The organism is Tolypothrix sp. FACHB-123, assembly GCF_014697075.1.
Lineage (GTDB): Bacteria > Cyanobacteriota > Cyanobacteriia > Cyanobacteriales > Nostocaceae > Aulosira.
Genome location: NZ_JACJRE010000005.1, coordinates 1 through 115343 on the forward strand (window position 1 = coordinate 1; position 115343 = coordinate 115343).

A 115343-nucleotide genomic window follows, 5' to 3' on the forward strand; every position below is an offset into this window, starting at 1 on the left:
TATTAATTCCAATCCTTTTGAAATTAGCGATCGCTTGTGGGTGAAAAATCATCTTGAAGAAGATGAGGAAAAACTACGGTTTCCAACGTAGACGAGGTTTAAATTAGTCAAAACCTGAAATTCCCGCACTAGTAATATTTGAATGTCCTTCTAGTACCTCACAAGTCTCATAATGGCTGCAACTAATTCTTCCGGGTTCACAGGTTTAGCTAAATGAACCTGAAAACCAGCTTGCAGTGCTTGTTGCCGATCGTATTGTCGCGCGAAAGCAGTCAGCGCGATCGCAGGAATTTGTCCTCCTTCTTCTTTACTCCAATTTCTCAGTTGACGCAATAAAGTATAGCCATCCATATCAGGCATACTAATATCGCTAACTAAAACATCTGGCTTTTCCTGTGCTATGGCTTGTAATGCTTCTAATGCGGAAGATGCTGTTCTCACCTCCGCCCCATCTTCTTCTAAAACAAACGCCACAAAATCTAGGGAATCCGCATCATCATCAACAACTAAAATTTGCATTCCCGCTAGAGACAACAACTTAGATGTGAAATTAGATGTGGGATTGTCTTCTACTAGCAAATCTTGATTTTCGGTTTGCAGCAACGGTAAATTGACTGTGAAAGTGGCTCCTTGATTTTCACCTGCACTCATCGCCGTAACTGTACCACCATGCATTTCGACTATATTACGGACAATTGCTAATCCTAAACCTAATCCGCCAAATTTTCGCGTAGAACTGCTATCTGCTTGACGAAAGTAGTCAAATGCATAAGGTAAAAACTCAGCGCTAATTCCCTTACCTGTATCGCTAATAATGATTTGAGCATAGCCATCAGCTTGGCTTAGGCGCACTTCTACCCTACCACCGTTGGGAGTAAATTTGACAGCGTTAGAAAGTAAGTTCCAAACGACTTGTTGCAAGCGAGTTGCATCACCCAATACTTTCCCAACATTTGCAGCAAATAATGTACTTACCTCAATTGACTTGGTTTGTGCAGCTACAGACATTGTTTCCAGTGCAGACAAGACAATAGGTTCTAAATGAACATTCGTGACATTTAACGTCAATTTACCTTGTAAGATTCTAGAAATATCTAGTAAATCCTCAATCAATTGCAGCTGTAATTTAGCATTACGTTCTATTGTCGCTAAGGCTTGCAATGTCTTTCCTCGTTCTAAGTTGCCATTTTGCAATAAATTTGACCAGCCTAAAATCGCATTCATTGGGGTACGTAGTTCGTGGGAAAGGACAGCTAAAAATTCATCTTTAATGCGATTGGCTGTTTCTGCTTTAGCTCTTGCTGCTTGCTCCAATTCTAATAAGTAGGCGCGTTCTTGTTGTATTTCCTTTTGCTCGTGAATATCCGTACAAGTGCCAAACCACTTCACTACATAACCTTGCTCATCCTTTAAGGGTAAGCCTCTTGCTAACTGCCAACGATAGGAGCTATCAACTGCTCTTTTAAAGCGGTATTCAGTTTCATATACAGTGCGATTGCTGACAGCATTTAACCAAATTTCATAAGTATTTTGGATATCATCTGGATGCAACGCTGCTACCCAGCCAGAACCTAAGGACTGTTCTAAGGTTAGCCCTGTATAACTGCACCACTTTTGGTTGAAATAATCACATTCGCCGTTAGCATCAGCTGTCCATACAAGTTGGGGAATAGCTTCAGCTAAATAACGATAGCGTTCTTCACTTTGACGTAAAGCTTCTAAAATGCGTTGGCGTTCCGCGATTTCCTGCTGCAATTGTTGGTTAGTTTGAGTAATTTCATTAGTGCGAATATTTACTAACTCTTCCAAATCATTTTGGTATTTTCTTAGTTCTGCTTCGATTTTTAATCGCTCACTGATTTGTGTTTGCAGTTGCTGGTTAGCTTGTTCTAATTGAGCAGGGCTAGGAAGTGCTAAGGCTTGCGGAACTAAAGGTACAAGTTGTAGGGCTGTAAATAAAGATATAGTTGCAGTTAGAGCTTTGATGAATCCTGATAGCCAATAAGTGGGATACCACAGCGTCCAAATTTCCATCAAGTGAGTAGTGCCACAAGCGACAATAAATCCACTAAAAAGTAGAAATACCCAATGGAAGGGCAAATCCTGCCGTTTGTTAACAAAGTAAAAAAGTGTAGAGGGAATGGAATAATAAGCTATGGCAATGATTGCATCAGATATAATATGCAGCCAAACTAAATCAGTTTTCCATAAATAGCAGTGTCCATGCGGGATGAAAGGCCCGGAACTAAAAAAAGTATTCCATAATACTGACATACAAATGTTGACTCCCTACCCCTTGAAAGCTCTACAAGCTCAGAATTTTAATAGCTAGCAATGATATTATTGTCATCTATTCCTGTAAGAACGATAAAGTTTCTCGCAAATCAGACACAGTCATATCATCAATGCAGTTTGGTTTGATGACGTTGAGCGTTGACTGTTAAAAGTCTAGAATTGCTTGACCAATGACAACTGAGAATTAATAAATAACCCTCTGAAAATTGCCTAGGATATGAGGCAAATATTCAGAGGGTTGGAAATTGCTGAGATCCCGTTTCTCACCCTTGATAGTCCATTGGACTTGCAGATGAGGTGGATAGTAGAGTTACTTTTTTGCTATGAAACATTAATGCGATCGCTAAACTCGGAGTTGTAACCTTCTTCTCCGTGTTCGTTAATATCCAAACCTTGGTATTCGGCTTCTTCTTTGACGCGCAAACCCACTGTTGCTTCAATAATCTTGAGAATGATCCAAGTCCCTACCGCAGCAATTACATAGGCAATGACAATGGCTACTAGTTCAACTCCTAGTTCGCTAAAATTGCCCTTGAGTACACCATTTTTACCAGCTGAGTTGACTTCTACAGTGGCAAAGATTGCTGTTAAAATTGCACCAACTGTACCACCAACGCCATGCACTGGGTAAGTATCTAAGGCATCATCAACTTTTAATTTGTGCTTGAAGCTGACAGCATAGAAGCAAACAAAAGCGGTAATAAAGCCAATTAAAATCGCTGATAGCGGTGTCACAAAACCAGCTGCTGGTGTAATTCCAACTAACCCAGCCACGGCTCCGGTAGCTGCTCCCACTGCGGTAGGTTTACCGCGTAAAGCTGCTTCCAAAATCAACCACATTAAAGCGCCTGCGGCGGCTGATGTATTGGTGGCGACAAAAGCTGTTGTGGCTGCATTAGTGACTAAGTTTCCCGAAGTTCCACTAGCAATAGATAAGGCACTACCAGCATTAAAGCCGAACCAACCAAACCATAACAAGCCCGCACCCAACAAGATAAAGGGAACGTTGTGTGGTGGGCTGAGACGATCGGGATGGCTCTTGCGAGGGCCGAGAACGATCGCAGCGACGAGAGCAGAAACCCCAGAACTGATGTGAACTACTGTCCCACCGGCAAAATCAAGCGCACCCAAGCCGCCATACAAGCCTAAAAATCCACCTTTAGCCCAAACCATATGGGCTAGGGGAGTATAAATAAAGGTTGACCACAGCAACACAAACAGAGCATAAGCTTTAAAGCTCATCCGTTCGGCGATCGCCCCAGAAATTAAAGCTGGGGTGATAATGGCAAACATGGCTTGATAAATCATGAATGCTTGGTGCGGTATTGTCCCTGCATAGGAAACCACTTCTGGTGGGTTGGAGCCTTGGAGATAACCAGTTACATCCAAGCCTACGCCATTCAAACCGAGCCATTGCAATCCACCAATAAATGGCGTTCCTGGCGCAAAGGAAAGGCTATAGCCCCAAAGAATCCAAGTAACTCCGACAATCGCCATCAACACAAAGCTCATCATCAATGTGTTGAGGATATTGCGCGATCGCACAAACCCACCATAAAAAAATGCTAATCCTGGTGTCATCAGCAGTACTAGTGCTGCTGAAATCAGCATAAATGCTGTGTCTCCAGTATCAGCTGTTGGTGGAGGAGTAGCAGCAGCTTGGGCTAAAGCACCACCTATGAGCGGCCCTCCTAGCAGGAATAGGGTCATAACCCCAATCATGACAACTTTCTTCAACACTTTTTTGTCCCCGCGCACCAATTAGTTGAATTCTAACGACAAATTAAGTATATTTTTATACTTTTTATTTCCTCCGTTCATCAACTTTAGTTATTTAGAAAGGTTGATAAAAATATAATACTAATTGCATATGACAAATATTGAATAATCATGTACTGATGCAATAATTACATTTTAAGATTCAATTAATGTACTTTTGTTTACTTTATAGAATTTTTTTTATTTTTATGGTGTGAGGTAGTTCTAATTCACAAATCAGCCATTAGTAATCATTCATAATTCAAAAAATTCTCATTAGAGAGAACAGCAAAGTAGCTCATCTGTGTATTATTTTTTATTTATATCTGCAAAATAATTATGCTATGGCAGTCCTAAATTATGCTTAACAATCTATCCAATATTCCATAACAGACTCAACAATAAGTTCAAGAATTACATCAGAATTAGATTTTTATATTCTGCGTGCATACATAATTATTAAAACACTAAGCAAACTTAAACAAGCTCCAATTAAGTCATATCGGTCGGGAGCTACACCATCTACCTTCCATCCCCAAAGCATAGCCATAATTATAAATACACCACCATAAGCAGCATAAACTCTGCCGAAATTTGCAGGCTGGAGAGTTGCTATGATGCCATAAATAGCTAAAGCAATTCCACCACATATTCCCCAGTAAATAGGCTTACCTTCCCGCAACCATAACCAGATTAAGTAGCCACCTCCTAGTTCAAATACACCAGCCCATAAAAAATAAAATAGGGACTTAATCATTTGTGCAATTGAGTGGTGAAATTAAAAATAAAAATCCTACCACCTTTATGAGCATCAAAGCTCCAGGGGTAGGTTGTTAGTTGAGAAAATTAACAGACTCGAAATTTATACACAAGTGAGGAAAAGACTATTCCTCATCAAAGGTGGAATCAGCTTACAGAGTATTTGGTAAATCGCTACCTTTGGGAATTTCTCCAGAACTATAACCTTGAGAAAACCCATCAGTACTAGCCTCTGTGACAAATCCACTATAGGCTTCCATACCATGTTCGCCAATATCCAAACCTTCTAACTCTTCTTGGCGAGTTACACGGATACCTAAAGTAGCTTTTAATGCTAGCCAAAAGATACTGCTGATAAGAACAGTAATACCGCCTACAGCCAGAATGCCAACGATTTGCGGAATCAATGTCCCGAAACCACCGCCAAAGAATAATCCATGCGGCCCTACTGGTTTACCAGCTAAGTCAACCAACCAAGGATAACCACCAGGCCCAACAGAAAATAGACCAACAGCCAGAGTTCCCCAAACACCACACACTAGGTGAACGGAAGTTGCGCCTACTGGGTCGTCAATGCCGAGTTTGTCAAAGAAGGGAACAGAGAAAACTACAATTATTCCTGCAATTAAGCCAATGACTACGGAACTGCCAATATTAACGTAGGCACAAGATGCTGTAATACCAACCAAGCCAGCTAAAATACCGTTAATAATCATTGATAGGTCTGGTTTGCCTAAGTACAGCCAAGCTGTAAATGTAGCCGCAATTCCACCAACTGCTCCTGCCATGTTGGTTGTTAAAGCAATGTGAGTAATTGCATTGGGGTCAGCAGCCATCACGGAACCGGGGTTAAAACCAAACCAACCCAGCCACAGAATTAAACAGCCTAAGGTAGCAATGCTCATGTTGTGGCCGGGTAGGGCGACAACTTGCTTGTCTTGATATTTACCAATGCGGGGGCCGAGAAATGCTGCTCCCATTAAAGCCGCCCAGCCACCGACTGAGTGCACTACTGTAGAACCAGCAAAATCCCAAAAACCCATATCAGCCAACCAACCAGCACCCCAAATCCAATGTCCGGTAATGGGGTAGGCAATACCTACAAGTAAGACGCTGAAAATTAAGAAGTCAGCAAACTTAATCCGTTCTGCAACTGCACCAGAAACAATTGTGGCGGCTGTTCCGGCGAACACTAACTGAAATAAAAACTTTGCGGCTAAAGGAACGCCAGTCCAACTTAGAGCGCTAAAAACACCTTTGTAGGCATCACCTGTAGCGGGACTGTTATCTACACCTGAGAGGAAAAATCCATTCAGTCCGATAAAATCATTGCCATCGCCAAACATCAGTCCAAAACCAATTGCCCAAAACGCTACTGTCGATAAGGCAAATACAATTAAGTTTTTGGCTAGGACGTTAACAGCATTTTTTTGGCGACAGAAGCCGGTTTCTAACATACAAAAACCAGCGTTCATGAAAAATACCAAAAATGCCGCGATCGCCACCCATAAAGTGTCAATCGCAACTTTTAATTCTGCTGTTGTTGGCCCTGCTGGCGCTGTCGCTGGAGCCTGAGCAACGGCTGCATATCCCCATCCCATCACGATGACAGCAGCTAATAATAGACAAGCCTGCCAATTGGGAGATAGTCGCTTAATAGTTGTGAATAGGTTACTTTTTGATTTAAATTGTGAAGTTTTAGCGAAAGCCTTTACAGACCTACGCCTATTTTTTGTTTTTAATTTCTGCTTGTGCATTAAGTTGAACATTTTACTCCAAACCATTCTTAATGGGATAAATATGTCAGCACGCAAAACTAAGGCTTGAATTTGCATCAAGACATTTTTGACATTGGTGATTCAAGCAATTTGTTCGCTAACCAGAAACTCAAATAACCTAAATAAAAGTTTAGGAAACAATTGCTACTTTTGTAAATAACTTGGCAAGTTTTCGAGGGAGTTTAAGGAAACAATAATTATGTCGCTTTGGCAACAATCAGTCAAGTCTTGTTCACTGAATCTTTAATCTTTTAATCACCTTGATGAATGTCAATTATTATTAGTCATTAGTAACTGGTCATTGGTTATTTGTGTTCACCAATGACAAAGCGTAAAGCTTATCGAAGCAAATATCCGTTCAGCAAACGATCGCAGATCACTAATGTTTAATTACATTTTTCTCCTGCTCAGATGCTATGGGAACCCAAAAAATTGTTCTGTTTACCCCCGGATTAACTGATGATGGCAACTCCGCTTTCTACAAAAGGTGGGTTTTGAATTCATAAAATTTTGTGCTTAGGAATTAGTTAAAGTTTTTCCTGAAGACAAATTTTTATCAACTCACTCATAAATTTGATTGATTGTCTATGTTACCAAAAACATAATTCTGTATCAGGATATACGATTTGTTTGTTTCACCTCTTCCTTAAGTAGCTGAATCTGGGACTACAGCAAACTGAATTCTCAGTATTTCAGCATTTCCTGACATCAGAATCAAAGAAACCAAAAAAATATTAATTTTTCATACAAAAATTTAAATAAACTTTGCTCCGGAAAAACTGCTGTAATGTTTATAGGGAATAAATGATAACAATACAAATACCGTATTTTTACTGCGTACTAAGTAATTAAATTGCAATCAACTCTCAGCTTGGGTTGTAAAAATCTTACAATTCCATTTTTAAATATTGTTCGTAACCAAGTTGTTCTAGTTTAGCTTGCTTTGCCATGACTGATTCTGATAGAGATTGGCGATATTGTTGGACTTTTTCTAGCAATTCTGGTTGCTGAGTAGCAATAATTTGTACTGCTAATAAACCAGCATTTTTAGCATTACCGATAGCTACTGTTGCTACAGGTATACCAGCAGGCATCTGTACAATTGAATACAAAGAATCAACACCTTGTAAATTACGAGTAGCTACAGGCACACCAATTACTGGCAGTGGCGTTAAAGATGCTACCATTCCTGGCAGATGGGCTGCACCACCAGCACCAGCGATAATTACTTTAAGACCGCGTTGATGAGCAAGTTGAGCGTACTGAACCATGCGTTCTGGAGTACGATGAGCAGAAACGATCGCCACTTCGCGCTCAATGCCAAATTCATCACAAACTGCGATCGCATCTTTCATAGTGGGCAAGTCAGAATCGCTGCCCATGATAATACCGATAAGGGGAGCCATAGGAATTTTGGATTTTAGATTTTGGATTTTGGATTTGAGATTATTAGCCAATTGACTATTGACTACTGTACGGGCGGGTTTATTGAGAATAATCGTTGATCAGTGAGGATATTTGTGAACCCGCCCCTACTGACTACTGACAAATCAGATTTAGCTATTTTCCCGCCAATGTATGACTAAAGCAACACCAACTGCGATCGCTCAAAATCTAAATATCATCAATGCACGGGTTCCAGGTTATCAAGGCTTGCAAATGCTCTTGATTAATCAACAGAGGATAATTGAGCAAATATTGCCGATGACGACAGTATGTAAACGGGTTCCATCTCCTGATTTGCAAGTTTTAGATGTTGCAGGTGATTGGATTTCTTTGGGTGGTGTTGATTTGCAGATTAATGGCGCATTGGGGTTAGCATTTCCGGAATTAAAAGCAGATAATGCTCACCTATTACCAAAAATTACACAATTTTTAGGGAATGTGGGCGTAGATGGATTTTTACCGACATTAGTCACAACTTCAATAGAAAATATCCAGCGATCGCTTTCTATAATTACTGATTTTATTTCCAGTCAAACAACAGATGCGCAAATTCTCGGCGTACATTTAGAAGGGCCATTTTTAAATGCGCAAAAACGCGGCGCACATCCCGCAGAATACTTATTACCTTTAACAATTGAGCAAATTAAAAGAGTATTGGGCGATTATAGCCAAATTGTCAAAGTTATCACCCTTGCACCAGAATTAGATCCTACCCACCAAGTCATCCCATATTTGCGTTCTTTGGGGATTACAGTCAGTTTAGGGCATTCTCAAGCCACAGATGCCCAAGCTCAACAAGCTTTTAAATTGGGTGCAACAATGGTTACTCATGCCTTCAATGCTATGCCACCATTACATCATCGCGAACCTGGATTATTAGGCGCAGCCATTACCCATCCTGGTGTGATGTGTGGTTTTATTGCCGATGGGGAGCATGTGACACCAACTATGCTACAAATTCTCCTGCGTGCGACTCCAGGATTGTTTCTCGTCAGCGATGCTTTAGCACCATTGGGGCTACCTGATGGGGTGTATCCTTGGGATAGTCGGCAGATAGAAGTCAAAAATGGCACAGCTAGATTGCCTGATGGGACTTTATCAGGGACAACATTACCCTTATTAACAGGGGTACAGAACTTGGTAACATGGGGGATATGTGACGTAGAAAGAGCGATCGCCCTAGCCACAGATGCACCAAGAAAAGCGATCGGTAACCCAGGTATTTCTCCCAGTCAACCCGCTAATTTATTACGCTGGCATTGGGATGAGACGAGAAAAGAGCTTACATGGCAGCGATTATTAAACTAAATTTGAGCTATACATTAGAGAATTTCTAACTATTTAGATAGTTTATCAAGCTTGAAGTTAAAGTTAACTTAGCTATATCAAAATTATTTAATATCAGGAGGCAAAGGATGGGTTTTAAAGATTGCCACTTCCATAAAAATGCCATTTTTGTAAATTTTTATATGCAGTATAATTTGCCATGCTGATGCCTACTTAGGCAAAGGTTGTGGCACTTTTTTATGACCCAAAATTATATTCTTGTTAAATATTTATCGCCTGTCATCTGTAGAAATAAAGCGAACCATATAACCTGACAAATAACTAATGACAAATGACAGCCCTTGCCAATTATATTTAATAGCAGTGATCTACTTAGGAATTAGGCTCTCCTAACAAGACGATTGAACATTTCAATTCTCTAATTACTTGTGTTGTCACATAGCTGACTGCTAATCCCCCAGCTGTACGATAACGTACAGAACGTAGTATAGCTAAATCAAACTTCTGCGCTTCGTGAATGATGACTCTAGCAATATCATCGCCTTTAATGGTTTGAATGTGGGTATTTACCTGTAACTGACCTTTATCAACAATTTCTGACAATTGAGCGGTAAATCTATCTACCAAATGTGGGGGAGTTTTGCGATCGCTCACATGTAAGAGTACCACTTCTGCTTGGTTAACATCCGCTAAAATTTGCGCGAACCTGACAGCACCTATAGTTTGCTTAGTTAAGTCCCCAACAGGTACCATAATTCTTTGAATAGTCGCCGGACTGCTCAATAGGCGTGTTACCGCTACCGGACAATGAGAAGACCAAAACACGCTATCAATCACACTACCAAACAAACGGGCACGCAAACCCGTTGTCCTCGACCAACCCATGACCACTAAATTTGCATTTTGTTCGCGACTGGTGCGGCTAATTCCTAACGCTGCATCATCATCTATCCGAATTACAGGTGATACTTCTACATCAAATTCTTGACTAATTTCTTTAGCCAAATTTAGTCTTTTCTTATTTTCTTCCAACGCTACTACTAATTGCGGATCGTCCATTTGAATATGAGCTTTAGTAATCGCTAATGGCACAATTTTCCCAGATTCATGTCGAGCTAATAAAGCTGCCATTTCTATGAGATAGCGTTGAGTTTGCGGATTATATATCGGCACTATAATCGTAAAATTTTCGGCGTGGTTTTCTACCAGTTCTTCCTCAGAATTTTCCCACCAAGTTGTCAATTTATCTGCTGCCAAATCTGCCTCAGATACTTGCAACAAAGTAGCACTTCTGGCTGTGATTACGGGCCCTAGTATGGAAGTAACCAACATCAGAACAATCACACTATTTAATACACCTTCATTAATTAACCGCTCACCAGCAGGATTAACAGTTTGATAAGCAACTAATGCTGCGGCTAGGGTTGCTGCTACTTGTGGTAATGATAACGACCACATTGTCAACAATTCGGCTGTGTTGTAACGGTAAAGTAGTTTAGCTAATAATGCGGCGATAAATTTACTAGCAATTAAGGCGATGACAATCACTACAGTCAGCCAAATTGAACTGAGAGTTTTTAAGAAAGCCGGGATATCAATTAATAATCCCATGTCGATAAAAAAACATGGGATAAACAATGCACTACCAATAAATTCAACCTTTTCTTTAACTGGACTTCTGCCTAATACATCATTAACTGCTAAACCTGCTAAAAATGCGCCAACAATTTTTTCAACCCCAATGACTTGTGCCCCCACAGAAGCGAGAAATAAAGCTAGTAAAATAAATAGAAATTGGTTGCTTTGTTCGTCTCCAGAACGGCGGAAAAATTGTTTTCCAGCCCAATCAAAGCCAAAGAGAACGACAGCAGAATATATTGCTAAACCACCCAACAAAGTTGCTAAACTTAAAGCCGAAAAATCGCCACCATGAATGCCCACGCAAACTGCTAATATTAGTAAAGCACCTGTATCAGTAAAAATTGTCGCCCCAATTGTCACAGTAACCGCTTCATTAGTTACAACCCCCAAACGACTCACAATTGGATATGCCAAGAGAGTATGAGAAGCTAGCAGGGAACCAATTAAAAGACTAGTATTCCAACTAAAGTTAAATAAACGTCCGGTAATAATACCAAAAATTAAGGGTACTATAAAGGTGAAAATCCCAAAACCTATTGAGCGATTTCTGGTTCTGCGGAATTGTTCTAAATCAATTTCTAGACCCGCTACAAACATCAAATAAATTTTGCCAATTTCCGAAAGAAGATTGATAGTTTCCGAATCGGAATTTAATAGCTTTAAGCCATTTTGTCCCAAAATTACACCCGCTACTAGTAAACCTACTAATCCCGGTAGCCGCAATCGCTCAAATATTGGCGGTACAGTCAAGATGACTGCTAGGAGAATGGTAAATGCAATAATCGGACTATTTACTAGGGATTCTATTGCCATTTTTAATAGGAAAATTCAAGAGTAAAATTAATCAATAGGAAATAATCATGATTTGTCTTCATCATCCTTAGTTGCTAAATTCTCATATCAAAATGCAGACATGAAAACTTAAATCGTTAACAGCATAAATGTTGCGATCGCTTTTCCGATTCTCTCTAAAGTTAGTTTTTTTAATATCGTTGGTAAGAAATAATCAATCAGATTTGATAGTAAAATTGCCTATTTGTCAATAGCCAATAGTTAATGAACAAAACATGCTGAACTATGAATTGTTGGCTATGAAAAATATCACATATCTTGGGCAATTTTTATCGTATTTTTCTGAAAATTAAAGATTTGTCCAAAATTGGTAACTCTCATCAAGACAGAAATTTATTAGCGATCGCAGCTTTAATTTAGTACATTAGCACTAATCTGTCTCTTAAAATGCGATCGCGCAAGATAAATAACAGCCTTTCCCAGGTAACTTTATTTATCCTCACCTACTGAAGCTGATAAAAATAGAAAAATCTTTAAACATAAGCGTTCTTGGCGGTTTCTATCAATGATAATTTTAAGCATTGGGAAACCTTAGAAATCGAACTTTATGAACGCAGCCGACGATAAAACGATTGTTCGTGAATATTTCAATTCCACAGGGTTTGACCGATGGAAGCGGATATACGGCGATGGAGAAGTCAACAAAGTCCAGCTAGACATCCGCAACGGACATCAACAAACAGTGGATACAGTCATCGGCTGGTTAAAAGCTGATAACAATTTAGCAGACTTATCAATCTGCGATGCTGGATGTGGTGTAGGTAGTCTCAGTATTCCTTTAGCCACAGCAGGTGCTAAAGTCTATGCCAGTGATATTTCTGAAAAAATGGTCACAGAAGGCAAAGAAAGAGCCTTACAGACCTTGGGGAATAATGATAATCCCACATTCGCCGTTCAAGATTTAGAATCCCTAAATGGTAGCTATCACACAGTGATTTGCTTAGATGTTCTCATCCACTACCCCCAAGAAAAAGCAGATGAGATGATTTCTCACCTCTGTTCCTTAGCACAGTCGAGGATAATTATTAGTTTTGCACCCAAAACCTGCGCTTTAGCCTTACTCAAAAAGATTGGTAGTTTCTTTCCCGGGCCGAGTAAAACAACTCGCGCCTATTTACATCGTGAAGCTGATGTCTTGCAAATTCTTCAAAAGAATGGCTTCTCAGTACAACGAAAATCTATGACGAAAACCCGCTTCTATTTTTCTCGTATCTTAGAAGCTACTCGCGGTTAAAGTCATTAGCAAAACATGAGGATGGGTTAAAAAGCCCATCCTCAAAATTTAGTTAAATTTAGCTTTTTTAATTAATCCCACTTACCGCTTTATTGCACTCTATCGGGTAAAGCACCTGGTTGCACAGCTAAACTAACATTCTGCCCATTGCGGCGTAAATCTAGACGCACCTGACCACCAATTTCGCTATTATCTACAAATTGTTGGATATTGCTAGGATTGGAGACTGCTTGTCCATTGAGTTTTTGGATTACATCACCAGGGCGAATTCCGGCTTTAGCTGCCGGAGAATTGGGCATGACTCGCACCACTAACACCCCTTCATCTTCCTGAACATTTAAACCAAGATTAGGATCTGAGTTAATGTTTCGCTTTAATTCCGGTGTCAAGCCCACCATTTGAATTCCCAGATAAGGATGCTGCGCCTTACCTGTGGCTATCAGTTGGTTAGAAATTCGTTGTGCTGTGTTGATGGGAATAGAAAAGCCCAATCCTTGCGCACCTTGAATAATAGCTGTATTCATACCTATGACTTCACCACGGGCATTAAGTAAAGGCCCGCCAGAGTTACCAGGGTTAATGGCGGCGTCAGTTTGAATAAATTGTACCCGTTTATCCGGCGCACCAATTTGATTGCTACTGCGTCCGGTACCGCTGATAATCCCGGTGGTGACACTATTATCTAATCCTAAAGGGTTACCAATTGCGATCGCCCATTGTCCTGGTTGTAATTGGTCTGAGTTCCCGATACTGACTGTTGGTAAATTCTCAGCCTGAATTTTCACCACAGCCACATCTGTTAACTCATCTTTACCCAATACCTTACCTTGAAAGCTGCGCCCATCCTTGAGAACAACTGTTACTGTATCAGCACCATCAACTACGTGGGCATTAGTCAAAATCCGACCATCTTTACTCACGATAAACCCTGAACCCGTACCCCTTTGTACTTGTCTTTCTTGAGGTATGGGGATTTGGGAACCAAAGAAACGGCGGAAAAATGGGTCATTAAATTCCTCTGGTATCCGGCTTCTCACAGTGCGGGAAGAGTTGATTCGCACCACAGCCGGGCCCACCCTTTGCACCACCTCAGTAATAAAATTCGGGTCTGTAGCTGCTGGTAATGGGGGTGCAGCATTGACTGGGCTAACTGCTAAATTCGATGCACTCTGAGATAGCTTTTCTTGGTTTCCCGCTAAATAACCACCTGCCAATGTCATCCCAGATCCCAGCAGCACCAGCGATAGAGAAGCAGCTGCTTTTTTCCAGGGTGCATGATTGTGGTATTTAGTGCTATCAGTATGAGACGAATTAGTATTTGTGAGCTTTTCTCCGTCGCGAGGTTGGTTTTGCATTTGCTATCTGGAAGGATATTTTAGATGTACTACTAATATAGATAGCGTTTTTGAAGCTTTTGTTGCAGGACTATTGCGCTGGTATGAAACGCCTCCTTATGCTAATCCCTGAATTTCTCACAAATTGTCTGGGCGGAGTGGTCTCAAATACACAATCTCATCATGCAGGTATAAAAATGAGGCATTACAAGAAAATCCCATAATGCCATAAAAATTCTTCTTCCCTAGTCCCTAGCCCCTAGTCCCTAGCCCCTAAGAATTAGCCAAGGACAAAATTAACTAATTTCCCAGGGACGACAATTACCTTTTTAATCTCTTTACCCTCAATATAACGTTGGGCAACTTCTGATTCTCTGGCATATTTTTCTAAAGCAGCTTTATCGGCTTGCGATGGCACTTGAATAGCACCGCGAGTTTTGCCCATAATTTGAATTACCAAGGTAATTTCATCAGCTACTAAAGCCGCCGGATCGAAACCAGGCCAAGATTGGGTGTGAACAGAATCGCTATTCCCTAATGAATGCCACAATTCATCAGCAATATGCGGTGCAAATGGGGCTAATAACACCACTAAAGTTTGAATTCCTTCCCCATAAACTAGTGAATTTTTGCAGCTAGCATCAGTTAAGGCATTACTCAACTTCATTAATTCGGAAATAGCTGTGTTGAATTGATATTCATCTTCCACATCTTCCGTTACTGCTTTGATGGCGGTGTGAATTGCCCGCCGTAATTCTTTTTCCGGTTTCGTCAAATTTGAGATGTCAGCTTTCTTTTTCGCTACCCCAGCCGCAATATAATCTGTTACCAAGCGCCAAACCCGATTTAAAAAGCGGAATTGTCCCTCAACATCGGCTTCATCCCATTCCAGATCTTTTTCTGGTGGCGCTTTAAACAGAATGAACATCCGCGCCGTATCTATACCGTATTTGCTAATTACATCTTCTGGTGCTACCCCGTTACCTTTGGATTTAGACATGGTAGCGTACAGCCGTTGTAATGGTTCCCCTGTTTGGGGATCGCGGGGATCGCTAGGATTAACTAAATGGGAGGGAATCCATTTATCTTTACCGCCCTTTTTGGGGTTCATGTAAGTTAAACCCTGTACCATCCCTTGGGTTAACAGGCGTTGGAAAGGTTCGTCAAAGTTTAACAAACCGCGATCGCGCAGCACTTTGGTAAAGAAGCGCGAATATAATAAATGCAAAATCGCGTGTTCAATTCCACCCACATATTGATCCACAGGCATCCAGTCATTAGTTTTACTGGAATCAAACACCTGTTTTTCGTTTTGCGCATCTGTAAACCGCAAGAAATACCACGAGGAATCAATAAAGGTATCCATCGTGTCGGTTTCCCGCTTGGCTGGAGTACCACAAGTGGGACATGGGACATTTACCCAGCTTTCTAACTGCGTCAACGGCGAACCACCACGCCCAGTAAATTCCACTTCTTCTGGTAATTGAACGGGTAAATCCTTTTCTGGAACTGGGACTATACCACAGTTCGGACAGTGAATCACAGGAATTGGTGCGCCCCAATAGCGTTGTCGGGAAATCAACCAATCTCGCAGGCGATATTGTACCCGCGCTTTGCCAAAACCTTGTTGTTCGGCATATTCCACTATGGCTTGTTTAGCATCTGTAGAAGCCATACCACTAAATAGCCCAGAATTAATCAAAATTCCTGGTTCTGTGTAGGCTTCGTTGTATTCAACTTGGATAATGTTGGAAATTTCGCCGTCTTCATCAGCAACTGTGGCAGTTAAATCTTTATCTGCAAATGCCTCTGGTTCAACAATGACAAACTCAATCGGCAAGTTGTACTTATTGGCAAACTTGAAATCTCGCGCATCGTGGGCAGGTACTCCCATGACTGCCCCTGTACCATATTCATACAGTACATAGTCAGCAATCCAAATGGGCAGTTCTTCCCCAGTAAAGGGGTTAATTGCCTTACCACCTGTGGGAATACCCCGCTTAGGTTTATCTTCCGCAGTCCGTTCCAATTCGCTTTGATTGGCAACTTCTTGAATAAAGGCTTCTACGGCTGCTTGCTGTTCTTTTTTGGTAACGCGCTTTGTTAAAGGATGTTCTGGAGCTAATACCAAATAGCTGACGCCAAACACTGTATCTGGGCGTGTAGTGTAGACGCTAATTTTTTCCTCAAACCCCACAACAGGAAATTCCAGGTACGCACCTGTGGATTTACCAATCCAGTTAGCCTGCATCAATTTGACTCGTTCTGGCCAACCTGTTAATTTATCCAAGTCATTGAGCAATTCTTCGGCGTAGTCGGTAATCTTGAAAAACCACTGCCGTAATAGTTTCCGCTCAACTTTAGCACCGCTACGCCAGGAACGGCCTTCATTATCGACTTGTTCGTTGGCTAATACAGTTTGGTCAATAGGGTCCCAGTTAACGGCTGCTTCTTTTTGATAAGCTAACCCTGCTTCTAAGAATTGCAAGAAAATCCATTGCGTCCACTTGTAATAGTCTGGCGAACAGGTAGCTAATTCGCTGTCCCAATCAATGGACAAGCCAAGACGCTGCAATTGCTGACGCATCTGGGCAATGTTTTGATAAGTCCACTTAGCCGGCGGTACACCTCTATCAATTGCGGCGTTTTCTGCTGGTAAACCAAAAGCATCCCAACCCATTGGGTGCAGTACCCGGTAACCTTGCATCCGCTTGAGGCGAGCAATCACATCAGTAATGGTATAATTACGAACGTGACCCATGTGTAAGCTACCCGATGGGTAAGGGAACATGGATAAAGCATAAAATTTTGGCTTGGCTGTCTCACCAGGTGTCTTATCTAAGCCAAGTTCTGCCCATGTTTGTTGCCATTTTTCCTCAATGGTGTCAGGGTTATATCGGGAATCCACCAAAAAATGCTCCTACTGGAATCTTTGTCTATCTCTGCCTCCATATTGTAATGGTAGGCAAACAAATTCAGTTGGGTAAAATTAAGCTATGACTGAATTAAACATAAAATTTTCTGGTCAAGTGCGTATTTTTGTCTACGGCACCCTAAAACCAGGCGAAATTAATTATAAAAGATATTGTGCGGCTAAGGTGATAGCTACCAAAAGAGCGATCGCTCCCGGTAAACTATACGCGCTGCCGATGGGTTATCCAGCCATGACCTTGGAAAATAGCCAAGTTCAGGGCTATTTGCTTTCATTTGCTGAATTAGGAATTTTAACTCAGCTAGATGAACTAGAAGGTTACCAGCCCCATAAATCAATGGTCGAAAATCTCTATAACCGCCAGGAAATTGAGATTTTTGATTTGCAGGGACTATCCTTAGGGTTGGCTTGGGTTTACTTTATGTTGCCACAAAGAGTCCACCAATTAGGAGGCATCCCTCAACCTGATGGCTGGTGGAGTGGCTGTGGTTTGACAGCCAGCCAAAAGTAGTTATGATTGTTTATTAACTAACTAACTAACTATTAACTCATCTGAAGTCGGTTATTAGTTAATGTTATTTTGCCAATCACCCTGTTTAGGTTTTTGATGATGAGTTGGCTTGGTCGGAGAGGTGACTGCTGCTTTAGGAATTTCCACGACTGGATTATTTAAAGCCACCATCAGTGGTGATGCAGGCTCAACAGCAGCTGGTTCTGGTGCTGGTTGTGTTGGTTCAATACGTTGTTGTGCTAGTTGCAGGGTTTTGGTATCTCCACCAGGAATAATGCCTGTGAGGGAGCCAATTACACAAGCTGCAACAGCTGCACCTCCAAATGCCCATGCTAACTGAGAACGACGACGTAAACGTGTCATTACTTGCTGGACTGTTCTTTCTAGCGGCTGTTCGGAGGCTGGTACAGGCATAGCCTGTAAGCCTTGCCTTAGCTTTAACAATCGAGCATACAAGCATTTGACTGAGGCATCGTTTGCCAGCCATGCTTCTACTTGTCTGCGTTCGGCAGCTGTTACCTCACCATCGAGGTAAGCACTCAATAACTCGAAGCGATCGCGCTTCACCATATCATCCATAGCACCCGTTGATTCATTGGTATGCTTAGCCATTCCATCTGCCCAATTTTGAGGAATTTGCAAGCGAGAACGGTCGTAAAACTGAGAATCAGTAGTCATCTTAACATTATTACCAATTCATACACGGGTAAAGACGGCGAATATTTTTGAGAAATTCATCGATTTTCTTCCTTGGGACAGACTCTCTTTAAGACTTCTACACAATTAGTAACTATTATTAATTAATCCTTAAATTCTGCCATGTAGCAGCGGATAGATTCTGTAGATTAAGAGTCTAGGTAATTTTGCAACTGGGCTTGCAATCTCGATCTAGCTCTAGCAATTCTCGACTTAACTGTTCCCAAGGAAACACCAGTAATTTCGGCAATTTCTTCGTATGCCATACCTTCGATTTCTCTAAGAACAATGGTAGTGCGGAACACTTCGGGCAAATCAGCGATCGCTTCTCGCAGTTGTTCGTAAAATTCCCTCGTTGTCAGTTCTTCTTCTGGCCCTGGAGTATCTCCAGCAATTTCCCAATCCATCTCGCCGTCATCTACCGAGCGGGGAGCATCCAGCGATAAGGGACTGACAACCCGCTTGCGTTTGCGCAACTCGTCGTAAAACAAGTTGGTAGCAATGCGGCTTAACCAGCCCCTAAATTTAGCTGGTTCTTGTAATCGGTTAATATTCCGATACACTCGAATCCAAACTTCTTGAGCCAAATCAGCTCTATCAGCCCAATCTGGTGCTAAATGGTATAGCACCCGATCGACCTGTGTCTGATAGCGACGTAATAATTCCGCAAAGGCAGCACGATCAGGACGCAGTCCTACTTGACAGCGCAAAATTAAATCGTGATTAGAGAGTTTGTCAACTTGCACTGATGCTTCTGAACACCTCGCATCAACCGTTGACCAGGATACAGTAATCGATTGACTCATAGATCGTACTGGCTTTAAATCATCCCTTACTATTAGACCTGGTAATTGGCAGGAAGTTCCTGAATCAGGGACGGATTTATGACTGGAACAATCAGGTATATAAATTTGATGCCCAATCTAGAAATAAATTAGGAATTTTTCTGGCTCTAGCTTTTGTACAGCAGTGTTTTTAGCCATAATTTACTAGATGCTAGAATTACGGCAATGTTACTTACATTTGTGCTGCTACTAATATCTGGTACATACGCTTGACATAAAGCGCAAAAATAGTTACAGCAGAGCAAGAAAATTTGAAAATAAATTTGACGATGAGGCGCAAAAAGAATTGCAGGTTTTTCCGAAAAACAGAAAAATTCAAAGAATTGGTGATAAGCGACATTTTACCTAGTACTGCCAGGGGAAATAGTAATCGATGCTTAATTTTTGTTTATTCTTGCAGAAATTGACCCTGATATGGTTAATTCCCGCACCAGCTGTACTAGGAGCAAAGTAAGAATTTCTTTACTTGAGGCTGCTGTAACCACTAGGACTGTTATTTATCCGGTCTTGTGACTAAAATTGTTGCTGATGTTTCTGTTTGCTGCTCATAAGTAGCACCAGTTTCTTGTTGATTGGGTACGCGCACTTGCAAAAAGAAATTAAGGGAAAATGTAATCGTGACTGCTAGCAATAGTTTTTCAAACATGGTCTCTCTCCCACCCACACCATTAATGATTGATTGCTGCACCCCAATAGTTCCAAGTAATCAAGTCTCTTATTTAGAGTTATTCTTGCTGGGACTTCTGCATAGCCCTAGTGTGCCCAAAGGTATTAATAGATTCATAAGGGAAGTAATAAGTATTGATAAATTTTTGATGAGTGAACTGTGAAGATAGCAAATTAGCCAACCGGATATGTCAGGGATCAACAAAAGGTGGTGGCAATGGTAAGAAATGAATCTGTAACAAGGATAATAATGTGGCTCTGTTTTGGTACAGCAATCTTATCTTTGGCTGTCCATTGGCATGTAATGAGAACAGGACAGCAGTTTGAGCAGCAAGCCTCCACAAAGCAAAGCCGTAAGCAGTCGTCTCAAGGAGGAAATTTCCAAGCGTTGGGAGCATCTGTACCTTCTGGAAAAAGCATACAGAGGCAATCTACATCCCAATCCTCAAAGACAACAAAGCTTCATCATCCTAAGTCGGGAACAGCAAGCAAAAATGTAGCCATAACAACTGAGGAGTATCAAATTAATCGATTAGTATCGCCAGAACCAAAACTCAACTCAACGTCTTTTTTGCCGCAGTCACTGTTACCTCAGGTTTCTGCTCAACAACAATTTTTTAATAGTAATAAACAGACATCCGATCCAAATCAAGTAGTGGTTGATTTAAGCGATCGCCGCGCCTATGTTTACCGTCAAGAGGTGGTGATAGCCAGCTACCCAATTGCTGTGGGTAAGAAAGGTTGGGAAACGCCTACAGGTTCTTTTCAAATTATGCACAAGCAGCATAATCCTATATGGCGTCATCCAATTACTGATAAAGTATTTGCAGCAGGCCCTGATAGCCCCTTGGGAGACCGATGGATTGGTTTTTGGTCAGATGGGCACAACGAAATTGGCTTTCATGGTACGCCAGACAACAGCTCTATGGGCACTGCAATTTCTCATGGCTGTTTAAGAATGCGAAATCCTGATGTCCGATTGCTGTACCAGCAGGTAGGGGTGGGGACATCAGTTGTAGTCCGCGAATAATTTTTGTGATTGGTCAATGGTCAATAGTCAATAGTCAATGGTGATGAGCCATTTGGACTATTGACTTTTAACTTTTGACTATGAAGATTGAGCTTTTTGTTCAAAGGTGGGGGCGTAAACTTGTAGCAAGTTGCTAACTTGGCGTAGGACTTCGTTACCAGTACTTTTGCCCACGACTGGGGTTCTTTTGTCATTGGGTTGGTCAAGGTTACGACCTATCGCCTCACCTATTTGTTGGGCAATTAATTCTTGAAGTTCGGCCTTAGCTCTTTGGCGCTGGTAGTTAGCGCCTTCTTCAGTAGTGGCGTATAGGGGAGGTAGGCGGTTGAGTGCATAAGCTGCAATATCGCCCACATCCAAGGAGCTTTCGCTAGTAGCTTCAATTTCTGCTACTCTGGCGATCGCTTCTGTCAGTACCAACTCTTCCATGACGTTAATGAATTGTTTACGAGGTACCGCCACCACTTCGCCGGTCAGTAGCGCCCCCATTAGTCGATCTAACGCCATATACTCTTCGATTGAGAGTTCGGAGGCGTTATCACAGATGCGCCCAACTTCTGCTTCCATTGCTGGTGTCAGATAACCATCCTGGAGAGCTTGTTCTACAATTTTTTCAATACTCATAACACTAATCATTTTTAAGCCACCGCAGCAAAGTAGGGTCGGTACCAATCTAGTTTATTTTGCCTAATTATAGGCAAAATAATATACAAATAATGTACAGTTGCGCTCAATATTATCTCAGCTACTCAAAAACCTTAGTACGCCAAGGTGTTGGATCAACAGATTTTCCATTGACATATAGACCCCAGTGTAAATGAGGTCCAGTTGATGCTCCCGTTGAACCTACTGCGCCAATTAGCTGGCCAGCCTTGACAACATCACCTTCTTTGACGTTAATGCGACTGAGGTGCATGAAAATACTTGTCACTCCTTGACCGTGATCGATACCAACAACATTACCGTGAACTCGAAACCCTTCTGATACTTTGCCAACCAATGCTACTTTCCCTGCTGCTGGAGCAGTTACGGCTGAACCCTGTGCACCAGCATAGTCAACGCCACGATGATAATAATCATTGGCGAATTTACCATTATAGTAACGGCGTACACCATAAATTGTACTCATGCGTCCAGCATTTGGCTTTAAAAACTTCCCACTCCAGTACTTTTGGGGAGTTTGAAGGGCTTTAAAAGCTGCTACTCGTTTTAGTTCTAGCTCTGTCGCTCGCACTCCGGCTTTGCCTGGCGGTAAATTAATCCGTTGTACGGGAAATTTGCGATTTCGCACCTGTACTGACAGGTTTTGTACCTGACCATCCCCGGAGATTTGGATTGTTCTAGTTCCAGGTTTTTCTAGGGGAGTGGTGGGGATAAAAGCGCGATATTTATTGGGTGCTATTTCAAATGCTGGGTAAGTTTGATCGCCACTCACCACTGTTGGGTTATTGTCATTCGCTGGATTATCTAAATTGATCATCACTGAGACAGTATCACCCAACTGCGGATTCTTAGGAGTTAGCTCTACCTGCAATGCATCTACAGGCGAAGCTAAAGCAACGGGAAAGGCTGCAAACATCCCAATAACCAAATTTGTTGTACAGCGATTGGCTGTCAAACCTTTGATATTAAAACCAAGCAAGTTTTTTTGATTATTATTAGTGCGATCCTTGATAGTCATAGAGCCACAAAAAACTTCACGTCTGTGGACAACAGACTAGCTTACTACTACTCATGTTTCCTCATTGAAGTAAATGTTCTGTAGAAAGATAAATCTCCGTAAATTGTTCAGAGACTAAACTCTAATTGCCTTTTTGTCAAGAATCGGGAACGTTAATTAATGTAGCTATACTGGTACCTGAGAACTAAAATCGGTATCCTGAGGCAAAACTATTTTGGGAACAACGGGTAGTTTAACTGTATTCTTTATTTTAATCTATCGATCCCAGGTAATTATTTTTATACTGTTACAAATTTTAGCTAAACCATGCCAGCCAAAGGGGAAGTGCTAGCAATAATCCGACAAAACTTAAGGCAATACTGCTTGCCAATAAACTGCGATCTAGGTCGTAAACTTCTGCCAAAATCAGTACAGAAAGCCCTGTGGGTGTTCCCGACATCAGTACCAATACAAGACGTGGTTCACCAATTACACCTAAATACGTAGCGCTTAACCCTACCAATAAAGGTACAATTAACACTTTCAGCAGACTGGCAACTAAAGCCATTTGAAAACTTTTCCAGCCTTTCATTGCTTGCATCCGTAGACCAACTAGCAATAAAGCAAAGGCGATAACGACCCAAACTGCTTGTTCTAGCCCTGACTCAACTATTGCTGGAAATTTGATAAATTGAGTATTTAAACCGATAAAAAATGTCCATAAACTGGGGACAGTTAACAAATCTCGTAACTGAATCCACCAATGGTTTTGGGTTTGTCTGTTGCCAAAATAGCTAGCGATGAGGACAGCAATACCGTATGTGCCGACGACGTTGTTAGTCACACTAAATAATACTGCCCAATCCATATTGGCCGGGCCTGTCAGTACTTGTGCGAGTGTTAAGCCAACGAAGCCTGTATTACCTAAAATTGTCGCTAAAATAAAACTGCCTAAACTAGCCCGGTCTAAAGAGTTAACTCTAGGTAAATCCAGATTTATCTGTTCTGAGTCCAATTGACGCTGGGCTAAAAATTGTAGACCCCACCAAATTAATGTTGCAAGTACCAGACTGACGATTAATATGAGAACTGCGATCGCAGGTATTAATCCCCCATGAGATAAATCGGTGTGACGCGCTAAAACAAAAAGTTGTAAGGGAACTCCTACCCAGTAGAGCATATACCCCAGTAATTTGAGGAAACTATCGGGGATAAACCGAGACAGTATGATTCCTAGACCAATCCAGGTGAACAGGGGAGCATAAGCATGGAGTAGGTTTTCAATCATCTAGTCAATTGTCAGTGGTCAGTAGTCAGTTGTCATCGTCAGTTTTTAGGGGTCAGTTGTCAAGGATAATTTAGATGAATTGGAGTATTGTTGATGGTTGACCGTTGACTATTGACTATTGAGTGTTGAGTGTTGAGTTTTGATTTTTGGTTTTAATTTACCGTCCTCGAGATGGACTATGCGATCGGCGATATCGAGAATACGGTTGTCATGGGTAACCATGAGGATAGTACAGCCTTGCTCTTTAGCCAATTTTTGCATGAGGTTAACCACATCTCGACCAGATTGACTATCGAGGGCGGCTGTGGGTTCATCAGCTAAGACAATTTGTGGATGGCTGACTAACGCACGAGCGATCGCTACTCGTTGTTTTTGACCACCTGAGAGCTGATCGGGATAATAATGTAAGCAATGTTCTAATCCTACCTGCTCTAGGATCTGGGCTGAACGTATGAGTATTGCAGGTAATTCAATTTGCTGGTGTAGTTCCAAGCCCATTTTCACGTTTTGCAGTACGGTTAAACTTCCATGTAAATTATGTGATTGAAAAATATAACCGTTACGCCGTCTCGCTGCTAATAGTTCTGAGGGACTAGCACCGCAGAGTTCCCTATCTAATACCCGCAAGCTACCAGATTGAGCAGAACGCAAGCCACCTACCAAGGTAAGAAGTGTAGTTTTACCCGATCCAGATGGCCCAGTCATAATAATAATTTCGCCACTATTAATTTCTAAGTTGATATTAAATAAAACTTGCTTGCGGAGTTTACCGTGACCAAAAAAATGATGGAGATTTTTGATAGAAATGGGAATGGGGCATGGGGCATTGGGCATGGGATGATGAGGAAGAGGAGAAGAGCAAGGGGGACAAGGAGGACTATTGACCATTGACATTTAAAACATATCAGCAGGATCAGTAGAACGGAGTTTACGAGTGGCGATCGCACCTGAAATTGCACACATAATCATAGTCAAAATTAATACTTGAAAAGCTCTGGCTATAGTCATATACATGGGTAAGTTTGTAGCATTACGAGTCAGATGGTACAGACCTAAAGAGACTGCCATACCAGGTAAAAAGCCTAACATAGCTAAAATTACTGCTTCTTCAAAGACTACGCTTAATAGGTATAAATTGCGATAACCCATTGCTTTAAAGGTGGCATATTCTCTCACATGGGCGTTGACATCTGTAGACAGGACTTGATAAACCAAAATTACTCCTACAGAAAAACCCATTGATACACCCAAGTTAAAAATAAATCCTATGGGGGAGTTGGTACTCCAAAAGTCATTTTCAAATTCAATAAATTCTTCGTGGGTTAATACTTTAACCTCATTTCCTAAATGCGATTTTAATTGTGCTATTACCTGTTGTTTATCAACACCGGGTTGGACTTGAATTAAACCAATACTGACGCTACCTGCTGGTTGTTGTGGAAGTAACCGCAGAAAGTTTTCATCACTAGTCATTAAAGTCCCATCAGCACCAAAGGAAGCCCCAACTTTAAATAGGCCGCTAATAGTTGCTGTCTGGCGTTCGATTTCAGTTTTTATCGAGTTACCCTGTTCAATTTTGTCAATGGTTTGTTGATATTCTCCTCTTGCACCACGATCAAAAATGAAGGTGTATGGCTGTTTAATTATCGGCAATTGTTGATTAACTTCTGGTAAGTTAAAAACTGGTTTATCTGGATTAAAACCAATAACGAGAATGTCTGTATTTTTTCTGGTTTGGGGATTTTTCCAAACCATAATGCTGGTATAAATTCCCTCTGCTGACTTTACTCCTGGTACATCCATTGCTTGGTAAAGTCGTCTGCGAGAAAAGTTAGACATTCTTTGAAAGTTACGGCTATGGGAACCGATGACAACGATATCTGAGAGTAAACTGCGATGTAGTCTGGTGTTACTGTCATATAATGCACTCTGAAAACCAAATTGCATAAACATCAGCACATCTGCAAAGGCGATTCCTGATAATGCTACTAGTAGCCGACTTTTTTCATGACTTAGTTGTAGCCATCCTAAAGGTGTTCGTCGTCGCAGTTGTTTGATGAATTTTTTCATATTTTCTGATGGAGGAATAATTTCGTAGTGAGTTAGCGCGGTCTTGGGGGTTTCCCCCATGAGCGACTAACGAACCCGAAGGGTTAGGACTCAAGTCCGGAATTTTATGACTACGAATGCATCACAATTAATGAATCACAACTATTAGCTTGTTCGGTTGATTTTTAAGAAAGAACGAACCACAAAAACCCAAAGTTCACGTTCCACAAAGTCGTTCCCGTAGAGCCTTCGGTATAGCTTCTCTACGAGAGGCTACGCCAAGGCTTAGCGCGTAGCGTCTCCTTTAGGCGAAGGGTAGGAAAAAAAGAAGAGAAGTTAAGCTTCAAATCCGCAAATTTTCAAAGTTGAATTATTACTTTGACTTGCATATTGGTAAATTTAGCGGCTTGATTGCTAGAAGCTGGATCTAGACGCACGCGCACTTCAATTACTCGACCATCAATGTTGCTAGAGGGATCGGTATTAACGACGTTTTGGCGGCGTACCTGTAAACCAATCCAATCTACTTTTCCTTGTAATTGTTCGGGGAGAAAATCATTAATTATTTGCACTTTTTGTCCGGGTTGGACTTTGCTGATGTCGCTTTCGTAAACTTCAGCAATAGCGTACATTTGCTTGGTTTGTCCGAGATTAATAATTCCGTCATCGGAAATGATTTCTCCGGGACGGGTATGAATCTCGAATACTTGACCATCTTGGGGCGATCGCACGTAAGCTTGTTGTAAGTTTACTTTGGCTACATTCATGGCCGCTACAGCACGTTGCACTTCGGCTTGTGCGGCGGCGACATCTACACTGCGAACTTCTGCAATCTGTTCTAAGTTGGCGCTGGCTTCTTTAATTTGTTGCTGGCTGGCTGATTGGATTTGCTGTAACTCGGCTTTGGCGGCTTGTAAAGTTTTACGTTCTTTTTCTAAATTCAGGCTTTTGCTATCTTTTTGGGACGCGGAAACGGCTCCTTGTGCGTATAGCTGCTGATAGCGGTTGTCTTCTTCAGTGGCATTTTTTACTTGCGCTTCTAAACGTTCAATTGTGGCTATTTGGAATGCAATCTGGCCTTTGCGTTCGGCTGCTAAACGCGCGATCGCAGCTTTTTGGGCAACAATTTCACCTGGTTTGGCTCCAGCTTTGGTTTTGGCTAAATTAGCTTGGGCTACTTTGACTTGTTCTTGTGCTTCTTGTAAGGCGGCTTCTAGGCGATCGCGGCTGTCTAAAATTGCAATAATTTGATTTTTTTTGACTCTATCTCCTTCTTTAACTAATAACTGCTCTACCCGACTTCCTTGGGCAGTTACACTAGCAGAAATTTTAATTATTTCTCCCTTAGGTGATAGCTTGCCTAAAGCCGTTACCGTTTTAATTTCTGGTAGTTTTTTAGCTGTTGTTTGTAAATTTTGATTGTCGGAATATCGCCACCTTTTTACTGTATAAAAGCTGATTCCGCTCACTAATAAAGATGCAACCACACTAATAAAAACAGATATACGCAGAATTGATTTAGGGGACAATCTGTACCCTAACTTTGAGTGTTGCACCATATATTACCTCTTACTGGTGGCGCAGGCAGTTTAACAATCTGTTAATAATTCGTAGTTCGTAATTTGTAATTCGTAATTGTCAAAGTTTTACTGAATCTAGACTGGGGAATTTTGGAGAATTGGTATAGCATGATGTGAATTTATACAGCAAAAACAAGCCTTTCTGAAAATGGAAAGACTTATGTTTTTTGAACTACTTTTGTTGTTTAAACGTATGGAAGTATGTTAGATTAAAAATTTTTTTGCGGCTGTAACAGCGCCAACAGTCATAGTTAAATAATGAGATTTGGTGACTTTGGAATGGGGCATTGGGCATTGGAAACAATTTTGGATTTTAGATTTTAGATTAAAATCCAAAATCGCAAATCTAAAATCTAAAATTCATTGTCCTCCTTCCCCTCTGCCTGATTTTCCCCCCTGCTCCCTGCCCCTCTGCCTCCTTCCCTCGATCAACTCCAACTGCCAATTTCTGCTTCTGTTAATGGTTTCTCTAATTTGCTGTATTCTGTTTGTGCGGCGCGGAGTACGTGTTTCATCTGTACGGCTTCGCCAGCATCGGCGGCGAGGAAGGCGGCATTAAGGGCGATGTTACGAATGTTACCGCCGGCGACGTTGAGGCGGGCTAATTTCACTACGTCTAAGTCGGCTATGGGCGTGTTGGGTGGAAAGATTCGCCGCCAAATTTCGGCTCTTTGGGCGGCGTCGGGGAAGGGGAATTGCACGACGAAGCGAATGCGGCGCAGGAAGGCGGTATCAATGGCACTTTTAAGGTTGGTAGTTAATAAAGCTAATCCTGGGTAGGATTCCATGCGTTGTAGTAGATAGCTAACTTCTATATTGGCATAGCGATCGCGTGCGTCTTTCACTTCAGAGCGTTTGCCAAATAAAGCATCGGCTTCATCAAATAATAAAATTACTCCGCCTTGTTCGGCAGCATCAAAGACTCGGCGTAGGTTTTTCTCTGTCTCGCCAATATATTTACTCACAACTGATGATAAATCTATGCGATACAAATCAAGTCGTAATTGATTCGCTAAAACTTCTGCCGCTAAGGTTTTACCTGTACCGCTAGCACCTGCAAATAAAGCACTGATTCCCAAACCTCGCGCACTTTTCCCGGCAAATCCCCATGTGTTATATACAGTACTTCTCTGGCGGACATGGGCAGCAATATCACTGAGAATTTGTTTTTGGGTTTCTGGTAATACTAAGTCTTCCCAATTAGCAACTGGTTCAATCCACTGGGCTAATTCATCTAAACGCGGTCTTGCTTGAATGCGACAAGCATCCCATAAAATATCGGTAAGGTTGTTTTGTTGTGACTGTGCTAATTGTCCTGCAGCTTCAGCACAAGCAGCGTGAATGGTTGCGGGGCTAAGGTTAAATTGTTCGACTAAAATTTTTACTTGTCCGTTAAGTTGGGGTGCGATGTCGGATAATGCTGCTTGCCAAACTGCGCTTTGTTCTTTGGGGGTGGGTTGCTGGATATCAAAACTAACTAATAAGCGTTGGGGTAAACGCATTCTTTCGCGGCTGTTGATGAAAATATAGCCATTGGTGCGTTCGATGAAATGAGCGATCGCATTTAATCGGGCGGCATCATTTATATCTAGTTCATCGCAATCTATAATTAAGGCACTCTTACTTAATATCGTTTCCCTCGTCCACAGCCGAATTAAGTTATCTAATTCTGATGGTAGTAGGGGTATGACTTGGGCGGGCATTACCCACAAGTGCATTTTCTGGATCTGACAAATTTGACTGGCGATCGCTCTTTTACTACTGCTTTCAATACCACATAATTGCACTATTGGCAAGGTATTGGTTTTAGTCTGATTCCAGACGGCTGTAACTTTCTGGGCTAAAGCGGCGTGTGATGGCACTAATTCACCCAACTGGGGTACAGGTTCGATAATGCCGGCGAGGCGTTCGTCTAGATATTGAATACCTACTAAATAATGGAGAATGCGTTCGTCAAGTCTGAGGGGGCTGAGGGTTAAGGTGTGGGCTTCCCCGACTTGAATTAAGCGCCAACGCCGTAAAGCTGCGTTAGGTGCGATCGCATCCCAATGGGGATTAGCAAGGGCGGCTAGAGCTAAACTAAGAGTAGGATAAGCTTTTTGGGCATCTCCTTGAGCGATCGCACACAACCGCGCAAAATCCCCATTTAATTCCATCCCGGCACACAACAGTAATAAATCCCGTTCAAAGCCGGATAGCTCAAATAATCGGCAAAGATTCTCTAAAGCTGATGGTGCAGGCATCGCCGCCGCTGCTTGTTGTACAGCTTGTTGTCTGGCGGCAGCTTGGGCTTTTAACTCTGGTGGATGGGGTAAACTCGTCGTATAACTTTCTAAAGCACCACGTACCACGGCTAAAGCGGCGGAGAGATATTGCTGGTTTGCGTCGTGCCAATTTTGGTTAATTAATGTTTCAGTATTCATGGAATTATCACCTGTGGTGCATCATATTCCCCAGATTGATTAGTATGTAGCGGACTTTCCGCCCCATCGACTCGCACCCTGACTAAGTAAGTTCCCGGTTTAATATCTGTGACAGCAATTGTCATCGCATCAGTATCTTCATTAAGTAATGTCACGAGAACAGAATAAAAATTAGGATTTTGATTTGACATCTCGTGAAGTAGTAAAACTAGTCGCTGTGTTTTGTCTACTTTGGGTTGAAATTTCACCGTTATTTTAGCTGAGCGTAAATTTTCCCCAGTTTTTTCTACTTCAGTAATAGCTACTGTAATTTGTGGATGCAGTACAAAAGCTGTGACATTTGATTCAATTTGCTGCTTTTGTTCTGGGTTACCCATTGTTAAATGAACAACTTGCAAACCATGTACACCAGCAGATAAATCTGACGGTACTAACAGACTAATTTGCGTTTCTTTCACATCTTCGGGGACAAGTAATTTCCCAGAATTACCTAAACGGATTCTAGTAATTTCACCGCGTAATTTTTTCCCGCGAATAACTAATGTACTGTTAGCAACAATTAATTGTTCTGGTTCGGCTGGGGCGATAACTTGCTCTATTGTTGGTAGGGAAGATATGACAGATAAACCTTCAGCTTGACAAGCATCATTACTCTCAATCAAAACCATTGATGCTTGATAGCTAGCCGATGGGCGATAGTGAGTTTGTAATGCTGACCAAAGCTTAGAAGTATCTTCCATATTAAAAAATTCTGGCGACAGTTTGATCTGTCCAATTTGTTCAGCTAAATCAGAGACAGATACACTGGCTAAAGCTTGGGAAAAAACATTCGCACTACTTCTAGTTGAGGCATTTTTTAAAGCATTTTCAATAACACTAGTTGCGATCGCTGGTGTTTTATGCAAAAGTTGCATAGCATAGCCCAGTAAAAGCTCTGCTTGAAAATCTTTAGCACCATAAGCTGTGAGTAAATAATGCAAATCTAAAGCCAGTGGCGGATTAGTCGTGCGGGAATTTTTACTGATACGTGAATTTTTACTACGAAACTCTGGAGACACCCAATCAACATTGCGATTTTGTGTAACTTGATAGAGAAATAAATTCAGTTGCGCACGCTCATCAGTTCCGACTGTAATTAAATCTGGTGGGAGAGCTGTGACAATCACATCACCCACACTCGCGGTAATCGAGTCACTGACTAAACCATTTTCCAGCAAGTCTTTGAGAACTGCTGTGACAGCGGCTATCGAGAGTGCATTACTCATCCTCATTCCTCACAGTACAGCACTTATTAATTTTTAGGAGCGGGCAAAACTGAAACAACATTTTTCCGCAATACTTGCAACATTCTGCTCAGTCATAATTCCCGATAAAGATAAGAAAAATATACAATTTGCTATTGTCAACTAGCTATTTATATATTCAATGTAACGTTCTGATAAATTGAATATCGCCGTTCTTAATTTTGATTAATCAATAGTCAGCACAAAGCTGGATTGATGCTCGAATGCTTAAATCCCTAATGAAAAATTTATTCACTCAAGAGAACTACTGAAACAGAGTATCAGTGCTTTGTCAAGACAATTTTGATAGATTTTAAGACTTTCAGTCCTTTTTCTAGTTAATGCTCTGTCGCCAAAGTTTTGTTGAATTCTGAGTTAGCACTTTATTGCTTGGTCAATCCAGGACTGAAGTCCTGAATCCAAAATAATTCTCACCGGAAAATCAATGCCATAAACTATATAGTTCATTTTTCTACAATGCATAGAAAAGAACTGAGAATCTCAGACTAAAGTCTTGGCAAAGAACTTATTCACCTATCAAGATGAATTACAATTTGCTAGTACTGAGTGAAAAAGTAATAATTTTTACTTAATACTCTTTCCTTCCTAAGTTGAGTACATTAAATTTAACATGAGGAACAACTTAACACGATCGCCAGTCTTGCATTTAAGGTTTTATTAAGCATTGGGATAAGATAACGTAGTATTTGTTTAACTTCATTAATATGTTAAGCTGGACGTAGAACAGTAACTAAATATCAGTAAAATAAAATACTAGTATTTAACTAGATATTTGGCAGAGAAAATTTGCTGCGTAAATAATCTTTACTTTTTGTTGGTAGTTAAAATTCTCAAGTAACTAGGATCGGTTCGATCAAATGACATCCCCACCATCTTCAAATTCTTGGAATGGGCGCTTTATTGGTGACAACCAGCGATACCGTTTAGACAAACGGTTAGCGGGTGGTGGTATGGGAGAAGTTTTCCTAGCAATGGATACCCGTGTCGGTCAGCATGTAGCGTTAAAGTTACTCAAAGATACCCTAGTAGCATCCCAGGAGATGCGCAAGCGCTTTGAACGAGAAATAGCAGTTTGCGCAGCACTACAAAGCGACCATATTGTAAAAATTAGTGATTGTGGTGTAACTGTCGAAGGGTATCCATTTTACGTGATGGAGTATCTGCGCGGACAAACCCTCAGGCAATTATTACTGCGGGAAAAGCGGTTATCTGTAGAGCGAACGGTAAGTATTATTGCTCAAGTTTGTAAAGGTTTGCAGTTAGCTCATGCTGGTGTAACTTTACAACGGGATGGTGGTAAAACTGCGGAGCATATTCAAGTAATTCACCGCGACCTCAAGCCCGATAATATCTTTTTAGTCCCCACCGATTTGGGAGAGTGGGTAAAAATTTTGGATTTTGGCGTGGCGAAAATCCGCAATGACTCTTCCGAACAAACAAATATTACAAATACTTTTATTGGTACATTTCGCTACGCTGCGCCAGAACAAATTCAAAGTGATAAAAATCTGGATGCGAGAGCGGATATTTATAGCTTGGGATTAATTCTCTATGAAATGCTGAGTGCAGCTGATCCTTTTGGTTTAAGTATCAAAGCTAATAATATCAGCGAAGCTTCTTGGGTATTAGCTCATGCTTACGAACCGCCGAAACCATTGCGGGAGCAACCAGGGTGCGAATCTATCCCTGAGCAGCTAGAGGCGGTAATTCTCAAATGTCTGCAAAAAAACCCGCAGAACCGCTTTACTAGCGTTGCTGACTTAGATGAAGCTTTGCAAGCGGCGGCTAAACCAAGTGCAGAGAATGTGGGTAACGTTGATTATGATGAAGCGATCGCTCTTTATCCCACAGTACCCAGACCAACACCTGATTCAGAAACCATACCCAGAGTGTTAACACCGGAGGAAGGTAATCTAAATGATACCATGCCACCATCTCCAGCTATTGAGCAACAAGGGTTGGATAACGAAACTATACCGCGAGCGATCGCGCCAGAAGAACAAAGCTCAGGAGAAGATGAAACCATCCTCCGCTTGCAACCTGTGTATCATCAAAATGATGAAGAAACTATACCGCGATCTGTAATCCAAATTGAACCCAGCCAAGGACAGGATGAAACCATTCCCCGTCCCCAACCTTTTCTCAATCAAAATGCTGATGGGGAAACTATACCGCGATCGCACACACCAATTGCCAACAACCGTCCAGAGGGGACAATTTTTCAACCCCGTCCCGGACAAAATCACGGTTCAAATAACGAAACTGTACCACGACCTTTAGAAGAATCTGAGCCAAGTCAAGGACAAGATGAAACTGTTCCTCGTCCCCAACCTTTTCTCAATCAAGGTTCTGATAGAGAAACTGTACCGCGACCTCTACAACAATTTGTCCAAAATCAGCCAGAAGGGACGATTTTTCAACCCCGTCCTCAGCCACAGCCAGAAAATACTCCTGTAACTCCACCCCAGACGGGTAAACCAGAGGGGACAATTTTTCAACCCCGTCCCCAACCACAGGCGGAAAATACCCCTGTAACTCCACCCCAACCCAGTAAACCAGAAGGGACGATTTTTCAACCCCGTCCCCAACCACAGGCGGAAAATACCCCTGTAACTCCACCCCAGACTGGTAAACCAGAGGGGACAATTTTTCAACCTCGTCCCCAAGCAGTACCAGAGGGGACAATTTTCCAATCCCGTCCCCAACCAGCACCAGAGGGGACAATTTTTCAACCCCGTCCCCAACCAGCACCAGAGGGGACAATTTTTCAACCGAAGAAAAACCAAGGTACAGCGCAGCCAGTTCCTAGTAATTTTTGGCGGGTTCTTGGTATAGTTTTAGCGATTGGATTGGCTTTAGGTGCAGTTATTTATCTATATCCACAGCTGAAACCAAAGCAAGAAAATAATCAGAACAGTTTGCAAAATCCTAACTACCATCAGTGGTAGTTATGTGGCTTACAATAACCCCCGATAACGAATAAACACCAAAATTACTGCCCAAGAACCCAAGGCGACTTTGACAGCAACTAAAATATTTAGTATGGGAAGCACCCCACCACTGAAAAGTGCGCCCATCTCGCCCGGTGGTAACTCTATCCCCATGAGAGTGATTGCTGCCAGGATAATAAATACCAAAACAGAAACTTTCTCCCATATAGCCGCGTACCAGCGCTGATAAATAGCTTGCATCCATTCTGTGGATGAGGTAATCGCAATCAAGCCGATAGCTGTCCCCCCCGCCACACCAGATGCAAAACCACCACCGGGGCTGAGATGTCCGCGAATCGCTAGTTCAATACTTACCATCGCTGCGATGGTGGCTCCTAGACGCGCCAGTACAATAGATGGTTGATCGGTAAAGCGATAGATAGAGCAAGAAGGTCTTTCATTCGCCAGCAGAAAGTAAGCACCCATAATCGCAATGGTAAATACTACTACCTCAAAAATAGTGTCATAGAGGCGATTACGGAGAATGACGACTGTGACCGCATTTGGGATACCACCATCTTTAACAATGGCATCTACAATGGAAAAATCTGGTATTTCTGGGGCTGAGTTGGGAAAAAACAGCATTTTTACATATAAAGCTATGCCTGCGGCAATGTAGATCCATTTCACTGCTGTACCTCCCCGGAATCTGTGACATTCACATAAGTTAGGGTTGTCGTTGGTGATGTGAGTTCGGTTAGCATAATCTCATAGATGCGTTTGAGTCTGACTGTGGTATGACACAACTGATTGGTATCAACGCTGCTCATATCCTCTGAATCTACCTGTTTTGCTGGTACGCAGGTGGCGTGAACCTCTTTTTCTATCAGCGCCCGTTCTAAGGCTTGGGTATTGGGATAGGGAACTAATTCGACGTGCATGTGCCATTTACGGAAAATTTTGCGTAAATCGGCGATTAATTGCCTAAAATGAGGATCGGCTGCGACTTTGGTGAGGGCATCTTGATCTGTTGGCGTTAACTCCTGTGTGAGTACACCCAGACGCATCACCAAGGATGAACGCACCGCTACCGCATAGAGGGTAATTGCCAACATTGTGCCTACTAATGCTTCGGTTAAAGCCACATCAGCTGCCCCTAAAAGGGCATATAGCAGGGCGGCGACGGCTCCTAAGATGCCACGAATCACTAAGGCGTGGTAGGGATTAGCTTGGGTGACTACCATCGACGCAGCCAAGGGTAGCAAGGCTGTGATGGCATAAATATAGGTATCATTCATAACTTTCTTTATTGGGGGCACAGTATGCCAATACGTAGCCCAACATAGTATTCCAAATGGCTAAGGAAATAATAGCCAGGAGAAGCAGCGGCCATTTGCTAGGTATCTTTAATAACAGCCCAAACATGATACTCATAGAGCCGAGAGTATCTGCTACCGAGAGACTATGAAGCTTGAATAAGAGCGATCGCTTTCCCAACAGATGAGAAGTTCCCCAAAAGGAAAAAAAGATCCCAACGCTGATGCAGGTATAACTCAAGATGTCGATCATAGGATTAATTTGGATTAATTTGATACATCGCTCAAACGTTTGAGTACATGGGCTAACAGCATCAACGCCGCATTCCCCACACTGAGGATAATTACCCCAACCACACCGATCATCCAATCATCACGTAAAACCGATACTACCAGAATGATGATGGATGCTTTAGTGGCGATACTCGCAAATGCCAATAACTTCTGCCAAATATCCTCATCTCGCCATGCTTCATACATCGGTATCAGCATCGCCAAAATCATCGCGATCGCAATTAAATTTAGATTCATGTTTTATTGGTTAGTGGTCAGTTGTCAGTTGTCAGAGACGCGATGAACCCTTGTCTGTACAATCGTCATTTGTCCCCCTCTTCATGGCGATGAAACATCAGTACTGCTTGATGACAAACTCTGGGGTTTGCGTCGTCGTACTCGATGTACTTCGTACCAACCCTCTTCTGTGTATTTAACGACGATTGTCTTGGGTGTAAAGGTAATCAAAAAGATATCAAGAAATATCAAAGCTGGCGTGCGGTTGGGTTTGACTTGTTCTATCGTTATCTCTTCATAGTTGTGGGGACGAAAGATAATTTCAAAGGCTTCTATATAAGCTTGGGGAATGGCTACTAAGACTTCACCCAGTACGCGCAGCCAATCTTGTAATGCTTCCTTTGCTTTTTGTCTACCTGGTAAGAGAAAAGCAATGCTGATACCAATCATGATATTGGCTGGGCTTAAATCAGCCGTCAGCAAGAACCAGATAACTAATCGCAATATCAAATTTAAATGCCCAACCATGCAAATCCCTTCCAGAACAGCAAGATTAAAATTAGACTCATGACACCAATCAGATGATCGAATTCCTCTAAAACCCGAGGTAATTTGACTACTGTATGTTTAAAAATCAACAAGTAAGCTAACCAGCCGATACCAATGGTGGCGAGGGGTTTAATGATATTTGTCAGGCTATAAGCTTCGTAATACACCACATTGGCGACAATCAACCCAACAATTAATAAGCTGACGGCTGGCCAAAATCCCGGCTTGACTTTTCCTGTCCCCCCTGGTGGGAGAAAGATAAATTTGGCAAAGGAGATTGCAGTTCCTAAAGCAGCAATATTCATGACAATTGTTTGCCAAGGTAATAAATTTTTTGAGGTTAATACTTTTGCCCCAAAGCCAGATAACATGGGAAAGCCGGAAATTGAGAAGCTGGCAATTACCAAGGCAATCCAAATGGAGTTAGTTATAGGTTGATGTTGGAGTTCCTTGAAGTTACGACTCGGTAAAGACCCAGCAATTAAAAACAGTGCTGATTTTACTAAACCATGTGTCAGAGCATAAAAACCAGCAACAACCGGTGCAGCTAGGATAAAGCCTAACTGGGAAACGGTGTGAAAGGCCAGCATTCGCTTGGTATCCTTTTCAAATACGGCATAAAATACCCCTAGCAACGCCGTACCAACGCCAAAAATTCTGACGATGGTATCTACTTCTTCTACCATCAAGGCGCACCGTACTAAGGGATAGACACCGGCTTTCACCACAATCCCGGAAAGCATGGCGGAAACTGGGGTTTCTGATTCGGAATGTGTCAAAGGTAACCATAAGCCGGAGACAAAAATGCCGCCTTTGGTGACCAATCCGAGAAAAATCAGTGCCAAAGCCTCTGGTGGGGCGACGCGCAGACCTACATAACTAAAGGAATGATGGGCTTGATATACCAGCACCGCACCCACCAAATAAAACAGCATGGCGACGTTGCTGACAAATAGATAGCGTAAGCCTACCCAAATTGAGCGGTCAGTTCGGGAATAGGCTATTAAGAGAAAAGCCGCAATCCCGCTCACCTCTAGAGCTACGTATAAGCTGATTAAATCGGAACAAGCAAAGGCAGCATTGACGCTACCATGTAAAATGATTGTTTGGGCGTAAAAAAAAGCTGTTTTATCGCTGTACCAACAGTAGAGAATGACCGCCGCTGTGACTATGGCATTGGTTAAAATAAAATAGCCACTGAGTTGATCGATTGTTAAATTAACACCGAAATGATCTAATAATTGCAGTTCCAGAGGCGATCGCTCAACAAATATCAACGCGGCATAGCCTGCGGTCGCTAAACTCACGCATAAAGATAAATATTTGTCAAGCTTGGGGAGTAAATAAATCACAAACCCCAGAAAAAACGGTAAGACAATCCAGGCGATCGTAATGTTAGTCATGGGGTATTATTTTTCTCGATCTCGTTACTTTCCAAGGTCGGATTATCCCGTGCTAGTTTCATCACGCCAACCAACATCACAGCCTGAATTGACAGTCCGATCACAATCGCCGTCAAGATTACCGCCTGGGGAACTGGATCGGCATATTCGCTATTTTGGACATTGCCAATAATCGGCGTGACTAGACCATTTCGCGATGCAACTAGCACATAATAGGCAATAACCCCTGTGCTCATGACATCCATAGAAATGATTTTCATGACCAGGTTTTTTTTCAGAATGATGCCGAAAAATCCGCACAATACTGTTGCAAATATGTACGCTTCTAACACGGGAATAGATTGTTAAGTAAAGGTTGGCGGCTCAGATGTTAATCTGAGGTTAAAGTCTCTTTCAACAAGTATTTTCGCCTATTTAGGGATTTATTTTTTACCAATTTCTATTGCATTTCTAATGCGAATCATTGATGCGAGTCTATGGCAAGGTGGTAATATCCCTAGCAATCTTCAATCATACCAGCTATGGGAATCTTATTTGATATATGAACAAAAGGGAGACAAGGAGGATAAGGGAAGGGGGACACAGGAGCAGAGGAAGCAGAGGGAGCAAAAGAGATATTAGTCAATGCCCAATGCCCAATGCCCCATGCCCATTTTCATAGACAATATATTCATGTAGATAAATTTTTGCTGAGAAATATCAAGGTGGTATTGCTAAAAATTAGGTAATTAATTACTTTCTAATAATGCTGACTTGGCAGCATTAATTAATATTAAATTTTATGCAAAATAACGTTATAAATGCTAGCGTATCTACTCAAAATTTAACGTTTCGTCCCGGTGGAACTCCAGCTATATTTGAGGTGATTGTCAACAATGACAGCGATCAATTTGCGAATTTTCAAATAGAAATTACCGCAGCGGGGGAAATTCGCAATCCTGACTATCGCTGGTATAAGCTGGAACCGGAGGTAGCAGCAGCTAAACCTCCCGGTAGTAGTACGATTTTTCAAGTCTTTGTGTTGAATAGTCCGATTCCTGGGTTTGTGGGTACAGTTAACCTGACTGTGACAATTTTCTCACCCCAGTTAGGACAACAACGAAGACTGGTACTGCGGTTAAAAATCGAAGCGGATAATCAACCGACAATGCTGAGTGTGGAATTACCTGTCAGGGAGTTCCAAGTATATCCGCGCAACACGGTAGATATCCCCGTTAGAGTCCGCAATTTGAGTCAACAAACTGTCAATGTAACTTTGCGATTTGCAGGGGTGGATGTTTCTTGGCTAGTTAGCAGTGCAGAACGGCGGTTTGCTTTAGATCCGGGAGGACAAACAGAAGCGGTATTTCAATGTCAACCTTTATCTGTAGTGCAAGCGCCTAGCGATATTTATCCTTTTACAATTGAAGCTACTAGTATTAGCGGTTATCCAGCTAGCGCGGAAGGAAATTTGGAAGTTTTACCTGTGGGTTTTGTGGAGTTTTCTGTACCCCAAAATTCTCAGACAATTCCTCTACAAGGTGGGTGGTTACCTAACTGGAAAGCTGATAATGCCGCCTTTGAATTAGCATTTAGAAATGCGAGCAATCTTTTGCAAGAAATTAATCTTAAACTTCAAGGACGAGATTGGCGAAAATGTACTTTTAAAACGTTACCAACAACGGCTAATCTCAATTTAGGAGAAACAAGCAAAGTAATTTTGGATGTTCAAACTAAACGCCCTTGGTTAGGAATTAGAAAAAATTTATTGTTAGAAGCTAAACCAGAATTATCTGACCAACGTTTAGGGAGTACAGACCCAGCTACCCAGAATTTAGAGTTACGAGTTTTGCCAATTTTACCTTTATGGTTACAACTGGCGATTTTAATTTTATTTCTAGCATTGCTAGCATTATTATTCCGACCAGAGCCAATTATGCATACTCGCTCTGTGAATTCTGTCGGGTTTAGCGGTACTAGTTTATCTGTGGTGAGTGGTGCAGATGATTGCACATTAAGATTATGGAATATTAATGGCGATCGCTTAGAACCTGCTAGTATTAATTATGATGGCCTTTCTGTGGCTTGTGACAGACAGCAAAAGCCAAAAGGTTTGTTAGCAATTACCAATGATGCGATAGAAGTAGTCCGTTTTATCCCCCTAGAAAACGATCGCGTGGCGGTGGGTTTAGATAATGGGGTGATTGAAATCAGAGATGTGCCCACAGGGCGAAAACGCAACGAACTGCAAGACCGAAAAGACCCGAAAGCAAAAGGCGATCGCGTCTTTGATTTAGTTTTTACAAAAAATTCCTTAGATTTATTCAGTGGTTATGGTAGTGGTAAAGTAAGACAATGGACAAGAGCATCTACCAACGATAATTTTCAGCCAGAACCAAAAGTAATTGACCTGCAAAGGCAACAGCAATTATCAGGTTTTCAAGTGCGGGGATTAACTCTCAGCCCAGATGACCAAACATTGATAATGTCAGGAAACTATAAACGGTTCTTATTGTGGCAATGGAATCAACCGCAAACTAAAAATAAAATTCCTAGTTTATCGGTACAAAAACTGGAAAAATTAGATACTAGAAGCGGACGAGAAGACTATGTTTGGGGATTAGCCTTTGTACCTAATTCTTCAGAGAAAATTCTTGCTACTTCTGATTCTGCGGGATATATTACGATTTGGAATTTAGAGAAATGCCAAACTTTACCAAATCCCCAAAATCAAATTAGTGAATTAGATTGCTCCCCCCCCATAGACCGTTGGTCAGCATCAAAATTATCTGTGCGCAGTTTAGCATTTAATGAAGATGGTCGATTGTTAGTTAGCGCGGGTGATGATGGCAAAGTAATAATGTGGTATTTAACTCCAGAATACAAACTCGATAAAATTAAAGCAGCCAGAGGTGAAATAATTTATCAAAGTACTAAGAAAATCAACAGTGTTGCGTTGAAAACAATTAATCAAACCAGTGCAATTGTCAGTGGTAGTGAAGATTTTCAAGTAAGACTACATTCACACAAGATTAAACCAGGGAGTTAGTCACATGCAAGCTAAACCCAGCCCTTTAGAAGTATTTATCACCCCATCTGGCGTTCAAGATGCAATGCCAGGAGATACAATTGAACTGCATGTAGTGGTCACTAATATTGGCGAGCAAAATGCCATTATTGACTTATATTTAAATTGTGACGAACAATTTAAAAACATTACAGGCTTATCTAATTTACCGCGAGAAAGTTGTGCGATCGCACCGCAACAAAGTAGCGATGAAATTAAATTTACCTTTGAAATTCCCCTCGATGCTAATCCGGGAACTTATGACTATACTTTAGTTGTAGACGCACCACAACATTATCCTCAAGAAACGCCGATTCCTTTCACCCGTCAATTGAAGATTGTCCCCAAAGAACACACTTCTATTGGGCTGAATGATTCAACTTTTTCCATTAAACCTAGTAGTAACCCAGCGAAGCCGCTAATTTGTAAACTTCACGAACCCCTACTATTAGAAGTAACCGTAGAAAATCGTTCGCAATTTGTCGATCGATTCCGCCTTGCTTGTCTTGATTTAGAAGATGATTGGTTTACAATTACTTATCCCACAACAGGAGTAGAAGGGACTGGGTTATTATCTGATAATAATGCCCTATCGCTTAACCCTAGTAATTCTGGGACAATCACGTTAAAATTTCACCCTCCCGGCGATACTTTAGCAGGAAGTTATACCCCTACACTGCGCTTATATTCAGAAAAATTTCCCGATTTAGTGCTTTTAGATTTGGTATATCTGCAAATCCCTACCAGCTATGATTTAAATGTAGAATTACAAACTATTTTAGGACAAGTCAGTCGTAGCCCTGGTAAATATGAATTATCCCTCAGCAATCGCGGTAATATGGTGCGGGAACTAATATTTGGGGTAGAAAGCCGTGATGAAGAAACGCTATTTACTTATACATTTGATCCGGCGGAAATCAGATTATTACCAAACAAAAGTTATGAAACTAATTTGTTATTAAAACCTCAACCTTGGTGGCGCAGACCTTGGTTCGGTGGCGGACAAACAATTAACTTCAAAGTCAATATTGTAGATAAAGAAAGTTTACCTTTACCAGATACGTTACCACAAGGAGTATTAATTTGGAAACCCCGTCCTTTGTGGCAATTCATATTATTAATATTATTAATTTTAGGATTATTGGGCGGCATAGGATTTATTATTTGGCGAATTTTAAATCCGCCACAATTAAAAATTGAAAATTTTAGTGCTAATAGTTCACAACTGACTGAAGGTGAAGATGAAGTAACTTTAAATTGGGAAATTCGTAACTATAAAAAGTTAGAAAATTTGATTGTCCTAGTGAAAGGGCCACAACCTATAAAGCCAACTATCTATGATTTTCGCAATAAAATTCCTGAAGACTTAAGTAAAAATAATTGTTTAGTAAAGCGACAAGTAGATTTGATTTGTAAAAATATCAAAACTGGGATTACAACTAAAGGAAATTACACTTTTGGTTTACAAGGCTTGTATCGCAAAGGTAATGTACTTTTTTCAGAAACAGCGAAAATCGATAGTCCAGCAATTCAAGTGGTAATTAATGAAAAACCAATTGCCGAAATTGTTGATTTTAAAGTCAATAAACCACAATATCAAACCGGAGAAAATATTCTTTTGAGTTGGACAATTACCAATCCGGAATTGCTAGCCGAAACTCAAATTGTGAGTACTACAGAAGAGGGCACAGCAACAGGTAATCCAATCAGTTATAAATTTATTAATGGTAGTATCGAAAATCCTAAACTCAAAAATTCTTGCAAAGAAGCAAATCGCCAACTGCAATGTATAAATATCCCCTTACCACCTTTGAAGGCTGGAAAATATGGCTTTGAGGTGAAAGCTTTACCTAATAATGGTAGCGAAAAAGTAAGTGCGAAAAAAATTGAAGGAAAAATTGAAGTTTTACCCAAACCGTTTAAGATTGTTGCTTTTACAATCAATGGTAGCGAACAACCAAATCAATCGCTCAAAGAAGGCGAAACTGCGGTTTTGTCTTGGAGAGTAGAGGGCGAAGATATTCAAGTGAAACTATTACCTTATGGTAATGATGTAGCACCTGTTGGTTCGCTGAAGCTACCAGTGATTGCAGAATTTCCCCCACAAATTGCAATACAAGTTATTGATAAATCCGGTAAGCAGCAACCCCAGCAAAGAGGATTTGCGATCGCAGTTATCAAAAAACCCGTACCTACTCCCCCACCAATTATCATTCCTCCAGTGGCTTCGCCTACGCCAGTTTCGCCGTTTAAACCGGGAATTTAGAGGGGCGCTAGGGATTAGGGGCTAGAGGTTCCTCTTTGTCTTCCTTGTCTTCCCTTCCTTTCTCTGTTTCACAGATGAAATGTATTAATGGCGATCGCATCAGCCGAATAGGGGTTTTTGCGCCTACAACCTGGTTTTTATCAAAATATCAGGTTTTTTTTAGACTTTCTTTGCGTAAAGAAGTGTGTGAGGCCTGTATGTATTTATAGGAGTTGTCGAAATTTGAGATTCTAAGAATCATGTATGTATCACTAGCTGTGCAAGTTCAAGTTAACCCGAACAAACAAAATGATGTAGCAACAAATCCGCTGACAGGAAGTATCATCATTTTACTACCGCTAATTTTCCTAGTTACAATTACCAGCTATCGCAAGTCTAAAGCGCGAACTCTCCGCCGCCGAATTGCAGATTTAGAAAGAATGTGGCGTTTAAACCCACCAAAACAAACGCCCTAGTCACGCAGTATTTACTCGTATAAATAAACAATATTAACCGTATTTTCTTAGATAAAAACGGTTAATATTAACATACCAATTTACAAACAGAAAGCGATGAATACATAATTGTTACTTTGTTGTATTTGGCTATTTTGAATTTTAAATTGGTATGAAATATGGCAATTGAAGTGCAGAAAACCAATATCAGTAATTGACAAAGCGAACGTAATGTGATTTTAAATTTTAAAATACCAATTACGGCGATACATAATATAAAGAATCAGCCACCAAAAACATACGGTGGCGATCGCAAATAACAAGGAACCGTTTAACGCACCAGCCCAGGATTTAAATAAATGTTGGTAAATCCAAGTATATGTGCTTGGTGCGTCGCTACCAATACCAATGCGAGTTTTAATTAAAATTCGGGCAAATAAACCAGAACCGACGAAGGCGAAGATAGCATTTAATCCCATCACTTCTAGGGGAAAGCTCAATCTTTGAAAACTACGTACTTCAATTAATTCATAACAAGCTGCTAGCAATAACAAAGCAAACCCAGCAGTAAAAACTACATAAGAACTTGTCCACAATTGTTTATTAATTGGGAAGATAAACCCCCATAAATGCCCGATTAATAGGCAACAGATGCCGACAATTGCTAAATTAATGCTGGTGCGACTTTCACGGGGTTGGGATTTTAGCCATTCCCCAGTGAAGTAACCTGCAAGTACTGTCACCACAGCAGGTAAGGTACTAAATAAGCCTTCTGGATCGAATCCTTTCCCGCCTAATAAATGTTGCTGTCCTATAATTAAGCGATCGATGTAGCCTACCAAATTACCCTCGGCTGTCAAAATTCCTGCACCATAACCAGGAACGGGGATGAGTTGCATAGCTAACCAGTAACCAATCAGCAAAATAGCGGCGAATAGCCATAAACCACGGCGTTGGAGATGCAAAACTGCGATCGCACTAATTAAATAAGCTAGACTAATGCGTTGCAAGACCCCCATAATGCGAATTGTGGCGAATTTAGCAGCTGGCGCACCATTTAAGAAGACATCCAGAGTTAAAGAAAACAAAACTAAGAATAATCCCAGCCCAAATAAAATTAACGCCCTGCGCCCAATTCGCCAGTAAACTTCCCTGGTGGGGCAATTTTCTTTTGTATATTTGGAGAGAGAAAAAGGCATTGCTGCACCGACAATGAACAAAAAGAACGGAAAAATTAAATCTGTAGGCGTACAACCATGCCATTTAGCATGTTCTAGAGGCGGGTAAAGATAATCCCAACTACCAGGATTATTGACTAGAATCATTGAGGCGATCGCAATTCCGCGAAACACATCTAAAGATTTAAGACGTTGAGGTAAAGTCAATTGCTTCTCCAAAGTTGATGAAAAAAGGCAGAGGACAGAGTTTAAGAACCCTATTATACGTAGCCTAGTTTCGTTCAGATTGAATAATGCTCTGCAAAAGCCTGTAATTTTGAATTTTGAATTTTGAATTATTAACTAATGTCCACATACTTAAAAGCAACTTTTCTGGGCGGATTACTACTGCTAGCTACACCCTCCGTTCACTCTACAGAAATTCCCCAGCCCCAATCTCTCCCCCCAGCCCCAAAAAGGGAGTTTCGTGGTGTCTGGATTGCTTCTGTAGCTAATATTGATTGGCCTTCTCGTCCTGGTTTGACAAGCGCCCAACAGCAAGCGGAACTGATAACTATGCTGGATCGGGCTGTGGCTTTAAAGTTAAATGCAGTCATTTTACAGGTACGTCCCGCTGCTGATGCGCTTTACGCCTCTAGTTATGAACCTTGGTCAGAATTTTTAACTGGAGAGATGGGTAAAGCGCCAACACCGGATTATGACCCCTTAGCCTTTGCGGTGGCAGAAGCCCACAGACGAGGTATAGAATTACACGCTTGGTTTAATCCCTTCCGCGCCCGCCATCCGCAAGGAAAATCACCAATAGCTGCAAACCATGTCAGTAAACTGCATCCCCAATGGGTGAAAAAATACGGTAAATATCTCTGGCTAGATCCTGGGGAAACGGAAGTTCAAGATTATACAGTCAACGTGATTATGGATGTCGTCAAGCGCTACGACATAGACGCAGTTCATCTTGACGATTATTTCTATCCCTATCCCGAACGCAACGCCAGTAAGCGGGTGATCGATTTTCCCGACACACCAAGTTGGCAAAAATACCTACAATCAGGCGGAAAACTGAAGCGTGACGACTGGCGACGGGAAAACATTAATACATTAGTGCAACGACTATATCAAGAAATTAAACAAGAAAAACCTTGGGTGAAGTTTGGTATTAGTCCCTTTGGGATTTGGCGACCGGGTTATCCTGCACAAATAAGTAGTACTGGGGGATTTGATGCATACCAAGAAATCTATGCTGATTCTCGCCAATGGTTAGTTAAGGGGTGGATAGACTATTTTGCACCGCAGTTGTATTGGAAAATTGAGAAAACCCAACAAAGTTACCCAGTGTTGCTGAATTGGTGGCTGAAACAGAACCCACTAGGAAGACATATTTGGCCTGGTAATTTTACCAGTCGTGTAGGCGATCGCACTTCCGCAGCTTGGCCAGCCAATGAAATTCTCTATCAAATTAAAACAACTAGAGGATTTTCGGGGGCTACAGGTAACATTCACTACAGTATGAAGCCGTTAATGCAAAACCGCGATCGAATTGTCGATGTCTTAGAAAAGGACGCTTACCCAACTCAAGCACTAATTCCCGCTTCCCCTTGGTTAGACAAGACACTACCAACTCAACCCACACTGCAAATTGAACGGTACACAACTACAGGTAAAATTAACAAAATTAGCTGGCAATCTCCAGAACCAGATAAAGTATGGTTATGGGTAATGCAAACGAAGACAGGTAATCAGTGGACTACACAGATTTTGCCGCGATCGCAAACTTCTTACTTATTTAATAGTCAGAATTCTCCTTTACCGATTGATACTGTAGCTGTTTCCGCCGTTAATCGTTACAGTACCCAAGGACAACCTGCTATAGGTAATTGAATCAAATTTAATTCATTTTCTTACTCCTCTGCGTCCTCTGCGTCTCTGTGGTTTAAAAGTTATTTATTTAACTACATAGGCGCTGAGAGTGCAGAGAAAAGATGATTTAACCGCCAAGAACGCCCTTCGGGTTCAGCAGTTCCTCATGGGGGAAACCCCCAAGACTGGACTGCTTCACCAAGTGCGCCAAGAAATTTAAGTAGGGAAGAGAAGGGAATTTATTTAGAGCGATCGCATTTTCCAGAACTCGAAAAAGTTTTAAAATCTGTGCTGTATAAGTAATTACCAGCTAAATATGAAACTTATTCCTAAGGCTTGCTGGATTGTTGTGCAGGTGTTAACAACAGTAGCTTTAGCTACACCTGTAATGGCAGAAATTGTCAAGATTAATCTGCTGCAACTCAATGATATTTACGAGATTACACCAGTGGAAGGGGGAACTCGTGGGGGTTTAGCGCGGGTGGCTACTTTAAGACAACGACTTTCTCAAGCAAATCCACGTACATATACGGTGTTAGCTGGTGATTTTCTTAGCCCTTCGGCTTTAGGAACTGCCAAAATTAATGGTACACCGTTAGCCGGTCAGCAAATGGTAGCGGTGATGAATGCTGTTGGCTTTGACTATGTGACTTTTGGTAATCATGAATTTGATTTACCAGAAAAGCTGTTTTACCAACGTTTGCAAGAATCGCGCTTTCGTTGGGTTTCTAGTAATGTATCAGCTAGTCAAGGGCAACCGTTTAAAGGTGTACCGCGCGCAATTATATTTAATGTTAGGGGCGATCGCGGTGCTATCGTCAGGGTAGGGTTAATCGGCCTGACTATCAATAGCAACCCGGTTAATTATGTCAGTTATACCGATCCGATTGAAACGGCGAAGCAGCAAGTTAAAGCGCTGAAGGGAAAAGTTGATATTATCGTAGCGCTTACTCATCTTTCTATAGAAAGCGATCGCATTTTAGCAGAAACTGTACCAGAAATTGATATCATTCTTGGCGGTCACGAGCATGAAAATATTCAGCAATGGCGGGGTAGAGATTTTACGCCAATTTTTAAAGCTGATGCGAATGCGCGTACAGTTTACCTCCATCAATTAAGTTACGATACTATCAAAAAAAATCTGCAAGTTAATTCTCAACTCATACCCATTACCGAAAAAATACCCGACGAACCAAAAACAGCCAGGGTAGTTAAGAATTGGGTTGAAAAAGGTTATCAAGCATTCCGCGCCAATGGTTTTGAACCTAATCAAGAAATTGCTAGATTAGCATTTGCTTTAGATGGCTTAGAATCTAGCGTCCGCAATAAATCGACCAAGTTAACAGATTTAATTGCTGCGGCGATGTTAAAGGAAGTTCCGGAAGCAGATTTAGCTATATTTAATGGTGGTTCAATTCGTATTGATGATATTATTCCCCCTGGCGTAATTACCCAATATGATGTAATTCGCATCTTACCTTTTGGCGGTAAAGTTGTGGCAATAGAGATAAAGGGTGCGCTATTACAAAGAGTATTAGAGCAAGGACAAGCTAATAAAGGTAATGGTGGCTATTTGCAAACAGCCAAAGTTACTCAAGACTCAAATTCTGGAAATTGGTTAATTAATGGTCAACCTTTAGATGCTAACAAAACTTACAAAGTCGCTACTACAGAATTTTTAATTAGTGGTAAAGAGAAAGGATTAAATTTCTTCAATCTGCAACAACCGGGAATTAAGTTAATTGCAGAAAAACGCGATATTCGGTTTACGGTAATTGACCAATTGAAGAGCCAAGCTAATAATTAGTAATTCGTAGTCAGGACTTTAATCTTGAATCTAATCCTACTAAAGTACTGACTACAAATCATCCTTAAATAAGCTAATTTTGTAAATTCTTTATCTCTTTTTGTGCATCTTTATAACTACTTGTTTGTCCTCGCTGTTTAAAAATTTTGGCTGCTTGTTGAAAATCGGCGATCGCGCCTTTTTTATCGCCATTTTTAACCCGCACTAAACCGCGATTGTAGTAAGCTAAAGCATAATTCGGTCTAACTGCGATCGCTTTAGTGTAATCTGCAATTGCTGCTTTTTTATTTCCGCTTTCTAGATGTGCATTTCCCCGGTTGTTATAAGCTGTGCCATTTTTCGGATTCAGCTTAATTGCTTCATTATAATCGGCAATTGCTCCTTGATAATTGCCTAGAGAAAAGCGGTGCATTCCTCGATGTATGTAAGCTATAAATGATTTAGAATCTAATTCTAGTGCCTTGTTGTAATCTTCAGTTGCTTCGAGATTCTTACCCAATTCACTATAAATATCTCCCCGATTTAGGTAAGCTTCTATATATTTAGGGTTTAGCTCAATTGCACTATTGTAATCTTTCAGCGCTGACTCCCTATCATTATTAGCAAACTGTGTTAAACCCCTTTGTAAAAAAGCTTGAGCATCAAGAGGATTCATCTCAATTACTGTATCAAAATCTTGAATTGCTGCTTGGGTTTTTCCTAAACGACGGTGTAAAATACCCCGTTGTAAATAAGCGCCGCTGTAGTTTGGTTGAAGTGCGATCGCTTTATTAAAATCTGCCATCGCTTTTTGAGGATCTTTTAGCTCTACATGAGCTAAACCCCTTCCATAATAAGCATAGGGGTTTTTGGCATTGAGTTGAATTGCTTTGGTATAGTCAGCGATCGCTTCTTTATATTTACCTAATTGATAATGGGAAAACCCTCGGTCATAATAAGCATTTGCATCTTTAGAATTGAACTGAATTGCTTTACTTGCATCTAATTGGGCTTTTTGGTAATCTTTGAGTTGATAAAAAGCATCCCCACGCGCATTGTAAGCTTTAGCATCCTTGGGATTAATTTCTAGAGCTTGATTAAAGTCTTTGATTGCTCCTTGATAATCTCCTTTCTCATATTTGTCTACTCCCTGCAAATATAATAACTTGGCATCGCCTACAGGTTTGGGCATCAAAAAAAACCAAGCTGCTACACCAAGAGTAATACAGCTAGCTATTCCTGTAAGGATTAACCAAGGTTTTTGAGTTTTTGGCTTTTGCTTTTCTGGTTCATCATCATGATTATTTATCTGCTTGAGGTCATCGATAACATCATTAGCTGAATGATAACGTTTGCGATAATCAAAACGTACCATTTTATCAATTATCTTTGCTAGTTCTTGATTAATTTGAGGCATGTTATTACGCCAAACGATTTCACCTGTAAGGATATTTTTATTGCTGAGTAATATAGTTATTTCATTGACTGTCAATCCCAAAAGTGCAGCGATCGCAATTATCCCTAAAGCATATATATCGCTGTTATATTGCGTGTCACCTTGTAATTGTTCTATCGGTATATATTCCAGATTACCAACAGTAGTAGTAACAATTTCTCTAATAGTACCAAAGTCAATCAGAATTAATTTATTATCTGATTCGCGACGAATAATATTTGAAGGTTTAATATCCTGATGAATTACCTCGTAACTGTGAATAAATGCTAAAATTTCTAATAATTCTAATAATAAATGGATGACTTGCTCTTCTTCTAAAGGCGTTCCTAGGAAAATTTCTTCAGTTAAAGGAGTACCAGGAATAAACTCTTGCACTAAATAAAATTCTTCATTTTCTTCAAAATAAGCAATTAATTTCTGAATTTGATTATGTCCCTGAGTTAGTTTTTCTAAAGTTTCTGCTTCACCTGTAAACAAGCGCCGCAATATGTTTAAATCTTGAGGGTTTTTATTAGCAGGGTGTAGCTGCTTTAAGACAAATTGACTTTCAGGAAGATGAAAATCTTCAACCAAATAGGTTTGAGTCAATTCCTCTGCACTCAGCACCGCCAAGATTCGGTATCGTGCATCCAGAAGGTGACTATTCATGACAACAAATATAGTTGTATCCAGAATTATCTGATTATAGCTTGCGTATTAATACTGTCTAAACTGGCTAAAAATTATTTGTATAGATAAAAACATAAAATATCCTAGTGTTAATTGATTTATACAAGAGATTACCAAAAAATACAAGTTTTATTAAGTTGATAGGAATCTATAAAAGTATAGCCGTAGCCAGATAGATTAGGACATCAAGCTAAGATAAAAGCCTTTCGAGTCAGTCAACAGTCAACAGTTAACAGTCAACAGTCAACAGCTATATGTTACGAAATGTAATATCAATTAAGTTAAAAAAATTAGTGACTGTTGACTGTAGTCACTAAGCTTGTGGATATATATCTGCATTAGCGATCGCATTTTACCGCTGCATGAAAAAATGCGATCGCTCATTAAAAGCAGAATAGCTCAGAAATCTAAGCGGGAACGACAAATTTCTGGCTACCAGCCAAACCAAACGCTTCATGAATTACCTGCAAGGCTTTAGTACCTTGTTCTTGATCAACAACACAGCTAATTTTAATTTCTGAGGTAGCAATCATTTGAATATTAATTTGATTGTGGGCTAGAGCCTCAAACATTTTTGCCGCGACACCAGGATGTCCTACCATCCCAGAACCGACGATACTGACTTTAGCGATCGCACTATCAAGCACAACATCACCCCAGCCTAACTCTGCGCCAGCTTGAGCCAGCATTTTTTGGGCATTCTCTCCATCCATCCGGGCGACGGTAAAAGCAATATCGCGGCGGGGAATTCCATCAACTACCCGACAGCGTTGGGATTGAATAATCATATCCACGCTGATGTTGTGTTGCGCCAACAATCCAAATATCTTCGCCGCCATTCCGGGGCGATCGGGTATTTGGCGAATCGCCAGCCTAACTTGGTTCATATCCAAAGCTACACCACGAACTGCGGGAGAGGGGGAAGACAAGGGAGAAGTTTCTCCTCTTAGTCCTCCTTGTCCCTTGTCCCCCTCATCCTCGGCTGCGATTTCAAATGTACTGCGGAGTGCAGTCACAGCGCGATCGCATTCTTCTGCTGCAACCACGCAACTCACCTTAACTTCGCTGGTAGAAATCATGTGGATGTTCACACCAGCTGCGGCTAAGGTGGCGAACATCTGCGCCGCCACACCGGGACGGCCAATCATTCCTGCGCCGGAAATGCTGACTTTGGCAATATTTTGCTCTACCATCACTTCCGCCTCTTCTGCTGGGGCGTGGGGATGGCTGCGCAGTGCAGGAGCGATCGCTGCCGCTACTGCTTCCGCCCGCTTTAATATTGGTGTAGTGACGGTAAAGGCAATGTCATTACTATTACCTTCATGAATTGATTGGATAATTAAATCTACGTCTACATTTTGTCGGGCGATTTCCCCAAATAACCTCGCTGCTATGCCTGGTTTGTCGGGTACGCGCAACAAAGCTACTCGTGCTTGGTTAGTATCAAACTCTACACCATCTACAGCCTTAGCGATTTCCAAATTGACGAGCGATCGCCCTTGGGGTTTGGCAGATGTTACCCAAGTACCAGGATCGTCAGTCCAGCTAGACCTAACAACTAAAGGAACGCCATAATTCCGCGCAATTTCCACAGCCCGGGGATGGAGAACTTTAGCGCCCAAACTTGCCAGTTCTAACATTTCATCGCTGGTAATTTCCGCCATCAATTGCGCTTCGGGAACTAAACGCGGATCGGTAGTTAAAATCCCTGGGACATCTGTATAAATTTCACAAAAATCTGCCCCTAATGCCGCAGCTAATGCCACCGCAGACGTATCGGAACCACCACGTCCCAAAGTAGTAATTTCTAATTCTCCCGTGCTGCTAATGCCTTGAAAGCCAGCAACCACAACTACTTTACCTTGATTGAGGTAGCGCTCCAGGCGATCGGTTGCAATGTGCAAAATGCGAGCGCGGGTGTGTTCTGCTTCGGTAACAATGCCTACCTGCGCGCCAGTCATGGAAATTGCCGGCTGTCCAATTTCCTGCAACGCCATACTTAATAAAGCGATCGTTACCTGTTCCCCAGTAGAAAGCAGCATATCCATTTCGCGGCGGCTAGGATTAGCAGAGATAGCATTAGCCAACTTCACCAACCCATCAGTGGTTTTACCCATTGCGGAAACTACCACTACCAGAGAGTTTCCGGCTGTAACAGTTTGATAAACCCGCTGGGCTACAGATTGAATGCGTTCTACCGAACCAACAGAGGTACCACCGTATTTTTGAACTATGAGCGACATAAATTTTTCTTAATCAATTTGCTGCTTTCATCAACGCCGCCGCCGACTTGGGAAGCTTGCAAAGCATTTCCAGTTATTTAGTTTACAGAAACTTGTGCGCACTCTGACAGAGTCTGTGATATATGTTATCGATTCGTCACATGACAAAGTTTAGTAGTAATTTTTATATGCTATTTTAATATTCCTGCATTTTGCCCAGGCAGACAAGGAGGCACAGAACAAGTAACTATTGCCCCATGCCCCATGCCCCATGCCCCATGCCCAATACCCAATAATTTATCTATCTTTCAGTACTTAGCTCATACTGACTATTTAATATTTACTTAATAAATATCCTTTGAATCACTAATTGACAATAAAAAAGTGAAAAGGTGAAATAGTTAGTACTTATATAGCAATTGAGCCAAGAAAAAGTAGTTAATATAAGCCTTAAGCGCTAAATGGCACTACTTTCTTGATCATTCGTCTCAATTGTTTGAGTAACTGCCCTTAGCAATTAGTACAGCTGAATGACACCATAGGATGCATATCACATGAGTTCAAAAATCAACAAAGTATTAAAAAAGCAGTCTGGGGTGATTCCTTATAGAATTCAAGATGGCAAAATTGAGGTACTGTTGATTACCAGTCGCGATCGCCGCAAATGGGTAATGCCAAAAGGAGATATCCCTAATGGGATGAGTCCGCCAGATTCAGCCGCCAAAGAGGCTTGGGAAGAAGCTGGAGTAATTGGCCAGGTAAGTACTCAAAAAGTTGGTACTTATCAATATCGTAAACGAGGTAAAAATTACCGAGTGAATATGTATTTGTTACCCGTAGAAACTCTGTGTGAAGATTATCCAGAAGCAGGGCATAGACAACGGCAGTGGGTAGATATATCTCATGCTATGAGGTGGATTAAAATTAATTCGCTGAAACGGATATTGAAGGAATTTCCCGCAACTGAATTAATCTGTTGATATATTAGAAAGATTTACGGTTTAAAACTATGTATCTTTTGAGTTATCTATAAAATCCGCTTTGATGTTTGCATAAATGATTTATACTGTCAGGTTCAATGTAGGGTGGGACATTACCCACCCTCACCTAATCAGGTTTACTTAAAGCTAATAGTTGAGAAGCTTTCCTAATTTTGCATACTTTGATAAACTCAGTACTAGTTGTGAATTTTTGAATTGGTACTATTGCTGATTCATCACCACAATTTCTCCTTTTTTATTAATTTTGACTTGATTTTTGGGAAAAGCTTGTTTGTTTAAATAACGCAGCAGTCCGACAGTCCGAAAACGCTGATCGATTCGCGGAATTCCCTGACGATCCAGATGCACGGGAATAATTTTACCGCCTACCAAATCTCCTTTGGAATTGAGTTTTGCTTCTAAAATCATCGAGTAACCAGTTTCACCAGCAGTAGACAAAGTCCGGTAGCCTAAAAAGTTTCCCAAAGAATAAGCGATGAGTTTCCCTTTATAAATTTCTATAGCCCTAGGAACATGGGGCCCATGTCCGATAACTAAATCTGCGCCTATATCAATCATTGTGCGGGCAAACTGCATGGAATTACCGCGATTTTCTCCATAAAAAAACTCGGTTTCGTCTTTTACATGTAACGCGCCCGTACCTTCAGCACCTACTTGCATCGATACAATGACGACATTGGCATTATTTTTTGCTTCTAATACCAGAGCTTTAGCTGCTGCTAAATCATGAACAGAATTGTACATATTATATGTAGTAAATCCGATCATTGCTACCGGAATATTATTAGCTTGTAAATAGAGAATTTGATTTTTATGTCCTAATGTTTCAATACCTACAGAGTTCAGATTTTTAACTGTATCTCGAAAGCCTATAAGGCCAAAATCCATTGCATGGTTATTAGCTAAATTAAAGACATCAAAGCCAACATCTGCAAATAGTTGGGCATAACTAGGTGGAGAGCGAAAGGCAAAGATTTGTCCTTGACTCATATCTTTAGAACTGTAGGGGTAAGTAGTTAAACTACTTTCAAAATTGCCAAATAAAATGTCAGAGCCTTGCAGGTAACCTCTGACAGATTGTGGAATTAGTTGATCGCGAAACTTCGGTAATCTGTAATTAGGGAAATTGGTACCGGGAATTACATCCCCCACAGCTTTAATCGTGATGGTATCTGAAGGTACTTCTTGATTTTCGGGAATAGCGAAGGGAAGGGGTAAATTTTCCGGTGGTGTGGTAGCAGCATTGGAGCGTTGCATCTGCCCAAACCGGATGATAATTCCGATACTAATACCCAGACAAAAACAAAAACTGATAAAGCCGACTGAGAATAAGCGTCCCAGCTTTTGATTAACCATTGTTTACTCCTCACATAATGGCATCAGTTTATCCCAGAAATTTCAATTTCTGGTATAGTTCCTCACCCATTTTGGGAAAATTTAACACCAAAAAGAAACCCAACACGCAGCTTTTAGTGTTGGGTTTATAACTAGGATTGATTTTGATAAATCTTTGCCAAAGATAGTAATTTTACCTACCAAATTTTTTGTCTATGTCATCAGCTTGAGAACCACCACGAGATGAGTTAATTCTTAATGAGGCTTGGTCTTTAGAAAGGTTATAGGTGAGAGGCTTGGTTTTTGAGATGCGTGCTTCACCTTCTTTAGCTAAAGTCTGCGGTGGATATTTAATCATTAAAGCTTTAATGGCCTCAATGCGTTTAGGTACTGCTGGGTGAGTTGAATCGCTTTCCGAACCAGGAATTTGCGATAACACCTGCATGACTCGTAAACAGCCATCTGGATCGAATCCAGCTTTTACGGAGGCGATATAGCCAATTTCATCAGCTTCATGTTCCTGTTGTCTTTCCTGCATTGCAAGACGTTCTTCTAGTTCTTGTTTCTTCTTCTCAATAATTTGATTGATGCGTTTTTGTGAATCTGCTTGGCGTTGCGCGCCTTGATTCCCCAGTATCGATCCCAACAAACCGCCAACAGTTCCGCCGACTACACGATTCACAACTGCACCACCAACAACAGCGGCGGTTGATTCTTCATTTGCTGCTTGTTGTTCTCCTAGAACTTCTCGCTTGGCTTCTTCCTCGATTTTGGCAATCAACTCAGCTTTTTGCGCTGCACCAACAGCGAGGTGACGCTTCACATGGTGACCCATTTCATGGGCTACTACACAAGCCAATGCGGAGGAATCGCCAGCTAATTGGTCAAGTATGCCATCAAAGACAGCAATTAAATTAACATCAGTAGCAAATGCATTGACATCATACTTGGGCACAGCCATAATCCGCCAAGGTCGATTATCTAATTCATTGGCGCGAGCAATACGGTCTACGACACGATAAAGGGCATAAAAATCTTCTGGTAATTGTTTTTTTGCTTGTTCATAGATGCTGGTAGATGTGGATGCTGGTTTTCTTTGTGGTGCGGGTTTAGGTTTAGCAAAGACTGGTAAGGTTGTAGAACACAAAAATAGGCACAAAGAACTAGTGGTCAGGATTGTTCTTTTCCAGTTGAGCATTATTTTCCGTATTCTGGTAATTAAAGGTTATTTTTATACAATAATCTAATTAGGCACTGAAAGCCAGAGCGATCGCTATTCTTCATGAAAATTACCCGCAATTACCCTATTATCTCTGTGTTATTCGCTGCTTTGAGCGTTGACTGGTAGAGCAATAGTAAACTCAGAACCTTGTTCGGAGGCAGATTCCACAGAGATCGTGCCCCTATGTCGTTCGACAACAATTTGCCAAGCGATCGCTAATCCCAAACCTGTCCCTTTACCCACAGCTTTAGTGGTAAACAGGTGCTCAAAGATGCGGGCTTTGACTTCTTCGCTCATGCCAATACCGTTATCTTTGATGCGAATTATCGCCTGGGGTGTGGAGAAATTTTCTCCAGCTGACACCAGTTCTGTATGAATGACAATTTGATGGGAATGGGGGCGAAAATTACCTTGTCGGCGTTGGTGATTAAATTCCTCTAAACTATCAATGGCATTAGCCAAAATATTCATAAATACTTGATTGAGTTGTCCGGGAAAACATTCCACCGCAGGTAAATTACCAAAGTTTCTGATGACATCAATAGCAGGACGGTGTTCGTTAGCTTTGAGGCGATGTTTGAGAATTAAGATGGTGCTGTTAATTCCTTCGTGAATATTAAAGGGAATTTTGTAATCTTTATCAGCACGAGAAAAGGTACGTAAACTGTTACTAATACTGCGAATGCGATCGATACCCAGTTTCATCGAGTCTATGATTTTGGGTAAATCTTCACGCAGATATTCTAAATCAATAGCTTCGGCTTCATCGATAATCACTTGACCAGGATCGGGAAACTGTTGCTGATATAAATCCAGCAATCCTAACAGGTCTTGAATATAATTTTTCGCAGGTTGCAAGTTACCTGATAAAAACCCAATAGGATTATTAATTTCATGGGCTACACCGGCAACAAGATTACCCAAAGCAGACATTTTTTCATTCTGGACTAATTGTAATTGGGTTTGCTGCAAGTCTTGCATAGCTGTTGCTAGCTCTTGGGCTTTTTGCTGGGCTTGAGCTTCCGCACGTTTACGCTCACTAATATCAATGACAATTCCATCCCAGATAATTGAGCCATCTTTTTGCGGTTGCGGTTGCGCTACAGATTGAATCCATTTGACGATTCCTGAAGGTGTGATAATCCGCCATTCATGTTTAAATTGGCTGAAATTTTGGGCAGATTCGGTAATTAATTGCTGAAGTTGTCCTATGTCGTCGGGATGATTGAGGGAATATAAATTATACTTTCCTGCCATGACTTCGTCTGGTGGTAATTCATAAACATCAGCGCAACCACAACTAACGTAGGGTGTGGATGTGACGCCATCAGCAGTTAAGCAAAATTGATAAATCATTCCCGGAATGTTATTTGCGAGGTTGTGAAACCGGGTATCGCTGGCTTGCAATTCTGCTAAAGATAGTTCTAATTGTCGGTTATAAATCTGAGAACGCTGGTAGAGGTGGGCATTTTCTAAAGAAATGGCTGCTTGAGTACAAAGCAGATTCAAGATGGCTACGCGATCGCTAGTAAATGCTCCCGTGACTAAATTATTTTCTAGATATAAAATTCCTAATAGTTTCCCCTGATGCAGCATGGGGGTACATAAAATACTCTTCGGCTGCTGTTGCAAAATATAGGGGTCAGCCATTAATTGAGAATCGCTGGTAGCATCAATTAATACTAAAGGTTCCAGAGTTCTTTTCACGGAATTAATTAATAGAATTGGCAATTCTTGACTTCTTTCTAGAGCCAGAGATTGCATGACTTGGGGTTGTTGCCCTAAGGCGATAGTTGCCTCGACAAATAATTTATCTTCTTTTTGTAAGAGCAATGCACATTTATCTGCTCCCGCATTTTCTAGCACCACTTGCAAGAGAGTGGTCAGCAATTTATCTAGATGAATTTCGCTAGAAAGCATCTGAAAAGATTTGAGCACAGTCGCTAAATCTAAGGCGGCGCAGATGCCATGATTATATATGGCATGGCTGCTCTGAGTATCGCGCACGGTAACCATGTTATCGATGACGGGAATAGTTAATTCGGTGGAAACAACTATCCGATCTGGTTGTAAAATCGGCGTGAGAAACTGAGCGTAATCTTGCTCTAATTCCTTAAATTTCGCAGTTGCACCCCAACGTGCATAACAATAATAGGCGTTAATTATATAGTCTTGAACTAGGCAATTTTTTCCCCATGCTAAAGAGAATTCCGCTGCTAATTCGTTAGCTAGGGCTTCTTCGTGAAGATATTTGTTGTCTCTAGCCGTGGTAATCGCCAAATCATAAAATTCTAGGGCTGCGGCTTTGTTATTTAACAATCGATGGCGTTCTGCTTCTACTAAATAAAATCTGTGGAGATGATTAGTTGGGGCATTATCAGCCCAGTGCTTGAGTTTTTCCTGGTTGCGCCTTACTCGCTGTTGAATTTGTTGTTGCTTTTCTGGGGAAGCTTGGGGATAAACTGCCAGATGTGCCAGGGAATCATAGGTATAGAAGCTGGGAATCACAAACAATCCGGTGGCAGAATCCAAGTAATTTTCCGCCGCGATCGCGGCGTTAACTGCTAACTCTAATTCTCCAAATAAATAACAAAGAAATAGTTGATTACAATGAAAATAGCACAAGGCTGTTTTATCTGATCCTAGCTGAAGAATTGGCAGCATTTGCTCTTGATGAAACACATCTCCCATCAACTGCCAAGGTTTATGCTGATTATTAATTAAATTTAAAATTGCTTGTTGAAAAATCGCGATTTGATTTACCAGTGCGGCTTGTTTACTGCGAGTTAACTGGGTAACAAAAACTCCCGCCTCGCGATTGAGTTCGGTTAAATTTTGCCCAGCAAACCAAGAATGCATCACGTAAACGATCGCGCAAATACTAGCCCAAAGTAAATCTCCCGTTTCTAGTCCACTTTGATAACCTTCTAATAACAAAGACAAGCTGTTGCTTACAGGTTCTTGCCAATGCAATGTTCCTAGGCTCACTTCTCCATAGGTTTTGGCTGTTTGTTCTGGCTCATGAAAATGTTCCAGTAGCTTCAGTGCCAACTGGCCAAATTGGTAACCAGATTCGATATCTCCTAAACTGCATAACAACTGTCCATAGCAGCCATAGCCGTAGGTAGAGGCTGGAGTATTGCCATATTTCACAGATAAGTTGACTTGCGCCAAAATAATTAAGGGAAATAATTCCGGGACTGCAACATAAGCAGAAGATGAAACAGCAGCGAGAATGCGCATTGCGGCTAATTTTTCTGGATCTGTCAAGGGCGCTAAAGCTACTAAATCCAGCGGTCGCCTACCATCTAAAATGGATGAGGTTTGGGTAAATGCTTTGGCAATATCTAATTCACAAGGTTGTTGGGGAAAAGTTACCCCTAAAGGTTGGAGAATTTTCAGCGCAATCTCTACTGCTTTGACAGGTTGATGCTGTGCTTGGGCTACTTGGATTTGAATTTCCGAAATTTTGACTGTATCTAAGCGACTGTTGGCATTTTCCAGAATCACCGCTGCCAAGTTGGCCATTTGCTCTAAATTACCACTCAGATAAGCAGTTTCGTGGGCAGCTTCATAGAGTGCAAGGGTGAGATTATACTGAGTGTGCCAGCTATCGCCTGGTAGTAATGCGATACCTGTGGTGAAATATTCTAAAGCTGTGGGATAAGCAGTGGCGTTTCTCGCTTTATATCCGGCTTGGAGATTCAGGTGGGCGAGTTGAAGTTGCTGGCTGGGTTCGAGAATTAGATTTTTACCGATATTTAATTGATTGACGATCGCAAATAATTTTTCCTCTTGTTCGCTAATTGGGGTGTTCCTCAGCAGTAATTGTCCAATTTTGAGGTGATTAGCTGGTTTTTGCGCTTGGGGAATTAAAGAATATGCTGCTTGCTGGACGCGATCGTGTAAAAATTTGTATTGCTGTAATTGCTGGGAAATCAGTGGTAATTCACAAGCACTGTGATCAAAATCGTCATCGGCAAAATATTGGCAAGCCTCACTGATAGATAAAATTAATCCTGCTTGTATCGCTTTCCATAAGTCTGCGGCTGTCTCTAACTGAGATTTTTCGTAAACAATCGCCAGGGTGGCTAAATCAAAAACGTTACCAATGCTAGCAGCAAGTTGCAAAACTGTTTGGGTGGCGGTGGGTAATTTTTGAATTTGCTGCACCATAAATTCCACCACATTATCTGTGAGGGCGAGGGAGCGAATTTGGGGTAAATTTGCTTGCCAATAACCAGTATGAATATTAAAGGTGATGCATTCTTCTGTATATAATGCTTGCAGAAATTGTTGGGTAAAAAATGGATTGCCGTTGGTTTTTTGATAAACTAATTCAGCTAAAGGTGCGGCTATTTCTGGGGGACAACTGAGAGTCTCAGCAATTAAGTGATTCAGGTCGCAAAGCTTGAGGGGATTGAGAATAATAGTATTGGCGATCGCTTTTGTTTTAGTGATTTTATCCACCATCAACATCAGGGGATGAATTGAAGAGACTTCGTTATCGCGATAAGCGCCAATTAGTAACAGATAACCCTTGTCGGCTTCACTCATTAATAATTGTATGAGTCTGAGGGAAGCCGAATCTGCCCATTGCAAGTCATCTAAGAAAATGACTAAGGGATGGTTGGGAGTGGTAAAAATTTGCAGAAATTTTGAGAACAGAAGATTAAAGCGGTTTTGGGCTGCATTTGGCGAAAGCTGCGGTGCTGGAGGTTGTTTACCAATAATTAGTTCGAGTTCGGGAATGACTTCGACAATTACTTGCCCGTTATCGCCTAGAGTGGAGAGGATTTGATGCTTCCATTGCTCTAATTGGATGTTGGTTTCTGTCAGCAGCTGTCTCATCAAATCTCGTAATGCTTGGACAAATGCACCCAAGGGAATTTGGCGATGAAACTGGTCAAATTTACCTTGAATGAAGTAACCCCGATGTCTGACAATTGGTTTATGGATTTCGTTGACAACGGCTGTTTTGCCGATACCTGAAGGGCCTGCAATCAGCATTAGTTCGTTGCGAGAATCAGTTTGATTGGCTACACGCTCAAATGCAGCTAACAAAGTTTGCACTTGAGTTTGGCGACCGTAGAGTTTTTCTTTGATTGAGAAGCGATCGCTTACATCCATTTTGCCAATCTCGAAGGGTGCAATGTTCCCGGTCTGTTTCCATTGGTTTAAACAAAGTTGCAAATCATGTTTGAGTCCGAATGCGCTCTGATAGCGGTCTTCGGCATTTTTCGCCATCAATTTGAAGATGATGTCAGAAACTGGTTGGGGAATGGCTTCAATTTTAAATTGGGAATTTGGCGCACAGTTTAGCCAGTTGTTTGTCGGAGCTGCTGTGGTATTTACTTGTTGAAAACGAATTTTAAATTGCTCTAAAGGCGCAGGTTGTTTAGCTATATGACAGTGAATCAACTCCATTGGATCTTGAGAGGAAAAGGGAGGTTGGCCTGTCAGTAGTTCAAAAAAAGTTACCCCCAAGGAATAAAAATCGCTGCGATAGTCAACTCCTCGGTTCATCCGTCCGGTTTGTTCGGGAGAAATATAAGTCAGGGTACCTTCGAGAACATTGGGGTTTTTAATTTTTTGGGTTTGGCGCGGTAGCAGGGAAGCAATACTAAAGTCAATGAGTTTAACTTCTTTGGTCTGGGGATTGATGAGAATATTATCCGGTTTGATATCTTTGTGGATTACCCGGTGCTGATGTACTTGTTGGAGAATATCTGTGATTTGCAAGGCGATCGCTAAAAATTCACTGAGTTCTAGTGGCTGCGTTTTGGTATATTCTAGTAGCGAAATTCCGCCAAAGTCTTCCAAGATTAGGGCATAGCTATGACCGTAAGCTTCGAGACTGTAATGTCGAACTACACCAGGAAAGTCGAAGTTTTTAGCGATTTTATACTGATTGCAAAACTGCAACATTTCATGAAATGTTGGGTAATGAGATTTGAGACATTTGATGATTACAGGTTGCTGGTCTGTCTCTCGAATACCGCGGTAGACAATAGTTGTAGTACTAACATGCAGTTGTTCTACAACTTGATATCCTAAAATCTTGCATCCGAAATCCAGACCTAATCTCATAATTTACTTACCTCATCTGCAAAATTACTTTTGCTTAATGGTTGTAATAATATTAGTATGCCCAAGAGTTAGCTTTTTCTAACTGGAATATATCTGAATCATTCTTAATTTCGGCAATACAGGTAAGCTGGGTAATACCCACCAGCTTGGGTTTTTGCTTCATAGTACTGACCCTAGATATAAGTAATTTTTTGGCAATCATCAAATTGGATTCTTCTCATCAGATTCATCTGGCAGCAGCAGAAATCAACTAGCAAAAATGGCAATTTGTCAACCACTAGAGCGCCAACTCTCATGCCTAAATTCACTGGATTGCTATTACCTAGAGTTGGATTTATTAAGAAATTAACTCTAGCATCCGACTTATTTTTTAATTTTATTTACAAACATTTTTGTTGATTATAGCAATTTTGTTAGATGCAAAGCTCAGCGAACAGACTTATTTAAACATTGCTGAGCTTCTAATTTGCTATTTATTGATAATGGCTATATTAATTGATGGCTTTCTAGTTTTTTAGAGGAATATCTATATAGTAATTAATATCTGCTAGTTTGCTAAATCAGAAATAGCTGTTTACGTATTTATGCAGCATAATTATGTATTAATAATAACGGTCATTTATTAGGCTGTCTGCGAGTTAGAATTAACTTTACAACACTTTCTGGAATTTTGTTATTAGCAGGGTAGTAAGCGCCTAGAAGTTTTAGAAGAGAACACACCTGTTATTTTGACTTTCATAAAATCATAAAAAATCATAAAAAATCAGGTTAAATCAAAAAATATATTTGCTTGCCATAAAAAGATTTAAAATCAGCTCTATTAGGCTAATTTTATGTTTAATACTAAGATAATCATCTAATTTATTAGAGCCTGTAGGAGCTACAGAGTTGACGTTTGAGCAAGCAATGCTGGTATTAGATCTAGTATTACAGCAAAAGCATTTAAGTAATATTCAAGAGCTAGTACTCCGTCAATCTTGGGAAGGATATACTTATGCGCAGATTGCTGAAAGATCTGGTTATGATGATGATTATATCCGCGATGTGGGGTATAGATTATGGCAGACTCTCTCAAAGTCCCTAGGAGAAAATGTTAACAAAAGTAATATTAAATCTGTCTTAAGAAGACGTTATGTTAGTCTCCCACAAGTGGATTCACCAATCCCGAATGCCCTAGAAACGAGTGTGGCGAACAAGAACCCGAAAATATTGCTGCACCAAGATTGGGGTGAAGCCATAGATGTATCTATTTTTTATGGTCGCACGGCAGAACAAACACAACTCCAACAATGGATTCTCCACGATCGATGCCGTTTGTTAGCCCTATTAGGTATGGGAGGAATTGGTAAAACAGCTTTATCTGTGAAGTTAGCAGAACAAATCCAAAGTAATTTTGATTACGTAATTTGGCGCAGTCTGCGCAATGCACCACCAATAATTGAGTTACTTAAAGACATCATTGCTTTTGTTTCCGAGGAGCAAGTTGTCAATGTCCCAGAAACTGTAGATAGTCAGATTTCTTGCTTAATGAATTATCTGTCTTCCCAACGTTGTCTGATCGTGTTGGATAATGTGGAATCGGTTTTAGCTATTGGGACAAGATCTGGTCGCTATCGTCTGGAATATGAAGGATATGGGCAACTTTTCCGCCGTGTAGGCGATGAACGCCATCAAAGTTGTTTGTTGTTTACGAGCCGAGAAAAACCCATTGGTTTTACCGCTAGAGAAGGGGATAATTTACCAGTGCGATCGCTGCAATTAACTGGATTACCCCAAGAAGCAGCCAGACAAATTCTCATCACCAAAGGGCTGGTAAATTCACCAAATGAATTTGATAATTTAATTCAACGTTATACAGGTAATCCCCTGGCTTTAAAAATCGTTGCTACCACCATTCAGCGTTTATTTGATGGCAATATTCAAGAATTTTTAGCCCAAGGTGCTTTGGTTTTTGGCGATATCTGGCAAATCATAGACCATCAATTTAGTCGCTTGTCGGTAAACGAACAACAAGTCATGTACTGGCTAGCGATTAAACGGGAATGGGTGACTTTACCAGAACTCCAAGAAGATATTATCCCCAAATTATCTAAGCGAGAATTATTAGAAGCTGTATTATCTCTGCAAGGGCGATCGCTTATTGAACAGCAATCAGGCAGCTATGCCCAACAACCTGTAGTTATGGAATACATGACTGACAAACTGATTCAACAAGTTTGTCGTGAAATCTTTACTGGGAAAGTTGAATTATTCAATGTCTACGCTTTGATGGAAGCTACAGCTAACGATTATGTTCGTGAAAGCCAAACAAGGGTAATTTTGGAACCAATATTGAGTCGGTTAAAAACTACCTTCAGAAACTCATCAGCAATTGAGAGGCGACTCCAAGAAATTATTTCCCTACTGCGAGAAAAATTTTCTGCCGTACCTGGATATGCTGCTGGGAATACAATTAATCTACTGAGTCAGCTACAAGTTGATTTCACCGGGTGGGATTTTTCAGATTTAACCATCTGGCAAGCTTACCTTAAAGATGTGAATCTGCATCAAGTCAATTTATGCAATACCGATTTACAAAAATCAGCTTTTAATGAGGCTTTGGTACAAATCATCACAGTAAAATTCAGTCCGCTAGGTAAGATTCTGGCTACTTGTGATATCAATGGCAGAATACACCTGTGGAATATAGAAGATGGTCAACTACTGCGAAGTTTTGAGGGACATACAGCCTGGGTTTGGCAAGTTAACTTCAGCCCGGATGGCAATACTCTAGCCAGTTGCTGTGATAGTGGCATCATTAAACTCTGGGATGTAAACACAGGACAATGCCTGTCTACGGTACAAGAGGATAGCTTACGGGGTTGGTTAGCCAGCTTTAGTCCAGATTGTACTCTACTAGCTTCTGGGAAAACAGACCAAACAATCAAACTCTGGGATACTCGCAGTGGTCAGTGTGTCAAAAAACTGAAACCAGAGGTAAACAAAATTGGTGGAGTGGTCTTTAGTCCCAATGGGCAAATTCTTGCAAGTGGAAGTGAAGACGCAACAGTGAAACTTTGGGATCTGAGTACTGGTGAATGTCTCCATACTTTGTCAGGACATACTCAAGCAGTTTGGTCAGTTAGCTTTAGCCCTAATGGAAAAATTCTGGCCAGCGGTAGTCAAGACAAAACGGTCAAACTCTGGGATGTCAGCACAGGTAAATGCAGAAAAACTTTACAAGCACCGCACTTAGATTTAGTTTGGTCAATTGCTTTTAGTCCCGATGGGCAAACTTTAGCGATCGCAGATGAAACCTCTGTAATTAGTTTATGGGATGTCAACACCGGAAAGTGTATTAAGACTATCTCAGGTCACACTACTCGTGTCTGGTCAGTGGCCTTTAGCAATGATGGAAAAATCCTGGCTAGTGGTTCTCAAGACCAAAGTATTAGATTATGGCAGGTATCTACAGGACGATGCATTAAGACTTTACAAGGCTATCCCAGTTTCATTAGTTCAGTAGTTTTCCATCCAGATGGTCAGTCCTTGGCTAGTAATTCAGGAACCACAATTAGATTGTGGGATTTTCCGACTGGGGATTCCCTCAAAAGCTTGTACGGTCATTCTGGCGAAATTGCAGCCTTAGCTTACAGTAACGATGGGCAAACTTTGGCAAGTAGTAGCGTAGATAGCAAAATTCGGATTTGGCATGTCACAACCGGGGAATGTCTAAAAATCTTAGAGGAACATAGTAGTTTTATCTTTTCAGTTTCCTATAGTCCAGATGGTCAAACTTTAGCTAGTTCTGGTGCAGAAAAGACGATCAAGCTGTGGGATGTGAAAACGGGAAAATGTCTCACAAATTTACAGGGACATACAGGCTGGATATTTTCAGTTACCTGGAGTCCTGATGGCAAATTTTTAGCTAGTATGAGCGAAAATAGCATCCATCTCTGGGATGCAGACACAAAAGAATGTCTCCAGGTATTGCCAGGACATTATTGCTTTATTGGGAGAATTGCCTTCAGTCCCAATAGTCAAATCTTAGCTACTGGGAATATGGAATACAAAATTCAGTTTTGGGATATCAGCACAGGGAACTGTTGGCAAACATCCCAAGGACACGAAGCTAATGTCACCGATGTTAAGTTTAGTCCCAACGGTAAGCTTGTTGCCAGTGTCAGCCACGATCAAACTATCAAGCTTTGGGATAGCCAGACAGGGGAATGTTTACAGACACTGCGGGGACACAATAATTTTATTTGGGCGATCGCATTTCATCCCCAAGGACATGTCCTCGCCAGCGGTTCCCAAGATGAGACAGTCAGACTCTGGGATATTGTTACTGGTGAATGCTTACAAATTTTGCGATCGCCTCGGCCTTATGAAGGGATGAACATTCAAGGCGTTACAGGTTTAACTCCAGCGCAGAAAGCCACTTTAAAAATCCTTGGTGCTAGGGATTGATTGCGCTTCCCGTGTCAAAAGTCCACAGTGCTACAATTTTGGATTTTAGATTTTGGATTGTCAAAGGCTATCACAACCAAACCAGCAAATCTTTCTTTCCTAGCCCCTCTCTTCTGAGTTATCGCCAGCAGGGTAATTTTGTATTGGGGTTAGCAAATTTTTGGTTACCAAAAGTGTAACCAGATGATTGTCATTGTTCAGCTACCTTATCATGATATTTAGTTAAGCTCCTCACACCACAAGAAAAGCCGTGAAACATAATGTTTCACGGTCTTTTTTTTGATTTTTTGTACAGTGACTAATTATTTGTCGTCGGTGACACATTAGTGTCGTTATGACAAATTGTTGTCGTTTAAGGTGAAATTTGTATTTTGAGAGTAGCAATGACAAATTCGTGTCATCCACCAAAACCAATTTTACTTAGTAGTCTACAACTACAACGCTAATATAACCTCATTTACCCTAAAAAGCTCATTTACAAAAAAATAGCTTTGAATGTAGTGTGAGGAGCTTCTTTCAACCCTCTAATTCTTGTTATAGCGTTTCTCAATCTAGTGAGGTACATTTTTAAAGCTACTTGTTTTGATATAAAAGGTTCGTGTGTACTTCAGTAGCCTGGGAAACGCTATAGGACTTTTAAAATTTAAAACCACAAGTAGTTCTGACTATTACTGTAAAAACATTTCCACGATAACCCACCCAGTTCCGGAAGGGTTGTTGCTACAAGAACTACCTAAGAAATACGCTGCAACTCCCAAACTTTCAACCCACCCAGTTGCGGGAGGGTTGTTGCTACTCCGCAATAGCGATCGCTTATATTTCAAGTGATGCTTTCAACCCACCCAGTTCCGGGAGGGTTGTTGCTACCTTGGCGCTGGATATATTTAGCGATGTGTTCTTGGAGCTTTCAACCCACCCAGTTCCGGGAGGGTTGTTGCTACTTTTCACTCAAAATCTTTGCAAAATCGTAAATTGTCTTTCAACCCACCCAGTTCCGGGAGGGTTGTTGCTACAAATTATCCTTGCTTCCAATCAGCGAGGCATAGCCCTTTCAACCCACCCAGTTGTACAGTGACTAATTATCTGTCGTCGTTTACAAATTCATGTCGTTTTTCATACTTTAGTGTCGTTGTTTCACAAATTGATGTCGTTACCTACTTTTTACAACTGTTCACAAATTAAATGTCGTTTAAGATTTTGAGGTTTGCCAAAGCTTAGTAGCTAGTTTGATGTTGAATAATAATAGGTTTTCTGGTTCCTAGATAGCAAAATCCTAGACTCATACTTAACAGCAAGCAAGAATTAAGTCTAGAATTATACTGCGCCTGCTGTTAACCGAAAGCCGAACTTCTTTATGTCAGAAGCAATTGACAAGAAATCTTTGAGTGAACGTGATATCTGTACGAAATATATTACACCTGCTTTGACTAGTCGGGGATGGGATATCAACACTCAGATTCGGGAAGAGGTGACGCTGACAAAGGGTAGGGTAATTGTTAGAGGTAAACTTGCTAGTCGAGGTGAGCAGAAACGCGCTGATTATGTGTTGTATCACAAACCAGGTGTACCACTGGCTGTAATTGAGGCTAAAGATAATAATCACGGCGTTAGCGCGGGAATGCAACAGGCGATCGCAACTGGTGAATTAATTGATGTACCATTCATCTTTAGCTCCAATGGCGACGCTTTTATGATGTGCGATCGCACGATTACCCAAGGACAGCGAGAACGGGAAATTCCCGATCAAGTATTTAATCAGCGAGATTTTGATAGAACTTTGGTTTTAGAAAAGCGCACTGAGTTAGTTGCACGGATTGTTTCTGATTATCTTAAATCAAGCGATCGCTTTGCCAAAACTATCATTTTTTGTGAGACGACTGACCACGCAGAACGGATGCGGGTGGCGTTGGTGAATGAGAATGCTGATTTGATGGCGGAGAATAGCCGCTATATTATGCGAATTACTGGGGATGATGCTCAGGGTAAGGCTGAATTGGATAATTTCATTGACCCTGAAAGTAAATATCCCACGATTGTTACTACCTCCGCGATTTATAACGATGATTATATGATTAATTACCAACGATGATTCGGGTAAACCCGCCCCGAAAAACACAATTTATAAAAATAAATCAATAAGATAAAGTATGAAATATAATCCCGATAAACATCATCGTAGATCAATCAGGTTGCCAGGTTATGATTATACACAGGCAGGGATGTATTTTATAACCCTTTGTATTTGGCAACGTGAATGTTTATTAGGAGAAGTGTTAGGGGCAGGTTCGCAAAGATTATCTAATATTAACGATGATATCAATGAACCTGCCCCTACGTATATTGAATTAAGTCGTTATGGCCAAGTAGTTCAATATAACTAGAATTTTATGGCTAAAAAATTTAGTAATGTGCAGTTAGATGAATTTGGAATTATGCCTAACCACATACATGGAATAATTGAATTAAAAGAATCAGGCAATAAACCATTATCAGAAATTGTACAAAGTTTTAAAACTTCTTCGGCTCGTCGTATAAATCAGTTAAGAGATTCAAAAGGTATACCTGTTTGGCAGCGTAACTATTATGAACGTATTATTCGCAGTGAAGAAGCATTACAAAATATTCGTAAATATATAATTAACAATCCTTTGTACTGGGAGCAGGATGAATTACATCCAAATAATCCTGCTAAATGGTAATGATGTATTCAATCTGCTGTAGGGGCGGGTTTACCGATATCATCGTTTATATTTGATAATATTTGTGAACCCGCCCCTACATTATGGCAATGAAGGTAATTAAACTATGCAAAGTATCAAAATCAACTCTTATGTAGATAAAGATGGGATGCTACATTTAGATATCCCGGTAGATGTGCAAGAGTCCGTAGGGGCGGGTTCACAGATATGCTCAATCATTGACGATAATATCGCTAAACCCGCCCCTACTGCTTGTGAGAAATGCGCGTTAAGTAATTGTGCAAATTGGCAGATGTTTATTTAACTAAGTTGTTTATTGCTAAACTTTCTTGACACTATTAGGATAGATTTTTTCCTAGAGAGCTAGTCTGTAAATATTGTTGCTATATTCTGATATTTAATTGCGCCGACCTCTTTCAATGGATAATTAAAGTCTCACTCTTCACTAAATTATATGGGTTTTAATTCCGCATTATATACATCCATTGCTAATCGTATTGCCACGACTCCCGAAAAGCGAATTACGTTTGCTGAATATATGGATACAGTTTTATACCATCCCGAATATGGTTACTACTCCAGCAATACAGACAAACTAGGTTTTAAAGATGGTGACTTTTTTACATCTGTGCATTTAGGTAATGACTTTGGCGAATTACTAGCAGTACAATTTCTGCAAATGTGGGAGATTTTAGGAAAACCTAAAAGCTTTAATTTGGTAGAAATGGGAGCAGGACAAGGACTTTTAGCATCGCATATTCTTAATTATTATCAGCAGCATCACCCAGAATTTTTAGCTGTACTGCAATATTTAATTATTGAAAAGTCACCCACCCTTAAACAAGAACAACAGCAACGCTTACAAAATTTCTCCGTGCAATGGTGCAATTTAGCAGACATCCCATCTAATTCCATTACAGGTTGCTTTTTTTCTAATGAATTAGTCGATGCTTTCCCAGTGCATCAGTTTATTTTTGAGGCGGGGGAGTTGCGTGAGGTTTATGTGACAACGCGCAGTCAAGAGAATAAGGACGCAGGGGAGCAGGAGAACAAGATAGGATTTGTCGAAGTTACAGGAGAACTGTCTACTCCCAGGTTGGCGGAATATTGGGATTTGGTGGGTATTGATTTGCGCCAGAATAATTACCCCGATGGGTATCGTAGTGAAATTAATTTAGCGGCTTTAGACTGGTTGAGTATAGTGGCAGACCGCTTGCGGTGCGGGTATGTGTTAACAATTGATTATGGCTACCCTGCCAGCCGTTACTATAACCCCAGGCGATCGCAAGGAACCTTACAGTGCTATTATCAGCATCGCCACCATGACAACCCTTATGTCAACATCGGAGCGCAAGATATTACAGCCCATGTTGATTTTACCGCTTTGGAACGATGGGGCGATCGCTGCGGATTAGATAAAGTAGGTTTTACTCAACAGGGATTATTTTTAATGGCATTAGGGTTGGGAAACCGGATTTCTGCCCTTTCCGAGCAAGAAAAGTCCATTTCTCAGCTATTACGGCGGCGAGAATCTCTCCACGAACTCCTCAACCCCTTAGGATTAGGCGGCTTTGGGGTGTTAGTTCAAAGCAAAGGCTTAACAGAAACAGAAATTTCTCAACCGCTAACAGGCTTAATTGTGCCAGAGTAAAAGTAGGCGAAAAGTTAAAACTCTATTAATGCTGTACTAGTCTCAGTTGACTAAGGTAACACTGTAACAGTGACAACTAAAAACCTAAGGAAACGAGGAATTATGAATACCCATGATTTGTTAATGCTAGTGACACTACTTGCCCCCGGTATCTTACTATCTGTTGTCATTTTGGTGACATTTGCCGCAGGTGGCTAATTACAGCAGTTTTCATGCATTTGAACCACAATCGTAGTAGGGGCACGGCACCAGTAAGATTATTGTATATATTGAGAAGATTGTGGATGCCGTGCCCCTACAGTGTGGTCTATTTACCTGAAAATTGCTGTAAAAGAAGACAGAAGACATCACTGTTAACTGTTAACTGTTAACTGTACGCGATTAATCGATAATAAAAACGCGAAGTCTCACACAGGCTTCGCCTAAGCTGTACGAAAGGAACTAAACATGAAGGTGGCATTTCTGGGAACTGGACTGATGGGACTACCAATGGCGCAAAGGCTATTGGCAGCAAATATAGAGTTAGTTGCCTACAACCGCACCCCAGAAAAATTAGCACCACTACAAGCAGCTGGTGCTGAAATCGCAACAGAACCCCGCTATGCAATTCGCGCTGCTGATTGCATTATCCTTATGCTGACAAATGCTGCTGCTATTTATAGCGTGTTGCTTTCAGATACTTCTTGGCGCGCACTTTCCGGACGCACCGTCATCCAAATGGGCACAATCACCCCTACAGAAAGCCTAGAAATTAGAGATGCTGTTGTCTCCGCAGGTGGTGAATATATTGAAGCACCAGTTTTAGGCAGTATACCCGAAGCCCAAGCTGGCAAACTAATTCTCATGGTAGGCGCTCGCGAAGACCAATTTCAACGCCACTTGAGTTTATTGCAAAACTTTGGACCTGAACCTCGTTTAGTCGGGCCTGTGGGTGCTGGCGCATCAGTTAAACTAGCTTTAAATCAACTAATAGCTGCCCTGACAACTAGTTTTTCTTTGAGTTTGGCTTTTATTCAACGTCAACATATTGACGTAGAAAAGTTTATGGAAATCCTGCGAGAAAGTGCCCTTTACGCCCCTACTTTTGATAAAAAGCTATCACGAATGTTAGATGGTAACTTTGCCAATCCGAATTTTCCCACCAAACATTTGTTGAAAGATACAGACTTATTTATCAATGAAGCCAAAGCTGCGGAATTAGATGTTAGTAGTATTAAAGGTGTCAGGCAAATATTGCAATCAGCGATGAAAATGTCATTTGCCAATGATGATTATTCATCGGTGTTTTATGCCATCAAAGCTTGGGAAGAGGGGCGCTGGGAGTAAATAGGGAAGTTAACAGCGTGCGATCGCCTAAAATTACACTAAATTACACTATTGGGTAAAATATTCATGACCTATGGTAAATTATCAACGCGATCGCATCCTCCCAACCAGCGCTGAACTCCCATGTTCAGATGATACGCCTGTGGATAATGTAGACCAGAATTTTATCCCCAACTTACTGTCGAGCCTAAACTCAATTCTTCTCAAAATTACTCTTCTTCGCCTCCTCTGCGGTTCCTTACCTTAACCTTTTGCTCAAAAATGAACTAATTTTTGCATAAAATTTCTTTAATTGTACGCTTCCATGTACAACTAATTTGTTTGATGTCTTTGCAGCAATAGTGACCTACTCCAAAATTTTCCTCATACATTTGCTGCTTCTCGTTACTATAGTCAAGGGCATATTCCACTTGCCATCCTTGCTTAATAAGACCCATTGTAACGAGACCAATCCCTGCAAAAAAGTCTGCTGCTGTTTTTTCAAGTTTCATTTGCTCTATTTTTATAAAGAATTTTCAATATAAAAAATGAAATTTCAACTATTTTATAGCCTAAATGTCTTTAGCGGCTAAATATTCTTGAAGACTAATATAAGAGAACGAGTAAATACCTCTTGCTCTCTCAACCAATAAACCATGATGAGATTGAATATATTTAAGAATCGCAGTGCTATCAATTCCAGCTTTGTTGAAACTTTTATTCCCCTCATCTAAACTTAAAATATATTCGCGAATCTGCTCCTCAATAGCTGATTGTAGAAATAAGTATTCACCTTTATACAAATAATTTTTTGCTAGATTACTCAATAATTCTGCTGTCTGGCTTACAGGAATTTGCTGACACATAGCATCGCGTTGAATATGAAGCTGGTTATCCCACTGTTGAAGCAAAATATCTAATGCTTCTTGATAAATTGCTGATGTATTTAAGTTAAAATTTGCTCTATCTTCAAAAACTAAACAGAGAAAAGTTAATAATAAAGGATTAGTAGCTAGTGATTTCAAGGATTGATTTTGTCGCAGATTGTATAAAAAATCTTCAGATTGGATCGCGGCTTTATCCTGAAACCATTGAATAGCAAACTGGGTAATCTGCTGTTCATCAAAATCAGCAATTTCTACTTCTGTGAACTGCTCAAAAATATAATTCTGTGCTGCAACTCGACAGGTAATTACAAAAGAATTGGCAGAAAATCGGGTTGTAAACTGGCGAATTTCCAGCAAAATTCGGTTATAGTCCCTATCCCTAACTCGATCTAAACCATCTAATAAAACTACCGCTTGTCCTTGAGTCAGAAGAGTTAGCGCCGCATTGGGTGTAGTCACACCGCAATCTTCAAACTGTTCTGTAATATACTCTAGTAAAGTGGGTTGCTCTTTTATCTGTGCAAAGTCGTTGAGTTCAATAAATATAGGAATGCGATCGCCTTTATACTCACCCAAGTTACACTGAATAGCCAGCCACTTTAAAAATATCGTCTTCCCGCTTCCCGGTTTCCCCAAAATCATCAATTTATCGTAGCCTTCTACAGCTTCTATCGCTGGTAAGCGCGGTTGTTGGAGAACACCCAAGTTAAAACAGTTAAACTTTGTTGGATCGAAATCCCTGACTATCTCCCCAATTTCCAGCCTTCTGCGTCCAGTGATTCGCTCCCAAATGTAAACAGGAGTGTAGATATTATCCAACCTTCGGGGCTTTTCCATATCCAGCACCCGCATCACCCCACAACGCCGTTGAATGCTGTTATGGACTTTTTCGCGGACATTCTGTACCAAAACTTGAATTTGGCTGACACTAGCTGATGCTTCTTCCTCTGGGAACGATGAAGGCTTGACAATCTCTTCCCAATTTAAATTAAGCTTCTCGCAAATTGTCACGAAAATATAGCGATCAACAGCTTTACCTTGAAAAAACTTAGTCACCGGCTGACGACTAATTCCTAATTCTCCCGCTAACCCCTGCTGCGTCAAAGAATTGCGGATTAGCGCAGCTTCAGCCTTACTAATTCCCTTAGCCGATGCTTGAAGCGATCGCCTACTCATTACCCCTACATCAAAGCATTTTGTTAATTATATAACTATTTTCCCAGAAAATCATACCTATCTCATACAAAAGTCATACATAAGTCATGCCTAAGAATGATTGTAAAACATGCATAAGAGTGCGAATCTAGAGATCTAGGTATTTGACATCTCTTACATGAAGAAGTGAAATATTATGTTACGCGATCGGTTTAGGAGGGATTATGAGCGGGATTAACGTCACCATTGATGCTCCTTCCGGAAAACATATTATGCAGCAAGCACTAGAGAAAATCGCCGGAGAATTTCAGGATTATCTCAATTCACTACAACCAGAGGAAATTAAATGTTTAGCTGAACGGTTAACGCCAACTAATATCAAGCCAAAATATTCCCAAGCCGAAATAGACTTTGCAGCCAAACTTGGCGCAGAGCAAATTAGCGATGAAGAACGTAGCCGCTTAGAACTGGCTACCCTCACAAGAAATTTTAGATGGAGACAAGAATTACTTAAATCGTCATTAACGGCACCACAAGTAGCCGATTTACTGAATACAACTCGTCAGACACCACACGATCGCTTAAAAAAGAATAGCTTAATTGCTGTTCAAGATAACGGAGTCTGGAAATTTCCCACCTGGCAATTCGATCCTGAGGGGCCAGATGGAGTAGTCACTGGGCTACCAGATGTCCTCAAAGCCCTAAAAGTTCCTGCTTTCTCCAAAATTAGCTGGTTAACTCGACCCAATAGAGGTTTAAATGGTTTAACACCCATAGAAGCCTTAAAATTTGGTCAAGTAGACGATGTCATTGCCGAAGCTAGGACAGTGGGCGTCTTGTAATCTTGTTATTAAAAAATGATCGATAAAATTAACGCGGAGACGCGGGGAATTAATCTTCCCTGCGTCTCTGTTTCTGTTTAAGGGTTTCAGCCCCTAAATTGATTTATCAGGTTCTCCCCACTGCTCCCTACCCCCTGCTCCCTACCCCCTGCTCCCTTTCCTCTTCCTTGACTCTTGCCTAAGTATAAATCCTGCCAAAAAAGCAAATCAGTGCCGGCTAAAAGTTACACAAACTACAGTTAAATTGCTAAAAATGTCCGGAAACACGTAGCTAATACATGAAATTTGCAGTAGATATAGTTGTAATGTACTAGTCCAGCACAGCAGAAATGCAGCTAATATTCAAGATATGTAAAAAAGCTACGTAATCAGCTTGGTGAATTTTGAATTTAGTATGGCGGCTGTAGTTTACCGATGCAGTCAAATTCTGCAAGTTCAATCAAAGGCTGAATTATCAAGGATACAAGATGAAGTCAAAGCTAAAGCTATTCTGCTTTTAAGTTGCACAATCCATCGTGAAGGCTGTTGACAGTTGACAGTTGACGGTTGACGGTTGACGGTTCACAGTCTGTAGGGGCGGGTTTTTTGAGATACTCATGTCGAAGACAGATATTTCGGTTAAACCCGCCCGTACAACAAGAGCAATGGAATATTTTTTTACTTAGAAGTCCCTTAGTCAATTTTTCAGGAGGTAAAACACCTCACCAAAGACAATCTGGTTTTGTATTGTTTTTTTTATTCACAGGAACTTTCATCTTTGATCCTTTATCGTTCATCCTTATTCGGTCAAGCATTTCTAATTTCTCCGTCAACTAGATGAGGAGTGACAAGGTGGTTAAACTAATTGTCCCGCCACCTCGCTTTGGCAGGCCAAAACCAAAATTTCATACCTTAAAAAAGGGTACGGAAATGTTCAGAATTTTCCGGACAGATTTTGGTACGACTGCTCTAAGTTTCCGCTTTTGGGGCCCACTTTACCGCTTCGATCATCATCGTGGGAAATTAGGTAAAGTTTCCTACGAACCTCTAGATTATCACCAACCAGACAATGACAAAGAGCGCGGTATCTATTACCTTGCACCAAAAATTTCCAGTTGTTTAGTAGAAATTTTTGGCGATGTTGGTTGTATTGAAATTACCGATCAGCAAATTGCGATCGTTACAGCCACAAGGGATTTAAAATTATTAGATCTACGTGGTGATGGTGCAATGCGCGCTGGTGCGAATGAAGCCACTCTAGCAAAAACCGAAAAGCGTGGTCTTAGCCAAGCTTGGTCACGTTATTTTTATGAGCAGTCAGCAATTTACTCCCAAATGCATGGATTAATTTATTACAATGCTCATAATAATGAAGAAGCGATCGCAATTTACGAGCGTGCCGAACATTTCTTCACCTGTAAACCAGAAAATATCTTACCCCTAAGACACGAATTATTACGAGGCGTAATTTTAAAAGCAGCCGAGGACAATAATTTAGAAGTAATTCCTTATTGGTAATTAGTCAGTTGTCAGTAGGGGCGGGTTTATGGGAAATCGTTATGGATATTTGAGGATATCTGTGAACCCGCCCGTACAGTTGTCCTGACTTTTCACGGGAAGTCCTCAAGCCTCCAAAAAGCGTGGCTTTTTCCACAGGCTTATTCTCAATAACTCTGAGTTAATGAAAATAGCAAACGGAGAAATCAGGGCTTGGGAAACCATCAAAATGACCTTTTCCACATGCCGTGAAAAGTCAGTACAGTTGTCAGCTGTTATTAGCAAATATGAAATTACCCACAACATCGTGTTTTTGTTGGTAATATATATTAATTTTTTTACCATCAATTCCCGTAGGATCGGGGTCTCCCCGCCCTTTTCTTGACGATAATTTATATATCGCTATGATTAATTAAATTTGTAGAAAAATTATGATTAGCAAATCAAATCAAGAACCAAATAACAACCAAATTTCGCGGGAAGCAGTAGACTGGATACTCAGACGAATTACTCACATCCCGAACAATTGGTTAATTATCAGTAGTATTTTTATCTTACTCAGCACCATTCAAATTACTGCCGATGAAAAATTAACTTTTAAATTTCAAGTAACTAACACAACAGCTATTTTCTCAGCTTTAATTTGGCTCCCATCTTTGCTAAAAATTGTAGCTTTAACTGGAGGTGCAATCAAAACACCAGCAGGAGAAATTACAGGCTCTAGTATGATGCCAATGCTACAGTCATTAACTGGAGATACCCTAGGATTTTTAATTGAACATACTAAATTAGCAGAAGATGTAGCACCACCACAACAGCAGCTAGAAATGCGACAAATGCGCCATGAATGGCAAAAAGCTTATGCATCAACAGTTCCTTCATCGGAAGCGAGAAAACAAATTGAAAGCTTAAGTCAACGTTATAAAGAACTGAGAAATTCTCTACCACCAGGCGCAAAACGTACATTTGAAATGGAATCTATTACTGGTAGAATGCGTGCGCTGGCTTCGGAAGTTAATTTTTCCGAACCAGAGGTAAATAATCTACTCAAATCTAACGACCAAGGTAAGCGATTACTAGGACTTTCGGTCACCGAATGGTCTGGAGATGCGAATTATTTTTATGCCGTGTTAAATATAATTAATAATTCGGAAACTGCTTTTGAACAGACTTGTGCATTGCGTGCTGTAGAAAAGATGGTGATAAAACTTAATAATCAGCAGAAACAAGACTTACACTCAGTGCTGGTACATCAACGCAATTATAATGAAGCAGAAAAATGCTGGATTAGACCTAATTCTAACCGTTGGGCGTTGAGCGATCGCATTTTGACAGCCTTAGAAGCGTAATTTAATTATTAAATTTTTTAACGCGCCTCTAGCTTGGCGATTCGCGTCTCCAACTTGTTAACTTGTTGCTTGAGTTCAACTACTAAAGTTCCAAGACGATCAAACATTTTATCACGTTCTGTCTGTGATAAACTTCTGCCAGATCCACTTGAAGTTCTAGGCGTCAGAGTTGTTCTTGGCGATGGAGACACCCTAGTTTGACCAAGTTGAAACTGCAACTGATTTAACTGCAACTGGACGCGATTTAAATCAGCTTCTAGGTTATTAATTCGCGATTCCACTTGTTGTGATGAAGCAGTATTAGATAATAGTCCTAACCAAAGTACAAGTGCAAAAATTCCTGCCAAAAATAATCTTTTAAACATTATTACTTTCTCCCTTGGGTAAGTAGATAGTAGAAAAAATTACTATCAACTACCCTTGACGTATTTTCTTACATTGATTCTCCCTTTTATTCGGCTTTATTTATTAGATTTTAGGTTAGAAAAAAGCCTCTCCCAATCGATAGATTTAACCTCATTTTCTCCAGCTTTAACTTCAAATGTCAGATTAGTAGCTTGTGCTTGTTTTAACGCTTCTACACAAATTGCAGCAACATCTTCACGGCTAATTTTACCGCGAATATTATCGCCTTGCTCCAAAATTAATTCCTTTCCACCAGATTCTTCAGTTAACGCACAAGGTCGAATAATTGTGTAAGGAATTCCGCTATTTCTTAAACTTTCTTCGCCATGAAATTTCCAAGTTAAAATTCCGCCTAATTGATCATTTAATCTCACGGCTGGCGGTTCTTCATCAAGATTAATACCAGGACGACCGGGACGAGTTACACCTGCGGAACTAACTAAGATAAACTTAGGTAAAGTTGCGCCACTATAAGCTTTAATTGACTCCACTTGTAAAGTGAATCCCCCAGGCGAAAAATGTGGATTTAATGCGCCATCATATTCAAATTTACTCAACATCAATTGCAATGAGCAAACTCTGCTACTATCAATTGCTGGTGCATCATTCACAACCTTGGCGCGAAATACAGGAATAAAATCTTTAAAAGGAATGCGAATATTTATCCAGGTATTAGCTACCGTATCAAAAGAATAACTATAACCAATTCCATCCCATTTCCCATCAGTTCGCAAAAATAATTTATAACGTTTACCATCGCCTCTAACACGCAGTTCCACACCTTCGTAGCCAACTAAATTAAAAGGTGGATCGAAATTCTTAGTTCTTACAGAAGCAAAACCACCAGAATTAGCAGTAGAGACATTACCAGCAAACAAAGCTGTATTGTCTACAAATTGCATATTACTTGCACTGACACCACCCATAACAACATCATCCAAAGCTCCCCAGATATTCCGCAATTCATCTGATGGATTGGTAAAATCAAATATTATTTTTTCAGTTGATTGAGTGAGATATGGTTTTGCAGCTTCCAGCAAATTTTTTACACCCAGATACTCTACATTTTCGGGTGTATCGCCAACAATTTCTGGCTGATAAAATTTGACTCCTTGATAATATTTAGCTCTATCTGCTGTATCCCCTTCTACAGGTTGCACTCGTACCGCCGTACAACAAATTACAGCTTGAATATTCGCCATTACAAGAGATGATAATGTTTCTGGTTTAGTAATATCTGCAACTACTAAATCAACATCATTACCCAAAATACCTCTCGCTTTCTCAATATCACGAACAAGACATCTTACCTGATATCCTCGTTCTAATAATCCCTTGACTACACGTTTACCTAAACCGCCAGTTGCGCCAGCTACTAATATTGGACTCACATTTATTCCTCCATTGGATTGATTTTTCTCCTGCTTAGGACGACCTTGGATTAACTTTTGGATGCAGTTTAAAAAAGGAATGACCTCGAAATAGGTCAAGGTTTTGATGAACCTGCCTAAGTCCCATTGAGAACGATTTTTTTCAGTCACGATTGCGCCCTCACAACTTTATTTAGTCTATAGCACTCTAATATCACTCATACCTGATTTTTGGGATATTTGAAAGATACATAAGGTAGATATCGTCTAAACAAACCATTATTTAATAGGCAACTAGCACCTTATAAGAATGCATATTTCTTTAAATTAAATCTAATGAGTATATTTAGTATTTTATATTTATGAAAACTACTCTATTTCAAATCCCCGAATTATTTTAGCCATTCAACAATTGGAACATTGTGCATTGATGTAAATCCCAAAAAACGATATTGTCAAAAATTGTAGCTTGGATTTTCCATGCCCAATGCCCCATGCCCAATAATGCCCAATGCCCATTTCCCCATGACTAACTATTTCCGTTCAAATGTTGATGCAATGGCTAGCTATGTACCTGGCGAACAACCACCGCGAGGTACGCCAATAATCAAGCTGAATAGTAATGAAAACCCTTATCCTCCCTCACCTGCGGCTTTAGCAGTTTTGCGGAATATCGATGGCGAATGGTTACGGCGCTATCCTGAACCATTTGGCGGCGAATTTCGCCAAGCTGCTGGTAAAGTTTTGGGCATTCCTAGCGATTGGATTATTGTGGGTAATGGTAGCGATGAAGTTTTAAGCATCGTCATACGTGCTTGTACTGAATCAGGACGTAAAGTAGTCTACCCTATGCCTACTTATGTGCTATATCGCACATTAACTGAGATGCAAGCGGCAGATATTCTAGAAATTCCTTACAAAGATAATTACAGCCTACCTGTAGAAGAAATTATTGCTGCTGATGGTGCAGTAACTTTTATTGCCTCTCCTAATAGTCCATCTGGACATGTAGTCCCATCTGAAGATTTGCACAAATTAGCCAGTGCGTTATCTGGGGTTTTAGTCATTGACGAGGCTTATGTAGATTTTGCCACAGAAAATGCTTTAGATTTAGTCCGGGAATATAAAAACGTTATTTTAATTCGCACGCTTTCCAAAGGTTACTCTTTAGCTGGATTGCGCTTGGGATTTGGGATAGCAAATCCCCAATTATTGTCTGGGTTGTTTAAAGTCAAAGATAGTTATAACATTGATGCGATCGCCTGTGCAGTTGCAACTGCTGCAATTACCGACCAAGATTATAAAAATGCTTGTGTAGCTAAAATTACAGCCTCCAAAATTCAGCTAACAGGCGATTTAAAAAAATTAGGTTTTATCGTTTGGGATTCCCAAGCTAATTTTTTACTAGTCCAGCCGCCGCAAGGAAATGCAGAATACCTCTATCAAAAAATGAAGGAACAACAAATTCTCATCCGCTATTTCAAACAACCAGGATTAGAGGATAAATTACGCATTTCTATTGGCACTGATGAGCAGAATCAAACTTTGGTACAAGCTTTGACTAGTTTGCTCAAAGCAGGATAAAAATTGAAATGTTTGCAAATACATTTGTCATTAACTTGGCTATTGATAAAAAATATAGCTGAATATTTATTGTCTGTAGTGGATCGACACAGCTAAAATGATGCAATAGATTTTTGTGAAAAGTGAGATAAATCAATACTTTCTGCTTTATTCTTAATGCACAACTTTAGGCGTGTCGATCCAGTAGGGTGTGTTATGCCGCAGGCTAACGCACCTTGAGATATTAATGCTTCATCGGTTCGTTATTCTAAGCGTAAAAACTTAAGATAACCTTATGATACTTCCGGTAAGCTGACAACAGGCTGTGAAGTCTCGTTTATCACCCATTCCATCTACATGGTATTATCCATGAAGTGTGTGTATTATGCCAGATTAGGATAAAATATTCAAGGCTCTAGTATTATTTCATTAATACAACTGTGGTTGAGGCTGTTAATTTAGATAGGATCAATTTTAACACCATCAAATTATCTAGTATAAATACTTAAGCTAATATGGTAAAATATAAAACAAACTAAGTAAAAATATATAAATGATAAGACTTGCTGATTTTATGGTATGAGGGTTTGTAAAATCTCATACTTTGAACAATATAATGATCGGTTATTATATGAGCGTATGAGTAAGTTCAGCCGTATGGTACACCATAATTGTAGACATACCATAGTTTTTGGTGCCGCTCTACAATATTTGCCATATGCGAATAACAGACAACTATGCACAATCTGCAAGTTATTTACATCTGTTTTTAGCTGAACTCATCGCTCCTTGTTGAAACTTACGTGACCCACATGACTATTTACGTTGGAAATCTCTCCTACCGCGCTACCGAAGCGGACTTAAGAGCAGTATTTACAGATTATGGCGAAGTCAAAAGGGTAGTTTTGCCTACCGATCGCGAAACAGGCAGGCTGCGGGGCTTTGCATTTGTTGATATGACTGAGGATGCCCAAGAAGACGCTGCTATCACAGAATTAGATGGGGCAGAATGGATGGGGCGTCAACTCAGAGTCAATAAAGCCAAACCACGAGAAGATAACCGACGAGGTAGCTGGGAGAAAAAACAAGAAATATAAAAACTGTGAAATACAATAATAACAAATTGTTTTCTAGTTATGCAAGACATTAGTCAGTGAAATTTACTAGAAACAATCCACAATCTAATAACTCACTAGAATTAAACCCGGCTAGTTAGGATGAGTAGGCAAATCTCACAGCTAGTCGGTTTTTCGCATGGGTAACTGGGAATTAGGGGCTAGGCGCTAGGGGCTAGAGGCTAGAGGCTAGAGGCTAGGGAATAGGGATGAAAAATATTACTTCCGCCTTTAGGTGATTTTCCGGAGATTGACTAGCTAGGAAAATAGGGGATAGGGATTAGGTGCTAAAGACTAGTGAGGAAAAATTTTCACGCTAGGTTGTGGCAAACTGGGCGTGAATGGCTAGCAGCAAAATCAGGTATCGCGATTTGGGAAGAAGTATTTTTTTCCTTGCCCATTTCTTTAGTTTATCTAAAAACAAATATAAGTTATGAAATTCCCTTTCTAAGATAGAGGCAGCTACAACGATCGATAGCCATAAGTCCTAGGGAGAACAACGCAATGGCTCAAGCGCCTGAATCTTTAAATTTGTCTCAAAAGGAAGCTGAAGATAAGACTTTAGATAGAGATTGTACAACTTTATCTCGTCACGTCTTACAGCAATGTCAAAGTTTTTCCGCCCAAGCACAGGATTTGAGCGCCCTAATGAATCGGATTGGTTTGGCAGGAAAACTCATAGCCCGTCACCTCAGCCGTGCGGGATTAATGGAAGGTGTATTGGGATTCACTGGAGATGTCAATGTTCAAGGTGAATCTGTCAAAAAGATGGACGTTTACGCCAATGACGTATTCATTGCTGTATTTAAGCAAAGCGGCTTAGTTTGTCGCTTAGCTTCTGAGGAAATGGATAAACCTTATTATATTCCCGAAAATTGTCCTATTGGGCGTTATACCTTGTTGTATGACCCAATTGATGGCTCATCGAATACTGATACCAATCTCAGCTTAGGTTCGATTTTTTCCATTCGCCAGCAGGAAGGTGACGATATTGATGGTAAGGCTACTGACTTGCTCGCACATGGACGCAAGCAACTGGCCGCAGGTTACATACTTTATGGCCCTAGCACGATGCTGGTCTATACTATAGGTAAAGGAGTTCACTCATTTACCCTCGATCCCAGCTTGGGTGAGTTTATTCTCACGGAAGAAAATATCAAAATTCCTAATCACGGTTCGGTATATAGCGTGAATGAAGGGAATTTTTGGCAGTGGGAAGAATCTATTCGGGAATATATCCGCTATGTCCACCGTACCGAAGGTTATACGGCTCGCTATAGCGGAGCAATGGTGAGTGATATTCACAGAGTTTTGGTTCAAGGCGGAGTTTTTCTCTATCCAGGCACAATTCAAAAACCAGAAGGCAAGTTGCGCCTGCTTTATGAGACGGCTCCTTTAGCTTATGTGATTGAGCAAGCAGGAGGTCGTGCCACTACAGGATTAGTAGATATTTTAGACGTAGTACCGAAAAAGCTGCATCAACGTACACCTTTAATTATTGGTAGTAGAGAGGATGTAGCTAAGGTGGAGTCTTTTATTCAAAACGGTCACTAGTGTAAGCAGTCACTTCGGCTTTGCTCAGTGGACGGGGTTTGCCTCAGTGACGTACCTGTGACAACGTGAGTAAAAAATAATTACGGCGATTGGAAATGCACAATAGCTGTTTTGGAAGGTGAATTAAACATTATCTCAGCGGGTCGATGCGAGAAGTGATTGGCAACGCCACAATTCAAAAGTCACCATCAAACTTTGATGGGTTTTGCCAAGTTCACTGAAAAAATCCCTAACAGGAGTGAAACAAATATAGCTATGGCAACCAATCATTTACTCGAGATTAAACAATACGGTCAAAGTATCTGGATGGATAATTTGAGTCGGGACATTATTGAATCAGGTGAACTCAAAAATTTGGTTGAAAATCAAGGAATTTGTGGGATTACTTCCAATCCAGCAATTTTTGAAAAAGCGATGTCTGGCGACAAGACGCAAGGCGTCAACGCCGGTAATGTAATTTATGATGCTGATATTGAGGTTGGAGTGCGTGCTGGGTTACCCACATACAAAATTTACGAATCCTTAGCTTTTGCAGATATCCGCAATGCTTGTGATATTTTGCGCCCTGTATATGATGCTTCCGATAGACTCGATGGTTATGTGAGTATCGAAGTTCCGCCAACTATCGCCCACGATACTGAAGCGACAATCAATGAAGCCCGGCGCTATTTCCAAGAAATTGGCCGGGAAAATTTGATGATTAAAATTCCGGGTACAGCAGCTGGGTTACCAGCAGTCGAACAGGTAATAGCAGAAGGGATGAATGTTAATGTCACATTGCTGTTTTCTGTCCAAAGCTACATTAATACAGCCTGGGCATATATTCGCGGTTTAGAAAAACGTGCCAGCGAGGGTAAGGACATCAGCAAAATAGCTTCTGTAGCCAGCTTCTTCCTCAGCCGGATTGATAGCAACATTGACGCCAAAATTGATGCTAAGTTGAAAAAAGGCGTTGATGATATTGCTATTGAGGCCAAATTAAAAGCTGTGAAAGGAAAAGTAGCGATCGCAAATGCCAAGATTGCTTATCAAGAATACAAGAAAATTATCGAGAGCGATCGCTGGCAAGCCTTAGCCGCCCAGGAAGCTCAAGTACAGCGCTTACTTTGGGCTAGCACCAGCACCAAAGACCCCAACTACAACGATGTGATGTATGTCGATGAGTTGATTGGCCCGGATACCGTCAATACCTTACCACCTGCCACCATTGGCGCTTGTGCAGATCACTGCGATGTCGCCAATCGCATAGAAACAGGCATACAAGAAGCTTACAACCTGATCGATAACCTCAAAGATCCCGACATCAATATCAATATCGATACCGTCATGGAGGAATTACTCACAGAAGGGATTGATAAATTCGTCCAACCCTTCCAGTCATTAATGAACTCTTTAGAAGGGAAAGTCAAGCTATTGTCACCTGTATAGGGGCTAGGGGCTAGGGACTAGAGGCTAGGGGCTAGGGACTAGAGAATAAATGCCCAATGCCCAATGCCCCATGCCCAATGCCCAATGCCCCATACCCTATTTCATCCAACATCCCAAATCTCAAATTCCACATCCCAAATTCTTATGGTTAGTCTGTTAGAAAATCCCCTGCGCGTTGGTCTGCAACAACAAGGGATGCCCGAACCCCAAATTATCGTTATTTTCGGCGCTTCTGGTGACCTTACCTGGCGCAAACTCGTACCTGCACTTTACAAATTGCGACGGGAACGGCGTATTCCCCCAGAAACCACCATTGTCGGCGTAGCCCGTCGCGAATGGAGCCACGAGTACTTCCGCGAGCAAATGCAAAAAGGCATGGAAGAGGCTCATAGTAGTGTTGAACTAGGGGAACTCTGGCAAGACTTCTTACAAGGTCTTTTCTACTGTCCTGGTGATATAGATAAACCAGAAAGTTACCAGAAATTAAAAGATTTACTCAGCGAATTAGACGAAAAACGCGGCACCAGGGGTAACAGAATGTTCTACCTTTCTGTTGCGCCTAACTTCTTCCCTGAAGCTATTAGACAGCTAGGGGGAGCAGGAATGCTAGACGATCCCTACAAACACCGTCTAGTTATTGAAAAACCCTTTGGTAGAGACTTAGCCTCTGCTCAAAGCCTGAACAAAATCGTGCAGAAATACTGCAAAGAAAGCCAAGTTTATCGGATTGACCACTACTTAGGTAAAGAAACTGTTCAGAACTTATTGGTATTTCGCTTTGCCAATGCGATTTTTGAACCTTTGTGGAATCGTCAGTTTGTTGACCACGTCCAAATTACCGTAGCAGAAACCGTAGGAGTTGAAGACCGGGCGGGATATTACGAAAAATCCGGGGCGCTGCGGGATATGTTGCAGAATCACTTGATGCAACTGTATTGTTTAACCGCAATGGAAGCACCAAACTCAATGGATGCTGACAGTATCCGCACGGAAAAAGTTAAGGTGCTGCAAGCTACTAGATTGGCAAATGTGAATAATTTGTCCCGTTCCTCTGTACGCGGTCAATACAGCGCTGGTTGGATGAAAGGGGAACCAGTACCGGGGTATCGTAGTGAGCCAGGAGTCGATCCGAAATCGACCACACCTACTTATGTGGCGATGAAGTTCTTAGTAGATAACTGGCGCTGGCAAGGCGTGCCATTTTACCTGCGCACTGGCAAACGGATGCCGAAAAAAGTCAGTGAGATTTCCATCCATTTCCGCGAAGTTCCTTCTCGGATGTTCCCATCGGCTGCCCAACAAAGAAATGCCAACATTTTAGCGATGCGGATTCAACCGAATGAAGGTATCTCCTTGCGCTTTGATGTGAAAATGCCTGGGGCAGAATTCCGTACTCGTTCCGTGGATATGGACTTTAGCTATGGTTCCTTTGGTATCCAAGCTACTTCTGATGCCTACGATCGCCTTTTCCTTGATTGTATGATGGGCGACCAAACATTATTCACCAGAGCAGACGAAGTAGAAGCAGCTTGGCAGGTAGTGACACCAGCCCTTTCTGTTTGGGATGCACCAAGCGATCCCGCAACCATTCCCCAGTACGAAGCCGGTACCTGGGAACCAGCAGAAGCAGAACTCTTGATTAATCAAGATGGTCGTCGCTGGCGCAGACTCTAAAATTTTAGATTTTAGATTTTAGATTTTAGATTGAGGAAAGGGAAATTAGGTAATGAGTTATAGATAACTGAAAGACAATTAACAATTACCAATTACCAATTCTTAATCCAAAATCTTACATCGCCAATCCAAAATCCGTCTTGAAAAGTAACGCTCCTGCCTCGCTCTAAGCGAAGCTATGCCGTTGGCGCAGCCTATCGCAGAGAAGGCTTTACGCTGCGCTAACAGATCTAAGGAAGCCTTAGCTCCGACTTTTCGCAAAATCCAAAATCTCAAATTGACTATGACTCAAGCTCCTACGATTTTCTCACTACAGGCACCAAAGGACATTTCGCTCACAGAAATAGAAGCGGAACTGAATCAAATTTGGCAAAGTTATGGCATTGCTGGTGATGATGGTGCCCTACCAGCAGCTACCCGCGCCACGACTTTTACCTTGGTGGTTTATGAACCAGAAGAAACCCAGTACCTTTTGGCAACTTTAGGGTTTTATAGCGGGCCAATTGATGGCATTTTAGGGCCGCAAACAGAAGCAGCACTGCGAGAATTGCAGCGAAAATTCCAATTACCAGAAACTGGAACTACAACCCCAGAAACCCTGGCTGTATTGCGGGAACAATTTGCTAAAGGTCAGCGCCACGGAGTTATTGGAGATAGTTCTGCTCCTGTTTCCTATAGTGCAGATGCAGCTAGTCCCCGGATTGCTGATGAAATTGCTATCCGTAACCCGTGCCGAATTATTGCGTTGTGCCCCATTGCTGGTGAAGATGAAGGGGTGAAAGCACAAGTTTCTGCTTATTGCCCGATTCAAAAGCAATCTTCCAGTACACTTATCTGCTGTGAATACATCACTCTATCGGGAACGCCCAGCGCTTTGGAACGAATAGGGGGAATGATTCCCGCTTTGTTGATTGGTGGTTTGCCCAAGTTTCTGTGGTGGAAAGCAACACCAGACCCCAACAACCCTTTATTTAAGCGATTGGCAGCAGTTTGTAACAATGTCATCGTAGATTCTTGCAATTTCAACGAGCCAGAACACGATCTACTCAGCTTACAAGAGTTGGTAGAAAATGGTGTACCTTTAGCTGATTTGAACTGGCGGCGTTTGGCGGCATGGCAAGAATTGACAGCACAGGCTTACGATTCACCCAATCGTTGTGCGGCGCTGAAAGAAATTGACCGAGTGAATATTGATTACGAAAAAGGTAATTCTTCACAAGCTTTACTATTTTTAGGTTGGTTGGCAAGTCGCTTGCAATGGCAGCCAGTTGCCTATGAAAAAGAAAGTGGAGATTATGATATTGCCAAGATTCGCTTTGTTACGCAGGATCAAAAGCAAGTAGAAGCTGAAGTAGCAGGTGTTCCTGTTGCTGATGCGGGTGAAGTAGCAGGTGATTTAATTGCCCTGCGCTTGAGTTCTACCAATCCCAAGGCTGACTGCGGTACAGTAATTTGTACAGAAACTGGCGGTTGTATGCGGATGGAAACCCACGGTGGTGCGCAATCCGCAGGTTTATTCCAACAAGTCAGTTCACTTTCGGAACAAAAGGCAGAAGCGTTGCTGAGTCAGCAGGTGCAGCGCTGGGGTCATGAGACTCTGTTTGAAGATAGCCTGGTATTAACAGCGCAATCATTAAAGTTAGGCGTTAAGAGTTAGTTCAGCCTGAAAATTCAATAATTTAATTACCTCCAGATTTGATGATATTTTTAACTCAAATCTGGAGGTATTATATCTATTAGCAATTTGAGCTTTGTTGGGTTTCACGACCTTCTATCCAACCGACGCATTTACTATATCTTTTTGAAACGCAAAGGTACGCGGAGGTTAACGCATTCGCCGTTAGGCGTTCCCGCAGGGTAGGTACGCAGAGTTAGCGATCGCATTTTTGATTCACAACTATTTTTATGGCTTTAGTAATTGCCGGAGAGCGTAGCGGGGTGGGTAAGACAACAGTAACGCTCACCCTTTTAGCATCATTATGTCGGCGAGCGATCGCAGTCCAATCTTTTAAGGTCGGCCCAGACTATATCGATCCGATGTTTCATCAGCACGTAACTGGTCGTGCTTGTCGTAATTTAGACCCAGTATTAACTTCTGAGGCTTATGTGCAGCATTGCTTCATTGAGCATAGTCAAAGTAGTGAATATGCTCTCATAGAAGGCGTAATGGGTTTATTTGATGGCATTTCTTTAACTCAAACAAATACTGAACAACAAACAAATCAGGTAAAAGATTTTGCCAGTACAGCCCATATCGCCCGATTGCTCAATTTACCTGTGGTGTTGGTAATTGATTGCAGTCGCTTGTCTGGTTCGGTGGCGGCGATCGCACATGGTTATTGTACTTTTGATCCCAATATTAAAATAGCCGGTTTAGTTCTGAATCGCGTCGGGAGCGATCGCCATCTGAGTTTAATCAAAAATGCCCTAGAACCATTAAATTTACCAATTCTCGGCGTAATGCGGCGTCAAGATGATATCACAATTCCCGATCGCCATTTAGGTTTAGTACCAACAGCCGAACTTCCCGAACTAGATGCTGTGATTAATCGCCTGGCTGATTTGGGTGACAGTTGTTTTGACTGGGAACGCTTGTTACCACTGTTGCGGAGTGGGGATGAGGAGGACAAGGAAAAATGTTTTAGCTTGTCTAGTGAGTCTGTGGTGAGGGTTGCGGTGGCACGCGATCGCGCTTTTAATTTTTATTATCAAGATAATTTGGATTTGTTGCAAAAATTGGGCGCAGAATTGGTTTTTTGGAGTCCTTTAGCTGATAGCGAATTACCAGAAAATATTCAAGGAATATATTTTGGTGGTGGATTTCCGGAAGTTTTCGCCCAACAATTATCAGAAAATATTAGCCTGCGTAAATCAGTTAAAAATGCAATTTTGCAAGGAATACCCACAATTTCTGAATGTGGCGGATTGATGTATTTGTGCGAACAAATTATTGATTTTGCTGGGGAATCTTGGCCGATGCTAGGAGTATTACCTACAACGGCCCAAATGGGAGGACGCTTAACTTTAGGTTATCGTCGTGCAGTTGCTTTACAAGATAGTTTGCTTATAAGTTCAGGTACAAATGTTTACGGACATGAATTTCATCGTTCGCGGTTGCAAACAGCACCCAATCAACCCTTGTTTGAAACTTATCGTTACGATTGTACAGAAAATATGGGCTATGAAGGCTGGGCTTTACCTGCAAATATTCATGCTTCTTATGTTCATTTACACTGGGGCGCAAGTGTAGAGATACCCCAGCAATTTATTCATAAATGTCTGGAATTTAAAATTATAGCTGTTGACGGTTGACGGTTGACTGTTGACTGTTGACTGTTGATTAATGACTTTGTGAACTATCCACATTAATCTTTTCATTGAGTTGGCGAATTAAGCGCGATAATTCCCGAATAATATTAACTGCAATTTCCGGAGTTTCTTCAATTGCGTCATAAAGTTGTTCTTGTGTCAGTTCTAAACAATCACAAGGTTCTAAAGTTGTGGCGGAAGCAGAACGGGGTTGGGTGTCAAAAACTGCCATTTCGCCAAAGTACTTTCCTTTATCTACCTCGGCTAATTTTTTCTCACCAATGTGAACTTTGACACGACCAGATACTACAATATAGAGCGATCGCCCCTCTTCTCCTTGCCTAAAAATGGCATGATTAGCAGGAAATGACAGCTCATTCATCACAGAAGCAAGCCGCACGATAAAATCATCCCGCAATTCCTTAAAAATTGGGACTCGCCGCACAAACAATAAACGGTCAACGCTGGTCAGCATGATTGCAAGTTAAAAATCAAACATTATTTTAGGTCATCTTGCACAGGTTGTGCCCAAACTGAGCGTGAAAATAGGGGCTAGAAGTAGTTTATTTACAAGGGTAAAACTAATCGCCATACTTCAGACGCAAAGAGGATGAAGATTTTGAGATTTTAATGCTAATATCTTCTGCTTGATTTTCGTCGTCATGCCAAAAAATTTTTTCTGCACAATAGCAAAGGACAATTGTTTATAGGTGTATGTAGTTTAGGGAAAAGGTAGCTTGCCAAGAATGTTCTCCAAAGGGTATTTGAGATTATTGATATTATTCCTGGGACTATGGCTATTTTTAGAAATAGCTTCCCGAATTGGATGCGAGATTCTTTGGTTTCAGGAAGTCGGCTATCTGCAAGTCTTTTTGTTGCGATTTGTGACAAAGGGCGGTTTATGGGTAACCGTAGTCAGCATAAGCGCTGTTTATATACTAGGAAACCTGCACTTAGCACAACAGTTGAAATATCCTCAGAATCTAAAAATTGCCCAAGTTAGGCGTGAGGAAGCCGTACTGAGTAGTCAGATAAAAAACTTTCTCAGTCCGCGATATTCCAGAGGCGATGATCTTAACAGATCTAATCCGCGACAGTTGCAAACATTCAGATTACGCTGGCTGTTACCTTTAGCTTTGGGATTAAGCTTATTGGTAGGGTTGATGCTAGCTTACTATGGCCAGACGATCTGGTCTTACTCCACCACTGACCTTAACAAGGCTAGTTTAACTGTGAACGCGGTATTCCAATTAAACAACTTCTGGCAGTTAGGTAGGACAATTGTTTCCCAAATCTGGTATCTGGGTTTAGTTGGGGGAATTGCGATCGCTATTTTAATTTATCCCCGGTTTTTGCTAAATGCGATCGCCATTGTGTTGAGTGTTTTATTTGGGATGTTGCTATTCCATAATTGGGCACAGGTTTTGCAATATTTCCATGCCCAATCTTTTAACTTCTCCGACCCTTTATTTAATAAAAATATTAGCTTTTACATCTTTGCTTTACCCTTGTGGGAACTGCTGGTAATTTGGCTATTAGGCTTATTTTCATATACTCTCATTGCTGTCACTTTGAGTTATCTTTTATCAGCAGATAGTCTCAGCCAAGGTATTTTTCCAGGGTTTTCACCACCACAGCAGCGTCATTTATATGGGTTGGGTGGTGCATTTATGGTGGCTGTAGCCTTTAGCTATTTATTGAGTCGTTACGAATTAGTCTATTCCTCTCGTGGTGTAAGTTACGGTGCTAGCTATACCGATGTCGTCACACAGTTGCCAGCTTACAACATTTTGTTTGTTTTCGGACTGGCGATCGCCTTTTACCTGTTATGGCGAACAATTTTCTGGAAACCCAAATCCTACAATCAGCGATTAGTATTTTATGGACTAGGAAGTTATTTACTTTTGATAGTAGTTGCTGGTATTCTCATCCCCACTGCTGTGCAATATTTGGTAGTTGAACCTAACGAATTACAACGAGAGCAACCCTACATTCAGCGTACTATTACCGCAACTCGGCAAGCATTTAATTTAGCAGCGATCGATGCACGAACTTTTAACCCCCAAGGTGAACTAACAGAAGCCGATCTCAAAGCGAATGATTTGACAATTCGTAATATCCGCCTGTGGGATGAACAGCCACTACTCCAAACTAACCGCCAGTTACAGCAAATTCGACCATACTATCGCTTTCCTGGTGCTGATATTGACCGTTACACCTTAGAAACAGACATTAATAGTAATAGACCTGCTGCTAACCAAGATTCACCAGATTCTCAGCCAGAACCGATAACAACCACAGAACAACGACAAGTGCTAATTGCTGCCAGAGAATTAGATTACAGTGCAGTCCCCCAACAAGCGCAGACCTGGGTGAATCGTCATTTAATTTATACTCATGGTTTTGGTTTTACCCTTAGCCCTGTGAATACAGTCGGGCCAGGTGGGCTACCTGAGTATTTTGTCAAAGATATTAGCGGTGATAGCAGCGCCCTCACAACTTCCACTCAAGGCATTCGTAATAGTATCCCCATTGGTCAACCACGAATCTATTACGGGGAAATAACGAATAATTATGTAATGACTGGCACAAGAGTTAGAGAGCTAGACTACCCTAGTGGTAGCGATAATGTTTACAATACCTACGATGGAGAAGGTGGAATTACCATTGGTAACACCTGGCGGAAGTGGCTATTTGCCACATATTTGAAAGATTGGCAGATGGTGCTAACGCGAGATTTTTTACCAGAAACAAAAGTTTTATTGCGGCGAAATATTCAGCAACGAATTCGCGCGATCGCACCTTTTTTAAAATATGACAGCGACCCTTATTTAGTCGTAGCTAATGCCAATCTCAACAACAATAATTTAGATTTTCCCACAAATCAAAATTATCTTTACTGGATTGTTGATGCCTACACAATAAATAATCACTATCCCTATTCAGATATTGATGGAGATGGGATCAACTACATTCGTAATTCCGTCAAGGTTGTCATTGATGCTTACAACGGGACTGTTAACTTTTACATTGCCGATGCTAGCGATCCGATAATTGCCACTTGGGAGAAAATTTTCCCACAATTATTTAAACCCTTGAGTGCCATGCCTGCAACTCTTAAAAGTCATCTCCGCTATCCAGTAGACTTTTTTAATATTCAAGCGGAAAGGTTGATGACTTATCACATGACAGATACGCAGGTATTTTACAACCGGGAAGACCAATGGCAGATTCCTAACGAAATTTATGGCAGTAAAGCCCGTCCAGTAGAACCTTATTATTTGATTACCAGTTTACCTACTGTACCCTTTGAAGAATTTATCTTATTGCTGCCCTATACTCCTAAAGAACGGACGAATTTAATTGCTTGGTTAGCAGCGCGATCGGATGTTGAAAACTACGGTAAGTTATTTTTGTATGTTTTTCCCAAGGAACGATTAGTTTACGGCCCGGAGCAAATTGAAGCCCGAATTAATCAAGATCCCGTTATTTCTCAGCAAATCTCTCTGTGGAATCGCCAAGGTTCACGAGCAGTTCAGGGTAATCTTTTAGTCATCCCCATCGAACAATCTTTGCTTTACGTCGAGCCAATTTATTTAGAAGCGGCACAAAATAGCTTACCGACTTTAGTCAGAGTAGTTATAGCTTACGAAAACCGCATCGTCATGACTCAAACATTAGAACAGGGATTACAAGCCATCTTCCAACCACAAGTAACACCAGCCCCGCCAATTATCCGCCCAGTGGAAGAAACTCCTAGCCCGTAGTCTGATTGTGGATAAGGGGAAGGAAGGGAAGGGAAGGAGGACAAGCAGGACAACTAACAATTATCCAATGCCCAATGCCCAATGCCCAAAACACATTAAGTAACATTATCGCGAATTATTCAGATTTAAATTCGGCATATAATCTGTAAAAAATCAGGTTTTGTGCCGTTTTTCTGCACTGATTTTTAAATTCTCTAGTTTACAAAATTTAAAATATCAAAAACCATGAAAAAATTCATACCATTGTTACTAAGTGCAGCTTTACTTAGTAACACTTTTGCTTGCAGCAAGCCAAGCGATCGCATTGCTAATAATGCTACTTCAACTCAAACTACTAAGCCCCAAAATGCCCCAGTATCCATCCCCTCAGACACCAATTTAGATACAGTTCTGCAACAAGAATTATCTACCGGCAAAAATACTAATAACGAGCGATTTATTTTGCGAGTAAAGAACTCTGTTAAGGGTGTAAAACCTGACTTAAAAGATGCGGAAATTCAAGGACATTTAGAAAATGTAGTCAAAGCAGCTAAGGGTAAAAAAGCAAGTTTACATCTGGTTTTTGATGAAATTACCTTTAAAAATGGCGATACTTATCCCATAAATGCGGCCTTAGTTAACACTCAGGTAGAAAGTAAAACTAAAGGCAAATTTATTCAGAATGCTGGGCTGATTTTAGGCGGAGCAGTAGCAGGCCATTTTATTGGTAAGAAAACCAATGTCAAGCATGGTGGTTTAGCTGGCGCTGCGGCTGCGACTGCTTATGTTCTCTCCAGTCCTGGGGGTGAAGTTGTTCTGAAAAAAGGTACAAAAGTCAAGTTGAAGCTAAAATCAGCCATTAACAATACGCAGTAACTTGGCAAAATTCCGGCATCAATTCTTAATATAATTTACCGGATAAAGTTAGGGGCACAATATTATTGTGCCCTATAATTTTTTGAAATTTGCTAAGTTGTTGTTGATTGCAAATACAAAATCTCAAATTGCATCATCATACAGGACTAAAATCCTGGCTGTAAAATTACTTTTTATACTACCAATTTGCCAAAGCAAGGCGACAAATGCTAGGAACAAGGCAATGCCTCATCCTATAAAATATCCTATAAATATATTGATGTGTCGCCAACATTATTTGAATTAGTATTACTCATACTTTTGCGAGTTTGCGAGCAAGCATCAAATTAATTTTGTTAAAATTAATCAGGAAATGAGAAATTCAGCAGCTAAAAGTATTAGGCGATCTAACAAATATCCCCCAATTGAAGGATGTCACTTTCTACACTGTTCTATTTGATCAATCATAAATCTCAAAAAAAACACCTTTTATCTAGAATTGTTGGTGCAGGATGGATAGCGATCGCACTATCATTGACAGGATGCGAACAAGCGATTGAGTATTTACCACCCTTACCAAATATTGAAATTCCATCCAACCAGTCGCCACAGTCACCACAACTGGCGCAAACACCCCAAACTGCACAAGTTGAGTCACAGATTCGCCAACAAATCAATCAAGTTCGTCAAAAAAATGGACTACAACCTTTACAAAACAATGAAAAATTGGCGCAAGTAGCCAGAAAATACAGCCGTCAAATGATAGAAGAAAACTTCTTCAGCCACACAGGAATAGATGGTAGTACTCTCAGTCAAAGAGTGCGTGCAGGTAATATATCTTATTGGATAATTGGAGAAAATTTATTTAGAAGTAAAAATATTTCTCAGCCTGTATCGCCAGCTGTTGAAGGGTGGTTAGAAAGTCCGGGACACCGAGCAAATATTCTCAGGCCAGTTTTTAGAGAAACAGGTGTAGGAGTGTGGCGCAAAGGTAATACCTACGTCATCACTCAGTTATTTTTGCGGGGTTAGATCGTTACTCTTCAATTAGTTTTAGTATCTACTACTAGGTAAAAGTAGTAAATCAATGGTTTCACCTACACATAAACCTAAGATTGCTATTCCCATTAAAACTAAAAATGAATCTAGCTTACTAAAACCTACAAACCGCAATTCTAAATCTGCTAAAAATGTTGTAGCTACTGGTATGAGAAAAAGACTCAATATGAGTGACCAAGTTGCTACTATCGCAATTGAGAGACTTAAAAATAAGACAATTACTAAAGTTTGAGAACCAAAAGTAAATAATTGTTCTAACCAAAAAATACTTTTTCGGGCTATAACTAAGGCTACAGCAGTGATAAAACATCCCATCAACCAAATAATGTGATGCACTGCAAGATACCACCCTAAAAGAGCATAAGCTATCCAGAGTAATGCCAAAGATATCCAAGGCATCCTGTTGTAAAATTGTATATTCATAAACTTGCTAAAAATTAAACTTATATTTAATATGGAATTCAGGCTTGATACGGAAATTTAATTTGCTAAATTGAGCATGTATTATGCTGGCGATAATTTCAAACAATTGCTAGGCTTGTCAAACTGAAAATAGTAATTGGTTGTAGATTTATATACTTAATTTTCTACTGAAAACAATAGGAGTACTGTGACGACAGAAATAGATATTTATCTCTAATAATGTGCCGATATATTTTAACATAGAAACTTATATTTATACAGCAACTTCTGAATTTATGCCTTTAGGTATATAACAATTAATAACAAGCAAAACTCGCGGCAGATATGACATAACTGCTGTTTTGCTAAACCTATAATTAAAGCAGTGCTTTCTGCAACTTCATACCAGCGATTCAAAGATTTATGAAAATTATTTTCTTGATGTTGATTAAGCAAAGGTAGATAATATGTCGCTTGAACTGATATTACAAAAAAGTGCGATCGCCAATAAAAACATAGCTCAAGAAACTCAGACTGATGTCAAATATGAGCAATCTAAACAAGAGCCATTTACTATACCTGATCTAGCTATATCTTTAACTCCTCTCGCTGTGTTTATTACTTGGATAAGTTTTTTTATACTTTTACGCAAGCACCAAACATCTCGAGAAAATAAAAAAGGTTTTATAATTCATACTTTACGGAAAGTTCCTTGTAAAAATTGTCAATTTTATGCCAACAACCATTATCTTAAATGTGCAGTCCAGCCTTCTTTGGTAATGACAGAAGAGGCTAAAAACTGTCCTGAATATTCACCTTCTAAAAGCAAATCAACTTCTAAAAATTTCTTTAATCGGGACGATCGCTCTTAGTCGCAGTCAGAGCTAAGAGGTTATTAGTAAGTATAAGTACTTTTTTTTGTTAAATCCCTGACTCAACCGTGACGCAGAATTAATCCTAAAGACTCAAGAGCGATCGCACTTGTTTCTCATTGCTTACCTTTGACTGCTAAAGGCGAGAATTTTTTGCATATTTGTAGCAAAAATTATTATTTAAATTTTCAGAGTTTGGAATCTTATCGGGTATAATGCTCAGCATAATTCGTGTCAAAAGGAGAATTTCACTTTTGCAGTCGGAATTGTGAGCGCAAAGACCCTTTTAGACAAGGGCTATTTTCCAGCAATTTATACCTATGATTCCTACCTTAATTTTAGCTTGGATCGTATTTGCAGTATTATGGAAAGTTTTGAAAACAACTATCAGAACTGCACTTACTCTAGCAGCGATCTTGATATTATTACACATCAGTTTTGGCATTACTCCCCAAGATATTTGGGATCTGATAACTAACTTGCCACAAACTCTGTCGCAAATCCGCACTGGTAAGTAATCGGGATGAAGTATGTAATATGTAGCTACGAAGTAAGGAGCTTTCTAGTAAAAAGATATTCCATTGCTATGGTTAACCGTTGACAGTCAACCGCTAACCGTCAACCGTCAACCGCCAACGAAATCAAGCTGTTGTTTATTTTTTAGAGTTCCCTAATTGTCTACATATTTCAGACTTCATCTTTTGAAATCAATTATTGTGTAATGTAGAAATCTTGAGTAATGCATCCTTGAAGGCGGCGGGTAACTGGCGCATAATCTTACCTCTTTCGCGATCTAAGGCTACTAAAGTTACTTTAGCAGTGGTATACAATTGTTGTCCATCAGTGGAAACGATCGCATAGTCCCAATTCATCCTGACACCAGTCACATCAGTCATGCGTGTTTTGACTAACACATCCATACCTAACATGAGAGAACGATGATAATGCAGGGAAATGTTGACAACTGCTAAATCACAACCTAAAGCCACTAAATTGGTATAATCAATCCCAATAGATCGCAAGCATTCTACCCGTGCTTCTTCCATCCAAGTTAAATAGTTACCATGCCAGACAATTCCTGCACAATCAGTATGGTGAGGGTAAACTCTGACAGGATAGGCAAACCAATCTTCAAATGCATAATTTGATGGTTTATCAATGGCAGTAGTGGGTGGTAATTCTGGTTGAGTTGGTTGATTTGCTGACATGTTTAATTTTTTCAGTACTGATGAATTTATACCTCTGGGATAACATAAAAATTACTAACAAAATCATTGATGCTTTGTCAAAACCCCATATTTCTAGATGGTGAAAAAAGCTCAAGTTGGGGTGGAAACCTTAAAGTTGCTCTTTCTGCTAGAATAGTCAAAGATAGATGAAAATGCTGAATTAGCTTTGCTTCCTCAAAATTAGCAAAATCCGATAATTTATTAATTTAGCATCTACGCTCCCAAAAATCGGGGGTGTTTTGTTATGCGTTATTATTTTCCACTATGCAGTTTTGTGATGACTACCCTTGTGATTTGCCTTTCTGGGTGTACTACCCCAGAAAATCAACAGGTAAATCAAAATCCTAGCACGCAACAAAACGCAAAAGACAACAATCAGCCTTCAGTTAATAGTCAGCAAGCTACTCAGATTAAGCTGCTGAACGAAGAAGCAGTAAAATTATGGGAGCAAGGTCAGTTAAAAGCAGGTTTTGAGAAATTACAACAAGCTTTAACTATTAGCACAGATACGGGCGATCGCTTTTGGGAAGCTGTCACTTTGAACAATATGGGCAGAATTTACCAAAAACAAGCCAATTATGCCCAAGCGCTCCAATCGTATCAGCAGGCTTTATTAATTAACAGAGAATTAGGCGATCGCGTCCAAACAGGTAAGACCTATAGTAATATCGGCTACTTGTTTGATATCCAAAAGCAACCAGAGTTAGCAATTTTCTTTTATAAACACTGTCTGATCAATCGCGAGCAAGCAAGACTCAATCCATCATTGCTATCTGCACCCCAACCCGATGCTTATAGTATCACTGTTGCCCAAACCTACCGGATTTTAGGCGAAAAATTACTGAAGCAGGGACGGGTTCCCGAAGCACAACGCAGTCTGGATCTGCTGAAGGTGGAAGAAGTACAAGACTTTCTTTCGGGAGTGCGGGGTAATCAACAAACTGCTAAAGGGATCAATATTATCCCCCAAGAAACAGCAACGAAACAAAAGTTGGATCAAACCTTGGATAGTGCTGTTGAACTTGGTAAGGAGTTAACAAAACTGCGGAAAATTCCTCCCGAAAAGCGATCGCCACAGCAAAAACAACGTATAGAAGAAATCGTCTTAACTCAGCAACAACTCTTAAAGCAATTTAACGATTTTATCGCTAGTCCACCTGTAAAAGCACAGCTAGAGCAAATTAGGCGAACAGCCAAAGGACAAAGTTTAGATTTGGCGAGTATCAACGAATTGCGCGATAATTTAGCCAAATTACCGCAAAAATCTGTCCTAATTTATCCCCTAATTCTCCAAGATAGCTTGGAATTGGTAGTAGTTAGCCCGGAATCCGTACCCGTCCATCGCTCAGTCAAAGTCACCAGAGAACAGCTAAACCAAACAATAGCTAGTTTTCGCCAAGACTTACAAAGTCCCCGGCGTCAGGATGTGAAAAAATCAGCCAATCAGTTATACGACTGGCTGATCAAACCCATAGAAAATGACATCAAATTAGCAGGGGCCAAGCAACTAGTTTATGCACCAGACGATCAATTACGCTACATTCCTCTCACCGCTTTACATGATGGTAAGCAATGGCTAGTTGAGCGCTTTAGTGTCAATTACATCACTGCTGCTAGCCTAAGTAGCTTTAACACCCCACCAAAAACAAATTTCCGGGCTTTAGCAGGTGCGTTTACTAAGGGTAACTACCAATTTCAAGTGGGTAATCAACGACTCAATTATGCTGGGTTACCATTTGCAGGACAAGAAGTAGAAAGTATCGCCGCTACTCTCCCCGGATCGCAAAAATTGATTGATACAGCCTTTAGCCCCCAAGCCACGATCCCGCAAATGGATGACTATACCATTGTCCATTTAGCTACCCATGCAGCTTTTGTGGTCGGTAAACCAGAAGACTCATTTATTTTATTTGGGAATGGCGATCGCATTCACCTGCAAGATGTCGCAAATTGGTCTTTACCCAACGTAGATTTAGTTGTCTTGAGTGCCTGTGAAACCGGTTTAGGCGGTAAATTAGGTAACGGTGAAGAGATTTTAGGGTTTGCTTACCAAATGCAAAGAACTGGCGCTAGAGCCACTATAGCCTCATTGTGGTCTGTAGATGATGGTGGTACGCAAGCATTGATGAGTGCTTTTTACACCTTGTTATCTTCAGGGAAGCTGACAAAAGCTGAAGCTTTGCGACAAACACAAATTGCTTTAATTACGGGAAAACCTCAAGGCAATAATAGTCTTAACATAGCCACAAGCAGTGGTCTCAACCATCCCTACTATTGGGCACCCTTTATTATCATTGGCAACCCTTTGTAATTTTTGCTACCAAATTTTTACCGATTTCTCAAGCAGATAGACAAGAATGCTTTTCTAGAGTCTGTGGCTGATGAAGAATAAGGTTTGTTAAAAATCTGGCTATATACATCAGTTGATGATGTGGCAATTATCGCCACACAGAAGTTTATTTTCTCACAAGATGTAGTCAGCCATTCCTCAGTAAATCAACTAAAGGTAATGGTGAATGGGTAATAGATGAGGGTTAACCTATCCATAATTACCAATTCCCAATTACCAAATAGATCCTTTGTAGTTGTTTTGCAATAGCCCATTAGATGCAAGAATCCTTAAAACTTCTTGGCGAGGGCTTTATTCGCTGCGATCGTTGGTGGTGCAGATTGCTTGACGATATTAGCTAGCTCTTGTAGCTGACTAATCGCTTCCGCGCCTTCTAACTTCATTAATTCGCGGTCATCCCGCATTTCTGTCCAAGTAATACCGTAATCAGATACTAAAAACCGAATTAAGTGATTATCTCCCAAGCTGACCATAAATGAAGCACTATTCATTTGGTCGCCGCAGGTATAGCAGGATGCAGGATATCCGCGTCGCTCCAGTACTATTGCCAAGGCTTGTAGGTTCATTACCAAGTCTTGGACGAATTGCCGATGTTGATGCGCTAGTCTCAGAAACACTTTTGTCCTCCAGACACCACAGTCATTTGAATTTCTTTTATATTTTCTTTAGATTTTCTCATCCAATGGTATTGTAAACTATCCCTTACAATAACCATCAGTTTACGTAGACTTTTCTTGACCACCTAGCTTAGGGTAGTGGATAACGGATTTAAGTACCGTATCAAAGTATTCAATTTGCAAAGGCAAAATATCAGACAGAATTGCTAAATTTAAGATTGTCTTTATGCGCTTGGGTCAGTTTAGATGCTTCAGAGAAGTAATCCGCTTTAAGAGTAACTCAAATTTGCTACTAGTCAACCATATAAAAGATACATATTGGGTTTTGATTGCCTAGTAAAGTCAAATTCCTGACTGGTAAAAGCTTTGGGGCTAGTTTCTGTAGCCTGAGTGACATAAACTCGCTTAATCAACTAGTCTATTCTCTAACATCTGCTTGGTCTTACCCAGTACTTGATACCTTGAGTTAAAATGCCCTCAATCTATGGCATTTGGCAGATGACCATAAAACTTTGAAATTAGTATTCCCTAAGCTTAGATAAGTTATCTGTTTTGGATTATACATTCAGTGTAACGTAACCGTAATGCCAAATGTAAAACCCCCTTCCACAGGATTAAACACTGAGAATAACTCTAGTGAAAAAACCTATGTTGCCATTTAGGCAAGATTTTCCGGACTTTTGAGATTGCAGAGATATTGTTACATAAGCTACTAATTTTTTTTGTCCATTATAGAAAAAAGTTACATAAAATACAGAAAACTTTATAATTAAGCGTAATTATGCGGTCTAGCTGTTAGTTGCGATTAAGACAGATGAGGGCACAACCTAAATTGTGCCCCTCAGCGATTGATATAAATTGAGGTTGACATCCTCACCGACCTAAAGGCGAGGTGATTCCTAAATCTCACGATTTAGGTTTCTGTTTCATAGCAACTGCCTCCACCCACAAGGAGTTTTGGTCTGATGTTCGCTCCACAGACTATCCCCGCAAGCCCTGCGGTTCTCATGTATCGAAATCTCAAACAGAAATTTCTGATATATTTTTGATTCCAGGGTTGGACTGTCCATTGCCCCATCCTCTTTTCCCGGTCTACCGATTTTTCTTCCCCGTTGCGAAGTATCGCCAACTTTGGTGTTAGGGTTTATGTCTCCATCGTCGCGGGTGGGTCATTGACCATCTCTATTTTACCACGCTCTATGTAAAGCCGTCCTTGAAGGACGGGGTTTCTACCCATTTTTCTGATGATTTAGTCACCATCAAAGCGACACCGCCCACCCTGTCAGCGCAATGGAGAATTCAAGAGACATTAGTTAATAAACTACTTGCCACCAACCAAAAGCCGGGCCAATAAACCGGATGGTTACCCAAGCAGCTACCATCACGCCAATACCAATCCAGGCCCCCCGAGTTGTCCAACTGACAAATAGTTCACCTTGAGATTTGGAAATTGGAACCCAAGGTAAGATCCGGGTAGTATCTTGACCGTATTTTTCGCCTAGTGTGCCTTTACGACGCTTTGCTTCACCCATAATCAGCAATTTAAATTTCTAATTTCATGTAACTTTTTGGTTGATATTGGCAGCGATAGCACTTTGCCAATTAAGGTATGTGAACTGATGATAGCTTGTGGCGTGGAGCGATCGCTCTGTGGTTGACAAAACGTAAATAGTTAATGGGCATTGGGCATTGGGCATTGGGCATTGGGCATTGGGCATTGAAATAGACTTGTAGAATCAGGCGGAAATCTAGCTAAATTTAAATTCAGCACAAAGCTTGTCAGATAGGCGTTATTCTGTTGACTGTTGACTGTTGACTGTTGACTGTTTTTTTGGACTAAGCTGAATTTTCTTCGTTGTTGTGGGAGAACAGGCTGGGATCGAGGTAGTTAATTCTGGCGAGGGGACTTAAAGCGGCGAGAATTTGCGCACCATAGCTGCGATTGACTACACGCCCATCTAGTAATGCTACTATGCCTTGACTTTCTCGTGCGGGAGCTACAGCGCGTTGGAGTTCGTTTAAAGCTGTGGGTAATAAGTATAAACGGAACCAGTCTTGATGCGATCGCTTGTAGTGAGCTACCCTACCAGCAACTAGAGGGCTTTCTAAAGATGGCAAGGGCAATGTCGCAATAATTAACAAATGAGGTGGCGGTAAAACACCTTGATGTTCTCGCCAAAATTCCCAGCCGCTAATTAAAATCCCATTGTCATCGAGACAAGTTTTTTCTACCTGTACTCGCGAACCAAACTCAGCAGCGAGAATTGCACCGGTTTGGGCTTTTAGCGGCACATCTCCAATTAACACGACTGTTAATCCTGGTGCAGTCGCACTCAAACATAAAAGGGTACGCACCTTATGAATAAACGCCGCTTGAAATTCTGGCGTATTGGGTAAAGGCAGCTTATAAGGTATGTAAAGTTGAATCGCATCTGTTTGGCTATCAGATGAGAACTTCAAACAAGTCACATCTTCTAACCCCAAACGCTGACGAAATAGAGGCGCTTCCGTTTCGGGTTCTAAGGCGCTACCAACAAAAACTATCGGTTGTCGTTGCCAAATTGGGGCGACTATTTTTCCTAATTCAATCGGGGCGCAGTGTAAGGAAAATAAACCTTGACGACGGGCAATGGTAGCCCAGAGAAGAGAAGGCGATGCAGGAGACGATCCGGAGAGATTTTCTGGCAGATTTTGGAAATAGTGCCAGAAGTTTTTCCAAGCATCAGGTAGTTCAGCTGGATCTAATACTGCATACAGATGTTGCAAAACATCAATTTCTGCTTGAGAGATGAGATAGCACTCATAAGGATTAGCTGGGTGCAGGAAAAAATCCTTCGTCAGTTGTGCTTTTGCAGCACAAATAGTCTCCCCATGTCCCGGACAAGCTAGCATGAGTTCATCCCAGTCATGGGGTTGAATAGTTTGGGTAAGTTCTTGGCGTACCCAATCTTCCAAATCGTCCACCCCATCAATAATTGTCGGCACACCAGGCGGGAAATGTCCCTCATCTTTAATTTGTTTACTTAACCAAGCTGCTGGGGTGGTTAGTAGTAGCCCTTGGAACTCCGCACCAGGCCAAGCGTCACCTGTTCTAATTGGCTTTTTGGCTTGCAGCCACTGCTGTAGGCGCGGAATTTCGACTTTTAACAACCGTTGCTGCACTGTTTGAGGAGCCACAATAATTACAGGGCCGTGCCACATCAATGCCGAGGCGACAAAACTTGTGCGATATCGTCCTTGATAGCCACAAACTGCCCCGACTTGAATTAAAGCGCTACGTCCCAAGCGCAAGGCGCGTGCTACCAACCTTGCCATCGTCAAATGATGGGGCCAGGAAGGGAAACCCGCCTGCGATCGCAAAAAGTTATGTAGTGACAAATGAACTTCTGCCTCAATCACACGCTTCTAATCCCATACAAAATGATTTTTACTTCCGAATAGCCCCATTTCCATTATCTTGTCATTAGTCAGTTGTCAGAGACGCGATAACCCTTATCTGTAAAGTTGTCAGTTGTTTTGCTATCGACTATTGACCATTGACCATTGATCATTGACCAATTTCCCTGAATTATGCCAATTTACACAGGAATCTCCAGCGAAGCCTTCAGACATCCACTGGATCGCCAAGCCGAGCAAGCTTTACGCAGTTTACCGGGATTTGATTTAATCGCTCGTAAATTTGTGGAATTTATCTATGAACGCCCACAGTTAGTTTATCTAATGGGTAACACCATCCAAGTTGGGCCACGACAATACTCCACTATTTACCAGATGTTTCGCGAATGCGTGCGGGATTTGGATATTTATCCAGAACCTACACTTTTTGTCTTGCAGAATCCCCAAGCAAATAGCTATGCTTTGGGGCAAGAAAATCCTTACATAGTCATAAACACAGGGATACTTGACTTACTAGATGAAGTCGAGATTCGGGCGGTGCTAGCCCATGAACTGGGGCATATTAAATGTGGTCATACTATTTTAATTCAAATGGCGATGTGGGCGATGAGTGCTGCTTCCGCCTTAGGTGAATTAACCTTTGGGTTGGGTAACGTTGTTACTCAGGCTTTGATTTACGCCTTTTTTGAGTGGCGGCGCAAAGCGGAGTTATCAGCAGACAGGGCGGCGTTGTTAGTGATTGATGACTTGAATCCCGTCATGTCTTCAATGATGAAAGTCTCAGGTGGCAGTATCAAATATGCCAATGAATGTAGTTTACAAGAATTTATCCAGCAGTCAGAAAATTATCAGGCATTAGATACCGATGTACTCAATCAAGTTTACAAATTCCTGATGTACAATGGCGGGCAAGGAATGATGCTCAGCCATCCTTTTGCGGTGGAACGCTTGCGATATTTACGGGAGTGGGCAGTATCGGCAGAATACCAGCAAATTCGCCAAGGTAATTATCAGCGATCGCCTGCCTCTGGATCTGTTAATGTTTCTTCTCAAACTTCTGAAACTGATGCAGAAAAATTGCGTCAGCAAATTGAAGAATTACAACGAGAAATTAACAGAATTAAAAAATCTGAGTAATTTTGATTATCAAATAATTTTTTCGTTGGTACGTTAGGATTTCCTCAACGTACCACAGGCAGTCAATTTAATTTCAGAAACCAGCTCTGTACTTTGCGTACTTGGATGCTGCGCAATGCCCAGCATATATGGATTTTGGTAGGCTTACTATTATAGTTTTAATAAAATACTTCAGTAAGTGACAAAATTAATTTATGATACTTGATAGTTGAAAGTTGAAACTATCAAGTATCATAAATTTCACAGTCCTGCTGCCTTTATTGTCTATATACCTATAGAATTGATAAAATTTTCAATGATAATTAAATTTACAAAATTATTTTTTATAATAACATATATTCTTTTGCTGTTCTGTTACACACCTGGAATGGCCTTAGCATTACCAGCTAAATTTAACTCTAACTTCATAGTTGTCCAAGCTACTAAATCATACCCAGAATCTGACTTAACTCCTTTACAACGCCAAAGGCTTCAGGCTGTTCGCCAAAGAAGAAATCGGGAAATTCAGGCTGTGTTAGATTCATCACAACGTGCCCAATTAATTCGAGAGTTACATCAAAGAGCTAATCTTAATCAAGCTTTAGAAAAACTGAATTTAAATCCAGAACAGCAAGAACTAATTAAAGCTATATTGAAATTTACCAATCTCAAATTGAAATTTATTTTCCCTAAAAATACTCCGGCGATATAAAGCTAACAATCCCATATAATTAGTGAAAAAAATCTATTGTTTTATTATTCAGAGTAAATTCACAAATTAAATAGGATTGCTACCGTTATACTCTGTTTTAGAGTTCGCAAGTTTGCAGGCGATAGTAAAAATTGTACCATTCCCCCCAATTGTTAACTTCAGTTAGCGGAAATAACTTTGTAAACGCAAAGGGAAGATGACCGATAGGCGCATCAATTTCATAGATTATTTCCTCATCCTTGCGCCAATTTTCATTGACAAACCAGCCCACAGTTTCAACAAAATCTTTACAGTTTAAGTTTACATCTTTGGTTGTTTGGATGAGGCTTTGCCAAATACAAGTTTGGATACTAAACCCGAAATGGGAGTTACTATAAGTTAACCAAAGCTTATCAATAATCCGCAAATCTTCACAAGGAATAGAATTCACACAATCCCTAGAAAAGAATAGTTCATTGAAGGTAATTTTTTCGGGTTGCTCAAGTGCTAAATTTTGTCTATATGGCATTGCCAATGTTAGCAAAATTTGGCTGGTTTCCTCATCAGCTTCTTGCCATTTATTTTCAGATAAAAGATGACGAAGTTGAGAGTAATGTATGCCAGATTTACTGCTGATATTGGAAGTTTCTTCCTCTTCTATTGCCCAATTATCTGCGGTAATTACCAGTTTTTCGATTTTGTTGTATTGCTCATATAATGCTGTATATTCATGTTCAGTTAACTCTTTTAAACTTTGTTGAAATACTTGTTTTTGCTGTAAATAAATATCCTTAATCGTCTCAATATAAGGACTGAGTAAATCTGCTGACCATTTGCCCAAAGCAAATTCTGATTCTAAATGAAACAGTTGGGGTTCATAGCTAGGATTAAGATGTAAATAATACCAATCGGTAATAAAAGCAGCTAGTAATTGGTGAATTGTCACTATGATTTGTCTAATAGTACGAATTGCTCGAATTTCATCGTACTCGGCTGCTTGTAAAGATTCCTTAACTTCTTCCCAATTCCAAGCTGGCATGGAAATGCTAGCAATATTACTATTTTGAGGATGCCAAAAATTCAGTTGGAAGTAAACTTCGTAATCAGTGATTTTGCTATGTAGTACTAATGTTGGTACGTCAGCTAAAATTTGTTTTAGCTGGAGGACATCTGCATCAGTAATAGAACGAATGAAATAGTCGCTATAAAATCCAACTGGGCAGAGATCGCTATTAGGTGGATAATCCTTATGTAAAAAAGCCTTTAATTTTTCTGGTAGTTCTATTGGTAGGTCATGTTGTAAAGAAGATGGGCAATTAGGGCTAACATTTGGCGGAGAAACCAATACAACTAAACGGTATTTTTTTTGCCCTTCATCTAAAATATTGTAACTTTGTTCTTGGCTAAAAATATTAGCCAAATTTCTCGATTCAAAAATCTTACGGATATCTTTCAATCGATGCTGAATTTGATTAGCTTGCCATTCTAGTAACAGAGTTAGGAGTTTTTTGCTAAATTGCGATCGCAACTGGATAGGTAACTCATAGAGATGATGATGAAAAATATCCTGATATTTAATTAACGCTTCTATATATCGAGTATCTTCTTTAACAGGAAATGGCAAAAAAGCAGAAGTACTGTAACCGCTAGCTATCTCTTCTAGCTTGCGTGCAATACTAGCAGCAGTATTTTTCAGCAAATTCGAGAGAATATTGTCAATAAAAGCAGGTAAGGGGATTACTTTTGCAGGGTTAGCCATAGTGGTAGATGTGATGTCATCCGAAAATCCACTCTGTTTTAGCCTGTTAGCGTGAAGTGTGTCACTATTTATGAGGTATGGGGCATTGGTGATTTCTCTGCATTCCTCATCTGCTTGTCTTTTATCCCCTGGTAATCTCTTTTTAGCTTTAACAGTCGCGGCTACTTTTGCAGCATCTATAATTAATCTTGCCCTATGAGCGTTCGTTACCATGTCGGAAGAAGATATCCGTGCCGCGAGGCTGGAAAAAGTAGATCAGCTAAAACAGCTGGGAATGAATCCCTATGCCTATCGATGGGAATCTACTCACCACGCAGCACAACTACAAGAAAAATTTGCTGATTTACCCAGTGGAGAAGAAGTTGATTTAGAAGTTGCCATTGCTGGACGCATTTTAGCGCGTCGCGTCTTTGGTAAATTGGCTTTCTTTACTTTGCAAGATGAAACAGGCACGATTCAGCTTTATTTAGAGAAAAATCGCATTCAAGAAAGCATGGCAGAGATTGATGCTGATGCTTTCAATCACCTGAAGCAACTGTCAGATGCTGGCGACATCTTGGGAGTCAAAGGCACTATTAAACGGACTGAAAAGGGCGAGTTATCGGTCTACGTCAAACAATACACCATCCTCACTAAATCTCTGTTGCCTCTACCCGACAAGTGGCATGGGTTGACGGATGTGGCTAAACGCTACCGTCAGCGTTATGTTGATTTGATTGTCAATCCTGATGTGCGGCAAACTTTCCGCCGTCGCGCCCAAATCACTGCGGGAATTCGTCGCTATTTAGAACAGCGCGATTTTCTAGAAATTGAAACGCCAGTGCTGCAAAGTGAGGCTGGGGGAGCAGATGCACGCCCGTTTATCACCTATCACAACACCTTAGATATGGAGTTGTATCTGCGGATTGCTACAGAACTTCATCTCAAAAGGTTGATTGTGGGCGGTTTTGAGAAGGTGTTTGAGTTAGGGCGAATTTTCCGCAATGAAGGAATTTCCACCCGACACAACCCAGAATTTACTACCATTGAAATTTACCAAGCCTACGCCGACTACAACGATATGATGGCGTTGACAGAGGGAATTATTACCGCTGTCGCTCAAGATGTCCTCGGAACACTGCAAATTACCTACCAAGGGGAAGCTATTGATTTAACACCACCTTGGCGGCGGGTAACAATGCACGATTTAGTTAAAGAATCTACAGGTTTAGATTACAATTCATTCCCAACCTTGGAAGATGCAAAAACAGCCAGTAAAAATGCTGGGATTCCAGGTGTAGATGAAGCCCAATCTATCGGCAAGTTACTGAACTTAGCCTTTGAAGAAAAGGTAGAAGCCAATTTAATTCAGCCTACCTTTGTTATTGACTATCCTGTAGAAATTTCGCCTTTGGCTAAACCCCACCGTTCTCAGCCTGGTTTGGTAGAAAGGTTTGAGTTATTTATAGTTGGACGGGAGACGGGTAACAGTTTCTCAGAACTTACCGACCCCATTGACCAAAGGGAACGCCTCGAAGCCCAAGCTGCGCGTAAAGCGGCTGGCGACTTAGAAGCCCAAGGTGTTGATGAGGACTTTTTGACAGCATTGGAATATGGTATGCCACCTACAGGGGGTTTAGGAATCGGGATAGATCGCTTGGTGATGCTATTAACTGATTCTGCCAGTATTCGGGATGCGATCGCCTTTCCCCTACTCAAACCCGAAAAATCTGACTCATCCCCAGAAGCAACTACTTAATCAACACTCGCAATTGCATAAAAACAGTAAGGTGCGTTAGGCAAAGCCATAACGCACTATGTTTTATCATTCAATATTTGATTATCTTACTTGCTCTTACTAATTCTCTATGATATTCCTTATAAAGAATAATGAGCTTGACATTCCTTATAGGGAATAATATATTGTGAGGTAGGAAGTGACCTGGACTTGGGAAGTTTATCAAGATGGCAATGGAGAAATCCCTAAAGATTTACTTGCTTTTTTCATCAGGATGATTCCAGCAGAGGAGGAACCAGAACATCCACCAAAGCCATTACTCAGTGCTTCCGAAACCAGACGCTTGCAGGTTAATCTTGGCTACCTGTGCAACAAAGGACTAGCATCACTCACCAGTGGCATTTTTGAGAAGCTGGAAGATGATCTGTATGAGTTACGGATGACTAAAAGCGAACATAACCCAAGATTTATTTTAACGGCTGTGACTCCTCAGCGGTTTGTGGTGCTACATGCCTTTATGAAAAAATACAACGACGCTATCAAAGAAAGAGACAAAGCGCCTGCAAGAGAGAGATTGCGAGAATTGCAGCAGAGGAATCATGAAAAAGCCTAATTTTCAAGCTTGGTTACAGCAGCCAATCAGCGACGATTCAGAGGTGATTTTGGCAGGGAAGCTAGAGTATTTACGTCTCTATCTTACCGATGCTATGCGGGAAATACGTAATAAATCAGGATTAACTCAGGCACAGCTAGCCGAAAAATTGGGAGTAAAGCAAGCGGCGGTTTCCAAATTGGAATCGGCGTTAAAAGACCATGAATTGGAATCAGTGTTGCACTATTTACATACCTTGGGTGCAGATTTGCTAGTAGCCATTAAACAAGGGGATGACTTATATCAAGCCAGCGATAACGATGGTGTATTGCTAGTAGATGTACCAGATATAGTGGCACAAAAAGCATTAGCGGCGAACATGAGCGTGCGGGAATATGTTTGTGCAGCAATTGAGAAGTTTGCTAGCGAAAATAATGGACTGAGAACCGCTTTAGTAAAACTGCTGGAAAGTGATGATTTAGTAGCAGTAAAAGTAAGAGAGCGTTTAGGTGCAAAGGCAATTCCAGAAATTGCTATAGAGTTAGAAAAATGTCTGAGTCTATCTGAAGAAGACCGAATTTTTGCTGTTAAGAATGTATTGGCGGGTAGTGTGGCGGTTGGAGAAAGTAATCGCGGAAGCAATAATGAAATTGATGAAATTGAGTTGTTAGATTTAGCAGAAGAACTAGTAGAGAAGTTAGTAGATTTCATTGATAAATATAACTAAACATGAGCTTTAATAATATAGTGAAAGGTTTTGGTGTTAAAAAACCAAAAAAGAACCAAAATCAATATAAATTTTATATTGATTTTTTACATAAATTATTAAAGGTAATTTCAGCTAATCCAAATAAACCTAAAGTTGCTTATCGGTTGCTTGAAGCTAACAAAGATAAGTTGAATCAGGAATTTCCTCCAGTTTTCAGACGATGGTTAACAACTAAATTATCTACAAATTCTCAACAAGCTTATGCTACAGCAGATGCTACTGTAAAATTAATGCTTTTGTTGAATGAGTTTGAGCAGGGAAATAGAGTTGTTTGTGAGGAGATTTGCATTGCTGGTTATGAAGTTTTACTAACGTTAGTTACTCGTTCTCACTTTCCCGAAATATGGGCGATGATTCAACACAATCTCGGCGAATTATACCTGGAATGTTGGAGAGGAGAACGAGCAGAGAATATTGAAAAAGCTATCCGCTGTTTTTATCAAGAATTAGAAATACACACACTAAAGCGCTATCCTAAAGAATGGCTAAGTGCCAAAAATGACCTGGGAGTTGCCTATGGCGATCGCATTCAAGGTGAACGTTCTGAGAATATTAAACAAGCAATTCAGCATCTTACAGAGGCAATCCAAGAGTTTCCACCAGAACGGTTTACTAAACTATGGTTAAAGCTCCAGTATAATCTTGATAGAATCTCATGTGAAAACAGGGAAGATGATATAGAAGAATATATTCAACAGGGACTCAGTCAGTTAACGCAAAACTTATCTACAAAAGAACAAAATCCAAAAGAATGGGCAAATATCCAACTAAATTTGGGTGATTATTACCATGCTAGTTACATAGGAGATAGAGGTAAAAATTTAGAAAAATCTATCCATTTTTATACACAGGCATTACAAGTATTTACTGCTGAAAAATATCCCGAAGAGTGGGGAAAGATTCAACAACATTTAGGTAATTCCTATCTGCATCGTATCCGAGGAGATGAAAGCGAAAATATTGAATCTGCTATCAATTGTTTTACGCAAGCTCTACAAGTAAGGACGCAACAACATTTCCCCGAAGCATGGGCTAAAACCAAAAGCTATTTAGGTATTGCTTTTCGCAGACGTATTGATGGAGATAAATCGGAAAATTTAGAACTGTCTCTTCAGCATTGTCAAGATGCTTTACAAGTAGATATCCGCGATCGCGATCCACATCTATGGGCAGAAATTCAATTACATCTTGCTACAGTTTACGTCGATAGAATGGTGGTTTCTAAAACTGAGAATATTAAACAGGCTATTTTCTATTTTCAGCAAGCACTGCAAGAATATACTCCAGAGCGCAACCAAGAACTTTGTGGTTTAACTCACATGGAACTAGGGATTGCTTATGGTGGAATTCAGGATTTTGAAAAAGCTATATATCACTTCCAAGAAGCATTACAAGTATGTACCCGCGATCGCTTTCCTGAAAGATGGGCTGATATTCAACATAATCTCGGTGGTGCTTATGCAAATCGCATCCAAGGAAATCATCAAGAAAATATTGCTTTAGCTATCCATTGTTGGCAGCAAGAGTTAGAAATATATACACCTAATAGGTTTCCTCGGCTATCCTATGACGCAGGAAGATCTCTTGCCTTCATAAGTCTTATGGAAGATAAGTGGGAAACAGCCATTCAAGGCTACGCCACAGCTATAGAAGCGATCGAAACCTATCGTACCTGGGATAATTCTGAAACTCGCCGCCAAGAAATTCTAGAAGAAGCTATTGATATTTACCAAGAGATGGTAGAAATCTGCATCAACGCAGGACAAATTGAAAAAGCTTTTGAATATGCCGAGCGATCGCGCTCTAAACGCCTGGTAGACTTAATGGCAAGTAACGATCTCTACCAAAGCGGCGAAATTCCCCCAGAAGTTAAAGAATTATTGCAGCAATATGAAGAACTACAACAACAAATTGATCAAGAACGCGATCGCCCAATATCCAACGATAACGGTAGTCAAACACGCGCTGTATTCCAAGCTTACAACGAAGCGATCGCATTTTTAGAAACTGAAAAACAGCAAGTTTGGGAACAAATCAGACGCTTAGATCCTGTGTTAGCTGGCGAAATTCAAGTTAGCGCTCCTAATTTTTCCGCAATCCAAAAGCTGATTGACCAGCCTACTACCGCTATTCTCAATTTCTATACTATCGATAACCACACCTATATCTTTGTCCTGCGACAAAATCAAATTACCCTCCACACTTGCACCGGACAAGGGCTAAAAACGCTGCAAGACTGGATTGAGCAGAATTGGATATCACCTTATGTAAGTGATAACCAGACATGGAATAGCCAAATTAATCAGATTCTTAGCGAACTAGCTCAACGTTTGCAACTGCCTGAATTAATTTTTCAACATTTAGAAGGTATTGAAGAACTAATTTTAGTACCTCACTTATTGCTGCACCAAATTCCCTTTGCGGCTTTACCAATTGAAAATCATCAATATCTAGGAGATCAATTTCTGATTCGCTATACTCCTAGCTGCCAAATATTGGAATTTTGTCAACAACGCGACAAAATAGAAAACTGCGAATTGTATGGCACTATCGAAGATGCGACAGATGATTTACCCTGCGCCAGTTTTGAAGGTGAAAAAGTTGCCAAACTGTACAACATTCCTCACTCTCAACGCCTGAGAGGTAGCATTCAAGCGACTAAAGCTAATTATCGTCAGCTAGCTAAACAAGTCCAAGTGCTTCATTGCTGTCATCATGCTGAATCATGTCTTGACAATCCCCTTGCATCATATTTGAAATTGGGGGATGGCACTATTACTTTAGGGCAGTTGATGACACCAGGATGGCGTTTACCCAATCTCTCTGATGTTTTTCTTTCCTGCTGTGAGACGAATTTGGGTATTCCTGGGCTAACTGATGATATTCTCACCCTCTCCACAGGCTTTTTGTGTGCTGGTGCGAGAAGCGTTGTCAGTACTCTCTGGGAAGTAGATGATTTAGCCACAGCAGTATTTTCAGTATTTTACTACCAACACAGACAACAGGGTAAAAGCCGTCCGGAAGCTTTACGACAAGCTCAAATCTCCTTACGCAGTTTAAGGAAAGAGGATGTTAAAGAAATTTCTCCAGAAGCACAAGCCAGGGAAAGAGAACTCATAAAAAGTAGAAGACAATACAGCCCTGGGACAGTAGAACATCGCGAATGGGAGCGTGAATATAAGATGTATGCCAGATTTAACCGATTAATTCAAGCTATCGAAAGTTCTAAGCAAGAGTTTCCCTTTTCTCATCCGCGTTATTGGTCTGCTTTCATCTGCCAGGGTTTACGATAATAAGCGATCGC

84 protein-coding genes, 1 pseudogene and 1 CRISPR repeat array are annotated in these 115343 nt (G+C 40.8%); of the genes and pseudogenes, 41 read left to right on the forward strand and 44 right to left on the reverse strand.

Annotated features, from left to right (window positions below):
- Positions 1-150 precede the first annotated feature (150 nt).
- The 5 genes from H6G41_RS04880 to purE form a co-directional block, all read right to left on the reverse strand.
- A complete protein-coding gene (locus tag H6G41_RS04880) occupies positions 151-2274 on the reverse strand; it encodes a PAS domain-containing hybrid sensor histidine kinase/response regulator (protein WP_190744119.1) in 2124 nt (707 codons plus the stop codon).
- A 342-nt stretch (positions 2275-2616) separates the two neighbouring features.
- Positions 2617-4005 carry an ammonium transporter gene (locus H6G41_RS04885; RefSeq protein ID WP_277878030.1) on the reverse strand — a complete coding sequence of 463 codons (1389 nt, stop codon included), beginning with the start codon at positions 4003-4005 and terminating at the stop codon, positions 2617-2619.
- 481 nt (positions 4006-4486) lie between these two features.
- The gene (locus H6G41_RS04890; protein ID WP_190744123.1) at positions 4487-4810 is read right to left on the reverse strand and encodes a YnfA family protein; all 324 of its coding nucleotides are present in this window, start codon (positions 4808-4810) and stop codon (positions 4487-4489) included.
- 154 nt (positions 4811-4964) lie between these two features.
- On the reverse strand, positions 4965-6569 hold the full coding sequence (locus H6G41_RS04895) for an ammonium transporter (protein ID WP_190744498.1): 1605 nt from the start codon (positions 6567-6569) through the stop codon (positions 4965-4967).
- A 908-nt stretch (positions 6570-7477) separates the two neighbouring features.
- Positions 7478-7996: a 5-(carboxyamino)imidazole ribonucleotide mutase gene (gene purE, locus H6G41_RS04900; protein ID WP_190744125.1), complete on the reverse strand. Its 519-nt coding sequence runs from the start codon at positions 7994-7996 to the stop codon at positions 7478-7480.
- 172 nt (positions 7997-8168) lie between these two features.
- Here purE and nagA point away from each other — a divergent pair, with 172 nt between their 5' ends.
- Positions 8169-9344, forward strand: a complete 1176-nt coding sequence (gene nagA, locus H6G41_RS04905; protein WP_190744127.1) for an N-acetylglucosamine-6-phosphate deacetylase — start codon at positions 8169-8171, stop codon at positions 9342-9344.
- A 351-nt stretch (positions 9345-9695) separates the two neighbouring features.
- Here nagA and H6G41_RS04910 read toward each other — a convergent pair whose 3' ends face one another.
- Positions 9696-11777 (reverse strand): cation:proton antiporter, encoded by a 2082-nt coding sequence (locus H6G41_RS04910; RefSeq protein WP_190744129.1) that lies wholly within the window; start codon positions 11775-11777, stop codon positions 9696-9698.
- Between the two features lie 586 nt (positions 11778-12363).
- On the opposite strand from H6G41_RS04910, the gene bchM reads away from it, so the two are divergent.
- On the forward strand, positions 12364-13050 hold the full coding sequence (gene bchM / locus H6G41_RS04915; protein ID WP_190744131.1) for a magnesium protoporphyrin IX methyltransferase: 687 nt from the start codon (positions 12364-12366) through the stop codon (positions 13048-13050).
- 89 nt (positions 13051-13139) lie between these two features.
- Here the strand turns inward: bchM and H6G41_RS04920 are convergent, their stop codons facing one another.
- A complete protein-coding gene (locus H6G41_RS04920; RefSeq protein ID WP_190744133.1) occupies positions 13140-14405 on the reverse strand; it encodes an HhoA/HhoB/HtrA family serine endopeptidase in 1266 nt (421 codons plus the stop codon).
- A 259-nt stretch (positions 14406-14664) separates the two neighbouring features.
- Complete coding sequence (gene leuS / locus H6G41_RS04925; protein WP_190744135.1) at positions 14665-17292, reverse strand: leucine--tRNA ligase; 2628 nt, start codon at positions 17290-17292, stop codon at positions 14665-14667.
- An 88-nt stretch (positions 17293-17380) separates the two neighbouring features.
- Here leuS and H6G41_RS04930 point away from each other — a divergent pair, with 88 nt between their 5' ends.
- The gene (locus H6G41_RS04930) at positions 17381-17827 is read left to right on the forward strand and encodes a gamma-glutamylcyclotransferase (protein WP_190744137.1); all 447 of its coding nucleotides are present in this window, start codon (positions 17381-17383) and stop codon (positions 17825-17827) included.
- A gap of 54 nt (positions 17828-17881) precedes the next feature.
- Here H6G41_RS04930 and H6G41_RS04935 read toward each other — a convergent pair whose 3' ends face one another.
- The 3 genes from H6G41_RS04935 to H6G41_RS04945 form a co-directional block, all read right to left on the reverse strand.
- Positions 17882-18505, reverse strand: a complete 624-nt coding sequence (locus H6G41_RS04935) for an anti-sigma factor (RefSeq protein WP_190744139.1) — start codon at positions 18503-18505, stop codon at positions 17882-17884.
- 167 nt (positions 18506-18672) lie between these two features.
- Entirely contained in the window at positions 18673-19329 is a 657-nt protein-coding gene (locus H6G41_RS04940) for a sigma-70 family RNA polymerase sigma factor (protein ID WP_190744140.1), read from the reverse strand.
- A 532-nt stretch (positions 19330-19861) separates the two neighbouring features.
- Positions 19862-20014: a hypothetical protein gene (locus H6G41_RS04945; RefSeq protein ID WP_190744142.1), complete on the reverse strand. Its 153-nt coding sequence runs from the start codon at positions 20012-20014 to the stop codon at positions 19862-19864.
- A gap of 270 nt (positions 20015-20284) precedes the next feature.
- Here H6G41_RS04945 and H6G41_RS04950 point away from each other — a divergent pair, with 270 nt between their 5' ends.
- Positions 20285-21064 (forward strand): L,D-transpeptidase, encoded by a 780-nt coding sequence (locus tag H6G41_RS04950; protein WP_242037802.1) that lies wholly within the window; start codon positions 20285-20287, stop codon positions 21062-21064.
- A gap of 78 nt (positions 21065-21142) precedes the next feature.
- On the opposite strand, the gene H6G41_RS04955 is transcribed toward H6G41_RS04950, so the two are convergent.
- The 8 genes from H6G41_RS04955 to H6G41_RS04990 form a co-directional block, all read right to left on the reverse strand.
- Positions 21143-21688 (reverse strand): late competence development ComFB family protein, encoded by a 546-nt coding sequence (locus H6G41_RS04955; RefSeq protein WP_190744146.1) that lies wholly within the window; start codon positions 21686-21688, stop codon positions 21143-21145.
- 121 nt (positions 21689-21809) lie between these two features.
- Positions 21810-22745 (reverse strand): M23 family metallopeptidase, encoded by a 936-nt coding sequence (locus tag H6G41_RS04960; protein ID WP_190744149.1) that lies wholly within the window; start codon positions 22743-22745, stop codon positions 21810-21812.
- 295 nt (positions 22746-23040) lie between these two features.
- On the reverse strand, positions 23041-24012 hold the full coding sequence (locus H6G41_RS04965; RefSeq protein WP_190744151.1) for an AEC family transporter: 972 nt from the start codon (positions 24010-24012) through the stop codon (positions 23041-23043).
- A gap of 108 nt (positions 24013-24120) precedes the next feature.
- On the reverse strand, positions 24121-24846 hold the full coding sequence (locus H6G41_RS04970) for a DevA family ABC transporter ATP-binding protein (protein ID WP_190744499.1): 726 nt from the start codon (positions 24844-24846) through the stop codon (positions 24121-24123).
- 60 nt (positions 24847-24906) lie between these two features.
- Positions 24907-26082: an ABC transporter permease DevC gene (gene devC, locus H6G41_RS04975; RefSeq protein ID WP_190744153.1), complete on the reverse strand. Its 1176-nt coding sequence runs from the start codon at positions 26080-26082 to the stop codon at positions 24907-24909.
- Positions 26083-26420: 338 nt separating this feature from the next.
- Entirely contained in the window at positions 26421-27617 is a 1197-nt protein-coding gene (locus H6G41_RS04980; protein ID WP_190744500.1) for an HlyD family efflux transporter periplasmic adaptor subunit, read from the reverse strand.
- Positions 27618-28069: 452 nt separating this feature from the next.
- Complete coding sequence (locus H6G41_RS04985; protein WP_190744155.1) at positions 28070-30064, reverse strand: ATP-binding protein; 1995 nt, start codon at positions 30062-30064, stop codon at positions 28070-28072.
- Entirely contained in the window at positions 30061-31329 is a 1269-nt protein-coding gene (locus H6G41_RS04990) for a DUF4255 domain-containing protein (RefSeq protein WP_190744158.1), read from the reverse strand. Before H6G41_RS04990 ends, H6G41_RS04985 begins: the two co-directional genes overlap by 4 nt.
- Positions 31330-32225: 896 nt before the next feature.
- On the opposite strand from H6G41_RS04990, the gene H6G41_RS04995 reads away from it, so the two are divergent.
- Positions 32226-34316, forward strand: coding sequence for a serine/threonine-protein kinase (locus H6G41_RS04995; protein ID WP_190744160.1), 2091 nt, complete (start codon positions 32226-32228; stop codon positions 34314-34316).
- 9 nt (positions 34317-34325) lie between these two features.
- Here the strand turns inward: H6G41_RS04995 and H6G41_RS05000 are convergent, their stop codons facing one another.
- The 7 genes from H6G41_RS05000 to H6G41_RS05030 form a co-directional block, all read right to left on the reverse strand.
- Positions 34326-34988 (reverse strand): Na(+)/H(+) antiporter subunit B, encoded by a 663-nt coding sequence (locus H6G41_RS05000; protein ID WP_190744162.1) that lies wholly within the window; start codon positions 34986-34988, stop codon positions 34326-34328.
- Positions 34985-35596 (reverse strand): DUF4040 domain-containing protein, encoded by a 612-nt coding sequence (locus H6G41_RS05005; protein ID WP_190744164.1) that lies wholly within the window; start codon positions 35594-35596, stop codon positions 34985-34987. Before H6G41_RS05005 ends, H6G41_RS05000 begins: the two co-directional genes overlap by 4 nt.
- Entirely contained in the window at positions 35589-35867 is a 279-nt protein-coding gene (locus tag H6G41_RS05010) for a monovalent cation/H(+) antiporter subunit G (RefSeq protein ID WP_190744166.1), read from the reverse strand. The genes H6G41_RS05005 and H6G41_RS05010 overlap by 8 nt, the downstream gene beginning before the upstream one ends.
- A 14-nt stretch (positions 35868-35881) precedes the next feature.
- Complete coding sequence (locus tag H6G41_RS05015; protein ID WP_190744168.1) at positions 35882-36145, reverse strand: hypothetical protein; 264 nt, start codon at positions 36143-36145, stop codon at positions 35882-35884.
- A gap of 81 nt (positions 36146-36226) precedes the next feature.
- Complete coding sequence (locus tag H6G41_RS05020) at positions 36227-36652, reverse strand: Na+/H+ antiporter subunit E (RefSeq protein WP_190744170.1); 426 nt, start codon at positions 36650-36652, stop codon at positions 36227-36229.
- On the reverse strand, positions 36637-38076 hold the full coding sequence (locus tag H6G41_RS05025; protein ID WP_190744172.1) for a cation:proton antiporter: 1440 nt from the start codon (positions 38074-38076) through the stop codon (positions 36637-36639). The genes H6G41_RS05020 and H6G41_RS05025 overlap by 16 nt, the downstream gene beginning before the upstream one ends.
- On the reverse strand, positions 38073-38408 hold the full coding sequence (locus tag H6G41_RS05030; RefSeq protein ID WP_190543127.1) for an NADH-quinone oxidoreductase subunit K: 336 nt from the start codon (positions 38406-38408) through the stop codon (positions 38073-38075). Before H6G41_RS05030 ends, H6G41_RS05025 begins: the two co-directional genes overlap by 4 nt.
- 449 nt (positions 38409-38857) lie before the next feature.
- Here H6G41_RS05030 and H6G41_RS05035 point away from each other — a divergent pair, with 449 nt between their 5' ends.
- From H6G41_RS05035 to H6G41_RS05045, 3 genes are all read left to right on the forward strand, one after another.
- Positions 38858-41104 (forward strand): hypothetical protein, encoded by a 2247-nt coding sequence (locus H6G41_RS05035; RefSeq protein WP_190744174.1) that lies wholly within the window; start codon positions 38858-38860, stop codon positions 41102-41104.
- 4 nt (positions 41105-41108) lie between these two features.
- The gene (locus H6G41_RS05040; RefSeq protein WP_190744177.1) at positions 41109-43388 is read left to right on the forward strand and encodes a hypothetical protein; all 2280 of its coding nucleotides are present in this window, start codon (positions 41109-41111) and stop codon (positions 43386-43388) included.
- 239 nt (positions 43389-43627) lie between these two features.
- On the forward strand, positions 43628-43843 hold the full coding sequence (locus tag H6G41_RS05045) for a hypothetical protein (protein ID WP_190744178.1): 216 nt from the start codon (positions 43628-43630) through the stop codon (positions 43841-43843).
- Between the two features lie 218 nt (positions 43844-44061).
- On the opposite strand, the gene H6G41_RS05050 is transcribed toward H6G41_RS05045, so the two are convergent.
- Positions 44062-45207 (reverse strand): acyltransferase family protein, encoded by a 1146-nt coding sequence (locus tag H6G41_RS05050; protein ID WP_277878032.1) that lies wholly within the window; start codon positions 45205-45207, stop codon positions 44062-44064.
- Between the two features lie 138 nt (positions 45208-45345).
- Between H6G41_RS05050 and H6G41_RS05055 the strand changes: the two genes are divergently transcribed.
- On the forward strand, positions 45346-46878 hold the full coding sequence (locus tag H6G41_RS05055) for a glycoside hydrolase family 10 protein (RefSeq protein WP_190744182.1): 1533 nt from the start codon (positions 45346-45348) through the stop codon (positions 46876-46878).
- Between the two features lie 295 nt (positions 46879-47173).
- A complete protein-coding gene (locus tag H6G41_RS05060; protein WP_190744184.1) occupies positions 47174-48664 on the forward strand; it encodes a bifunctional UDP-sugar hydrolase/5'-nucleotidase in 1491 nt (496 codons plus the stop codon).
- Between the two features lie 73 nt (positions 48665-48737).
- Here the strand turns inward: H6G41_RS05060 and H6G41_RS05065 are convergent, their stop codons facing one another.
- A complete protein-coding gene (locus H6G41_RS05065) occupies positions 48738-50747 on the reverse strand; it encodes a tetratricopeptide repeat protein (RefSeq protein ID WP_190744186.1) in 2010 nt (669 codons plus the stop codon).
- 428 nt (positions 50748-51175) lie between these two features.
- Positions 51176-53011, reverse strand: coding sequence for an aspartate kinase (locus tag H6G41_RS05070; protein WP_190744188.1), 1836 nt, complete (start codon positions 53009-53011; stop codon positions 51176-51178).
- A 533-nt stretch (positions 53012-53544) separates the two neighbouring features.
- On the opposite strand from H6G41_RS05070, the gene H6G41_RS05075 reads away from it, so the two are divergent.
- Positions 53545-53970, forward strand: a complete 426-nt coding sequence (locus tag H6G41_RS05075; RefSeq protein WP_190744190.1) for an NUDIX hydrolase — start codon at positions 53545-53547, stop codon at positions 53968-53970.
- 222 nt (positions 53971-54192) lie between these two features.
- Here the strand turns inward: H6G41_RS05075 and H6G41_RS05080 are convergent, their stop codons facing one another.
- From H6G41_RS05080 to H6G41_RS05090, 3 genes are all read right to left on the reverse strand, one after another.
- Positions 54193-55347: a CapA family protein gene (locus H6G41_RS05080; protein ID WP_190744192.1), complete on the reverse strand. Its 1155-nt coding sequence runs from the start codon at positions 55345-55347 to the stop codon at positions 54193-54195.
- 172 nt (positions 55348-55519) lie between these two features.
- Complete coding sequence (locus H6G41_RS05085) at positions 55520-56524, reverse strand: M48 family metallopeptidase (protein ID WP_190744194.1); 1005 nt, start codon at positions 56522-56524, stop codon at positions 55520-55522.
- Between the two features lie 120 nt (positions 56525-56644).
- A complete protein-coding gene (locus tag H6G41_RS05090) occupies positions 56645-62638 on the reverse strand; it encodes an ATP-binding sensor histidine kinase (protein WP_190744196.1) in 5994 nt (1997 codons plus the stop codon).
- A 906-nt stretch (positions 62639-63544) separates the two neighbouring features.
- On the opposite strand from H6G41_RS05090, the gene H6G41_RS05095 reads away from it, so the two are divergent.
- From H6G41_RS05095 to H6G41_RS05125, 8 genes and pseudogenes are all read left to right on the forward strand, one after another.
- Positions 63545-67087: an NB-ARC domain-containing protein gene (locus H6G41_RS05095; RefSeq protein ID WP_242037803.1), complete on the forward strand. Its 3543-nt coding sequence runs from the start codon at positions 63545-63547 to the stop codon at positions 67085-67087.
- Positions 67088-67774: 687 nt separating this feature from the next.
- Positions 67775-68100: direct repeats of the CRISPR family, unit length 37 nt; unit sequence CTTTCAACCCACCCAGTTCCGGGAGGGTTGTTGCTAC.
- Between the two features lie 341 nt (positions 68101-68441).
- Positions 68442-69140: pseudogene (locus tag H6G41_RS05100) on the forward strand (type I restriction endonuclease); the annotation flags it as partial.
- Positions 69141-69234: 94 nt separating this feature from the next.
- Positions 69235-69468 carry a hypothetical protein gene (locus H6G41_RS34955; protein ID WP_242037805.1) on the forward strand — a complete coding sequence of 78 codons (234 nt, stop codon included), beginning with the start codon at positions 69235-69237 and terminating at the stop codon, positions 69466-69468.
- A gap of 6 nt (positions 69469-69474) precedes the next feature.
- Entirely contained in the window at positions 69475-69786 is a 312-nt protein-coding gene (locus H6G41_RS34960; RefSeq protein ID WP_242037806.1) for a transposase, read from the forward strand.
- A 106-nt stretch (positions 69787-69892) separates the two neighbouring features.
- Positions 69893-70090, forward strand: a complete 198-nt coding sequence (locus tag H6G41_RS05110) for a hypothetical protein (protein ID WP_190744200.1) — start codon at positions 69893-69895, stop codon at positions 70088-70090.
- Between the two features lie 150 nt (positions 70091-70240).
- Entirely contained in the window at positions 70241-71437 is a 1197-nt protein-coding gene (locus tag H6G41_RS05115) for a class I SAM-dependent methyltransferase (RefSeq protein WP_190744202.1), read from the forward strand.
- Positions 71438-71884: 447 nt separating this feature from the next.
- Positions 71885-72763: an NAD(P)-dependent oxidoreductase gene (locus tag H6G41_RS05120; RefSeq protein ID WP_190744204.1), complete on the forward strand. Its 879-nt coding sequence runs from the start codon at positions 71885-71887 to the stop codon at positions 72761-72763.
- Between the two features lie 73 nt (positions 72764-72836).
- Positions 72837-73010 carry a hypothetical protein gene (locus H6G41_RS05125; protein WP_190744522.1) on the forward strand — a complete coding sequence of 58 codons (174 nt, stop codon included), beginning with the start codon at positions 72837-72839 and terminating at the stop codon, positions 73008-73010.
- A gap of 19 nt (positions 73011-73029) precedes the next feature.
- Here H6G41_RS05125 and H6G41_RS05130 read toward each other — a convergent pair whose 3' ends face one another.
- Together H6G41_RS05130 and H6G41_RS05135 are read right to left on the reverse strand one after the other, a co-directional pair.
- The gene (locus H6G41_RS05130; protein ID WP_190744206.1) at positions 73030-73254 is read right to left on the reverse strand and encodes a DNA cytosine methyltransferase; all 225 of its coding nucleotides are present in this window, start codon (positions 73252-73254) and stop codon (positions 73030-73032) included.
- 60 nt (positions 73255-73314) lie between these two features.
- Positions 73315-74805 (reverse strand): NACHT domain-containing NTPase, encoded by a 1491-nt coding sequence (locus H6G41_RS05135; protein WP_190744208.1) that lies wholly within the window; start codon positions 74803-74805, stop codon positions 73315-73317.
- A 203-nt stretch (positions 74806-75008) separates the two neighbouring features.
- On the opposite strand from H6G41_RS05135, the gene H6G41_RS05140 reads away from it, so the two are divergent.
- The 3 genes from H6G41_RS05140 (at position 75009) to H6G41_RS05150 (ending at position 78451) form a co-directional block, all read left to right on the forward strand.
- Positions 75009-75626 carry a DUF2384 domain-containing protein gene (locus tag H6G41_RS05140; protein ID WP_190744211.1) on the forward strand — a complete coding sequence of 206 codons (618 nt, stop codon included), beginning with the start codon at positions 75009-75011 and terminating at the stop codon, positions 75624-75626.
- Between the two features lie 831 nt (positions 75627-76457).
- Positions 76458-77123, forward strand: coding sequence for an RES family NAD+ phosphorylase (locus tag H6G41_RS05145; protein ID WP_190744213.1), 666 nt, complete (start codon positions 76458-76460; stop codon positions 77121-77123).
- A gap of 410 nt (positions 77124-77533) precedes the next feature.
- Positions 77534-78451 (forward strand): hypothetical protein, encoded by a 918-nt coding sequence (locus H6G41_RS05150; protein ID WP_190744215.1) that lies wholly within the window; start codon positions 77534-77536, stop codon positions 78449-78451.
- Between the two features lie 17 nt (positions 78452-78468).
- Here the strand turns inward: H6G41_RS05150 and H6G41_RS05155 are convergent, their stop codons facing one another.
- Positions 78469-78816, reverse strand: coding sequence for a hypothetical protein (locus tag H6G41_RS05155; RefSeq protein WP_190744217.1), 348 nt, complete (start codon positions 78814-78816; stop codon positions 78469-78471).
- A 96-nt stretch (positions 78817-78912) separates the two neighbouring features.
- Positions 78913-80397, reverse strand: a complete 1485-nt coding sequence (locus H6G41_RS05160; protein ID WP_190744220.1) for a CIA30 family protein — start codon at positions 80395-80397, stop codon at positions 78913-78915.
- A gap of 354 nt (positions 80398-80751) precedes the next feature.
- On the opposite strand from H6G41_RS05160, the gene hisC reads away from it, so the two are divergent.
- From hisC to H6G41_RS05195, 7 genes are all read left to right on the forward strand, one after another.
- Positions 80752-81810, forward strand: a complete 1059-nt coding sequence (gene hisC / locus H6G41_RS05165) for a histidinol-phosphate transaminase (RefSeq protein WP_190744222.1) — start codon at positions 80752-80754, stop codon at positions 81808-81810.
- 791 nt (positions 81811-82601) lie between these two features.
- Positions 82602-82886, forward strand: coding sequence for an RNA-binding protein (locus H6G41_RS05170; protein ID WP_190744225.1), 285 nt, complete (start codon positions 82602-82604; stop codon positions 82884-82886).
- 522 nt (positions 82887-83408) lie between these two features.
- On the forward strand, positions 83409-84458 hold the full coding sequence (fbp, locus tag H6G41_RS05175) for a class 1 fructose-bisphosphatase (protein WP_190744227.1): 1050 nt from the start codon (positions 83409-83411) through the stop codon (positions 84456-84458).
- A 255-nt stretch (positions 84459-84713) separates the two neighbouring features.
- The gene (tal, locus tag H6G41_RS05180; protein ID WP_190744229.1) at positions 84714-85886 is read left to right on the forward strand and encodes a transaldolase; all 1173 of its coding nucleotides are present in this window, start codon (positions 84714-84716) and stop codon (positions 85884-85886) included.
- Between the two features lie 144 nt (positions 85887-86030).
- A complete protein-coding gene (zwf, locus tag H6G41_RS05185) occupies positions 86031-87560 on the forward strand; it encodes a glucose-6-phosphate dehydrogenase (protein WP_190744502.1) in 1530 nt (509 codons plus the stop codon).
- Between the two features lie 283 nt (positions 87561-87843).
- A complete protein-coding gene (opcA, locus tag H6G41_RS05190; protein ID WP_190744231.1) occupies positions 87844-89217 on the forward strand; it encodes a glucose-6-phosphate dehydrogenase assembly protein OpcA in 1374 nt (457 codons plus the stop codon).
- A 248-nt stretch (positions 89218-89465) separates the two neighbouring features.
- Entirely contained in the window at positions 89466-90872 is a 1407-nt protein-coding gene (locus H6G41_RS05195) for a cobyrinate a,c-diamide synthase (RefSeq protein WP_190744233.1), read from the forward strand.
- Positions 90873-90900: 28 nt separating this feature from the next.
- Here H6G41_RS05195 and H6G41_RS05200 read toward each other — a convergent pair whose 3' ends face one another.
- Positions 90901-91344, reverse strand: coding sequence for a Crp/Fnr family transcriptional regulator (locus H6G41_RS05200; protein ID WP_190744235.1), 444 nt, complete (start codon positions 91342-91344; stop codon positions 90901-90903).
- 271 nt (positions 91345-91615) lie between these two features.
- On the opposite strand from H6G41_RS05200, the gene H6G41_RS05205 reads away from it, so the two are divergent.
- The 3 genes from H6G41_RS05205 to H6G41_RS05215 all read left to right on the forward strand — a co-directional run bounded on the left by H6G41_RS05205 (position 91616) and on the right by H6G41_RS05215 (position 96502).
- Complete coding sequence (locus H6G41_RS05205; protein ID WP_190744504.1) at positions 91616-94636, forward strand: UPF0182 family protein; 3021 nt, start codon at positions 91616-91618, stop codon at positions 94634-94636.
- 225 nt (positions 94637-94861) lie between these two features.
- The gene (locus tag H6G41_RS05210) at positions 94862-95491 is read left to right on the forward strand and encodes a hypothetical protein (RefSeq protein ID WP_190744237.1); all 630 of its coding nucleotides are present in this window, start codon (positions 94862-94864) and stop codon (positions 95489-95491) included.
- Positions 95492-95902: 411 nt separating this feature from the next.
- Complete coding sequence (locus H6G41_RS05215; protein WP_190744239.1) at positions 95903-96502, forward strand: CAP domain-containing protein; 600 nt, start codon at positions 95903-95905, stop codon at positions 96500-96502.
- Positions 96503-96523: 21 nt separating this feature from the next.
- Here the strand turns inward: H6G41_RS05215 and H6G41_RS05220 are convergent, their stop codons facing one another.
- Entirely contained in the window at positions 96524-96952 is a 429-nt protein-coding gene (locus tag H6G41_RS05220; protein WP_190744241.1) for a hypothetical protein, read from the reverse strand.
- 446 nt (positions 96953-97398) lie between these two features.
- Here H6G41_RS05220 and H6G41_RS05225 point away from each other — a divergent pair, with 446 nt between their 5' ends.
- Both H6G41_RS05225 and H6G41_RS05230 read left to right on the forward strand, forming a co-directional pair.
- Entirely contained in the window at positions 97399-97803 is a 405-nt protein-coding gene (locus tag H6G41_RS05225; protein ID WP_190744243.1) for a hypothetical protein, read from the forward strand.
- A gap of 320 nt (positions 97804-98123) precedes the next feature.
- A complete protein-coding gene (locus H6G41_RS05230; protein ID WP_190744245.1) occupies positions 98124-98321 on the forward strand; it encodes a hypothetical protein in 198 nt (65 codons plus the stop codon).
- 189 nt (positions 98322-98510) lie between these two features.
- Here H6G41_RS05230 and H6G41_RS05235 read toward each other — a convergent pair whose 3' ends face one another.
- Positions 98511-99011, reverse strand: coding sequence for a thioesterase family protein (locus H6G41_RS05235; protein WP_190744246.1), 501 nt, complete (start codon positions 99009-99011; stop codon positions 98511-98513).
- A gap of 298 nt (positions 99012-99309) precedes the next feature.
- Here H6G41_RS05235 and H6G41_RS05240 point away from each other — a divergent pair, with 298 nt between their 5' ends.
- Positions 99310-101343 carry a CHAT domain-containing protein gene (locus H6G41_RS05240; protein WP_242037807.1) on the forward strand — a complete coding sequence of 678 codons (2034 nt, stop codon included), beginning with the start codon at positions 99310-99312 and terminating at the stop codon, positions 101341-101343.
- Positions 101344-101651: 308 nt separating this feature from the next.
- On the opposite strand, the gene H6G41_RS05245 is transcribed toward H6G41_RS05240, so the two are convergent.
- The 4 genes from H6G41_RS05245 to H6G41_RS05260 all read right to left on the reverse strand — a co-directional run bounded on the left by H6G41_RS05245 (position 101652) and on the right by H6G41_RS05260 (position 105398).
- The gene (locus tag H6G41_RS05245) at positions 101652-101999 is read right to left on the reverse strand and encodes a DUF1815 family protein (RefSeq protein ID WP_190744251.1); all 348 of its coding nucleotides are present in this window, start codon (positions 101997-101999) and stop codon (positions 101652-101654) included.
- A 1313-nt stretch (positions 102000-103312) separates the two neighbouring features.
- Positions 103313-103531 carry a DUF2839 domain-containing protein gene (locus tag H6G41_RS05250; RefSeq protein ID WP_190744253.1) on the reverse strand — a complete coding sequence of 73 codons (219 nt, stop codon included), beginning with the start codon at positions 103529-103531 and terminating at the stop codon, positions 103313-103315.
- 24 nt (positions 103532-103555) lie between these two features.
- Positions 103556-103696 (reverse strand): hypothetical protein, encoded by a 141-nt coding sequence (locus tag H6G41_RS05255; RefSeq protein WP_190744255.1) that lies wholly within the window; start codon positions 103694-103696, stop codon positions 103556-103558.
- 139 nt (positions 103697-103835) lie between these two features.
- Entirely contained in the window at positions 103836-105398 is a 1563-nt protein-coding gene (locus H6G41_RS05260; protein WP_190744258.1) for a helicase C-terminal domain-containing protein, read from the reverse strand.
- 171 nt (positions 105399-105569) lie between these two features.
- Between H6G41_RS05260 and H6G41_RS05265 the strand changes: the two genes are divergently transcribed.
- Positions 105570-106532 carry a M48 family metalloprotease gene (locus tag H6G41_RS05265; RefSeq protein ID WP_190744260.1) on the forward strand — a complete coding sequence of 321 codons (963 nt, stop codon included), beginning with the start codon at positions 105570-105572 and terminating at the stop codon, positions 106530-106532.
- Positions 106533-106899: 367 nt separating this feature from the next.
- A complete protein-coding gene (locus tag H6G41_RS05270; protein ID WP_242037808.1) occupies positions 106900-107223 on the forward strand; it encodes a hypothetical protein in 324 nt (107 codons plus the stop codon).
- Between the two features lie 97 nt (positions 107224-107320).
- Here the strand turns inward: H6G41_RS05270 and H6G41_RS05275 are convergent, their stop codons facing one another.
- Complete coding sequence (locus H6G41_RS05275; RefSeq protein ID WP_190744262.1) at positions 107321-109174, reverse strand: GUN4 domain-containing protein; 1854 nt, start codon at positions 109172-109174, stop codon at positions 107321-107323.
- On the opposite strand from H6G41_RS05275, the gene lysS reads away from it, so the two are divergent.
- From lysS to H6G41_RS05295, 4 genes are all read left to right on the forward strand, one after another.
- A complete protein-coding gene (gene lysS / locus H6G41_RS05280; RefSeq protein WP_190744263.1) occupies positions 109173-110699 on the forward strand; it encodes a lysine--tRNA ligase in 1527 nt (508 codons plus the stop codon). The two genes, H6G41_RS05275 and lysS, sit on opposite strands and share 2 nt — an antisense overlap.
- A gap of 178 nt (positions 110700-110877) precedes the next feature.
- Complete coding sequence (locus H6G41_RS05285; RefSeq protein ID WP_190744270.1) at positions 110878-111291, forward strand: type II toxin-antitoxin system RelE/ParE family toxin; 414 nt, start codon at positions 110878-110880, stop codon at positions 111289-111291.
- Positions 111278-111997, forward strand: a complete 720-nt coding sequence (locus tag H6G41_RS05290; protein ID WP_190744272.1) for a helix-turn-helix domain-containing protein — start codon at positions 111278-111280, stop codon at positions 111995-111997. The genes H6G41_RS05285 and H6G41_RS05290 overlap by 14 nt, the downstream gene beginning before the upstream one ends.
- Before the next feature lie 2 nt (positions 111998-111999).
- Complete coding sequence (locus H6G41_RS05295) at positions 112000-115332, forward strand: CHAT domain-containing tetratricopeptide repeat protein (protein WP_199316048.1); 3333 nt, start codon at positions 112000-112002, stop codon at positions 115330-115332.
- Positions 115333-115343 lie beyond the last annotated feature (11 nt).

What these genes read in the sequence shown, in the direction of transcription:
- H6G41_RS04885 (WP_277878030.1), bottom strand. Translation starts at nt 4,005, where the DNA reads ATGACCCTATTCCTGCTAGGAGGGCCGCTCATAGGTGGTGCTTTAGCC.
- lysS (WP_190744263.1), top strand. Translation starts at nt 109,173, where the DNA reads ATGTCGGAAGAAGATATCCGTGCCGCGAGGCTGGAAAAAGTAGATCAG.
- H6G41_RS05015 (WP_190744168.1), bottom strand. Translation starts at nt 36,145, where the DNA reads ATGAATCTAAATTTAATTGCGATCGCGATGATTTTGGCGATGCTGATA.
- H6G41_RS05005 (WP_190744164.1), bottom strand. Translation starts at nt 35,596, where the DNA reads ATGAATGATACCTATATTTATGCCATCACAGCCTTGCTACCCTTGGCT.
- H6G41_RS04955 (WP_190744146.1), bottom strand. Translation starts at nt 21,688, where the DNA reads ATGAGTATTGAAAAAATTGTAGAACAAGCTCTCCAGGATGGTTATCTG.
- H6G41_RS05060 (WP_190744184.1), top strand. Translation starts at nt 47,174, where the DNA reads ATGAAACTTATTCCTAAGGCTTGCTGGATTGTTGTGCAGGTGTTAACA.
- H6G41_RS04970 (WP_190744499.1), bottom strand. Translation starts at nt 24,846, where the DNA reads ATGCCCAATGCCCCATGCCCCATTCCCATTTCTATCAAAAATCTCCAT.
- H6G41_RS05230 (WP_190744245.1), top strand. Translation starts at nt 98,124, where the DNA reads ATGATTCCTACCTTAATTTTAGCTTGGATCGTATTTGCAGTATTATGG.
- H6G41_RS04995 (WP_190744160.1), top strand. Translation starts at nt 32,226, where the DNA reads ATGACATCCCCACCATCTTCAAATTCTTGGAATGGGCGCTTTATTGGT.
- H6G41_RS05095 (WP_242037803.1), top strand. Translation starts at nt 63,545, where the DNA reads ATGCTGGTATTAGATCTAGTATTACAGCAAAAGCATTTAAGTAATATT.
- H6G41_RS05200 (WP_190744235.1), bottom strand. Translation starts at nt 91,344, where the DNA reads ATGCTGACCAGCGTTGACCGTTTATTGTTTGTGCGGCGAGTCCCAATT.
- H6G41_RS34955 (WP_242037805.1), top strand. Translation starts at nt 69,235, where the DNA reads ATGAAATATAATCCCGATAAACATCATCGTAGATCAATCAGGTTGCCA.
- H6G41_RS05055 (WP_190744182.1), top strand. Translation starts at nt 45,346, where the DNA reads ATGTCCACATACTTAAAAGCAACTTTTCTGGGCGGATTACTACTGCTA.
- bchM (WP_190744131.1), top strand. Translation starts at nt 12,364, where the DNA reads ATGAACGCAGCCGACGATAAAACGATTGTTCGTGAATATTTCAATTCC.
- H6G41_RS05140 (WP_190744211.1), top strand. Translation starts at nt 75,009, where the DNA reads ATGAGCGGGATTAACGTCACCATTGATGCTCCTTCCGGAAAACATATT.
- H6G41_RS05265 (WP_190744260.1), top strand. Translation starts at nt 105,570, where the DNA reads ATGCCAATTTACACAGGAATCTCCAGCGAAGCCTTCAGACATCCACTG.
- H6G41_RS04895 (WP_190744498.1), bottom strand. Translation starts at nt 6,569, where the DNA reads ATGCACAAGCAGAAATTAAAAACAAAAAATAGGCGTAGGTCTGTAAAG.
- H6G41_RS05235 (WP_190744246.1), bottom strand. Translation starts at nt 99,011, where the DNA reads ATGTCAGCAAATCAACCAACTCAACCAGAATTACCACCCACTACTGCC.
- H6G41_RS04910 (WP_190744129.1), bottom strand. Translation starts at nt 11,777, where the DNA reads ATGGCAATAGAATCCCTAGTAAATAGTCCGATTATTGCATTTACCATT.
- H6G41_RS04965 (WP_190744151.1), bottom strand. Translation starts at nt 24,012, where the DNA reads ATGATTGAAAACCTACTCCATGCTTATGCTCCCCTGTTCACCTGGATT.
- H6G41_RS05135 (WP_190744208.1), bottom strand. Translation starts at nt 74,805, where the DNA reads ATGAGTAGGCGATCGCTTCAAGCATCGGCTAAGGGAATTAGTAAGGCT.
- H6G41_RS05295 (WP_199316048.1), top strand. Translation starts at nt 112,000, where the DNA reads ATGAGCTTTAATAATATAGTGAAAGGTTTTGGTGTTAAAAAACCAAAA.
- H6G41_RS05125 (WP_190744522.1), top strand. Translation starts at nt 72,837, where the DNA reads ATGGTAAATTATCAACGCGATCGCATCCTCCCAACCAGCGCTGAACTC.
- H6G41_RS05210 (WP_190744237.1), top strand. Translation starts at nt 94,862, where the DNA reads ATGAAAAAATTCATACCATTGTTACTAAGTGCAGCTTTACTTAGTAAC.
- H6G41_RS05090 (WP_190744196.1), bottom strand. Translation starts at nt 62,638, where the DNA reads ATGAGATTAGGTCTGGATTTCGGATGCAAGATTTTAGGATATCAAGTT.
- H6G41_RS04985 (WP_190744155.1), bottom strand. Translation starts at nt 30,064, where the DNA reads ATGAATACTGAAACATTAATTAACCAAAATTGGCACGACGCAAACCAG.
- H6G41_RS04935 (WP_190744139.1), bottom strand. Translation starts at nt 18,505, where the DNA reads ATGACTACTGATTCTCAGTTTTACGACCGTTCTCGCTTGCAAATTCCT.
- H6G41_RS05240 (WP_242037807.1), top strand. Translation starts at nt 99,310, where the DNA reads ATGACTACCCTTGTGATTTGCCTTTCTGGGTGTACTACCCCAGAAAAT.
- H6G41_RS05215 (WP_190744239.1), top strand. Translation starts at nt 95,903, where the DNA reads ATGTCACTTTCTACACTGTTCTATTTGATCAATCATAAATCTCAAAAA.
- H6G41_RS04990 (WP_190744158.1), bottom strand. Translation starts at nt 31,329, where the DNA reads ATGAGTAATGCACTCTCGATAGCCGCTGTCACAGCAGTTCTCAAAGAC.
- H6G41_RS05025 (WP_190744172.1), bottom strand. Translation starts at nt 38,076, where the DNA reads ATGACTAACATTACGATCGCCTGGATTGTCTTACCGTTTTTTCTGGGG.
- H6G41_RS05205 (WP_190744504.1), top strand. Translation starts at nt 91,616, where the DNA reads ATGTTCTCCAAAGGGTATTTGAGATTATTGATATTATTCCTGGGACTA.
- tal (WP_190744229.1), top strand. Translation starts at nt 84,714, where the DNA reads ATGGCAACCAATCATTTACTCGAGATTAAACAATACGGTCAAAGTATC.
- H6G41_RS05115 (WP_190744202.1), top strand. Translation starts at nt 70,241, where the DNA reads ATGGGTTTTAATTCCGCATTATATACATCCATTGCTAATCGTATTGCC.
- H6G41_RS04950 (WP_242037802.1), top strand. Translation starts at nt 20,285, where the DNA reads ATGTGGCTCTGTTTTGGTACAGCAATCTTATCTTTGGCTGTCCATTGG.
- H6G41_RS34960 (WP_242037806.1), top strand. Translation starts at nt 69,475, where the DNA reads ATGGCTAAAAAATTTAGTAATGTGCAGTTAGATGAATTTGGAATTATG.
- H6G41_RS05155 (WP_190744217.1), bottom strand. Translation starts at nt 78,816, where the DNA reads ATGTTTAAAAGATTATTTTTGGCAGGAATTTTTGCACTTGTACTTTGG.
- H6G41_RS05120 (WP_190744204.1), top strand. Translation starts at nt 71,885, where the DNA reads ATGAAGGTGGCATTTCTGGGAACTGGACTGATGGGACTACCAATGGCG.
- H6G41_RS05080 (WP_190744192.1), bottom strand. Translation starts at nt 55,347, where the DNA reads ATGGTTAATCAAAAGCTGGGACGCTTATTCTCAGTCGGCTTTATCAGT.
- H6G41_RS05020 (WP_190744170.1), bottom strand. Translation starts at nt 36,652, where the DNA reads ATGGTTGGGCATTTAAATTTGATATTGCGATTAGTTATCTGGTTCTTG.
- H6G41_RS05040 (WP_190744177.1), top strand. Translation starts at nt 41,109, where the DNA reads ATGCAAGCTAAACCCAGCCCTTTAGAAGTATTTATCACCCCATCTGGC.
- H6G41_RS04880 (WP_190744119.1), bottom strand. Translation starts at nt 2,274, where the DNA reads ATGTCAGTATTATGGAATACTTTTTTTAGTTCCGGGCCTTTCATCCCG.
- devC (WP_190744153.1), bottom strand. Translation starts at nt 26,082, where the DNA reads ATGAAAAAATTCATCAAACAACTGCGACGACGAACACCTTTAGGATGG.
- fbp (WP_190744227.1), top strand. Translation starts at nt 83,409, where the DNA reads ATGGCTCAAGCGCCTGAATCTTTAAATTTGTCTCAAAAGGAAGCTGAA.
- H6G41_RS05290 (WP_190744272.1), top strand. Translation starts at nt 111,278, where the DNA reads ATGAAAAAGCCTAATTTTCAAGCTTGGTTACAGCAGCCAATCAGCGAC.
- H6G41_RS05110 (WP_190744200.1), top strand. Translation starts at nt 69,893, where the DNA reads ATGCAAAGTATCAAAATCAACTCTTATGTAGATAAAGATGGGATGCTA.
- H6G41_RS05130 (WP_190744206.1), bottom strand. Translation starts at nt 73,254, where the DNA reads ATGAAACTTGAAAAAACAGCAGCAGACTTTTTTGCAGGGATTGGTCTC.
- H6G41_RS05045 (WP_190744178.1), top strand. Translation starts at nt 43,628, where the DNA reads ATGTATGTATCACTAGCTGTGCAAGTTCAAGTTAACCCGAACAAACAA.
- purE (WP_190744125.1), bottom strand. Translation starts at nt 7,996, where the DNA reads ATGGCTCCCCTTATCGGTATTATCATGGGCAGCGATTCTGACTTGCCC.
- H6G41_RS04930 (WP_190744137.1), top strand. Translation starts at nt 17,381, where the DNA reads ATGACTGAATTAAACATAAAATTTTCTGGTCAAGTGCGTATTTTTGTC.
- H6G41_RS04945 (WP_190744142.1), bottom strand. Translation starts at nt 20,014, where the DNA reads ATGTTTGAAAAACTATTGCTAGCAGTCACGATTACATTTTCCCTTAAT.
- H6G41_RS05270 (WP_242037808.1), top strand. Translation starts at nt 106,900, where the DNA reads ATGGCCTTAGCATTACCAGCTAAATTTAACTCTAACTTCATAGTTGTC.
- H6G41_RS05075 (WP_190744190.1), top strand. Translation starts at nt 53,545, where the DNA reads ATGAGTTCAAAAATCAACAAAGTATTAAAAAAGCAGTCTGGGGTGATT.
- H6G41_RS05225 (WP_190744243.1), top strand. Translation starts at nt 97,399, where the DNA reads ATGTCGCTTGAACTGATATTACAAAAAAGTGCGATCGCCAATAAAAAC.
- H6G41_RS05255 (WP_190744255.1), bottom strand. Translation starts at nt 103,696, where the DNA reads ATGCCCAATGCCCAATGCCCATTAACTATTTACGTTTTGTCAACCACA.
- H6G41_RS05220 (WP_190744241.1), bottom strand. Translation starts at nt 96,952, where the DNA reads ATGAATATACAATTTTACAACAGGATGCCTTGGATATCTTTGGCATTA.
- H6G41_RS04920 (WP_190744133.1), bottom strand. Translation starts at nt 14,405, where the DNA reads ATGCAAAACCAACCTCGCGACGGAGAAAAGCTCACAAATACTAATTCG.
- nagA (WP_190744127.1), top strand. Translation starts at nt 8,169, where the DNA reads ATGACTAAAGCAACACCAACTGCGATCGCTCAAAATCTAAATATCATC.
- H6G41_RS05065 (WP_190744186.1), bottom strand. Translation starts at nt 50,747, where the DNA reads ATGAATAGTCACCTTCTGGATGCACGATACCGAATCTTGGCGGTGCTG.
- H6G41_RS05070 (WP_190744188.1), bottom strand. Translation starts at nt 53,011, where the DNA reads ATGTCGCTCATAGTTCAAAAATACGGTGGTACCTCTGTTGGTTCGGTA.
- H6G41_RS05250 (WP_190744253.1), bottom strand. Translation starts at nt 103,531, where the DNA reads ATGGGTGAAGCAAAGCGTCGTAAAGGCACACTAGGCGAAAAATACGGT.
- H6G41_RS04960 (WP_190744149.1), bottom strand. Translation starts at nt 22,745, where the DNA reads ATGACTATCAAGGATCGCACTAATAATAATCAAAAAAACTTGCTTGGT.
- H6G41_RS04890 (WP_190744123.1), bottom strand. Translation starts at nt 4,810, where the DNA reads ATGATTAAGTCCCTATTTTATTTTTTATGGGCTGGTGTATTTGAACTA.
- hisC (WP_190744222.1), top strand. Translation starts at nt 80,752, where the DNA reads ATGACTAACTATTTCCGTTCAAATGTTGATGCAATGGCTAGCTATGTA.
- H6G41_RS05035 (WP_190744174.1), top strand. Translation starts at nt 38,858, where the DNA reads ATGCAAAATAACGTTATAAATGCTAGCGTATCTACTCAAAATTTAACG.
- H6G41_RS05170 (WP_190744225.1), top strand. Translation starts at nt 82,602, where the DNA reads ATGACTATTTACGTTGGAAATCTCTCCTACCGCGCTACCGAAGCGGAC.
- H6G41_RS05010 (WP_190744166.1), bottom strand. Translation starts at nt 35,867, where the DNA reads ATGATCGACATCTTGAGTTATACCTGCATCAGCGTTGGGATCTTTTTT.
- zwf (WP_190744502.1), top strand. Translation starts at nt 86,031, where the DNA reads ATGGTTAGTCTGTTAGAAAATCCCCTGCGCGTTGGTCTGCAACAACAA.
- opcA (WP_190744231.1), top strand. Translation starts at nt 87,844, where the DNA reads ATGACTCAAGCTCCTACGATTTTCTCACTACAGGCACCAAAGGACATT.
- H6G41_RS05150 (WP_190744215.1), top strand. Translation starts at nt 77,534, where the DNA reads ATGATTAGCAAATCAAATCAAGAACCAAATAACAACCAAATTTCGCGG.
- H6G41_RS05085 (WP_190744194.1), bottom strand. Translation starts at nt 56,524, where the DNA reads ATGCTCAACTGGAAAAGAACAATCCTGACCACTAGTTCTTTGTGCCTA.
- H6G41_RS05275 (WP_190744262.1), bottom strand. Translation starts at nt 109,174, where the DNA reads ATGGTAACGAACGCTCATAGGGCAAGATTAATTATAGATGCTGCAAAA.
- H6G41_RS05195 (WP_190744233.1), top strand. Translation starts at nt 89,466, where the DNA reads ATGGCTTTAGTAATTGCCGGAGAGCGTAGCGGGGTGGGTAAGACAACA.
- H6G41_RS04940 (WP_190744140.1), bottom strand. Translation starts at nt 19,329, where the DNA reads ATGAGTCAATCGATTACTGTATCCTGGTCAACGGTTGATGCGAGGTGT.